The sequence below is a fragment of the Mycolicibacter sp. MU0083 genome (genome assembly GCF_963378075.1).
Lineage (GTDB): Bacteria > Actinomycetota > Actinomycetes > Mycobacteriales > Mycobacteriaceae > Mycobacterium > Mycobacterium kokjensenii.
This window is the reverse complement of record NZ_OY726394.1, coordinates 3200965-3313887: the sequence shown is the minus strand read 5'-3', so window position 1 is coordinate 3313887 and position 112923 is coordinate 3200965. Positions and strand designations below refer to the sequence as shown.

Here is a 112923-nt window from a genome sequence, read left to right as displayed (position 1 = left end):
CCGAAGTACTTCGCCGAAGATGAACTGGCCGTCGTCACCGGCGGCGCGGACGTGGCGGCCGCCTTTTCCCGCTTGCCGTTCGACCACATCTTCTTCACCGGGTCACCCGCGGTGGGGAAGTTGGTGCAACGCGCCGCCGCCGACAACCTGGTCCCGGTGACCCTGGAACTGGGCGGCAAGAACCCGGTGGTGGTGGCACCCGACGCAGATATCACGCGCTCGGCCCGGCGCATTGCCTCGGCCCGGATGGTCAACGGCGGCCAGGTCTGCGTCTGCCCGGACTACGTGCTGGTCCCCGAACGCGAGGTCGACGCCTTCGTCGACGTGGCCCGGGCGACGCTGCGGGAGATGTTCCCGACGATCGTGAACAACGGCGACTACTGCTCATCGGTGAACGAGGCCAACTTCGATCGGGTGCTGGGCCTGATCGACGATGCGCGATCCCGCGGCGCCACCGTCGAGGCCGTCGCGCCCGCCGGCGAAGCGTTGCCGGACCGGGCATCTCGCAAGATCGCACCCACTATCGTGCGTGACGTCGATGCGAGCATGGCCATCGCCGACGAGGAGATCTTCGGTCCGGTGCTGATGGTGCAGGGCTACCGCGGTCTCGACGACGCCATCGAGACCATCAATGCGCGGCCCGCCCCGCTGGTCGCCTACTGGTTCGGCCCGGGCGGCAAGGACTTCCGAGAGTTCGTGCGGCGCACCAGGAGCGGCGGTGTGGCCCGTAACGACTTCGCCGCGCAGATGGTGCCCTCCGGCGCGCCGTTCGGCGGGGTGGGCCGCAGCGGGATGGGCGCCTACCACGGCAAAGCCGGCTTCGACGCGTTCAGCCACTACCGGACCGTGGTCGGTACCGATCTGCCGTTCAGCCTGACCGGCAGTGCCGCACCGCCGTTCAAACCCGGGATGCAGCGCTACGCCGACACCATGCTGCGCCGAGCGCGCAACAAGGCGCAGCGGCGGCTGAAGCGGGGCTAACCCTGCTCGGCCTGCTCGCGAGCCCACCGGTAGTCGGCCTTGCCGGCCGGGCTGCGCACGATCACGGGGCGGAACACCACCGCCTTCGGCAGCTTGTAGCGGGCCAGCGACCCGCTCGCGTGCTCGATCAGTTCGGCGGCGGTGGCAGTGGCGCCGTCGCTCAGCGCCACCACCGCGACCACCTCCTGGCCCCAGCGTTCACTGGGCCGACCGGCGACCACCACGTCGACCACCGCCGGATGTGAGGCGAGAGCGGACTCGACCTCTTCGGCGAAGATCTTCTCCCCGCCGGAGTTGATCGTCACCGAATCCCGGCCGAGCAACTCGATCGACCCGTCGTCCAGGTGCCGGGCCCGGTCGCCGGGCACCGCGCACCGCACGCCGTCGATCACCGGGAACGTCGCCGCGGTCTTGGCGGCATCGCCCTTGTAACCCAGGGGGACATAACCGCGCTGGCCGAGCCAACCCAATCCGTCGTGCCCGGGCTCGAGGACGCAGCCGAGGTCTTCGGCCACCACACAGGTGTCCGGGCCGCCGGCGAAGGTGCCCGTCGAGACCGCCCCGGAGGTCGACATGTGCCGCATCTGCGCGCCGGTCTCCGAGGAACCGACCCCGTCGATCACCATGGCCCCGGGCAGGGTCTCCACGATCTGCTGCTTGACGTACGGCGTCAGCAGGGCGCCGCCGTTGGCCACCACCATCAGCGACGACACGTCGGCGTCGCCCTTGCGGATCGCGTCCAGCAGCGGCCGGGCCATCGCGTCACCGACCACGGTCACCGACAGCACCTTCTCGCGCTCGATCGCGCGCACCACGTCGTCGGCGTCGAAATGGTCGACCACCGAAGGGAAGACCAGAGTCTGGCCGGTGTTGAGCGCGGTCATCACCGCCCACTGCGCGGCGCCGTGGATCAGCGGCGGCAGGATCATCAGCTTGACTCCCGGATTCTCGGTGGCCGGCCCGACGATGTCGTCGATGCAGCTGACCTCCTGCGCGGTCATCAGGTTGCGGCCGCCGAACGACCCCATGAAGATGTCGTGCTGACGCCACAGCACGCCCTTGGGCATCCCGGTGGTGCCTCCGGTGTAGAGCACATACAGGTCGTCGGGGTCCGGCTGCACCGGCGGCGGCTGCGGGGAGCTTTCCGCGAGCGCTTCCTCGTAGTCGACCGCCCCGTCCAGCAGCGCGTTACCGGAGTCGTCGGCGATCTGGATGAGCACCTTCAGCTGCGGCAGCTCGGGCAGCACCTCGGCCAGAGTCGGGGCGAACGCGGCGTGATACACCAGCGCGGTGGCGCCGGAATCGGCCAGCAGGTAAGCCAATTCGTTGCGCACATAGCGGTAGTTGACGTTGAACGGCGCCACCCGGGCGGCGAAACTGCCCAGCAGGGTCTCAATGAACTCGTTGCCGTTGTAGGCGTAGATGCCCAGCAGATCCTGGCCCGTCTCGTGCTGCGCCAAATCCGACCGCGGGGTGTGACAGCCCAAGCCCCGCGAGTGCAGGTACGACGCCAGCCGATTCGACCGCTCCACGACCTGGGCGTAACTGAGGCGGCGGTCGCCCTGGATGATCAGGTCGCGGTCGGGAATCGCCGCTGCCACCGCTGCGGTGACCTCGGGCACGGTGAACTGGGTCAGGGGCGCCACGTGTGCATCAACTCCTCGGTGGTGGTGATCGTCGCCAGCAGCGACAGCGTGTTGTCGATGATGGCAGCACCGTACTCGGCGGGCACGCCGGCCACCGCGTCACGGGGTATCACCACCCGGTATGCGGCGTTGACCGCATCCATGACCAGGTTCGGGATCGCCACGTTCAGCGAGACCCCCACCGCGACAATGGTCGACACTCCCAGGTTGCGCAGGATCGCATCCAGGTCGGTGCCGCCCATTGGGCCGAGCCCGTGATAGCGGCTCAAGACCAGGTCGGACGGTTCCGGCCCGAACTCCGGCAGCAGGGTGGCGCCGGGACTGCCCGGCGCGATGCTGACCGCGCCGGCACCGGCGGCGAACAGTCGGGCGTTGTGGTTGGACCCCAACCCGTCCGGGCGCCGCTGCACCAGGCAGTGCACCACGTGCACACCCGCCGCCCGGGCCGCCGGCAACAGTCGGCCGATATTCGGCAGCGCCTCTCGGCGCGCTTCGTCGGCCAGCACCGCCAGGCCGGCGGTCGGGCCGACCACCGCGCCCTGCAGTTCCTGGGTGATGATCGCGGTGTGCTGTGCAGCGACCAACTCGGCGAGCGGCACCCTCATGACAGCGCGGTGTCGGCCGGCGCCACATCGTAGAACTGGGTCGCCCATTTCCGCAGTGTCATAAACGGTTTCGCGTCGACCTTCGACAGCGCCGGCCTCTCGATATAGCGCTGATAACGCCAGATGCCCAGATCGTCTTCGACGGTGGACAGGAACTGCTGCTCCACCCGGTTCCGGATGTCTTCCGGCGGGGCCTCGGACTCGTCGCCGGGCAGTCGCGGCCACCAGATCGAATAGAACAGATCCGAGCGGCCGTCATCGACCGGGGTGCAGGTGAAGATCAGCCGGTGCTGCTGCACGCCCTCGAAGATGCTGATCGCCCCGCCCAGCCCGAACAGGTGGGAGTGGAACCGCAGCGCCATCTGATGGGGGTCGTCGGCGCGCGCGTCGGGAAAGCCGGCGACGAAGTGCCATTCGGTGTCGGCCATCTCCCATTCGAGCAACTGCGGCGTCACCGTCGCGCGGTGCACGTACTGGAAATGTGCACTGTCCGCGGCGTTCTCGGCGACGATCTGCGGGTGCACGGGTTCGTCCTGCAGCCGTCGGGAGAATTCCGGATAGGCCCGGTAGTAGTCCTGCGGCCCGGTGGTGAACTGGGGGAACTTGCCGAAGATGTCGGGCATCTCCCAGGTCGGTTCCGCTCCGTCGGGGTGATGCCAGATGAACACGCAGCCGTGCTGTTCGCGCACCGGGTACACCCGCAGCTTCAGGGCCTTGTTCGGCCGGTCCGGCTGGTAGGGGATGAACTTGTTGCAGCCGTCGGGGCCCCACTGCCAGCCGTGGAACGGGCACTCGACGCGGTCCTCGACGACCGTGCCGCCGTGGCCCAGGTGGGCACCCATGTGCTTGCAGTGCGCCTCCATCACGTGGAGCTCGCCGGAGCCGTCCCGGTAGGCGACCAGGTCTTCGCCGAAGTAGTGCAGGGCGTGTGTCCGGCCCGCGGCGAACTCCGGTGACCAGCCGATCATGAACCAGCCGGTGACCTTCCAGGTGAACGGAACTTTCATCGCGTTTCCTCCCACGGTGCGTTACTGAATAGCGTACCGTAACCCCATCGATACGAATACCCGTCAGGTTTGGAAGGTGGCCGCACGATGACCGAGACCCTCGACGCGGTGATCGTCGGCGCCGGGTTCTCGGGCCTGTACGCATTGCACTACCTGCGTGAGCGCGGTCTTTCCGTTCGCGTGGTGGAGGCCGCCGGCGACGTCGGCGGAACCTGGCTGGCTAACCGGTATCCGGGCGCACGCTGCGACATCGAAAGCATCGAATACTCCTACAGCTTCTCCGAGGAGATCCAGCAGGAGTGGTGCTGGACCGAGACGATGCCGGCCCAGCCCGAGATCCTGGCCTACCTGCGATTCGTGGCCGAGCGGCTCGACCTGCGTCGCGGCATCGTCTTCGACACCGAGGTCACCGCGATGACCTTCGACGAGCAGGCCGCCACCTGGTCGGTGCAGACCGCGGCGGGGGAGCGCTATGTCGCGTCCTACGTGGTCGCCGCCTCCGGCATCCTGTCGGTGCCGCTGCAACCCGACATCGCCGGTATCGACGACTTCGCCGGTGTCTCGCTGTACACCAGCCGGTGGCCCGAAGAGGGCCACGATCTGACCGGCCTACGGGTCGGGGTGATCGGCACCGGATCCACCGGTGTCCAACTGATCCCCGTCGTCGCCCGAGAAGCCGCACAGCTGTATGTCTTTCAGCGTTCGGCGGCCTACACCCTGCCGTGGCAGGTGCGCCCGTTCGCGCCCGGCGAACTCGACGAACTCAAGGCCGACTACGCCGCCATCCGCGCCGCGCAACGCGAGCACCCGGTGGGTGCCGCACGGCTCTCGGCGTTCTCGGTGCTCATCGACATGCTCGGCAGCCCGCCGATAAAGTCGGCGACCCGCGAAGACCAACTGCGCGCCATCGCCGAACACGGCGTGCTCGGGGCACTCAATTGGGGCGACCTGTTCTTCGACATCGAGGCCAACCAGATGGCCACCCGGCTTTACGGCGAAGCCATCGCCGCGATCGTGCGCGACCCGGAGACGGCGGCCGCATTGGTGCCCACCCATCCCTTCGCGTGCAAGCGGCCGATCATCGACCAGGGCTACTACGAAACGTTCAACCGCGACAACGTCACCCTGGTCGACCTTCGCCGGGAGCCGATCCGGGCGGTGACACCGACCGGGATCGAAACCTCCGGCCGCACCTACGACCTCGACGTGATCGTCTACGCCACCGGATTCGACGCCATGACCGGGGCGCTGTCGCGGATCGACGTCCGCGGCCGGGACGGGGTGTCGCTGCGGCAGACCTGGGCCGACCAGGGACCGGTGTCCTACCTGGGCCTGCAGGTGGCCGGGTTCCCCAACCTGTTCACCGTTCAGGGGCCCGGCAGCCCCAGTGCGGCCACCAATTTCGTCGCCGCCCTCGAACAACACGTGGAGTGGATCGGCGACTGCATCGCCGACCTGCGGAAGCGGGGAGTGCGGACCATCGAGGCGCTGCCCACCGCGCAAGCCGACTGGATCGAGCACACCACCGCGCTGGTGGCGCCGACCGTGCTGCTGCACCCGACCTGCAATTCCTGGTACAACGGCGGGAACGTGCCCGGCAAGAAGCGGATGTACATGGGCTACACCGGTGGCATCCCCGAATACCGACGCCGCTGCGATGAGATCGCCGCGGCCGGCTACACCGGATTCCGGCTCGGGTAGTCGCGCATGACGACGCAACGAGGGCGCCAGATCATCCGCGGGCTGGGCGGGATACTGCCCCGATCGCTGGAGGCGCTGCGGTCGGCTGCGGAATGGTCGGCGATGTCGCCACGCGGGGTACGGCAACTCGGCGAGGTCGTCGCCGACGAATTCACGCTGACCGCCATGACACTGCTGGCTCCGGTGCCCGTCCTGGCCCGGCCGCTCAGCGACTGTGCGGCGGCCGCCGAGGAACTGGCCGCACTGGGTATCGACGGCGCGCACGGTGAGCCGGATCCGTTGCAGGAGAAGTCGATCCGATGGCATCGGTTCGGCCGGCTGCGCTACCAACGAGTGACCTTCGAACACGACCCGAAGTTGCCGCCGTCGTTGCAGGCCGAACGGCTCGGCGGGCCGGCGCAGGCAGCCGTTCACCTGTATCGCCACCACGACGACATCCCGCGGCCCTGGCTGGTGTGGGTGCACGGGGCCGGGCAGGGCGGCGGATCGGATCTGCTGGTGGCGCGGGTGCAGCGACTGCACCGGCTGGGCTTCAACGTGGCGCTGCCGATCCAGCCCGGCCACGGGGTCCGTCGCCATGCCTGGCCGGCCTACCCGGGCCACGACCCGCTCGCCAACGTCGCCGGCATGATGCGGGCCGTCTCCGAAGTGCGGGCGGTGGTCCGGTGGTTGACTCCGCAGGCCACTTCACTTGCGGTGGCGGGCATCTCACTGGGCAGTCCGGTGGCCGCCCTGGTGTCGCACCTGGAGCGCAGCGTCGATGCGGTGGCGGTCTATACCCCGATCGCCGGGCTCAACTCGATGGTGGGGGACCACCTGTGGCGCTGGGGCGCCGCGGGTGAGACCGTCGGCGAAGCCCTGCGATCGCCCACCGCCGCGGCGCTGATGTCGGTGGTCGACCTGCTGGCCGCCGTGCCGGCGCCGCCGCCCGAACGCCGGCTGATCGTGGCGGCACGTCACGACCGGATGGCCTATCCGCAGACCGCGGAGGCACTGCAGCAGCGCTGGGGCGGCCGACTCTACTGGCACGACGGCGGCCATGTGGGACACATCTTCTCGAGGCAGGTGCAGATGCAGACGGAACGATTCCTCGTGGAGTCGATCGGAGGCAGACGATGACGGTCGATTCGGTGGGGATTCCCGCCGGGATAACCGGGGTGACACCGCAGTGGCTGACGAGTGCACTGCGCGCAAGCGGCACCGTCGCCGATACCGCGGTCGTCACCGGCGTCGGCGCCGAGCGGATCGCCGAGGACTCCGGCTTCTCCTCCTTGCTGTACCGACTGCGCATCACCGGCAGCGCGGGCCTGCCGCCCACGGCGATCGTCAAACTGCCCGCCGAGTCCGAGGCGCGGGGCGCCATGGAAATGTTGAGCGGCTACCGGCGCGAAACGGCCTTTTACCAAACGGTCGCCGGCCGCGCGCCGCTGGCCACGCCGCAGGTCTACGCCGCCGTGACAGCCGACGCAGACTTCGTGCTGGTGCTCGAAGACCTGGCGCACTGGCACAACGCCGACCATCTGGCCGGGCTGACGATGCCGCAGGCCCGGCTGGCGATCGGCGCACTGGCCGGCCTGCACGCCTGGTCGGTCACCGGCGCCGACCCCGGCACGCTCGAGGCCTTCCCCAGCCTCGATACGCCGGTGGTTCGCGACGTGCTGGTGGCGGCCTTCGGGATCGGATGGCAGATGTATCGCGACAAGTCCACGGCCGCGGTCCCGGCGGGGGTGGCGCGCTTCGCCGAGCGTTACAGCGAACTCGCCCCGCAGGCGCTGGCGGCGCTGAGCGAACGCCGGATGCTGATCCACGGCGACATCCGCGCCGACAACATGTTCTTCCTCGGTGACGAGCTCAAGGTCGTCGACTTCCAGTTCGCCTCGCGCGGAGCCGGTATCGCCGACATCGGCTACCTGGTCAGCCAAGGACTGCCCACGCCCGTGCGCCGCGGCCACGACGAGGAACTGGTCGGCGACTATCTGGCGCAGCTGGCCGCACACGGCGTCACCGACTACGGCTTCGACGAAGCATGGCGCCACTACCGACTGTCCGTCGGCTACCTGCTGCTGTTACCCGTACTGGCGTTGATCGGCTGGGACACGCTGCCGCAACGCTCCCGCGACCTGTGCCTGACATTGATCGACCGGGCGGTCGCGACGATCGACGACGTCGACGCGGTGGAGGCCTTCGGATGAGTGCACGCACCCGCACCGCCCGCGAGGTGGTCGAGTTGTACAACCTCGTGGTGTGGAACGAACGCGACTTCGCCCTCGCAGAGGAGCTGATCGGCGACACGGTGATCCGCCACGAGGTCGGCGACGCGCACACCCTCACCCACGACGAGGCCGTCGCACGGGTGATCGACCACTGGAAGCTGTTCGACACCCTGCGCTTCGACCTCAACCTGGTGGTGGCCGGCGACGACGGCGAACATGTCGCGATCGTCTACCAGTCGCCGATGACCCTGACCGACGGCACCGAACTGACCATCGCCAGCATGGAGATATTCCGCGTGATAGAAGGCAAGATCACCGAAGTATGGAATTGCGGCTACAAGCAAGGGGTCTGGGCATGACCGAACGGGTACTCGACGAACTGGGCTACTACCTGCTGGCCGGTGCCGGCGGCGAGGGACCGGCGTCGCTGATGGACGAGGCCCGCCGCGGCGAGGAACTGGGGTTCGGCACCGCGTTCATCTCCGAGCGCTGGAACGTCAAGGAGGCGTCCTCGCTGGTCGGGGCGGCATGCGCGGTCACCAACCGGATGCAGATCGCCACCGCGGCAACCAATCACAACACCCGACACCCGTTGATCACCGCATCCTGGGCGACCACCATGCACCGGCTCTCCGGCGGGCGTTTCACCCTGGGTATCGGCCGGGGGGTCGCCGCGATGTATGCCGCGTTCGGGATCCCGAGCGTCACCACCGCACAGATGGCGGACTTCGCCCAGGTGATGCGCCGCCTCTGGAACGGCGAAGTGATCTTCAACCACGACGGCCCGATCGGGCGTTACCAGGTGCTGTTCCTGGACCCGGAATTCCGTGAAGACATCCGCCTGGCGCTGGTGGCGTTCGGGCCTAAAACCCTGGAGCTGGGCGGGACGCTGTTCGACGACGTCATCCTGCACACCTACTTCACCCCGGAGACCCTGGCGCGCAGTGTGAAAACGGTCAAGGACGCCGCCGAGCGCGCCGGCCGTGACCCGGCGAGCGTGCGGGTCTGGTCGTGTTTCGCCACCGTCGGCGATCACCTGCCCGAAGAGCTGCGGCTGAAGAAGACCGTCGCGCGGCTGGCCACCTACCTACAGGGCTACGGGGATCTGCTGGTGCGCACCAACGACTGGGATCCGGCTGTGCTGCAACGCTTCCGGGAAGACCCGGTGGTCACCTCCATCGCGGGCGGCATCGACCACAAGGCCACCGCCGAGCAGATCGAGCACATCGCGACGTTGCTGCCCGACGAATGGCTGGAACCGGCGGCCACCGGCCCGGCGCCGCGCTGTGCCGAGCGGATCCGCGCCGAGTTCGATTACGGCGCCGACGCGGTGATCATGCACGGCGCCACACCGGACGAGCTGGAGCCGGTGGTGGCCGCCTACCGGGCACTCACGGGCTAGTCCAGGCCGCCGCGGATGGCGTCGAAGGCCTCGCCCAGCACCTGGGGCAACACCAGTGATTCGTCGGTCAACCAGCGTTCGTAGGCGCTGAGCGCCACGCCCAGCATCATCCACGCCACCGTCTGCGGTCGCAGGTCGGCCGGGCCCACCCCCGACCGGCGCGCCACGTACTCGGCGATGACGCTGCGCCAGCCGGCGTACATCGTCATCGAATACGCCTGCAGTTCGTCGGTCTGCAGGATCACCCGCATCCGCCGACGATGCCGGGCGGTCTCGCCCTCGTCGAAGGTGTTGAACGCCAACAGCGCGGCGCGAAGCGCATCGCCGAGCGGGGCATCGGGGGAGATGCCGTCCAGCAGGTTTCGCAACTGCTGCAGATGCGCGTCGAAATCGCCCCAGGGGATGGCGTTCTTCGACGCGTAGTAGCGGAACAGCGTGCGGCGCCCGATCCCGGCGGCCTGTGCGACGTCGTCGACGCTGACCTCGCCGAACCCCCGTGCGGTGAACAGGTCGATTGCCACGTCGGTGATCTGCTGTGGGGTGGTGGAACGACGCCGGCCGGCGCGCGGATGCGGATCCGGCGTACCGCCCATTCCGATGACCCCACTTTCTTTACGGCACTCGATGCCATATTCTGTCCGAGATTGTGACCGACACGACAGCTCGTTGTCGAACCCGAACGTGAGAAAGGCCCGCGTCATGGACCAGAACCAGCAGAACGAGACCGCCGCCGAGATCGCCACCGAGACCCTGGTCGAAGAGGTGTCCATCGACGGCATGTGCGGCGTCTACTGACCGTGTCGGAGGTCGCCGTGGAGTCGGAGTCCGCTGTGTTCGACCCCGACCGCGGCTGGGAGTTGCACCCGCAGGTAGCGCTCCGCCCGGAGCCGTTCGGTGCGCTGTTGTACCACTTCGGCACCCGCAAACTGTCGTTCCTGAAGAACCGCACCATCGTCGAGGTGGTGCGGTCTTTGGGTGACTTCGACGACGTCCGATCCGCCTGCCGTGCAGCCGGAGTCGACGACGCCGATCAGGGGCCGTACCTGCACGCCCTCGGCGTGCTGGCCGAATCGAAGATGCTGATGCCCAGGGAGGGCCAATGACATCCGTGGCACCGGTGCCCCGGCTGATCGAACAATTCGAGCACGGGCTCGACGCGCCGATCTGTTTGACGTGGGAGCTGACCTACGCGTGCAACCTGGCGTGCGTGCACTGCCTGTCCTCGTCCGGCAAACGTGACCCGCGCGAACTGTCGACGCAGCAGTGCAAGGACATCATCGACGAGCTGGAACGCATGCAGGTGTTCTACGTCAACATCGGTGGCGGGGAACCCACTGTGCGCTCCGACTTCTGGGAACTGGTGGACTACGCCACCGAACACCACGTCGGAGTGAAGTTCTCCACCAACGGGCTGCGGATCACCCCCGAGGTGGCGGCCAAGCTTGCGGCCAGCGACTACGTCGACGTGCAGATCTCCCTGGACGGCGCGACGGCCGAGGTCAACGACCCGATCCGCGGGCCCGGCTCGTTCGACATGGCCATCCGCGCGTTGGAGAACCTGGCCGCCGCCGGCTTCTCCGACGCCAAGATCTCGGTGGTCGCCACCCGTCACAACATCGACCAGCTCGATGACTTCGCGGCGCTGGCCGCCAGATACGGTGCCACGCTGCGGATCACCCGACTGCGGCCGTCGGGGCGCGGCGCCGACGTGTGGGACGACCTGCACCCGACCGCCGAGCAGCAGGTACAGCTCTACAACTGGCTGGTCGCCAACGGCGAGCGCGTCCTGACCGGCGACTCGTTCTTCCACCTGTCCGGTCTGGGTGCGCCCGGGGCGCTCGCCGGGCTGAACATGTGCGGGGCCGGCCGGGTGGTGTGCCTCATCGACCCCATCGGCGACGTCTACGCCTGCCCGTTCGCGATCCACGACCGATTCCTGGCCGGAAACGTGCTGGCCGACGGCGGATTCGACAACGTGTGGAAGAACGCCCCGCTCTTCGTCGAACTGCGTGAGCCGCAGTCCGCCGGTGCCTGCGGGGGCTGCGAACATTATGACAGCTGCCGGGGTGGCTGCATGGCGGCGAAGTTCTTCACCGGCCTGCCGCTCGATGGTCCCGACCCGGAGTGCGTCCAGGGCTACGGTGCGCCCGCGCTGGCCGGCGACCGCAGCAAGCCCCGTCCCGCCGCGGACCACTCCCGCGGAAAGCCGATCGTCACCCCGGTGCCGTTGACGCTGTCCAAGCGTCCGCCGGCCCGCCTCTGCAACGAAAGTCCCATCTGATCATGGCTCGTGATGTCTGGTTCGAAACCGTCGCTATCGCCCAGGAGCGGGCCAAGAAGCGACTGCCGAAGTCGGCGTACTCGTCGCTGATCTCGGCCAGTGAGAAGGGCCTGACGGTCAGCGACAACGTGGCGGCCTTCAGCGAGCTCGGCTTCGCGCCCCACGTGGTGGGTGCGCCCGCCAATCGCGAGATGGCGACGACCGTTATGGGGCAAGACATCTCGATGCCGGTGATGATCTCGCCGACCGGCGTGCAGGCGGTCGACCCGGACGGTGAAGTGGCGGTCGCGCGGGCGGCTGCAGCCCGCGGCACCGCGATGGGGCTGTCGTCGTTCGCCAGCAAGCCGATGGAAGAGGTGATCGCCGCCAACCCGAAGACGTTCTTCCAGATCTACTGGCTGGGCGGGCGTGACGCCATCGCCGAGCGGGTGGAGCGTGCCCGGGCCGCCGGCGCGGTGGGCATGATCGCCACCACCGACTGGAGCTTCTCGCACGGGAGGGACTGGGGTAGCCCCACCATCCCGGAGAAGATGGACATCAAGACCATGGTCAAGATGATGCCGGAGGCGCTGGCCCGGCCCGGCTGGCTGCTGCGGTGGGCCAAGACCATGCGGCCGCCGACCCTTCGCGTGCCCAACCAGGCCGGTCGCGGCGACGCCGGGCCGCCGTTCTTCCAGGCCTACGGGGAGTGGATGGGCACTCCGCCGCCCACCTGGGAAGACATCGCCTGGCTGCGGGAGCTGTGGGGCGGGCCGTTCATGCTCAAGGGCGTGATGCGGGTCGACGACGCGAAACGCGCTGTGGACGCCGGTGTTTCGGCCATCTCGGTCTCCAACCACGGCGGCAACAACCTGGACGGCACGCCCGCGGCGATCCGCGCGCTGCCGGCCATCGCCGGTGCGGTCGGCGACCAGATCGAGGTTTTGCTGGACGGTGGCATCCGGCGTGGCAGCGACGTCGTCAAAGCCGTGGCGCTCGGCGCCCGCGCGGTGATGATCGGCCGCGCCTACCTCTGGGGGCTCGCGGCCGCCGGGCAGCCCGGCGTGGAGAACGTCCTGGACATCCTGCGGGGTGGCATCGACTCCGCACTGATGGGTCTGGGCCGGTCCTCGGTACACGACCTGTCGCCGGCGGACATCCTCATTCCGGCCGGCTTCACCCGAACACTCGGGGTGCCCGCGGCCGAGGTGGGGTAGGCCGCTACTCGGGCGTCCACCTGCGGAATCGCGGATCGCGTCTGGTACTGCCGGGACGGGCGAGACGGGCGTGATCAGCAGTGACAATGGGGACCCGCATGCCGAAAAAATTTCGTCGACGGTAATCGTCAACAACTGGTGTACGACAGGTGAATTCGCTTACCATCGTGCGATGGCGGTGCGGGGTGAGCTCGGGGGTTCGACGTCGAACGACCTCCACGCCCTGCTCGAACGCCGATTACCGGGCCAGCCGGTGACGATCCTGGTGCCCGTCGGGTCCACCGAACAACACGGTCCGCACCTGCCGCTGGACACCGACACCCGGATTGCGCAGGCACTGTCCCGGGCCCTCGCCGCGCAGCTGGCGACAGCCGGGACCGGGTCGGACTGGCCGGTGGCCCCGGCCATCGCCTACGGGGCCAGCGGTGAGCATCAGAGCTTTGCTGGAACCATCTCGATCGGGACCGAGGCCCTGACCCACCTGGTGCTGGAGTACGGCCGCTCGGCCTGTTGCTGGGCGTCGCGGGTGGTCTTCGTCAACGGACACGGAGGCAACGTCCCGGCGCTGGTCGACGCGGTGGTCCGGCTGCGTTCCGAAGAGCGCGACGTGGCGTGGCTGCCCTGCGCGGTCCCGGGCGCCGACGCCCATGCCGGCCACACCGAAACGTCTCTGCTGCTGCATCTTTCACCCGATGAAGTGAGGTTCGACCGTGCGCTGGCAGGTAACAGTGCCCCGCTGTCCGATCTGTTGCCCGCAATGCGCAGCGGCGGGGTGGCCGCGGTGAGCGCGGTCGGGGTGCTGGGCGACCCGACCACCGCCACCGCCGACGACGGCCGGCGACTCTTCGCCGAGATGGTGGCCTGCGGTATCGCTGCGATCGAGAACTGGACGGTCGGGACGAACGGCATGCTGCGATGACCGCGGCGCGGTTGCCCGACGGGTTCGCGGTGCAGGTCGACCGGAAGGTACGGGTACTGGGGCGGGGGTCCACCCTGCTGGGCGGTTCGCCGACCCGGCTGCTCCGACTGGCTCCGGCGGCGCGGGAGATGCTCTCCGACGGTCGCCTGGAGGTGCGCGACGCGGTCAGTGCGCAACTGGCCCGCACCCTGCTGGACGCCACGGTTGCCCACCCCCGTCCCGCCGGTGGGCCGTCGCACCGCGATGTCACGGTAGTTATTCCAGTGCGGGACAACATCATCGGGCTGCAGCGGTTGATCGCGTCGCTGCGGGGCCTGCGGGTCGTGGTGGTGGACGACGGATCCGCGGTACCGGTGCGGCACGAGGATCTCACCGCGGCGCACTGCTGTGAGGTCGAGGTGCTGCGGCACGAGTCCAGCCGCGGGCCCGCGGCGGCCCGCAACACCGGACTGAACGCCTGCAAGACGGATTTCGTGGCGTTCCTGGACTCCGACGTGGTGCCGCGCCGGGGCTGGCTGGAAGCGCTGCTCGGGCACTTCTGCGACCCGGCGGTGGCACTGGTGGCACCGCGTATCGTCGGCATGTCCGACGAGGGAAACCTGGTTGCCCGCTATGAGGCCATCCGTTCCTCGCTGGACCTGGGCGGATGTGAGGCGCCGGTGGTGCCCTACGGCAAAGTCGCCTACGTTCCGAGCGCGGCGATCATCTGTCGCTGCTCCACGCTGCGCGAGTTGGACGGCTTCGACGAGGCGCTGCAGTCCGGCGAGGATGTCGACCTGTGTTGGCGACTGGTGGACGCGGGCAGTCGACTCCGCTACGAACCGATCGCGCAGGTCGCCCACGATCACCGTATCGATCTACGGAATTGGGTTGCGCGCAAAGCGTTTTACGGTGGATCGGCAGCTCCGCTGTCGGCTCGCCACCCCGGCAAGACCGCGCCGATGGTGATCTCCGGTTGGGCGCTGGCGGGCTGGGCGCTCATGGCGCTCGGGTCGGCGCTGGGCTACCTGGTGTCGCTGCTGCTGGCGGCGTTCACCGGACGGCGCGTCGCGAGGTCGATGCGCGGCCCCGACACAGCACCCGCAGACGTGGTGGCGGTGACGTTGCGGGCACTGGCCGCCGCGGGACTGCAGATCGCCTCGGCGCTGTGCCGGCACTACTGGCCCGTCGCACTGCTGGCCGCATGCGTCTCGCAGCGGTGCCGGCACGTCTTGCTGGTGGCCGCCGTCGTCGACGGGGTGGTGGACTGGCTGCGGCACGCGCGGTGTGAAGACGATGCCCAGCCGCTGGGGCTGCCGGCCTACCTACTGCTCAAGCGGGTCGACGACCTGGCCTACGGCGCCGGCCTGTGGGGCGGCGTACTGCGCGAACGCAACCTTGCCGCCCTCAGACCGCAGATCCGCAGTTAGGGTGCCTTGACGCCTCGGTTGGAGCACAGCGATGTCCTGGTGGTGGGGGCAGGCAGTGCGGGATCCATTGTTGCGGAGATGCTCTCGGCAGACCCCGCGTGTACGGTGACACTGATCGAGTCCGGCCCGGGGCTCGCCGACCCGGTGTCTGCGGCGCAGACCGCCGACGCCACGGCACTGCCCATCGGGGCGGACAGTGCGCTGGTGCGGACCTACCGCACGGAACTGACCACACAGGCCGGCAATACGGCCACCATCGTGCGCGGGGAGACCCTCGGCGGTTCCGGTGCGGTTAACGGCGGATACTTCTGCCGCGGGCTGCCGGCCGACTTCGCCGGCCTGCCCGCGGGCTGGTCTTGGCCGCAGCTACTGGAGTCGTTCCGCGCGGTGGAGACCGACCTTGACTTCACCGGCCCCCAGCACGGCGATTCCGGGCCGATCCCGGTACATCGCAGCATTGAATTATGTTATGGCACAGCACGATTCGTCGATGCGGTGCAGCGTGCGGGATTGCGGTGGATCCCGGATCTCAACGATTCGACCATGACCGCGGTCTCCGGTGTCGGTGCCGTCCCGCTGAACATCGTCGAGGGCAGACGCACCGGACCCGGCGCCGCCTACCTACTGCCGGCGCTGCCTCGCCCCAACCTGCAGGTGCATACGCAGACCCGCGCGCTGCGGATCGACGTGGTGGGAGGTCGGGCCGTGGCGGTGGAAGCGGCGACGGGGCGAGGGCCGGTCAGATTCGCCGCGGACCGAATCGTGTTGTCTGCCGGAGCTATCGGTTCGGCGCATTTGTTGATGCTCTCGGGTATCGGTGACGAGGCGATGCTGCGCGACGCCGGTATCGCAGTGCAGGCGGTGCTTCCGGTCGGCGCGCACTGCGCCGATCACCCGGAGTGGCTGGTGAGTGCGGGCTGGCCGGGCACCGCCGGGCGCCCGGTGCTCGAGGCGGTGCTGCACCACGCGAACCTGGAGATCAGGCCCTACACCAACGGATTCGCTGCGATGATCGCGCGATCCGGGGAACCGGACCCGCCGCAGATCGGGGTGGCGTTGATGCGGCCGCGGTCTCGCGGCCGCATCACCCTGCGGTCCGCCGATCCACGGGTGCCGCCGCGCATCGAGCACCGCTACGACACCGAACCGCAGGACCTGGCGGCGCTGCGCAACGGAGTAAGCCTGGTGGAAGAGCTTCTGGCGGTGAAAGACATTGGTGCGCAGCCGCACTGGTCGACATCCCAGCATCTGTGCCACAGTGCGCCGATCGGCGGCGACGATGATCCTGCGGCGGTGGTCGACGCGCAGTGTCGGGTACGGGGCGTCGACGGACTCTGGGTCATCGACGGCTCCGCGTTGCCCATCACCAGCCGTGGTCCGCACGCGAGTATCGCGATGCTGGCGCACCGGGCCACCACCCTGTTGCTCGATCAGGCGCGCAATCGATAGCGGATCGGCAGGTGCTTGAGGCCGCCGACGAACGTCGTCGACATCAGTTGCGGCTCACCGGCCAGCTCGATCGCCTCCAACCGGGGCAACAACGCGCTGAAGAAGCTGTTGATCTCCATGCGCGCCAGGGCGGAGGCCACACAGAAGTGCACCCCGTACCCGAACGACAGGTGCTTGTTCGGGTCGCGTCCCACGTCGAAGGTGAAGGGATCGTCGAAGACGTCCTCGTCGTGGTTCGCCGAGACGTAGGACAGATAAACGGATTCCCCCTTGGCGATCGGCACGCCGCGCACCTCGGTGTCGGCGGTGGCGGTACGCATGAACTCCTTGACCGGAGTCACCCAGCGGATGATCTCTTCGACGGCGGTCGGCATCAGGCTCATGTCGGCGCGGAGCCGCTCGCGCTGGTCGGGATGTTCGGCCAGGGCACGCATGCCGCCGGCGATGGCGGCGCTGGTGGTGTCGTGACCGGCGGTGGCGATGATGACGTAGTAGGAGGCGGTGTCCACATCCGACAGCGGCGCGCCGTCGATGGTCGCGTTGGCCACCGTGGAAGCCAGGTCGGCGGTCGGCTGTGCACGCCGTGCCGCGGTCAATTCCGCGAAATAACCGAAGAAGTCCAGGAGCACCGGCAGTTGCTCTTCGGGGGTGAAACCGCGCCGGTATTCGTCGTCGTCGCCGCCGAACAGTTCCTGGGTCAGCCGCAGCATGCGCGGAAAGTCCGATTCGGGCAGGCCCAGCAGCGACATGATGACGTACAGCGGGTAGTTGACCGCTATCTCCTGGACGAAGTCGCACTCGGGGCCGACCTGTGCCATCCGCTCGACGTAGCGGTGGGCGAGCTCGTCGACGCGGGTCTTCAGCGCACGCATCGCCTTGGGGCGGAACCAATCCGAGACGATGGTGCGCATCTTGTGGTGTTGCGGGTCGTCCATGTGGATCAGGGTCCGCAGGCCCATCCCGGACTCCAGCAGTGAGCGTTGCAGATCGTCGGCTTCGGCGGTGGCCAGCACCGGTCGCGGCTCGTTGATCCACAACAGGTTGTCGCGTTCGATGTCCATGATGTCGGCGTGCCGGGTGATCGCCCAGAACGGGCGGTAGGGCCGCCGGTCGACCAGGGATACCGGTGCGTGGGCGCGCAGATGCGTCAAAGCCGCGTGCAACCGAGGTTCGTCGGCATAGGCGCTGGGGTCGGTGAACACCCGGGCGGCGTCGTCGATTATCGGTGTGCTCATGCCCGAACTCCTCTTCGAATTTTTTGACACGTGTCAGGTTTGGTTTCCAGTGTCGGGTAACAACGCTCGTTGCGGTGGCGCTTTGGCCGGATCCGGCCGGTTAGGCTCTTCGGTCATGTCGATCGGATCGTGCCGTCGAGGCCTGCGGGCCGGAATCGTCGTGCTGGCGCTGACAGCGGTACTGGCCATCGGCTGTGTGCGTTCCGACGGTGCAATCTCGCGGCCCAGCATCAGTCCCCGCGCGGTGGCGCTCAACGCCGACGTGGTGCGTACCGGCTCCGGTCTGTTGAAAGGGGTGGTCGGCCCCGATCACCGACTGTTCCAAGGCATCCCGTACGCGGCACCGCCGCTGGGCCCGCTGCGGTGGCAGCATCCCGCACCGATGCCGGCGTGGCCGGGGGTGCGGGATGCGGCCAAGCGCGGGCCCTGGTGCATCCAGCCGGACGCCGCCGAGGTCGATCCGATCAGCGAGGACTGCCTCACGCTCAACGTGTGGACGCCCACCGGTTCGGCCGCCGAACCGCTGCCGGTCATGGTGTGGATCCACGGCGGAAGTTTCATCCGGGGCGCCGGCGACGTCTACCACGCGCAACGGTTGGCCGTTCGGGGCCGCATCGTGGTCGTCACCATCAACTACCGGTTGGGTGCGCTGGGTTTCCTGGCCGATCCCGCGCTGGGGGAGCCCGGCAACTACGGCCTGGCCGACCAGCAGGCGGCGCTGCGGTGGGTCCGCGACAACATCGGGGAGTTCGGCGGCGACCCGGACAAGGTGACCATCGCCGGTGAGTCCGCCGGCGGGATGTCGGTCTGCGATCACCTGGCCGCGCCGGATTCGGCCGGGCTGTTCCGTGCCGCGATCATCCAGAGCGGGCCGTGCCAAGCGCAGCTGGACGTGCCCGAGGCCCAGCGGCTCAGCCGGGAATACACCGAATCACTGGGGTGTGGAGCGCCGGGCCGGTCCGGGCAGGAGGTCGACGAGCAGATCACCTCCTGTCTGCGTTCGCTGTCGCCCGAGCGGTTCACCGAGCCGCTGTGGTTCGCCCGCTTCGGCACCGAACGGCTCAGCGGGCCGGTGATCGGGGTGCCATCGCTGCCGAAGGACCCGGTGCAGGTCTTCCGGGAATCCCCCGACGACGGAGGTCCGGCGCGCAAGCCGGTGCTGATGGGGGTCAACCGCGACGAGTTCACCCTGTTCGTCGCACTGCAGCATCTGCGCGTCGGCCGGGAGATGACCGCGGCCGAGTACCCCGAGGAGTTACGTGACGTCTTCGGCGACGGCCTTGCCGCCGCAGTGGCCGAACACTATCCGCCGTCCGCGTTCGGCGGCAGCGTCTCGCTGGCCTACGCCGCCGCCACCGGCGACGACGTCTTCGCCTGCCCGGCAGACCGGATGGCGCGCGGTCTGACCGCCGGTGCACCCGTCTACGGATACGAATTCGACGATCCGCGTGCACCGGCCCCGGAGATGTTCGACCGGGTGCCCTTCCCGGTCGGTGCCACCCACTCCCTGGAGATGCGCTATCTGTTCGACATCGGTGGCGCGCCGCCGTTGAACCCCGAGCAGCGCCGACTGTCCGACCAGATGATCGAGTACTGGGCGGGTTTCGTGGTGACCGGCGCCCCGATCGCCGTCGGCGAACCGGACTGGCCCGCGCTCGGGCCCGGGGCCGAGCGGAGGTGGATGTCGTTGCGGACCGACGGCAGCCGGCTGACGAGTGATTTCGCCGCCGACCATCAATGCGACTTCTGGGCGACCGTGCGGGGCTGAGGCCGCCGTCGCGGTCAAACCGGCGTCACCCAGGTGGTGATGTCGGCGTGCACCACCTCGACACCGGCCCTGTCGGTGACACTGACGGGCACCACCACCTCGGTTCCGTCGGTGATCGCGGCGAAGTCCGGCGGATCCAACCGGGCCGTGGCCCGCAGCGACGTCGTCGCCTTCTGCAGATACTGGACGTTCATGGACTTGGGGATCCAGCGATGAGTGCGGGGCACGGTGGCCTCCATCAACATCCCCATCGCGGCTTCGGCCGCATTGCAGGATGCGATCGCGTGCACGGTATGCAGGTGGTTGTAGACGAACGGCCACTTGGGCGCCAAGACCTCGGCCAGGCCGGGCTCCATCCGGACCACGTGGGGTAGCACCGAGGCGAAATAGGGGACCCGGGCCATCGCCGCGGCCGAGAACAGCCGAGTGCCGCCGGGCAGGCCCGCCAGCCGCCGCCAGGCCTGATAAGTACGGGTCGAGTCGGTCATAACCCTCGACCTTACCGGCAAGTAAGATCGGCTGCCCGGCGCTCGCGATCCGGCCGAACCCCTCCGTGCGGAGGGCGATCGCTGGGGATTTGGCCGCTGACCCGATCTGGGGCATACTATTCAGGTTCGCCTGCGCCGGGGTTGCCCCTGGCCGGGCATACGACCAGCGCCCACCCGGGCGCATCCGGTCCCATTCTCGTAGTGCGGAGCTTTTCCCCGTGCCCGAGACCGTGTCCGGGCGACACGCCCGACCGCGGGGACCGGTGGACCAGGACAGGTAAACAGCGGCGGCAGCGCCCAGTGCAGTGTCGACATCGGCCCCGGCGGGCCGGGAACGGCGCAAAGTAGCTGGGGCACAAGGGGTTCGAAAGACGGACCCCCATTGCAGGAGTGAGGTAGCAGAAGCGTGGCGGGACAAAAGATCCGCATCAGGCTCAAGGCCTACGACCATGAGGCGATCGACGCCTCAGCGCGCAAGATCGTTGAGACGGTCACTCGTACCGGTGCGTCTGTAGTCGGCCCGGTGCCGCTGCCGACCGAGAAGAACGTCTATTGCGTTATTCGGTCCCCGCACAAGTACAAGGACTCGCGGGAGCACTTCGAGATGCGCACCCACAAGCGGTTGATCGACATCCTCGATCCCACGCCGAAGACCGTTGACGCGTTGATGCGCATCGATCTGCCGGCCAGCGTCGACGTCAACATCCAGTAGGAGCACCAGCAACCATGGCACGCAAAGGTATTTTGGGTACCAAACTGGGCATGACACAGGTGTTCGACGAGAACAACAAGGTCGTGCCGGTCACGGTCGTCAAGGCCGGGCCGAACGTGGTCACCCGCATCCGCACCCCCGAGCGCGACGGCTACAGCGCCGTCCAGCTCGCCTACGGCGAGATCAGCCCTCGCAAGGTCAACAAGCCGCTGACCGGTCAGTACGCGGCCGCCGGGGTCAACCCCCGTCGGCACCTGGCCGAGCTGCGCCTCGCCGATGAAGAAGCGGCGGCCGCCTACGAGGTCGGCCAGGAGCTGACCGCTGAAATCTTCGCCGACGGCAGCTACGTCGACGTCACCGGAACCTCCAAGGGCAAGGGCTACGCCGGCACCATGAAGCGGCACGGCTTCCGCGGTCAGGGCGCCGGTCACGGCGCCCAGGCCGTGCACCGCCGGCCGGGTTCGATCGGTGGCTGCTCGACGCCCGGCCGGGTGTTCAAGGGCACGCGGATGTCGGGCCGGATGGGCAACGACCGCGTCACCACGCAGAACCTGGTAGTGCACAAGGTCGACGCCGAGAACGGCGTGCTGTTGATCAAGGGCGCCATTCCGGGCCGCAACGGTGGACTGGTTCTGGTCCGCAGCGCGATCAAAAAGGGTGAGAAGTAATGGCCGGCATCAAGATTGACGTCAAGACCCCGGACGGCAAGACGAGTGGCTCGGTCGAGCTGCCCGCCGAGTTGTTCGACGCTCCTGCCAACATCGCGCTGATGCACCAGGTGGTGAACGCTCAGTTGGCCGCGGCCCGTCAGGGTACGCACTCGACCAAGACCCGTGGTGAGGTCAGCGGCGGTGGCCGTAAGCCTTACCGGCAGAAGGGAACCGGCCGGGCCCGCCAGGGTTCGACCCGGGCGCCGCAGTTCACCGGTGGTGGCGTGGTGCACGGCCCGAAGCCGCGTGACTACAGCCAGCGGACCCCGAAGAAGATGATCGCCGCCGCCCTGCGCGGAGCGTTGTCGGACCGGGCCCGCAACGGCCGGATCCACGCGGTCACCGAACTGGTGAGCGGACAGACCCCGTCGACCAAGAGCGCCAAGACGTTCCTGGGTTCGCTGACCGACCGCAAGCGCGTGCTGGTGGTCATCGGTCGGGCCGACGAGACCGGAGCCAAGAGCGTGCGCAACCTGCCCGGTGTGCACATCCTGTCCCCGGACCAGCTCAACACCCACGATGTGCTGCGTGCCGACGACGTGGTGTTCAGTGTCGAGGCCTTGAACGCCTACATCGCTGGACACACAGCTCACACCACCACTCAGGAGGTTTCGGCCTGATGGCGACCATCACCGACCCCCGCGACATCATCCTCGCGCCGGTCATCTCCGAGAAGTCCTACGGGCTGATCGAGGACAACGTGTACACCTTCGTGGTGCACCCGGACTCGAACAAGACGCAGATCAAGATCGCGATCGAGAAGATCTTCGCGGTCAAGGTCTCGTCGGTGAACACCGCAAACCGGCCGGGCAAGCGCAAGCGGTCCCGGACCGGCTACGGCAAGCGCAAGGACACCAAGCGCGCCATTGTGACCCTGGCGCCCGGCAGCAAGCCGATCGACCTGTTCGCGGCACCGGCCTGACCGGAGTGAGAAGAGAGATCTAACTGACATGGGAATCCGCAAGTACAAGCCGACGACCCCGGGTCGTCGCGGTGCCAGCGTCTCCGATTTCGCTGAGCTCACCCGCTCTCACCCGGAGAAGTCGCTGGTTCGGCCGCTGCACGGCCACGGTGGGCGTAACGCCCACGGCCGGATCACCACCCGGCACAAGGGTGGCGGTCACAAGCGTGCCTACCGCGTGATCGACTTCCGTCGTCACGACAAGGACGGCGTCAACGCCAAGGTCGCTCACATCGAGTACGACCCCAACCGCACCGCGCGCATCGCGTTGCTGCACTACCTGGACGGCGAGAAGCGCTACATCATCGCCCCGCAGGGTCTGTCGCAGGGCGACGTCGTGGAGTCGGGCGCCAACGCCGACATCAAGCCCGGCAACAACCTGCCGCTGCGCAACATCCCCGCCGGCACCCTGGTGCACGCGGTGGAGCTGCGTCCGGGCGGCGGTGCCAAGCTGGCCCGCTCGGCCGGCTCGAGCATCCAGCTGCTGGGTAAGGAAGGCGCCTACGCCTCGCTGCGTATGCCGTCCGGCGAGATCCGTCGCGTCGACGTGCGCTGCCGCGCCACGGTCGGCGAGGTCGGCAACGCCGAGCAGGCCAACATCAACTGGGGTAAGGCCGGCCGTATGCGGTGGAAGGGCAAGCGCCCGACCGTCCGTGGTGTGGTCATGAACCCGGTGGACCACCCGCACGGTGGTGGTGAGGGCAAGACCTCCGGTGGCCGGCACCCGGTCAGCCCGTGGGGTAAGCCGGAGGGTCGCACCCGCCGGCCGAACAAGCCCAGCGACAAGCTCATCGTCCGACGCCGGCGCACCGGCAAGAAGCGCTAGGAATCGGAGGGAAAGCGATGCCACGCAGCCTCAAGAAGGGTCCGTTCGTCGACGACCATCTGTTGAAGAAGGTCGACGTCCAGAACGAGAAGAACACCAAGCAGGTCATCAAGACCTGGTCACGTCGGTCGACGATCATCCCGGACTTCATCGGGCACACGTTCGCCGTCCACGACGGCCGCAAGCATGTTCCGGTATTCGTCACCGAGTCGATGGTCGGGCACAAGCTCGGCGAATTTGCTCCGACGCGCACCTTCAAGGGACACATCAAAGACGACCGGAAGGCTAAGCGCCGGTGAGTGTTACGACTGAATTTCCGTCTGCTGTCGCCAAGGCCCGCTTCGTGCGGGTATCGGCCAGCAAAGCCCGTCGGGTGATCAACCTGGTGCGCGGCAAGTCCGTCGCCGACGCGTTGGACATCCTGCGCTGGGCACCGCAGCAGGCCAGCCTGCCGGTGGCCAAGGTCATCGCCAGCGCGGCCGCCAACGCCGAGAACAACAACGGCTTGGACCCGGCCACCCTGGTGGTGGCGAGCGTCTACGCCGACGAGGGCCCGACCGCCAAGCGGATCAAGCCGCGCGCCCAGGGGCGTGCGTACCGGATCCGTCGGCGCACCAGCCACATCACCGTCGTGGTGGAGAGCCGCCCGGTGAAGGCCGGTGGCTCGGCGCAGTCCGCCGGTGCCGCGCGGGCACGTCGCGCCCAGGGCAGCAAGGCCGCCGCCGAGGCGCCGGCCAAGAAGGCTCCCGCCAAGAAGGCTCCGGCGGCCAAGGCCGCCGAGAAGACGACTGAGAAAGCGGCGGCTAAGAAGGCGCCCGCCAAGAAGGCGGCAACCAAGAAGGCGCCTGAGACGTCCGACGCGAAGGAGGGCTCGGAGTAATGGGCCAGAAGATCAACCCGCACGGCTTCCGGCTCGGGATCACCACCGACTGGAAGTCGCACTGGTACGCCGACAAGCAGTACTCGGAGTACGTCAAGGAAGACGTGGCGATCCGTCGGCTGCTCTCCAGCGGCCTGGAGCGCGCCGGCATCGCCGACGTGACCATCGAGCGGACCCGCGACCGGGTCCGGGTCGACATCCACACCGCGCGGCCGGGCATCGTGATCGGTCGCCGCGGCACCGAGGCCGACCGGATCCGGGGCGACCTGGAGAAGCTCACCGGCAAGCAGGTGCAGCTGAACATCCTCGAGGTGAAGCAGCCGGAGGCCGTCGCCCAGCTCGTCGCGCAGGGCGTTGCCGAGCAGCTGAGCAACCGGGTGGCGTTCCGCCGCGCGATGCGCAAGGCCATCCAGTCGGCGATGCGTCAGCCCAACGTCAAGGGCATCCGGGTGCAGTGCTCGGGCCGTCTCGGCGGCGCCGAGATGAGCCGCTCGGAGTTCTACCGCGAGGGTCGGGTGCCGCTGCACACGCTGCGCGCCGACATCGACTACGGGCTCTACGAGGCCAAGACCACCTTCGGCCGGATCGGCGTGAAGGTCTGGATCTACAAGGGCGACGTCGTCGGTGGCAAGCGCGAGCTGGCCGCTTCCGCTCCGTCGGCCGACCGTCCGCGCCGGGAACGGCCGTCGGGCACCCGCCCGCGCCGCAGTGGCGCCTCGGGTACCACCGCGACCAGCACCGACGCCGGGCGGGCCGCTGAGAGCACCGAGAACACCGCTGCTGCAGCTCCGGTCGCAGAAGGATCAGTGACCGCGGAGTCGCAAGCAACGCAGAGCACGGAGAGCTAATCATGCTGATTCCCCGTAAGGTCAAGCACCGCAAGCAGCATCACCCCAAGCAGCGCGGTATCGCCAGCGGCGGCACCGCGGTGACGTTCGGTGACTACGGCATCCAGGCACTGGAGCACGCCTACATCACCAACCGGCAGATCGAGTCCGCTCGTATCGCCATCAACCGGCACATCAAGCGTGGCGGCAAGGTGTGGATCAACATCTTCCCGGACCGCCCGCTGACCAAGAAGCCCGCCGAGACCCGGATGGGTTCCGGTAAGGGTTCGCCGGAGTGGTGGGTTGCCAACGTCAAGCCGGGTCGTGTGCTCTTCGAGCTCAGCTACCCGAATGAGGCCATCGCCCGTGCCGCACTGACCCGGGCGATCCACAAGCTGCCGATCAAGGCGCGCATCGTCACCCGAGAGGAGCAGTTCTGATGGCAGCGGGAGTAACCGCCGGCGAACTGCGCGAGCTTAACGCCGACGAGCTCGTCGAGCAGCTGCGCGAGTCCAAAGAAGAGCTGTTCAACCTGCGTTTCCAGATGGCGACCGGGCAGCTCACCAACAACCGTCGGCTCCGCACGGTGCGCCACCAGATCGCGCGCATCTACACCGTGTTGCGCGAACGGGAACTGGGCCTGGCGTCCGGTCCCGATGGTTCTGAAGGCGAGGCATCGTAATGGCACAGGCTAACGCCGCGGAGAAGGGCACCAAGCACACTCCGCGTACCGAGACGCCGCGGGGTCGCCGCAAGACCCAGATCGGCTACGTGGTGAGCGACAAGATGGACAAGACCATCGTCGTCGAGCTGGAAGACCGCGTGAAGCACCCGCTTTACGGCAAGATCATCCGGACCACCAAGAAGGTCAAGGCGCACGACGAGAACAACACGGCCGGCATCGGCGACCGCGTGTCGCTGATGGAGACCCGCCCGCTGTCGGCGACGAAGCGGTGGCGGCTGGTCGAGATCTTGGAGAAGGCCAAGTAGTACGGGTCACGCCGGGATCTTGATGCGCACCGGAGTTCGGGGCGCCTCGGATCCCAGCGGCACCTGCAGATCGTGATCGTCGAGCCGGATTCCTGGTACCGCCAGGGTCCGGCTCGTCGGCGTTGGAAGACTTGTTCGCAGCGCCGTCAACTGGCGGCCGGTGAGGCGATTCAATCCGGCGTAGACCTTCCGTCGCAGCCGGCGGTCGCTGTGATAGCGCACCAGAACGGCGACCTCCGGCCGGCCGTGGCCGGCGGTGAGTCGCACCGTCAGCACCGTCGTGGCGGTCGCCGGTAGCCACAGCCGTTCCAGATTTGCCGAGTTGATATCGCGCGGGGACATCCAGAACGTGGCCGCGAACTGCTTGGGCCCGTTGTGTTTCCGCTGTTTGAGCCGCCGTTGACTGCGGCGGAGGTGGTCGGGCTGCAGACCGGCCAGGACGGCCGCGTCCACCCGGTCGAATTCCTCGATCGTCAGGATCCGGGCGTCGATGTGCCGCTCGACCAGATCGTGGGCGAGGCGTTCGGTGGCGGCCGCCAGCGTCGCGGCCACCGAGTCACGTGCCGCGATCGCGTCGGCGTTGCGCATCGGATCCATCCGCAGGACCACCCAGTTCTCCCGACGTCCGGGTGGAAGTGCGGCCGCGCCCTGCGCGGTGTCGGGCTGCTCGCCCGTGCTCTCCTCGGTTGCCACCGAGACGATGTCGATGCCGTCGAGCCGTACATCGAACTGTCGCAGACCGGCGGCGATCAGCTGGGCGGGCAGTGTCGGCTCGGACTCCGGTCCGCGGCGATGACGCCCGGCGGATTCGGCCGGCGGTGGGGCAACGGCGATGACCGAGACCACCCGTCCCCGGTGCCCGCGCATGCCGACCACGGCGCGGCCATAGCGTCGCCGATGGTCGAAGCCGGTGGCCCGGCCTTCGGTGAGCAGTGTTGCCGGAACTGCGAATCGATCGGCCAGCCGGGCCGCCATGATCGCCGTCAGCGCCACCCGCCGATGGGTGATCAAGGCGGCCGTGGTGACCATCCCCGCGACGGCGGCACCCGCCCACCAGGCGGTTGAGGGCGCGGCCAACGATGTCGGCCAGCGGCGGGCCAGCGACAGGATGCCGATGTCGAGTAGGAAGACCGTCGTGACGCGCAGCCAGCCCAAGCTCAGCCCGAAGGAGTGCTGGGCCCTCACCGCGGTGTCCGTTTCATGGTTCCCCCCAGAACATCCCCGACCTACGCGGTGGGCGGATGCCCGCTGCAACGCCCGACCAAACATCCCCCGGGCTACCGCGCCGGGACCGCTTTGATCAGCGATGACCGCCGGCCGCGACGGGGGAGTGCGGCAGCCCTGGGCGCGGTGCGCGCCGTCGGCGGTGCGAACCCTGCCGCATCGGTGCCGGACCGGTATTCTCATCCGTTCCGGGGGCCGACAGTGGAGTGGGCGATGGTGGATTCGACGGGTTTCACAGGCAAGATCAATCTCGATATCCGGGACTCGGAGCCGGACTGGGGCCCGTTCGCGGCGCCCACGGCCCCCGACGGGGCGCCCAATGTGCTCTATCTGGTCTGGGACGACACCGGGATCGCCACCTGGGACTGCTTCGGTGGGTTGGTGGAGATGCCCACGATGAGCCGGATCGCCGAGCGCGGTGTCCGGCTGTCGCAGTTCCACACCACCGCGCTGTGCTCGCCGACCCGGGCGTCGCTGTTGACCGGACGCAACGCTACCAGCGTCGGTATGGCCACCATCGAAGAATTCACCGACGGGTTCCCCAACTGCAGCGGCCGCATCCCGTTCGAGACCGCGCTACTCAGTGAGGTGCTCGCCGAGCAGGGCTGGAACACATTCTGTGTCGGCAAGTGGCATCTGACCCCGTTGGAGGAATCCAACATGGGCGCCACCCGGCGGCACTGGCCCACCCAACGCGGATTCGAACGGTTCTACGGGTTCCTCGGGGGAGAGACCAACCAGTGGTACCCGGACCTGGTCTACGACAACCATCCCGTCGCACCCCCGGCCACGCCCGAAGACGGCTACCACCTGTCGAAGGACATCGCCGAGAAGACAATCGAATTCATCCGCGACGCCCAGACCGTCGCTCCCGGAAAGCCCTGGTTCGGCTATGTCTGCCCCGGTGCCGGACACGCCCCGCACCATGTGTTCACCGAATGGGCCGACCGCTACGCCGGGCGTTTCGACATGGGCTACGAGAAGTACCGGGAGATCGTGCTGGCCAACCAGAAGCGACTGGGCCTGGTACCCGCCGACACCGAACTCTCCGAGCTCAATCCGTACGCCGACGTCACCGGCGCCGACGGACAGTCGTGGCCGCTGCTGGACACCGTCCGGCCGTGGGACAGCCTCGACGACTCCGAGAAGCGGCTGTTCGCCCGGATGGCCGAGGTGTTCGCCGGATTCCAGAGCTACACCGATGCGCAGATCGGCCGGATCCTGGACTACCTGGAGGAGTCCGGGCAGCTCGACAACACCATCGTCGTGGTGATCTCCGACAACGGGGCCAGCGGCGAGGGCGGACCGAACGGGTCACCGAACGAGAACAAATTCTTCAACGGCTACATCGACTCCGTTGAAGAGGCGATGAAGCTCTTCGACGAACTGGGCGGGCCGGAGACCTACAACCACTACCCGGTCGGGTGGGCGATGGCGTTCAACACGCCCTACAAGCTCTACAAGCGCTACGCATCCCACGAAGGCGGCATCGCCGATCCCGCGATTGTCAGCTGGCCCAACGGAATCGCCGCCCGTGGCGAAGTCCGGGACACCTATGTCAACGTCTGCGACGTGACACCGACCGTCTACGACCTGCTGGACATCACCCCGCCCGAAACAGTGCGGGGTGTCGCGCAGCGGCCGCTGGAAGGCGTCAGCTTCAAAGCCGCCCTGATGGATCCGGCGGCCGACACCGGCAAGGACACCCAGTTCTACTCCATGCTCGGTACTCGCGGGATCTGGCACCGGGGCTGGTTCGCCAACACCGTGCATGCCGCGACGCCGTCGGGCTGGAGTCACTTCGACCAGGACCGCTGGGAGCTCTACCACATCGCCGAGGACCGCAGCCAATGCCGCGATCTGGCGGCCGAACACCCCGAGAAACTCGAAGAACTCAAGGCACTGTGGTTCGCCGAGGCCGACAAATACGGTGGACTGCCGCTGGCCGATCTGAACATCCTGGAGATGACGGCCCGCCAGCGGCCGTATCTGTCCGGCGACCGGACCAGCTACATCTACTACCCGCACACTGCCGAAGTGCCGCTGGGCGCGTGCGTCGAACTGCGCGGCCGCTCGTTCTCGGTGCTGGCCCGGGTCACCATCGACTCCGCCGACGCCGAAGGAGTGTTGTTCAAACAGGGCGCGCGGCACGGTGGTCACGCATTGTTTGTGCAGGACGGTCGGCTGCACTACGTCTACAACTTCCTCGGGGAACGGGAGCAGTGGTTGTCGTCGCCGGACGCCGTTCCCCTGGGGCAGCACACTTTCGGCTTCCGGTTCGAACGCTCCGGCACCGTCGCGGGCAGCCATACCCCGCTGGGTGCCGGCTCGCTCTACGTCGACGACACGGTGGTCGCCACGTTGCCCGACATGGTCACCCAGCCGGCCGCCTTCGCGTTGGCCGGCGGCGGCGTGAGCGTCGGGCGCAACACCGGCCAGGCGGTGTCCTCGGCGTATCGGTCGCCGTACACCTTCACCGGCGGCACGATCGCCGATGTGGCCGTGGACGTCAGCGGCGAGCCGTATCTGGATGCGAAAAGCAGCCTGGCGGCGGCATTTTCGCGGGACTGACACCATGTTGACGGAACTCGTCGACCTGCCGGCAGGCATCTTCCGGATGGGGTCGACGAGTTTCTACCCCGAAGAGGCGCCGATCCACACCGCGTCGGTAGCGCCGTTCGCGATGGAGCGGCATCCGGTCACCAACGCCCAATACGCCGAATTCGTCGCCGCCACAGGTTATCTGACCGTCGCCGAACAAGAACTCGATCCCGACGTCTACTCCGCGGAGCCGATCGAGTCGGGCGCCCTGGTCTTCACCCCCACCGACGGTCCGGTGGATCTGCGCGATTGGCGCCGGTGGTGGCGCTGGGTGCCCGGCGCCAGTTGGCGACACCCGCACGGCCCGGCCAGCGGCGTCGAGGACAAGCCGGATCACCCGGTGGTGCAGGTGGCCTATCCCGACGCCGCCGCCTACGCCCGGTGGGCCGGGCGACGGCTACCGAGCGAGGCCGAATGGGAGTACGCGGCACGGGCCGGGGCTGCGACGACCTACGCCTGGGGTGAGGAGGAGAAGCCGGGCGGGGTGTTGATGGCCAACACCTGGCAGGGCGCCTTCCCCTACCGCAACGAGGGTGCGCTGGGCTGGGTCGGGACGTCGCCGGTAGGTACCTTTGCGCCCAACGGCTGGGGGCTGCTCGACCTGATCGGCAACGTCTGGGAATGGACGACCACCGAATTCTCCGCGCACCACCGGCCGACCGCACCGCCGAAGGCCTGCTGCGCGCCGACCGGCCCCGCCGATCCGCGCATCACCCAGACCCTCAAGGGCGGTTCACACCTGTGCGCGCCGGAGTACTGCCATCGCTACCGGCCCGCGGCGCGGTCGCCGCAGTCGCAGGACACCGCCACCAGCCATATCGGTTTCCGCTGCGCGGTGGATCGGTAGTCGGTGAGGGCCCTGCCGAGCGTGCGCACTTGTACGTTTTGGCGCGGCGTGTCGTGTGCAGACACGCACGTTCGCGAGGAGGAGGCGCGCGCGTTCGCGGGGGGTGAAGTGCACGGATTTGGTGCTGGGGGCGGTGTCGCCTAAGCTCTAGGGGTTGCTGTGGGCAGACCTCGGCCAGCGTGAGTTGGCCCTGCGTGCTCATCGGGAACAAGAAGACCATGCACGACCGGGGAGATTCCGGCATGTCAACAGTCATGTCGCGGGTCGTTCCAATTACTGAGGAGATCTGGTGATTCAGCAGGAATCGCGGTTGAAGGTCGCCGACAACACGGGCGCCAAGGAGATCTTGTGCATCCGTGTGCTCGGCGGCTCGTCGCGGCGATACGCCGGCATCGGTGATGTCATCGTCGCAACCGTCAAGGACGCCATCCCGGGCGGCAACGTCAAGCGGGGTGATGTCGTCAAAGCCGTCGTGGTGCGCACCGCCAAGGAGCGTCGCCGCGCCGACGGAAGCTACATCAAGTTCGACGAGAACGCGGCCGTGATCATCAAGGCCGACAACGACCCGCGCGGTACTCGTATCTTCGGGCCGGTCGGCCGCGAGCTGCGCGAGAAGAAGTTCATGAAGATCGTGTCGCTGGCACCGGAGGTGTTGTAGATGAAGGTCCACAAGGGCGACACCGTCCTGGTCATCGCCGGCAAGGACAAGGGTGCCAAGGGCAAGGTCCTGCAGGCGTTCCCCACCCGTAACCGGGTGCTGGTCCAGGGCGTCAACCGGATCAAGAAGCACGTCGCGAACTCGGCCAACCAGGCCGGTGCATCCTCGGGCGGGATCGTCACTCAGGAAGCGCCGATCCACGTCTCGAACGTGATGGTCGTCGACTCCGACGGTCAGCCGACCCGCATCGGTTACCGCGTGGACGCCGAATCGGGCAAGAAGGTTCGCGTCTCCAAGCGCAACGGCAAGGACATCTAGAGATGACGACTGCAGAAAAGATCCAGCCTCGGCTGAAGGTCAAGTATCGCGAAGAGATCCGCGATGCGCTCAACAAAGAGTTCAACTACGCCAACGTGATGCAGATCCCGGGCGTGGTAAAGGTCGTGGTGAACATGGGCGTCGGCGAAGCCGCCCGGGACGCCAAGCTGATCAACAACGCGGTCAGCGACCTGGCTGCGATCACCGGCCAGAAGCCGGAGATTCGCAAAGCCCGCCTGTCCATCGCGCAGTTCAAGCTGCGTGAGGGGATGCCGATCGGCGCTCGGGTCACCCTGCGCGGTGACCGGATGTGGGAGTTCCTGGACCGCCTCACCGCGATCGCCCTGCCGCGTATCCGTGACTTCCGTGGGCTCTCGCCCAAGCAGTTCGACGGCTCCGGCAACTACACCTTCGGCCTCGCCGAGCAGTCGATGTTCCACGAGATCGACGTGGACTCCATCGACCGCCCGCGGGGGATGAACATCACCGTCGTCACCTCGGCGACCAACGACGACGAAGGACGAGCGCTGCTGCGGGCTCTCGGCTTTCCGTTCAAGGAGAACTGACCATATGGCTAAGAAGGCGTTGGTTATCAAGGCGGCTCGCAAGCCCAAGTTTGCGGTGCGCGCCTACACCCGCTGCAACAAGTGCGGCCGCCCCCGCGCGGTGCTCCGGAAGTTCGGCCTGTGCCGAATCTGCCTGCGCGAAATGGCGCACGCCGGCGAGCTGCCCGGTGTGCAGAAGAGCAGCTGGTGAGGGTGGAGGAGCAGCCTAAATGACTATGACGGATCCCATCGCGGACTTCTTGACCCGTCTGCGTAACGCCAACTCGGCGTACCACGACGAGGTGACCCTGCCGCACTCGAAGATCAAGGCCAACATCGCCGAGATCCTCAAGCGCGAGGGTTACATCACCGACTACCACGTCGAAGACGCCCGGGTGGGCAAGGCGCTGGTAGTGAACCTCAAGTACGGCCCGAACCGGGAGCGCAGTCTCGCCGGTCTGCGCCGGGTGTCCAAGCCGGGCCTGCGGGTCTACGCAAAGTCGACCAACCTGCCTCGGGTGCTCGGCGGCCTGGGCGTGGCGATCATCTCCACGTCCTCGGGTCTGCTGACCGATCGTCAGGCGGCCAGGCAGGGCGTGGGCGGCGAAGTCCTCGCGTACGTGTGGTGAGGGAGTAGCAGACATGTCGCGTATTGGTAAGCAGCCGGTCCCGGTTCCCGCCGGGGTCGACGTGACCATCGATGGTCAGAACGTTTCGGTCAAGGGACCCAAGGGCACCCTGGAGCTGGCGGTGGCCGAGCCCATGAGTGTCTCCCGCAACGAGGACGGCGCCATCGTGGTGACCCGGCCCGACGACGACCGGCGCAACCGGTCCCTGCACGGCCTGAGCCGCACCTTGCTGGCCAACCTGGTCACCGGTGTGTCCGAGGGTTACGTCCGCAAGATGGAGATCTTCGGCGTCGGTTACCGTGTCGCGCTCAAGGGCAGTGACCTGGAGTTCGCGCTCGGCTACAGCCACCCGGTGCTGATCAAGGCTCCGGAGGGCATCACCTTCGCGGTGGAGACGCCCACCAAGTTCTCGGTCTCGGGCATCGACAAGCAGAAGGTCGGTCAGATCTCGGCGAACATCCGCCGTCTGCGCCGTCCCGACCCCTACAAGGGCAAGGGCGTGCGCTACGAGGGTGAGCAGGTTCGCCGCAAGGTCGGAAAGACAGGTAAGTAGTCATGGCGCAATCACAAGCAGCCCCCACGGTCCGCAAGCCCGTCGGGCAGAACATCTCCGAGGTGCGGCGCGTTCACCGGATTCGTCGTCATGCACGGCTGCGCAAGAAGGTGTCCGGCACCGCCGAGCGCCCGCGCCTGGTGGTCAACCGTTCCGCGCGGCACATCCACGTGCAGCTGGTGGACGACCTGGCCGGCCACACCCTGGCTGCCGCCTCGTCGATCGAGGCGGACGTGCGGGCGGTGGACGGCGACAAGAAGGCCCACAGCGTTCGGGTCGGTCAGCTGATCGCCGAGCGTGCCAAGGCGGCCGGTGTTACGGACGTGGTCTTCGACCGCGGCGGGTACAGCTACGGCGGGCGGATCGCGGCACTGGCCGACGCTGCGCGCGAGGGCGGATTGAACTTCTGATGACTGACGTGAAGATGACTGGAAGGACCGCATGATGGCGGAGCAGCCGACAGGGGCCTCCTCGGCAGGTCCCGACACGGGCAGCCGCAGCGACAACCGCGACAACCGTGACAACCGGGGCGGCCGTGGTGGCCGCGACGGTGGTCGCGGGGGCCGCGACAACCGCGACGGCGACAAGAGCAACTACCTGGAGCGCGTCGTCGCGATCAACCGGGTTTCGAAGGTGGTCAAGGGTGGCCGCCGGTTCAGCTTTACCGCGCTGGTGATCGTCGGTGACGGTCACGGCCTGGTGGGCGTCGGTTACGGCAAGGCCAAGGAAGTGCCCGCCGCGATCGCCAAGGGTGTCGAAGAGGCGCGTAAGGGCTTCTTCCGGGTGCCGCTGATCGGTGGCACCATCACCCATCCGGTGCAGGGTGAAGCCGCTGCCGGTGTGGTGTTCCTGCGTCCGGCCAGCCCCGGTACCGGTGTGATCGCCGGTGGCGCGGTGCGTGCCGTGCTGGAATGCGCCGGTGTGCACGACATCCTGTCCAAGTCGCTGGGCAGCGACAACGCGATCAACGTGGTGCACGCCACCGTTGCCGCGCTGAAGATGCTGCAGCGTCCCGAAGAGGTGGCGGCCCGTCGTGGCCTGCCCATCGAAGATGTGGCGCCGGCCGCGATGCTCAAGGCGCGCCGGGAGAGCGAAGCGCTGGCCGCCAGTGCTGCGCGGGAAGGCACGGCGTAACCATGGCAAACCTGAAGATCACGCAGGTCCGCGGCACCATCGGTGCACGCTGGAAGCAGCGCGAGAGCCTGCGTACCTTGGGCCTGCGCAAGATCCGCCAATCGGTGGTGCGTGAGGACAACCCGCAGACCCGTGGTCTGATCCGGGTCGTTCACCACCTCGTGCATGTGGAGGAAGCCGAATGACCATCAAGTTGCACGACCTGCGCCCCGCGCCCGGGTCGAACACCAAGAAGACCCGTGTCGGTCGTGGTGAGGGCTCCAAGGGTAAGACCGCGGGCCGTGGCACCAAGGGCACCAAGGCCCGGAAGAACGTTCCGGTCCGGTTCGAGGGTGGGCAGATGCCGATCCACATGCGGTTGCCCAAGCTGAAGGGCTTCCGCAACCGGTTCCGCACCGAGTACGAGGTCGTCAACGTCGGCGACATCAGCCGGTTGTTCCCGGAGGGCGGCACCATCGGTGTCGACGAGCTGGTGGCCAAGGGCGCGGTTCGGAAGAACACCCTGGTCAAGGTGCTCGGCGACGGCAAGCTGACGGTCAAGGCCGACATCACCGCGCACAAGTTCAGCGGCAGTGCCCGGGACAAGATCACCGCAGCCGGAGGCACCGCCACCGAGCTGTGAAGTCGGTCTGCATAGGTCGACATTAGTTTAGAAAAACGCACCCCGCATCGATTGCGGGGTGCGTTTTTGTATTTGCTGACGTTTTGGTGCACCGCGTCAAAAATTAAACATTGCTATGACGTTCACAGCCTTATATAACGATCATAGGCACGAGTGATCTAGATCACTCGCCCACGTCGTACTTCGAGGAAGGCATGGGCATATGAGTCGTCGGTTGCGTTCAGGTTCCGGGCGGCGAACTGCCTCTCGACGCGTAGTGGGCACTGGCGGCGCGGTCGCGGCTTTCCTCGCAATCGGACTCACACCATTTGCTGGGCTACCTCCCGCGGCCGCCGACTTCGGTTTCGATGACGTCCTGGACTGGTTCGGCCTGGACCTCGACGCCGATACAGGACTCTCCGATTCCGGCGTCTACTCCTGGCCGGCCGACGCCGGAAACCTGGCCGAGCAGTTCCACACCGACATGTGGCTGCCCCTGCACGCGCAGCTCGAAGCGTGGATCGCCAGCCCGTTCGGCTCCCAGGTCAACGACGTGATCAACGACCTGCTCGAGCCGTTCACGCTGCCCGGCTTCTGCGGGATCATCTGCGACGGTGCCGACGGCACAGCCGAACACCCCGATGGCGAAGGCGGCGGGTTGTTCTTCGGCGACGGCGGTGCGGGCTGGAACAGCACCGAAGCCGGAGTCGCGGGCGGTAACGGCGGCGCGGCCGGCGGGCTGGGCAACGGTGGTGACGGCGGTGCCGGCGGGTATGGCGCCGACGGCGGGGCCGGCGGTGCCGGCGGCGAATGGATGGGTGACGGCGGTAGCGGGGGCGACGGTGGGGCCGCGGCCATCATCGACGGCGTGCTGTTGGTCGCCGGTAACGGTGGTGACGGCGGCGGATCCGGCCATGTCCAGGACTTCTTCGGGATGGGCGCGGCCGGCAACGGCGGCAACGGCGGCAACGGCGGTGCCGGGCTGTCCGGTGCGGCGGGTAGCAACTCCACGTCCGCCGGCGCCGACGGCGGCAACGGCGGCAACGGCAGCGCCGGCGGCAAGGGCGGTGCGGGGGGCGTGGGATCGCTGTGGCTCGGCGACGGGGGCCGGGGCGGCAACGGTGGAGCCGGCGGCGACGGTGGCACCGGCGGGGCAGGGTATAGCGGGGCGGACGGAACGTTCGCCGGTGGCGGCGACGGCAACGGCGGCAGCGGTACCAACGGTGGCCACGGCGGTGACGGGGGGCGCGGTGGCGAGGCCGGTGCCGGGGGCGCCGGAGCGGCACTGTTCGGCACATCGGGTGCGGACGGCACTGCCGGCACCGACGGCAGGGGCGGCGCAGGCGGCAACGGCGGCAACGGCGGTACGGGGGCCGACGGTGCGGCGGGCGCAGCTGGCGACGTCGACGATCCGGACGGCACCGACGGTGCGAACGGCGGCAACGGCGGTGACGCCGGCCTCGGCGGCGCGGGCGGAACCGGTGGGGACGGGGTGATCGCCGCCGACGGCGACAACGGCCGGGCAGGTGCCGGCGGCAACGGCGGCAGCGGCGGCGACGGGAGTGCAGGGATCGCCGGAACCGCCACCGATCCGAACGGAACGGCGGGCGGCCAGGGCGGCGCCGGGGGCAACGGTGGACAGGGCGGCGAGGAGGCCGACGGTGTCACCCGGGCCGCCGACGGTAACGGTGGGGCCGGGGGCACCGGTGGCAACGGCGGTGCGGGCTACGACCCGTCGACGGACCCCGCGGCGCAACCCGGGACGTCGGGCGGTGCCGGGGGTGCCGGAGGCGACGGCGGTGCGGGCGGGCTCGGCGCATCCGGCGGCGTGGGAGGCAACGCGGGCTCCGGCGGCCGCGGCGGTGACGGGACAACGGGGCTGGCCGGGCTGGCCGGGACCGAGGCCGGCGATGCCGGAACCGACGGCGGGGCCGGCGGCAACGGCGGGACCGGTGGCGACGGGGGCACCGGCGGTAACGGCGGGGCGGCGACCTCGGTCACCGGGACCGCCGGCGCCAACGGCGACGGCGGCGACGGTGGCGCGGGAGGCAGCGCGGCAGCGGGCGGAGTCGGCGGCGACGGGGCCGCGGGCGACGCCACCAACCGCGACGGCGGCAGCGGCGGCGCGGCGGGCGACGCCGGCAGCGCCGGGTCCGGTGGTGCTGGCGGTGCGGCCGGTACCGGGGGCGCGTCCGGTACCGGGCAGGCCGGCAATGCCGGCGCGGACGGCACCGACCCCGACCCCGGAGACACCCGCGGCGGTAACGGCGGTGCAGGCTTCAGTTCGACCACCCCGGGCGTCGCCGGCGGGGCCGGCGGCGCCGGGGGAAGCGGCGGTACCCGCGGTGACGGCGGTGACGGCGGGGCGGGCGGCGACGGCGGACAGGACGCGGCGGGCGGCGCCGGCGGGACCGGCGGTGACGGCGGTTCCGAAGCCGGGAACGGTGGCACGGGCGGCGCCGGCGGAGCCGGGCAGGGCACCGGTGACGGCGGCGACGGTGGTGACGGCGGCGATGCGGGTGCCGTCGGGGACGGCGGACACGGTGGCGACGGCGGTGATGGCACCGGGATCGGCGGCAGCACCGGCGGACACGGCGGTGACGGAGGTGACGGCGGCGAAGAGAGCGGCGACGGCGGTGAAGCCGGAGACGGCGGAGCCAACGGCGGCAGCGGTGGCAACGGCGGCGACGCCCTGGGCAGCGGCAACGGTGGTGACGGCGGCGACGGCACGGCGGGCGCCACCGGTGCCGACGGTGTCGACGCGATACTGCCCGGCGCGGCGGGCGGCGCGGGTCTGGTGGGCCAGGCCGGCGGTACCGGAGGTGCGGGCGGAGTCGGTTCCGGCGCGGGCAATCACGGCGGCAAGGGAGGTTCCGGCGCTACCGGCGGCAACGGTGGCGACGGCGGCGACGGCGCGACCGGTGCCGCGGGCAGCTTCCTCGACGGCGGTACCGGCGACGGTGGCGCCGGTGGTGCCGGCGGCAGCGGCGGCGCCGGGGGCGCCGGGGGATCGGGTGGCACCGGAGGCCAGGGCATCAACGGTGCTACCGCGGGCCTGCAGGGTGACGGTGGCAACGGCGGTGACGGCGGCGACGCCGGAGTGGCCGCCGATGGCGGCGAAGCCGCCGACGGCACCGCGGATCACCATGACGGCGGCAACGGCGGCGCCGGTGGCGCGCTCGGCGCGGCCGGGGCGGGCGGGGCCGGCGGCGACGGTGCCACCGCGGGTGCCGAGGGACAGGACGGCGCCGGGCCGAGCGGGCCGCAGGGCAACGGCGGCGCCGCCGGCGACGGCTACGACGCGGCCGCCGATCCCACCGCGGACGCGGGAACCTCCGGCGGCAACGGCGGTACCGGTGGCGATGCTTCCGCACTCGGCACCGGCGGTTCGGGTGGCAACGGTGGAAACGGTGCGGCGGGCGCTCGCGGTGACGACGGGGCCACCGATGGTGCCGATGGCGACACCGGCGGTTCCGGCGGTAACGGAGGCAACGCGGGTGCCGGCGGAACCGGCGGTGCGGGCGACGGTGTTGATGGGGTGGCGGGTCGTGGTGGTGCTGGTGGTCGTGGTGGTGATGGTGCTGCTGGTGGGGTGGGTGCGGCGTCGACGCAGGTGGGGGTTGCTGGTGGGGCGGGTCAGGATGGTGGTGCCGGTGGTGATGGGGGTGCTGGTGGTGCGGGTGGTCTGAATGCTGATGGGTCTGCCAGTGGTTTTGATGGTGTGCAGGGTGCTGGTGGTGACGGTGGCGATGGTGGTGTGGGTGGTCGCGGTTTCGATGGTGGTGCCGGTGGTGTGGGTGCGGCCGGGGATGACGGGGTCGATGGGTCGGCGACGGTGGCGAGTACGGCGGGTACGGCCGGTGGGGTGGGGTTGACCGGTGGGGCGGGTTCGGCTGGTGGTGTCGGGGGTGCTGGTGGTGCGGCGGGTCACGGTTTCACCGATGGGGTGCAGGGGCTCGGTGGTGTCGGTGGTGTCGGGGGTAACGGTGGTCGGGGTGGCACCGGTGGTGTCGGTGGTGATGGTGGCGATGGGTATGACGCGGCGTCTGATGTGAGTGCGGTGCCGGGCACTGATGGTGGTGATGGTGCCGTAGGTGGTGTGGGTGGCGCCGGGGGTGCTGGTGGTGCGGCGGGTGCTGGTGGTGCCGGGGGTATGGGTCGGGAGGGTCAGGCCGCGGCCGGGGCGTCCGGAACGGTGGGAGACCAGGGCGCCGGCGGGGCCGGCGGCAATGGCGGGTCCGGCGGGGACGGGGCTGTGGGTGCTCGCGGTGACGATGGGGCCACCGATGGTGCCGATGGTGACACCGGTGGTGTCGGCGGTGCTGGTGGAGATGCCGCGGCGGGCGGGCTCGGCGGACTCGGGGCCGGCGGGGTGCGCGGCGACAGCGGTGTTGATGGGGTGGCGGGTCGTGGTGGTGCTGGTGGTCGTGGTGGTGATGGTGCTGCTGGTGGGGTGGGTGCGGCGTCGACGCAGGTGGGGGTTGCTGGTGGGGCGGGTCAGGATGGTGGTGCCGGTGGTGATGGGGGTGCTGGTGGTGCGGGTGGTCTGAATGCTGATGGGTCTGCCAGTGGTTTTGATGGTGTGCAGGGTGCTGGTGGTGACGGTGGCGATGGTGGTGTGGGTGGTCGCGGTTTCGATGGTGGTGCCGGTGGTGTGGGTGCGGCCGGGGATGACGGGGTCGATGGGTCGGCGACGGTGGCGAGTACGGCGGGTACGGCCGGTGGGGTGGGGTTGACCGGTGGGGCGGGTTCGGCTGGTGGTGTCAGGGGTGCTGGTGGTGCGGCGGGTCACGGTTTCACCGATGGGGTGCAGGGGCTCGGTGGTGTCGGTGGTGTCGGGGGTAACGGTGGTCGGGGTGGCACCGGTGGTGTCGGTGGTGATGGTGGCGATGGGTATGACGCGGCGTCTGATGTGAGTGCGGTGCCGGGCACTGATGGTGGTGATGGTGCCGTAGGTGGTGTGGGTGGCGCCGGGGGTGCTGGTGGTGCGGCGGGTGCTGGTGGTGCCGGGGGTATGGGTCGGGAGGGTCAGGCCGCGGCCGGGGCGTCCGGAACGGTGGGAGACCAAGGAGCCGGCGGTGACGGCGGTACCGGTGGTAAGGGCGGCAACGGTGCCGCGGGCGGAACCGGGGAAGCCGGCCTCGACGGCGACATCGGCACGCCCGGTACCGGCACCTCGATCAACGGCGGGACCGGCGGGACCGGCCACACCGGCGACCAGGGCCTGACCGGCGGCAAGGGTGGTAGCGGCGGGCAGGGTGGCGCCGCGGGAACCGGGTCCACCCGAGGTAATGCCGGCGCGGGCGGCCAGGGCGGGGACGGCGGCACAGGCGGTATGGGCGGCACCGGTGGCAACGGCGGCAACGGTGGCGACGGCTACGACCAGGTCGGCACCACCGGGCTGTCCGGCGGCAACGGCGGCATCGGCGGTCAGGGCGGCGCCGGCGGGCAGGGCGGCGTCGGCGGTGCAGCGGGTACCGGCGGTCTGGACGGGGACGGCCTCAACCCTGCCGCGTCGGGAACCGCCGGAGACACCGGGGAACAGGGCGTCGGCGGCAACGGCGGGCAAGGCGGTGCCGGCGGTGACGGCGCGACCGGCACCACCGGTAACAACGGCGGCACCGGGAACACCGGGGCCACCGGTGTCGTCGGAAACACCACCGGCGGCACCGGCGGCGTCGGCGGTGACGGCATCAACGGCGGCACCGGCGGTAACGGCGGCACCGGCGGCCAAGGTGGCGCCGCCGGCATCGGATCCACCAACGGCACCGTCGGCGACGGAGGTCAGGGCGGCAATGCCGGTAACGGAGGTCAGGGCGGCGACGGCGGCCGAGGCGGCACAGGCGGCACCGGCTACTCCCCGACAGCGGCCAACGGTGCCAACGGTGGCGACGGCGGCACGGGCGGTGTCGGCGGCAACGCTGGCCACGGCGGCGCAGCCGGTACCGCCGGTCAAGGTGGTCTCAACGGCGCCGGCGCCGACCAGGCCGCCTCCGGTACCGGCGGCACCGCCGGTGGTGACGGCCACGCCGGTGTCGGCGGCGACGGCGGTACCGGCGGTCAGGGCGGGCAGGGCACCGCCGGCACGACAACGCAGGCCGCCGGGACCGGCGGCAAGGGCGGTACCGGCGGCACCGGTGGGTTGGGCGGCCTGGAAACCGACAACGCCACCCGCGCACAGCAGGGTGACGGCGGCACCGGCGGAACGGGCGGCACCGGTGGCACGGGCGTCGCGGGGGCGGATGGCGCCAACGGCCCCATCCTCGGACTGTTGCCGGCGGAATCCGGCAAAGCCGGTGGTGCCGCTGGAGGCGGTGGTATCGGTGGCACCGGCGGCAGCGGCTACAACGCGGGTGACGGCGGCGTCGGTGGCGTCGGTGGCACCGGTGGCACCGGCGGTGATGGCGGCGACGCGCTACTGGGAGTTGCGGGCCTGCTCGGGCCGGGCAACGGGGCCACCGGTGGTGCCGGTGGAGTCGGTGGTATCGGTGGTGTTGCCGGGACAGCCCTCGGCGGCACCGATGGTCTCAACGGCGCCGGTGGCAATGGTGGGGTCGGCGGGGTGGGAGGTGACGCCGGTTCCACGTTGGCCGGAGTCGCGTCGACCGCCACCGCCGGCACCGGTGGGGCCGGTGGCGTCGCGGGCGTCGGCGGCGGCAGCGGTGCAGACCAGGGGGCCGCCGGTGTCGGCGGTACCGGCGGCCAGGGCGGTCAGGGCTCGGAGGGCTTCATCGCCAACGCCCTGGGCGGCCTCGGCGGTGACGGCGGTCAGGGCGGTGCCGCGGCCGATCAGGCGGGCAGCGTCGGCGGTACCGGCGGGCAGGGCGGCAGTGGTGGCGGCGGCCTGGTCAGCGGCGTCGCCGGCGGTGACGGCGGCAAGGGCGGCGCCGGCGGTGCCGCGGCCGACCAGACCGGCAGCATCGGCGGTACCGGTGGTCAAGGCGGTACCGGCGCCGACTCGGTGGTCGGTGCACTCGGCGGCACCGGCGGTCAAGGCGGTACCGGGGGAGCTGCCGGTGACGCGGCGGGCAGCAACGGCGGCACCGGCGGGCAGGGCGGTACCGGCGGCAGCGCCGTGGTGGGCGCACTCGGGGCGGGCGACGGCGGTGACGGCGGTACCGGTGGCGCCGCCGGATCGGTCGCGGGCAGCACCGGCGGTACCGGTGGCCAGGGCGGTGACGGCGGCGCCGGATTGGCGAACGTGATCGTCGGCGGCGACGGCGGTGACGGCGGTGACGGCGGCTCGGGTACCGCGCCGGGAACGGTCGGCGGTGATGGCGGCCTGGGCGGCACCGCAGGACCCGGCCTGCTCAACCTCCTCGGGGGCAGCGGCGGCGACGGTGGCGACGGCGGCGACGGCGGAGCCCTCGGCGGCACCGGAGGGGACGGCGGCACCAACAGCCACGGTGCGGCCGGTGACCCCGGTGCGGGTCCGAGTGGTCAAAACGGTGGAGCCGGTGGTGACGGGGCGCCCGGCGGCTTGCTCTAATCCAACCCTTCCGGCACCTGGTGACGGCCATTCTTGTACGGTCGGTACGAGTAGTGGGTCACGAAAAGGTGTGAGGGCGAGGTTGCGAGGGCGATGGATTTCGGGCTGGTGCCACCGGAGATCCAATCTGTCCTGATGTACTCCGGCCCCGGTCCCGGGCCCATCGCCACAACCGCGGCGGCGTGGGAAGCACTCGCTGCCGAACTGGATGCGGCGGCAGCATCCTATGAGGCACTGATCGCCGACCTGTCCAGCACCTCCTGGCGGGGCATGGCCTCCGAACAGATGGCAAGTGCCATCGCACCGTATCTGGCCTGGATGCGCGCCACCGCCGCCCAAGCGGTCGAGACCGCCACACAGGTCAGAGCAGGCACGGCCGCCTACGAAGCGGCCTTCGCGGCCACCGTCCCGCCGGCAGCCGTCGAGGCGAACAAGGCCGAGCTGATCGCGCTGATCGCGACGAACATCTTCGGGCAGAACACCGCTGCGATCGCCGCCAACCAGGCCGAATACGCCGAGATGTGGGCCCAGGACGCCGCGGCGATGTACGGGTACGCCGCGGCGGCGGCCACCGCCACCCGATTGACGTCGTTCACGTCTCCTCCACCGGCCGCCGACGGCGCCGATGACACCGCACCCGTCACCGATGCCGCCGGTGCCGGTCAGGGTGCGCTGCAGCAAGGCATGCAGGCCGTCCCCCAGATGCTGCAGCAGCTAGCGCTTCCGGCGCAGGCGGGTGCCGCCGAAGCCGTGGTGGACGACCTGGTGGCGGGCAATGTCGCCACCGGCACCGCCGTGTCGGGACTCAGCCTGGGCTCGGCCTATCACGGGGCCATCAGCAGCGTGAACTTCTTCCAACGGATGGCCACCCAGTTCGTCAGCCAGTTCTCCACCAGCAACGCGCCGACCACGACCGACATCATGGAGCGGGTGAACCGGATCGGGCTCGCCACCGGGGCGATCGATCCGAGCGAGTTGGAACAGGAGATGCACGGCGGCCGTCTCGGACTGGGCGGTTTCGGCGACTGGCGCAATTGGGAGCACTGGCTGCGCGGCCTCGGCTCGGGACTGGGCAAAGCCTTCCTCAGCGCGCACACCGGCCAGGCGTCGACCGTCGGGGTGCTCTCGGTGCCCCCCAGCTGGACCGCGGTTCCGCCGGAGCTGCAGCTGGCCGCACTCGAGATTCCCGAGGCAGCCGTCGCGTCCGCGCCGGCGGTGTCCGACGGCCCGGGCGTCGGGGTGGGCAATCTGGTCGCCGCCACCGCCGCGGCGGGCATGGCCGGTCGTGCGTTGGCGGGTACGGTCGGGGGCCGCGAAACCACCGCGGGCCGCGACCGGGTGAAGCAACCGGCGTCTGCCGACGAGTCGACCGCCACCGTGGCCGAAATCCGGGAACGCGCGGAACTACTGCGTGAACTGGGCGACCTGCGTGAGGCCGGATTGCTCAGCGACGCCGAATTCATGGAGCAGAAGCGGCAGGTGATCAACGCCGCCGGTCAACGCCGCGGCCGCTGACCCCGCCGCCGGTAGGCTCGGATTCATGTTCTCCCTGCTCCCCGGTGTACCCAGCCTGGATGATCTGCGCGGCGTCGCCCGGCGCATCGACACCGCCCGGCATCACGGTGTGCCCGACGGCGTCATCCTCGAACTCGACCTGCAGGAGCTGCCGCACGAGACCAGTTCCTTCGACCCGCTGGCACTGCTCCGATCCGGCGGCCGCCCGCCGGTGCTTCGGGACGTGGTGGCCGCGATTCACCGCGCCGCCGAGGACCCGCGGGTCGCCGGGCTGATCGCCCGGGTGCAGCTTTCCTCGGCCGCCGCGGGACCGGTACAGGAACTGCGGGCCGCGATCGCCGAATTCACCGCGGCCAAACCGTCGTTGGCCTGGGCCGAAACCTACCCGGGCACACTGGCCTACTACCTGGCCTCGGCGTTCGGGGAAGTCTGGATGCAGCCGTCGGGCACGCTCGGCCTGATCGGCTTCGCCACCAACGCGACGTTCCTGCGCACCGCCCTGGGCAAAGCCGGCATCGAAGCCCAGTTCGTCGCCCGCGGTGAGTACAAGTCCGCGGCCAACCTGTTCACCCAGGACTCCTACACCGACGCCCACCGCGAGGCCGACACCGCGCTGGTGGAGAGCCTGCACGCCCAAGTGCGCGCAGCCGTCGCCGAATCCCGCGGGCTCGAGCCGACCGTCGTGGACGCCCTGGCCGACAAGGCCCCGTTGCTGCGGGACGACGCGGTGTCGTCCGGCCTCGTCGACCGGATCGGATTCCGCGACGAGGCCTACAACCGGATCGCCGAACTCGCCGGTGCCGAGGGCATCACCAGCGCCGATGCCGACGGCGCCCCGCCGCGCCTGTACCTGTCGCGCTACGCCGGAACAGACGGGCCGCGGCCCGGCCTGCCCGGACGCAAACCCAAATCGACCATCGCCGTGGTGACCGTCGCCGGGGCCATCGTCAGCGGATCCGGCGGGCCGCAGCTGTCGCCGATGGGCAACCGCAACGTCGGCGGCGACACCATTGCGGCAGCCCTGCGTGAAGCCGCCGCCGACGACGACGTCGCCGCGATCGTGCTGCGGGTGGACAGTCCGGGAGGTTCGGTCACCGGATCGGAGACCATCTGGCGGGCCGTGCAGCAGGCTCGTGACGCCGGCAAGCCGGTGGTGGCCTCGATGGGTGCCGTCGCCGCCTCCGGCGGCTACTACATCTCGGCCGGCACCGACACCATCGTGGCCAACCCCGGCACCATCACCGGATCCATCGGGGTGGTGACCGGAAAACTGGTCGCCCGGCAGCTCAAAGACCGCCTCGGCGTCGGCACCGACGCGGTGCGCACCGGAGCCAACGCCGACGCCTGGTCGATCAACACCCCGTTCACCGCGGAGCAGCAGGGCCAGGTCGAGACCGAAGCCGACCTGTTCTACAACGATTTCGTGGAGCGGGTCGCCCAAGGGCGCAACCTGTCCACCGACGCGGTCGACGCGGTGGCCCGCGGGCGGGTCTGGACCGGCGCCGACGCCGCGGAACGCGGGCTCGTCGACGAACTCGGCGGCCTACGTACCGCGGTGCGACGCGCCAAGGTACTGGCCGGGATCGACCCCGACACCAAGGTCCGCATGGTGTCCTATCCGGGATCGTCCTGGTTGGAGTTCGTCCGACCCCGTCCGTCGTCGCAGCCCTCGGCCGCGCTCTCCGATGCGGTCGGCGGACTGCTGGTGCGGTCGCTGACCGGCATCGTCGACCAGGTCGAACGCTCGGTCAACGGTGCCCACGTGCTGTGGCTGGGGGAGTCGCGCTGGTAGCGCGTGTAACCCAGAATCAACAATTCGCTCCGGGACAGTAAAAGCTCGGTAACGCGCCCTTAACGCACCGCCCGCATGCTATAGCCATGAAACGGTTACTGCTGCTGGCAGGTCTGAGTGCGATGGTCGGTTTGGCCGCCCCCGCTCACGCCGCGCCCACCGGTATCGACGGTGACTTCCTGTCCACCCTGTCGGGTGCCGGGTTGAGCCACCGGGCCAGTGACCAGGCCACCGTCTCGGCCGGCCGCGCCGTCTGCCAGCTGATGGACGCCGGCCTGTCCCCGATGGACACCGTCGTCGCGGTGCAGGCCACCAACCCCGGATTCACCATTCAGACCGCCGGGCAGTTCGCCGCCATCTCCACCGCGCACTACTGCCCGCAGTACATGTAAGTCTTCTCCCCGCGAGCAGTTCCCCGCACGCGGGAGGTGCCCCAGCCCAGGCCCCCGATTCCGTCGCGAATCGGGGGTCTGAGCGTCTGTTCAGCCAACGTTGGTCGGCGCGGTGAACCTACTCCCACAGCGGCAGCCCCCTCAGCGCTGGTCGGCCCGAGGCCGGGTTGCCCATGGACAGCAGAGTGTGAACGGGAGGACTCCGTATCAGATCTGAGCGTGCTCAAAGAGAACGTCTGGACTGCAACGCAATACGCGAAATTCGTCGAAGTCGTCTGTTTGCGGATGCGGCAACTGCTAGTCGGTCGGCGGTGGGGGTTGGGGTTGGAAGGGTGGGTACCACCACCAGTCGGCTCTTTCGCCGGTGGGGCCGGGGTAGGGCGGGACTGCCGGGGGTGGGGTGGTGGGTGTTCGGGCCAAAGATCCCGGTTGTAGGGGGTGGCCGTTGTCGTCGGTGACGGTGAGGTGTTCGGCGGGGCCGGTGATGGTGATCAGGCCGCGGTGGTGTTGGCGGTGGTGGTAGGGGCAGACCAGGACCAGGTTGGACAGGTCGGTGGGGCCGCCGTCTTCCCAGTGGACGATGTGGTGGGCGTGTAGGCCGGCGGTGGCTCCGCAGCCGGGGATCACGCAGGTGCGGTCACGGTGTTCCAGGGCGCGGCGTAGTCGTCGGCCCACGGTGCGGGTGTTGCGGCCGGCGCCGATGACGCGGCCGTGGCGTTGGAACCAGACTTCGCAGGTGGCATCGCAGGTCAGGTACTGCCGCTCGGGATCGGAGAGCAGCGGGCCCAGGTGCAGGCCGGCCAGGTGGGTGTCGGCGTCGACGTGCACGACGACGGTGGTGCGTTGGCCGTGGGGGCGGCGCCTGGCTTCGGTGTCCCAACCGCTTTCGATCAACCGCAGGAAGGCGTCGATGGTGGTGGGCATCGGGGGGTGCTGCCCGGTGCTGTCCGCACCGGCGTCGAGGTCGTGTTTCCAGGTGGTGATCAGGGCGTCGCGGTGGGACTGCAGGGCGGCGTCGAGCATGGCCGATTCGGGGTGCGGCAATCGGATGCGCCAGGTGTCGTATTCGGTGTCACTGGTTTTGCTGATCGCCGGTGTGGGGTCGGGTGTGGGGCCGGGGTCGGGGCGGGGTTCGAGTTTGATCGCGGTCCGCAGTTGGGAGACGGTGGCCACCGAGGCGAGTTCGGCGTAGTGGTCGTCGGAGCCGTCGGCGGCGCGTTCGGCGATGACTGCGACCTGGTCCAGGGACAGGCGTCCTTCGCGTAGCTCGTGGGTGCAGCGGGGGAACTCCGGTGTGCGGTGTGCCACGGCGGCGATCGCGTGGGCGTTGCCCGGTGAGCTGCCGGTCTTCCAGGCCACCAGGGCGGCAATCGAGCGGGCTCCGGTGGCGCCCCACAGGCCGTCGTGGTCGATCTCGGCGACGATGTCGACGATGCGGCCATCGATGGCATTGCGCTGCCCACACAACTGCGACAGTTCCTCGAACAACGCGTCAAGACGTTCGGCGGGAGACGCTTTCGCGTTAGCCGAAGTCGCTATCGAGGACATACTCAGAGCATGCCACCGGGGTACGACAAGTTTTGGCGGCCTCAGCTACCCCTGAGTCCGGGCGCCCAACACGTCGCCGAACAGCGCCCGGCGCAGCGCGAGTTCCCGTGGATCGCTGTGCAGATGGAAACCCATCCGGTTCATCACGTAGCAGTAGCCGACGCCGGTATCGGGGTCGGCGAAGCCGAACGATCCACCTAAACCCGGTGTGCCGTAGGCGGTATCGGATGAGCCGAACGCGGATCCGGGGAAGGGTTTGGACATGCCCAACGAGAAGATCAGCTTGACGCCCAGCACCTTGTCGCGTTCGCCGCCCGGGGTAGGCGCCGGCATGGCGGCGAGCGCGTCGCGTACAGCGGGCTTCAGGGGCAGCGCGGGATCCGCGGTCGCGGCAGCGCCGTAGAGTCGGGCGATGGCAGCAGCGGTACCGATTCCGTTGGACGAGGGCATCTCGATCGTGCGCACGTCGTCACGGTTGTAATCGCCGTCCCAGGGGGTAACGTTGCGCGGCAAGGCTGTTCGGGACAGCAGCCCGAACGGATTGAACGACGCGGCCACCGCGCCGGGCGGCATCGCATTGAGATGCAGCAGCGCCTCGACGCGCTTCCAAGAGTGCAAGAGAGCGACTCGGTCGCGCGGCACCGAGTCCGGCAGGCCGATGTGCAGGTCCAGCCCCAACGGTCCGGCGATCTCGTCGGCGAGGAACCGGCCCAGGGTGCGACCGGCGGGATCGGTGCGTCGGATCAGCTCGGATTCATACCAGCCCAGGCTGACCGAGTGATAGCCGTGCCGGGTGCCGGGCGCCCACCGCGGCTGCTGCGCAGCCAGTATCGGCGCCAGTCGGGCCGGGTCGGCGACGTCGGCCACCGTGGGGGCCGGTGTCGGTGCGCACAATCCGGCCTGGTGGGCCAGCAGCTGGCGGACGGTGATGGTGTCCTTGCCGGCTTGGGCGAACTCGGGCCACAGGTCGGCGACCACGTCGTCGTAGCCGAAGTACCCCCGCGAGACCGCCAGGGCCACCGCCAATGCGGCCACTCCCTTGGTGGTGGAGAAGACGTTGACCATGGTGTCGGCCTGCCAGGGTTGCCGGGTGTGGCCATCGCGGTAGCCGCCCCACAGATCCACGACCTTGACGCCGTCGCGATACACCGCCACCGCGGCGCCGATCTCCCGGCCGGCGGCGAAATTCGCCCGGAACGCATCGGCGATCCTGCCGTATCCTTCGGCGACACCGCCGCCGATCAGGTCCGGCGGGACGTTGACCTTGAGCACCATGGGTGTGGTTATAGCGCGGTCGATCGTCGGCTATCGACGAATTGCCGAATCCCGCTACTCGCCCATCGCCGCGGCGCTGGCCACCGCCATCAACCGGACCGCGTCGTTGCGGCTGATCTGGCCCAACATCGCCACCGCGGCACGCATCTGCTCCCCGACGAACACCGTGGGCCCGGCACCCAGATTCTCGAACGCCTCGGCGATCACCGTGTCCACCGTGTCGGTGCCCTCGGGCACGGCGTCCAGTGATGCGAGCCGGCCCCGTTCGTGTTCCAACCGGCGCAGCGCGGGGGTGTCGGTCTTACCCAGGATCAAGCCGATGACGTCGACTCCCTTGGGCGACAACTCACTCCACAGCGCCTCGGCCATCACCATGTCGAAGGCCTTGGTGGGGCCGTAGACGACCATGTTGGCGCCGCCGACCAGACCCGCCCCGGAACCGAACAGCACGATCCCGCCGCGGCCGCGCTCGGCCATCGGCGCGGCGTAGTGATGACACAACTGCATCGGTGTCATGCAGTTGCGCCGCACCATCGCTTCGGCGGCGGTGATCGAATTGGACAGGAATGGTGCGAAATTCGGGTCCGCGCCGGCGCAGTAGGTCAGGAATCCGACCTCCAGATCGGCGGTCGCGGCGATCACGCGCGCGGCGGCATCGGGTTCGGACAGGTCGACCGCCAGGGTTCTGGTCGCCACGCCGGTGCGCGCGGTGAGCCCGGCGGCGAGTTCCTCCAGTGCGGCGGCCCGTCGGGCCAACAGCACGACGTTCAGGCCGCGGTCGGCCAGCGCCTCGGCGAACGCCGCGCCGACACCGTCGGACGCGCCGGCGACGAGCGCCCACGGCCCGTACTTGTCGGCGAACACCCCGCTCATGCCCCGCCCACCATGTCGACCCGAACGGCGGTGAACCGGCGCTTGGCGATACGCCAGCCGGCCGCGGTGCGCATCAGGTCGTCGTCGTAGAAGCCGACGGCGTGTGCGCCGGTTTGGTTGTCGGCGGCGAACACCAATGCGTCTACGTAGCAACGCGATACCGCGCGATCGCCGTCGACGTCGACGGCGATGTTGCTGATCCGGTGCAGGGTGTGCCCGGCGGCCTGATGCGACAGTCGCATGAACTCGGTGACCTCGGCCGCGGTGGTCCACCGGCCGATCTCGCCGTAGTCGAGGTCGCACTGCTCGGCGAACACCGTCGCGAACAGCTCCCAGTCGCGGCGGTCGATCCCGGTCGCGTATCGGATGAGCACCGCGGCGATGTCGTGCTGGTCTTGCAGATCGGTCATTCAGGCGTCTCCGTTCGGGTGTACGACGATCCGAGGTGGCCCTTCGGATCTGCGTGCGAGGTCCATCGCGTCGGGCACCTCGTCGAGCGTGATGGTGGCTCCGATGCTGGGTAGTGGGTCGATCCGGCCGGCGGCGATGTTGTCCAGCGTGCCGTACCAGTCCTGGGGCATCGGGCCGCCGCCGAACTGCAGGGTCACCCCCTGCCGGGTGGCACTGGTGATGTCGAGGGTGTCGCCGGTGTACCAGCCGCCCGCACAGTAGATCCGTGTCGTCATGTCGGCGGCGTCGACGAGCTGCTGGATCAGCCCCGTCGCCCCGACGCATTCGAACACCGCCGCGGACCCCCACAGGCCGCGCTCGGCCCGGACCCGGCGCCACACGTCGAAGGGGGACTCGGCGGCCGGATCCACCGTGATGTGGGCGCCGAAGCTGCGCTGCGCCAGCTCTCGTCGGTCGGCGTTGAAGTCGGAGACGATGATCGGCTCGATGCCCCGGCTCGCCAGCGCGGCGACCGCCGACAGCCCGATCGCGCCGGCGCCGATCACGATCGGGATCTCACCGGGCCCAAGGTCGGCGCTGCGCACGTAGAACTCGCCCACGGCGAACGCATCCACCAGCGCGGCGGCGTCGCTGGCCACGGAGTCTGCTACCGCTGCGGCGACGGATTCGTTGACCACCACCAGTTCGGCGAAGCTGCCCTGCGCCGCCGGGTGCTGGCCGATGATCCGGGCGCCGTCGGCGCCGCCGTTGACCAACAGGATCGGGATCGAGGTGACCCGTGACCCGACCGGAAACCGTCCGGTGCAGTCCGGGCCGTAGCCGAGTACTTCGCCGACGAACTCGTGCCCGAGTACGACGTCGCGGTCGCGGTCGTAGAGCGACCGGCCGGTCGGGTCGTCGACGCCCAGTTCGGGGTGATCCATGAAATGCACGTCGGAAGCGCAGATCGCGGTGCTGAGCGTGCGGAGCAGGAGTTCGCCGGGACCGGGCACCGGATCGGGTATCGGGCGGACCTCCAGTCGGCCGTCACGGAGCACCACTGCGCGCACGCTGCCTCGCTTCCATTATTCTCGAATAGTCGAGACCAATTAGTCGATATGTAGAGGACTTTATGGACGAACGTGCAACAGCGTCAAGACCCGGTGCGACGTCGGCGCCCACCCACCGTGCGCTGGACGTGATCGAGTTCCTGGCCGCATCGCAGGGTGCGCCCCGCCGGTTCTCCGACATCGTCCGAGAGGTCGGCCTGACCCAGGCCACCGGGCACGCGATCCTCATGACGTTGTACGAGCGCGGCTGGGTCACCCGCGATCCCGCCGACAAGACCTTCGCGATCGGACCCGCGCTGCCTGCGGTGGCCGCGCGCTGCACCGGCGACCGCGCGCTGGCCGATGCGGCGGTATCGGCGATGGCGCAGCTGTGCAGCACGTACGGCTTTCCGGCGTCGGTGTTGCAGAAGTTCGGGAACACCTTGGTCGTCAGCGCACACGAACGCGGCATCGACCGGCGCGCCGCGGCCGTCGCCGGTGACCAGATTCCCTACGCGGCGCCCTTCGGAGTGGCGTTCGCGGCATGGGCGGACCATGACGAGCAGCGGGCCTGGATCGCCCGCACCACCGACCCCGATGGCGCGCTGGGCCGGCAGTTACAGGTGCTGTTGGATCAGGCGCGGGCGCGCGGCTACGACGTCGACCGCACCACCCTGGCGCTCGCGCAGGCGGCCCAACTCGTCGGCGCACTGCGGGCCGATGACATCGCGCCGCACGTGGGCCAGATCTTGGATCGCCTGCACGTCGAATTCGCTTCGGCGGCGACGATGGTCATCGACGACGGCGCCTCCGGTGAGCCGTTCGTCGCCACCATCGCCGCACCGGTATTCGGTTCGGGCGGTGCCGTCACCGCCATCCTGTGCGTGCACCCGACGCAGGCGCTCGGCGGCGACGTCGTCGACACCATCGGGCGTGCGGTGCAGAGCGCGGCGGCCGCGTTGAGCACCCCGCGGTAGACCTCAGGTGCGGATCGCCTCGATGGCAACCGAATTGCGCATCCGCACCGCGATCTCGCTGTCGGGGAACTCCTGGCCGTAGTCGGCGAAGACCGCTGCGCGGGTGCGTTCGCTGACCTGCCACCCGTGCTCGCCCAGGTATGCGCCGGCCGGATTCCGGTCGCCGTCGTAGATGAGGTCGGCGAAATCGAGCTCCAGTCCCTGATCCGCGAACCGCCGGCCCAGCGTCTGATTCGGGCCGGTCAGTGCCGCCGCGCCGTCGGGGTTGTGTTCGGTGGCCAGCCGACTGCCCGGGGCGCTCAACGCGGTGATGTTGTCGAACAATCGGTCCTGCGCGTCCGGTGGCAGATAGATGAGCAGCCCCTCCGCCGTCCAAGCCGTGGGTTCGGTCTCATCGAAGCCGTTGTCGCGCAGCGCGGCCGGCCAGTCGTCGCGCAGATCGACCGCCACCGTCCGGCGGTCCGCAGTGGGGTGCGCCCCCAGCTCGGACAGCGTGCGGGTCTTGAACTCGATCACCTCGGGCTGGTCGATCTCGAACACGGTGCTGCCCGCCGTCCAGTCCAGCCGGTAGGCCCGCGAGTCCAGCCCGGCGGCCAGGATCACGTGTTGGCGGATACCCGCCGCGTCGGCACGGGTGAAGAAGTCGTCGAAGAACTTGGTGCGGACCGCCATCAACGTCGTCATCGGTCCGGCGGCGGCCTGGGCTTCCGCGGCCACCGCCGGATCCAGCGTGCCGTCGATCAGTCGGGTGAAGAAGTCGATTCCGACCGCGCGCACCAGCGGTGCCGCGAACGGATCGGCGATGATCGGGTCGGCCTGGGCGGTGGCCAACGCGCGGGCGACCGCCACCATGGTGGCGGTGGTGCCGACGCTGGACGCCAGGTCCCAGCTGTCCCCGGGGGATCGTGCACCGCCGGTGCGCTCCATCACCGTCCTCCTTCCCGGACCGCGCTGACGTAGGACAGCTCACCGAAGCCGGGACTCTCGCCGTCGTTCAGCGGCGGCAACCCGTACTCGGCGAACAATGCCTCGACCGGGTGGCCGTCGACCTGCCAGCCGTGGTCGGCCAGGTAGGCGCCGGACTCGTTGCGGTCCCCGAAGTACAGCAGCGTGGCCATGTCGATGTCGAGCCCGTAACCGCGCATCCGTTCGGTGGATTCCCGCATGCGCTCGCGGGCCTGTTTCTCGACGTCGGCGCCGAGGCTGGGGATGCTCTCGGTGGCGATCCTGCTACCTGGAGCGCTCAACGTGGTCACGGTGTCCAGCAGACGGTCCTGCGCCTCCGGCGGGAGATAGCCGAGCAAGCCCTCGGCGCTCCACGCGGTCGGCAGCGCCGGATCGAAGCCGGCCGCGCGCAGCGCCGCCGGCCAGTCGTCACGCAGGTCGATCGAGACGGTCCGCCGGTCGGCGGTCGGCTCGGCGCCCTGCTCGGCCAGCACCCGGGTCTTGAACGCGATCACCTCGGGTTGGTCGATCTCGTAGACGACCGTGCCGGCCGGCCAGTCCAGACGGTAGGCGCGCGAGTCCAGTCCAGAGGCCAGGATGACGACCTGGCGGATGCCCGCGGCGCCGGCGTCGATGAAGAAGTCGTCGAAGAAGCGGGTGCGTGCGGCCATGTTGTCGGCCATCCGGGCCATGTCCATCGGGGCCTCGTCGCCGAAGTCCTCGGTACTCACCTCGCCACTGGCCAGCCTGGTGAACAGATCCAGACCGACGGCGCGCACCAGAGGTTCGGCGAAGCGGTCGTCGATCAGGGGACGCTCCGCGCGGCTTGCGATCGCGCGGCCGACGGCCACCCCGGTGGCGGTGATGCCCACGCTCGAAGCCAGGTTCCAGGTGTCGTTGTCCGTTCGTGTCATCGTCGGTATTCCTATCTATCCGCCTGTCCGGCCGTGGCGGAGGAGCCCCGCCCGGAAATTAGTTAGCGTATTTAATGAACTGTGGGCGACTGTACGCCGCGCGGCTGAACGCACGCTGGCAGCGCCGCCCCACGACGCCCCGGCCCGCGGTACTGAGCTGTTACTCTCGTAGACTGCTGACGCGCTTATACGACATGCGTGGCCCCGCCATGATGGGCCGACGCGTGGACGCGAAAACGCAGGACTAACCCAGGACTAACCGGGGCTGGGACAGAACAGCCCATTGGCACGCCGCGACCGGACCTCGGCTGCGCAGGAGGAGAAGAGTGTTCTCGGCTTTCATCTCATCACTGCGGACCCCCGATCTGAGACGCAAGATTCTGTTCGCGCTGGGGATCATCGTGATCTACCGACTGGGAGCCTCCATCCCGTCGCCGGGCGTGAACTACCAGAACGTCCAGCAGTGCATCAAGGAAGTCAGCGGCGGTGACGCCGCACAGGTGTATTCGCTGATCAACCTGTTCTCCGGCGGCGCGCTACTGCAGTTGACGGTGTTCGCCATCGGCGTGATGCCCTACATCACCGCGAGCATCATCGTCCAGTTGCTGACCGTGGTCATCCCTCGTTTCGAGGAACTGCGCAAAGAAGGCCAGTCCGGCCAGAACAAGATGACGCAGTACACCCGCTACCTGACGGTGGCGCTGGCGATCCTGCAGGCCACCAGCATCGTGGCACTGGCCGCCAACGGTGGACTGCTGCAGAGCTGCACCCTGCGCCACGACATCATCAAAGAGGGCATCTTCACCCAGATCGTCATCGTGCTGGTGATGACGGCCGGCGCGGTGCTGGTGATGTGGCTCGGCGAGCTCATCACCGAGCGGGGTATCGGCAACGGCATGTCGCTGCTGATCTTCGTCGGCATCGCCGCCCGCATCCCGATCGAAGGCAAGACGATCCTCGACTCCCGCGGCGGCATGGTGTTCACCATGGTCTGCCTGGCGGCACTGGCGATCGTGATCGGCGTGGTCTTCGTCGAGCAGGGCCAGCGTCGTATCCCGGTCCAGTACGCCAAGCGCATGGTGGGCCGGCGCATGTACGGCGGCACCTCGACCTACCTGCCGTTGAAGGTCAACCAGGCCGGCGTTATCCCGGTCATCTTCGCCTCGTCGCTGATCTACATCCCGCAGCTGATCACCCAGTTGGTGCACGGCGGCGGCAGCCCCGGAAACGGCTGGTGGGAGAAGTTCGTCAGCACCTATCTGTCGGACCCGTCGAACCCGGTCTACATCGGTGTGTACTTCGGTCTGATCATCTTCTTCACCTACTTCTACGTCTCGATCACGTTCAACCCCGACGAGCGTGCCGACGAGATGAAGAAGTTCGGTGGCTTCATTCCGGGCATCCGGCCGGGCCGTCCGACCGCGGACTATCTGCGCTACGTGCTCAACCGGATCACGCTGCCCGGCTCGGTCTACCTGGGTGTGATCTCGGTGTTGCCCAACGTCTTCCTGCAGATGGGTAATTCCGGCGCCGTCCAGAACCTGCCGTTCGGTGGTACGGCGGTGCTGATCATGATCGGTGTCGGCCTCGACACCGTGAAGCAGATCGAGAGCCAGCTCATGCAGCGCAACTACGAAGGGTTCCTCAAGTGAGAGTCATCCTGCTGGGACCGCCCGGCGCGGGCAAGGGAACGCAGGCCATCAAGCTGGCCGAACAGTTGGGCGTTCCGCAGATCTCCACCGGAGACCTGTTCCGCAGCAACATCGCCGAGGGCACCGAGCTGGGCCGCAAAGCCAAGCAGTATCTCGACGCGGGCGACCTGGTGCCGCCGGAGCTGACGAACGCGCTGGTCGACGACCGGCTCGACCAGCCCGACGCCGCAGGCGGATTCATCCTCGACGGTTACCCCCGGTCGGTGGAGCAGGCCGAGGCGCTGCACGAAATGCTGGAGCGGCGCCAGGTCAAGGTGGACGCCGTGCTGGAGTTCCGGGTCACCGAGAGCGAACTGCTCAAGCGGCTCAAGGAACGCGGGCGGGCCGACGACACCGCTGAGGTCATCCACAACCGGATGATCGTCTACCGGGAAGAGACCACGCCGCTGCTGGACTACTACCAGGACGAGCACGATCTGCACGTCGTGGACGCGCTCGGCACGGTCGACGAGGTGTTCGCCCGCGCCCTCCAAGCACTGGGACGCTGAGTGATCGGGTGGGCGAAGCGGCGCAAAACGGTGCCGCATCGCAGCCCTGCCGAGCTCGACGCGATGGATGCGGCAGGCTCGGTGGTGGCCGCCGCACTTGCGGCGGTCCGCGAGGCCGCGGCCGTCGGGGTCTCCACCCTGCAACTCGATGAGATCGCCGAGTCGGTGATCCGGGATGCCGGAGCGACGCCGTCGTTCCTGGGATACCACGGCTTTCCGGCCTCGATCTGCAGTTCGGTGAACGACCGGGTGGTGCACGGCATCCCGTCGGCCACCGAGCTGCTCGAGGCGGGCGATCTGGTGTCCATCGACTGCGGTGCGATCCTGGACGGCTGGCACGGCGATGCCGCGGTCACCTTCGGTATCGGGACGTTGAGCGCCGCCGACGAGAATCTGTCCACGGCGACCCGGCAGGCGATGGAGGCCGGGATCGCGGCGATGGTGGTCGGCAACCGGCTCACCGACGTCTCGCATGCCATCGAAACGGCTGCGCGGGCGGCGTCGAACCGGTTCAAGTGTTCCTTCGGGATCGTCGACGGCTACGGCGGCCACGGCATCGGCCGGCAGATGCACATGGACCCGTTCCTGCCCAACGAGGGATCGCCGGGCCGTGGACCGCTACTGGTGGCCGGGTCGGTGCTGGCGATCGAGCCGATGCTGACCCTGGGCACCGACCAGACCGTCATCCTCGCCGACGAGTGGACGGTCGTCACCGCCGACGGGTCGCGTGCCGCGCACTGGGAACACAGTGTCGCGGTGACCGACGACGGGCCCCGCATCCTGACCAGCCCGGCCACGGTCTGACGCGCGCCGGGGCGACCCGGCTACCAGCCGAGCAGCACGAGTTCGGAACAGAACCCCGGCCCCATCGCGATCATCAGACCCAATGAGCCCGGTGGCGGGGGATCGGCCATCGTCGCGCGCAGCACGTCGAGCACCGAGACCGACGACAGGTTCCCGTTCTCCCGCAACGACGTGCGGGTCCGATTCAGTGCGTCGGCGGGCAGGTCCAGCACGTTCTGGACCGCTTCGATGACCTTCGGCCCGCCGGGATGGCAGACGAACGTCGACACGTCGTCGATGGTCAGGCCGTGGTCGGCCAGGAAGTTGCCGACGTCCTCGCCCAGATACTTCTCGGCGACGGTGGCGACCTCCACGGACAACTTGATCCGGAATCCGCTCGTGCCGATGTCCCAGCCCATCACGTCCTCGGTGTCGGGGTACAGGCGGCTGCGGGTCGCCAGTATCCGCGGCCCGGCCGGTGGCCGAGCCGCCCCGGTCGCGACCACCGCGGCGGCACCGTCGCCGAAAAGACTGGCGGCCACGAAATTGGCCATCGACACGTCGTCGCGCTGAATGGTCAGTGAGCACAGTTCGACCGCGAGCAGCACCGCCACCTGATCGGGATAGGAGCGCAGGTAGTCGTGCATCCGGGCCACCCCGGCGGCGCCCGCGACGCAGCCCAGGCCGAACAGCGGAACCCGTTTGACGTCCGGGCGCAACCCGACCCGGGTCGCCAACCGGGCGTCCAGGGTCGGTACCGCCAGCCCGGTCACCGTCGTGGACACCACGACGTCGACGTCGGCCGGTTCGACCTCGGCGGCCGCCAGGGCCGCCCGCAGGGCGCGCTCCCCGAGATCGAGCGCCACCTCGATGAACGTGTCGTTGGCCTCGGTGAACCCGCTCAGTTCGCCGTAGCGCTCCAGGGGCAACGCCAGTCGGCGGTTGGCGACGCCGCTCGCGTCGAAGAAGCGGCGGAACTCCGGCCCGGCGATTCCGACCAACGCCCGGGCGGCCTCGTCCTGGCTGTACCGGTTCGGCGGGAATTCGACGGCCACCGCGGCGACCGCAGGGGTGCTGACATCCATACCGAGGTCACGGTGCCGACCGGAGCGCGGTTCAACCCCCGGGCGGATCGCGCCAAATACCGCACACCGGTGTGAGCGCGGCGGCCGGTGCGGTAAGAAAGGGCGTGGCAGCTTCCAGTTCCGCCGGTGACGCGGATCCGATCGCACTGGCTCGCGGCAACTGGGAGCGTGCCGGTTGGGGCGACGTCGCCGACGGGATGGTGGCGGTGACCTCGGTGATGCGTGCCCACCAGATCCTGCTGGCCCGGGTGGAGGCGACGCTGCGGCCCTACGGGTTGAGCTTCTCCCGGTACGAGCTGCTGCGGCTGCTGGCGTTCAGCCGCTCGGGTGCGCTGCCGATCACCAAGGCCTCCGACCGGCTGCAGGTCCACGTCACCAGCGTCACCCACGCGATCCGGCGGTTGGAGGCCGCCGGTCTGGTGGAGCGACTGCCGCATCCCACCGACGGCCGCACCACCCTGGTGTCCATCACCGACTTGGGGCGCTCCACGGTGTCGGCGGCGACGGTCAGCCTCAACGACGAGGTGTTCGCCGATATCGGGATGTCGGCGCAGGAATCACGGGTGCTGTCCTCGGCGATCGAGACGCTGCGCCGCAACGCCGGCGACTTCTGAGCTCTTGCCCCGGTCAGGTTTCCGGGGACGCGTTCGGTCGCGCGGCCGGGGACGGGATCGGGATGGTGGCGATGACGGCGGTGCCCGCTCCCGGACGTGACCGGATGTTGAGCCGGCCGCTGACCAACTCGGCGCGTTCGGCCATCGACAGCACGCCGTAGCCGCCCATCTCGTCGCCGCCCACTGGGTGCTCGAAGGTGTCGAAGCCCACGCCGTCGTCGACGATCTCCAGACGGGCGACATCGGGGTCGGCGCTGATCGCGTATCGCAGCCGTACCGTGGTCGCCTCCGCGTGCTTGACGACGTTCTGCAGCCCCTCCTGTGCGATCCGGTACAGCGCCAGTTCGATGTGCTCGGGCAGTCGGGTCTCGGACAGGTCCAGCTCGATCTTGAGTTGCGGGATCGACCGCGCCAGGCTGGCGAGCCCGCCGGATAGGCCCAGGTCGTCGAGCACCGGCGGCCGCAGTCCGCTGATCGCCACCCGGGTCTCCTGCAAGGTCAGCCCGGCCAACTCGCGGGCCGCCTCCAGCTGCGTCGACGCCTCGTCCGGATCGCGGCCGACCGCCCGGGCGGCGGCGTCGAGCCGGTAGGACAGCGTCACCAGCCGCTGCGAGATGCCGTCGTGGATGTCGCCCGCCAGTCGGCGCCGCTCGATCTCCTGGGCTTCGATCACCTGCTCGACGAACAGTTCGTGGGCACGCTCGCGGGCCACCAGCTGACGGTGCAGCCGGGCCTGGTGCATGGCGCCGGCGATGAGCCGGCCGATCACCAGCAGCAGTTCGACATCGCCGGGGGTGAACTCGCGGTGCGCCACGGTGTGCACGTTGAGCACCCCCACCAGCCCGCCCGGATCGGTCTCCATCGGCACCGACACCATCGAGGTGAACTCCCGCCCGCGCAACGCCTCGATCGAGACATAACGCGGGTCGGCTTCCTTGTCGTCGCTGATCACCACCGGTTCGCGGTGCCGAGCCACCCAGCCGGAGATCCCCGAACCCAGCGGCAGCCGGATCTTGCCCACCTCGGTGTCGAACGGCGGCGTCGCGCCGGTCAGGGTCAGGGAGCGCTCGGTGTCGTCGAGGACGTGCACGAAACAGACGTCCGTGCCGGTGGCCGCGGTGATCATCCGGGCCGCGGCGGCGGCCAGCGGTTCCACCCCGGGGCCGCTGGAGGCCGCCTGGATGAGTTCGCGCAGCAGCGCCAGCTCATGATTGGCGTCGACGAAATCCCGCACCGCGTTGGTCTTGCGGGCGCGGGACCGCGACCCGCCGGAGGGACTCACCGGTAGATGCCTTCACGCAGTGCGGTGGCCACCGCGCCGGTCCGGTCGGAGACCCCCAGTTTGCGGTAGATGGAACGCAGGTGGGATTTGACCGTCTCGTCGCCGATCACCAGCTTGGTGGCGATCCCGCGGTTGGACAGCCCGCTGACCATGTAAGCCAGGATCTCGCTCTCCCGCTGGGTGAGGCCCTGGCGGGCGCCGGGCCAGAACTCGTCGCGCTGCAACCGGGCCGCGGTGCCCGCCGCCCGCGCGGCCAGGCCGGGGTCGATCACGGTCTCGCCGCGGTGGGCCAGTTCGATCTGATGGACCAGGTCGTCGCTGCTGATGCTCTTGAGCAGATACCCCGCGGCCCCGACCCGCAGGGCCTCGAACAGGTACTGCTCGTCGTCGTAGACCGAGAGCATCACGACCCTGCGTTCGGGATCGCGTTCGCGCAGCGCCAGGCAGAGGTCCAGTCCACTCTCACCGCGCATCCGCACGTCGCACAGCACGATGTCGGGGTCGGTCTCGGCGATCACGGCTAGGGCCTGCTCGGCGTTGATCGCCTGCCCCACCACCTCCACCCGGTCGGCGAAGGCGGTGAGCATGGCGCGCAGCCCCTCGATCACCATCTCGTGGTCGTCGACCAGTACCAGGCGCACGGGCATAACCAAGACAATAAAGGTCCCTGTCAGGCGGTTCGGCGATGCTCACCGGAGTTGGCCCGAAGGGGCGGCGGAGGTGAGGGGAGGCCGGGACCGCCGAAATGACGGCGTGGGTCAATACCCCACCCGAATCCCCCCAATGGGGGAGGACAACACCGGCGGGTTTGCGGCACCGTGTCTGTTATGCCGATCACAACTGCGCTCGCGACATGGACCAGTCCTGCCCGCCCGTTCTGGTGGGATCAGGCGCAAGCCGACGCCGAGGTGTACCCCCTGCAAGCGGTGATCTTCGATCTGGACGCACTCACCGACGCCGACGGCGAACCCCGCGCCGGGCTGGTCGACCTGGTGCTCAGCCTGTTCGCCGCCGGCATCTGGGTGGCGGTGGTGGGTGCCGGCCCGCGGTCCTGGCTGCAGGAGCGGGTCCGGGAGCTGATGGGCGACGGGATGGCCGAAACCGTGATCAGTGCCGACGACCTGACCGGTCCCGCCGGTGACGCCGAGCTCTATCGGCTGGCGTTGTGGGAGCTGGGCATCGTGGCCGGGGAGGCGCTGGTGATCGCCGGTTACGAATCCGGGGCCCGCACCGCGGCCGCGATCGGCCTGCCGGTCATCCACATCTCCGCGGGCGGCTACGAGGGCCTGTCGGCCGCCGGGTGTCGCCAGTTGCAGGCGCAGCGGGTGGTCGCCCGGTTCAGCTGTCGCGCCGCAGGCTGATCACCTCACCGGTCGTTTGACGCCGGCCGCGGCGGTCGTCGACCATGGTGTGGTGCGTCGACTGGTGGTGGGGCTGTGTGCAGTGCTGTGCGTGATCATCGGGGCCCCGGTCATCGCACCGTCGGCCGAAGCGGTCGTCGAACCGTGGTTCGGCAACGCGGTCGGCAACGCCACCCAGGTGGTTTCGGTTGTCGGAGTCGGACATTCGACCGCGAAGATCGACGTCTACCAACGGACCGCCGCGGGCTGGGAGCCGGTCGCGGCCGGGATTCCGGCGCATGTCGGCTCGGGCGGCATCACGCCGCAGTCCCGGGAAGGTGTGCCGACCACCCCGATGGGGGTCTACACGCTCGACTCGGCGTTCGGCACCGCGCCGAATCCCGGCGGTGGCCTGCCGTATGTACAGGTCGGCTCCGACCACTGGTGGGACAGTGATTCCAACAGCCCGACCTACAACACCATGCAGGTCTGCAAGAAAGCCCAGTGCCCGTTCAACACCGCGGTCAGCGAGAACCTGAACATCCCGCAGTACCGGCACGCGGTGGTGATCGGCGTCAACAAGGCCCGGGTACCCGGTGCCAGTTCCGCCTACTTCTTTCACACCACCGACGGCGGGCCGACGGCGGGCTGCGTCGCGATCGACGATGCCACGCTGGTGAAGATCATCGGCTGGCTGCGGCCCGGTGCGGTGATGGCGATCGCCAAGTAGGGGCGGCGGTGCGGCGCGGCTAACTGCTGCGCAGTGCCTTGATGACGGCGCTGAAGTCCTCTGCCGCGTGCTCTGCGGCGAAGTCGCGATAGATGGCCGCGGCGTGGCTGCCCAGCGGGGCGTTCGCGCCGGATGAGGCCACCGCGTCCATCGCCAGGCCCAGGTCCTTGTTCATCAACGCGGTGGCGAAGCCGGGCTCGAAGTTCCGGTTCGCCGGGGAGGTCGGCACCGGGCCCGGTACCGGGCAGTTGGTGTGCAGTGCCCAGCAGTTTCCGGTGGCGCCGGTCATCACGTCGAACAGCGCCTGGTCGGCCAGACCGAGCTTTTCGGCCAGCACGAAGGCCTCGGCGACCGCCACCTGCTGCACGGCCAGCACCATGTTGTTGCAGACCTTGGCGGCCTGGCCGGCACCCGCCGCGCCGCAGTGAATGATCTTGGCGGACATCGGTTCCAGTACGGGCGTCGCGCGCGTCACGGCGTCCTCGCCGCCGCCGACCATGAAGGCCAACCGCCCGGCCACCGCACCGGTCACCCCGCCGGACACCGGCGCATCGAGTTGTTCGAACCCGTGTGACGCGGCCAGGGCGTGCACCTCGCGGGCGTCGGCCACCGAGATGGTCGAACTGTCGATGAACAGGGTGCCCGGCCCGGCGGCCGGCAGGATCTGCGCGTAGCACTGCTTCACCGCATCCCCGTGCGGCAGCATGGTGATCACCACGTCGGCCCCGGTCACCGCCTCGGTGGCACTGCCGTGGCTGCTCACCCCGTGTTGGGCGGCGGCCTCGACGGCGGCCGGTACCGGGTCGAAGCCGCGCACGGTGTGCCCGGCGGCCACCAGGTTCGCCGACATCGGCGCACCCATGCGGCCCAGACCGAGAAACGCGACGACTGCCATATCTGCTCCTAAGGGGCCGTGTCCTTGGTACGGGTTACTGCGTTGCCGGATTACTGGGCGGAGCGGACCCGGGCCGCCTCGGCCCGGCCGATCACCAGTCGCATGATCTCGTTGGTGCCCTCCAGGATGCGGTGCACCCGCAGATCCCGGACGATCTTCTCCAGGCCGTATTCGCGCAGGTACCCGTACCCGCCGTGCAACTGCAGCGCTTTGTCGGCCACCTCGAAGCAGGAGTCGGTGACGTAACGCTTGGCCATCGCGCACAACTCCACCTTGTCGGCGGCGTTGTCGTCCAGTGCCGTCGCGGCACGCCACAGCAGCAGCCGGGAGGTCTCCAGTGCGGTGGCCATGTCGGCGAGGGTGAACCGGATGGTCGGTTCGTCGAGCAGGGCCTTACCGAAGGCGGTCCGGTCGGCCAGGTAGGCGCCGGTCTTGTCGAACGCTGCCTGGCCGCCGCCCATCGAGCAGGCGGCGATGTTGATCCGGCCGCCGTTGAGCCCGCTCATGGCGATGTTGAAGCCGTTGCCGTCGCCGTCTTCACCGCCGAGCATGGCCTCGGCGGGCACCCGCACACCTTCGAGGATGACCTGCGCGGTCGGTTGGGCGTTCCAGCCCATCTTCTGTTCGGCGGCACCGAAACTCAGTCCCGGCGTGTCCTTTTCGATGATGAACGTGGAGATGCCGCGAGGACCGTCCACCCCGGTTCGGGCCATCACCACATAGACGTCCGAGGCGCCGGCGCCGGAGATGAACTGCTTGACACCGTCGAGCACATAGTCCGAACCGTTGCGTACCGCGCGGGTACTCAGGGCGCTGGCATCCGAGCCGGCGCCGGGCTCGGTGAGGCAGTAGCTGGCCACCGCCTCCATCGACGCCAACCGCGGCACCCAACTCTTGCGCTGGTCCTCGGTGCCGTAGGTGTCGACCATCCAGGCGCACATGTTGTGGATCGACAGGTAGGCGGCGATGACCGGGTCGGCGATCGCCAGCTGTTCGAAGATGCGTACGCCGTCCAGGCGGCGCAGCCCGGAGCCCCCGACGTCGTCACGGCAGTAGATCGCCGCCATGCCGAGCTGGGCCGCCTCCCGCATCACGTCGACGGGGAAGTGGTGGGTGGCGTCCCATTCCAGGGCGAACGGGGCGAGACGCTTCTCGGCGAACGCCGCAGCGGTGTCGACGATCACCCGTTCTTCGTCATTCATGGTCGTGTTCATCCAGGCGGACCCTATTGCATTGTGGGGATGTGGAATTCGGCGCCGTCCTTGATGCCCGAGGGCCAGCGCTGGGTGACGGTCTTGACCTTGGTGTAGAAGGTGATGGACGCCGTCCCGTGCTGGTTGAGGTCACCGAATCCGGACCGCTTCCAGCCGCCGAAGGTGTGGTAGGCCACCGGCACCGGAATCGGCACGTTCACCCCGACCATGCCGACCTGCACCCGGGAGGTGAAGTCGCGGGCGGTGTCGCCGTCGCGGGTGAAGATCGCCACGCCGTTGCCGTACTCGTGCTCGGACGGAAGCGCCAGGGCCTCTTCGTAGTTCTCGGCCCGCACGATGCTCACCACCGGGCCGAAGATCTCGTCGGTGTAGATCGACATGTCGGTGGTGACACGGTCGAACAGCGTGGGTCCGGCGAAGAAGCCGCCGGTCAGGTCGGCGTCGCCGAACTGGGTGTCGTTGGCGGCCCGCTCGCGTCCGTCGATCACCAGTTCGGCGCCGGCAGCGACGCCCTGGGCGATGTAGTCGTTGACCCGCTCCAGGGCGGCCCGGGTCACCAGTGGCCCGTAGTCGGCCTTGGGGTCCAGGCTGTGTCCGACCCGCAGGGCGTTGATGCGCTCCACCAGTCGTTCCCGTAGCCGGTCGGCGGTCTGCTCGCCGACCGGAACCGCCACCGAGATCGCCATGCAGCGTTCCCCGGCACTGCCGTAGCCGGCGCCGATCAACGCGTCGACGGCCTGATCCAGGTCGGCGTCGGGCATCACGATCATGTGGTTCTTGGCGCCGCCGAAGCACTGCGAGCGCTTGCCGTTGGCCGTCGCGGTCGAGTAGATGTACTGCGCGATGTCGGAGCTGCCGACGAAACCGATGGCGGCGACGTCGGGGTGGTGCAGCAGGGCGTCGACGGCTTCCTTGTCGCCGTGCACCACCTGCAGCACGCCCGGCGGCAGACCGGCCTCGACGAACAGTTCGGCCAGTCGCACCGGAACCGAGGGGTCACGCTCGGATGGCTTGAGGATGAATGCGTTACCGCAGGCCAGGGCCGGTCCGGCCTGCCACAGCGGGATCATCGCGGGGAAGTTGAACGGGGTGATCCCGGCGACCACGCCCAGCGGCTGGCGCAGCGAGAACACGTCGATGCCGGGGCCGGCGCCCTCGGTGTGCTCGCCCTTGAGCAGATGCGGGATGCCGACGCAGAACTCGATGACCTCGATGCCGCGCTGGATGTCGCCGCGGGCGTCGTCGACGGTCTTGCCGTGCTCGCGGGAGAGCAGTTCGGCCAACTCGTCCATGTGGGTGTTGACCAGGCCGATGAAACGCATCATGACCCGCGCTCGGCGTTGCGGGTTCTGGGCGGCCCAGCCCTTCTGGGCTGCGGCGGCCGAGGCGACGGCGGCGTCGACGTCGGCCTGGTTCGCCAGCGGCAGTGTGGCCTGCACGGTGCCGGTGTTGGGGTCGAAGACGTCAGTGCTGCGCTGCGAGGTGCCGGTGGTCCGGTGGCCGTCGACGAAGTGCGGAATCTGTGTGCTCATGCGCCATCCCGTGAAGTTTCCAGTGGTGGGTCGGATCGGGTCCGGCACCGAGAATACTAGGACATCCTAGTAATTGCCAGAGCTGATCCGGCATTGCTGGGCAGGTGCTCAGCGGGGGTTCCACTCCGGCAGCAGTCCGGCGCCGCGGACCTCGGCCAGCGACGGCGCGGCCGCGTCACGCTCTGACAGCGTCACCGCGTGATCACCGGGCCAGTCGATGCCGATCGCCGGGTCGGTGGCGCAGATCGTGTGCTCGCGCTGCGGATTGTATTCGGTCGAGCACAGGTACATCACCGTCGAATTGTCTTGCAGGGCAAGGAATCCGTGGGCCAAATCGGCGGACAGGTACACCGAGCGGCGGTTCTGATCGTCCAGTCGCACCGCATCCCAGCGACCGTAGGTCGGCGAACCGACCCGGATGTCGACGACGACGTCGAAGACCGCCCCGGACACACAGGTGACGTACTTGGCCTGGCCGGGCGGCATCTGGGCGAAGTGCAGGCCGCGCAGCACGCCCGCGCTCGACACCGAACAGTTGGCCTGGCGCAGCTCGAAACGATGCCCGGCGAACGCGCTGAATTCACGGTCGGTGAACCACTCGAAGAACACCCCGCGGCTATCGGCGTGCTGAGTGGGGGTGAGCTCCCACGCCCCCGGGACGGCCAGCTCGCGTGCCTGCATGTCAGCGCCCCATCTGTGCGTAGCGGGCCTCGGCGGCCTCTTTCAACGGCATCCACCACGATTCGTTGGCGCGGTACCAGTCGATGGTGGCGGCCAGGCCGGCCTCGAAATCGGTGTGCTCGGGTTTCCAGCCCAGTTCGTCGCGCAGCGCCGACGGATCGATCGCATAACGCAGATCGTGGCCGGGACGGTCGGCGACGTGGTCGAAGTCGTCGGGGTCGTGGCCCATCAGCCGCAAGATGGTCTGCAGCACGCTGCGGTTGTCCCGTTCGCCGTCGGCGCCGATCAGATACGTCCGACCGGGATGGCCGCCGGTCATGATCTGCCAGACCGCGCTGTTGTGGTCGTCGACGTGGATCCAGTCGCGCACGTTGGCGCCGCTGCCGTACAGCTTGGCCCGGCGGCCGGTCAACAGGTTGGTGATCTGGCGGGGGATGAACTTCTCCACGTGCTGGTACGGCCCGTAGTTGTTGGAGCAGTTCGAGATCGTCGCGCGGATCCGGTAGGACCGCACCCAGGAGTGCACCAACAGATCGGCGGCGGCCTTGGTCGACGAGTACGGACTCGACGGGTGGTAGGGGGTCAGCTCGGTGAACCGGCGCGGATCATCGAGCGCCAACTCGCCGTAGACCTCATCGGTGGAGATATGGTGCAGCCGCACCGGATGGGCGCGCACCGCTTCCAGCACGGTGAAGGTGCCGATCACATTGGACCGCAGGAAGGGCTCCGGGTCCGCGAGCGCGTTGTCCACATGGGTTTCGGCGGCGAAGTGCACCACGGCGTCCGACTCGGGCGCCAATTCGGCTACCAGCTCGCCGACCAGCGCGGCATCGGTGATGTCGCCTTCGACCAGCCGGAACCGGTCTGCTTCGGACTCCAGGCCGGCCAGCGACTCGCGGCTGCCCGCGTAGGTCAACGCGTCCAGCACGGTGATCTTCACGTCGGGGCGCTGCGCGAGGGTGCAGCGCACGAAGTTGGCGCCGATGAACCCGGCGCCGCCGGTCACCAGTAGACGCATGCGGTCACCTTAGCCCGGGCCCTCCTGCGATTTCGGCGCGGTTTGTCCCGCTCAGCGGTCGCGACCGCGCCGAAATCACAGACCCAGCGGGCCGGCCAATGCGGTCAACGTCGGCAGCAGGGCCGTCGGGCCGCCCAACACCTGGATCGTCACCTGATCCGCGCCGGCGTCCAGATGCTCGGCCAGTCGGGCGGCGATCGCCTCGGCGGTTCCGTGGGCCACCATCGCGTCGATCAACCGGTCGCTGCCCGGGGTGCGCACGTCGGCGTCGTCGAAGCCCAGTCGTCGCCAGTTGTTGACGTAGTTGGACAGTCCCAGATAGAAGTCGACCGATTCCCGCCCGGCCGCGCGGGCCGCGGCGACATCGGTGGTCAGCGCCACCTTGTGCTCGGGGGCGAGGAACACCGACGGGCCGACCAGTTCGCGGGCGCTCGCGGTGTGCTCCGGGGTGGTCAGGTAGGGGTGCGCCCCGGCGCTGCGCTCGGCCGCCAACCGCAGCACCTTGGGGCCCAACGCCGCCAGCACCCGACGACTGGTGGGGACCCCGGCTTCGTCCAGCGCGTCCAGGTAGTCGGTCAGCGCCCGGTAGGGACTGCGGTACTCGGCGGTGTGTTCGGGGTGCCCGACACCGACGCCGAGCAGGAACCGCCCCGGGAACGCGGTCTCGATGCGGTGGTAGGACGCGGCGACCGGACCGGCCGCCGCCGACCAGACGTTGACGATCCCGGTGGCCACCTGCAACGTCGACGTCGCGGCCAGCAACGGTTCGACGAACGCCAGGTCCGCGGCCGGTGAGCCGCCCACCCAGATCGCGCCGTAACCCAGGCGTTCGATCTCGGTGGCCTGCTCGGGGGTGGGGGATCCGAAGGTCCACACCGCGTAGCGCCCCAGCTCGGGTTTGAGTGCCAGTGCTTCGGTCATGGACGTCCTCTCGCTGGATGCCGACGGCGGCGACGGGCCGGCACTAGTCTGTCACCGTCTCTGTCACCGTCGGCGATTTTGGTCCCGGCCCTTCAGCGGGTATCGTGGGACGGCGGTGCGGCGTTCACGCCGACTCTTGCGTGCCCAGTCTGAGATTCTCGGCCTTGACCTGGAATCTCCTCTCACCGGCCCACGTTTTGTAGTCGTAGTCGATGCTGCGCCGTGGCGGGCGCATGCATACGCGACAAGGCAAGTAAGTCAGACACGGAGGATCGCCGGAGAGTAATGGCCAAAAAAGACGGTGCTATCGAGGTCGAGGGTCGAGTGGTCGAGCCCCTGCCCAATGCGATGTTTCGCATTGAGCTGGAGAACGGTCACAAGGTGCTCGCCCACATCAGCGGCAAGATGCGGCAGCACTACATCCGCATCCTTCCCGAGGACCGGGTGGTTGTGGAGCTGTCGCCCTACGACCTGTCCCGCGGACGCATCGTCTACCGGTACAAGTAACTCCCCAAGCGCCACCCGAAAAACGTCAACCAGCGATTAGAACAGGACCACAGCAGCCGTGAAGGTCAACCCCAGCGTCAAGCCGATCTGCGACAAGTGCAGGGTGATCCGTCGGCACGGCCGGGTCATGGTGATCTGCCCGGACCCGCGCCACAAGCAGCGCCAGGGCTAACCGGCGACCGCTAGCGCGGCGTCGGCCGGGCACCAGCCACAACTGAATGCAGACCTCCCAGTACCAGTGAACGGATAGGCCGTTCACACACGCCCGGATCGGAGGCCGGGCCCCGGATCTTTACTCGCCGGGAACGGGCTGGGATCACAACCTCCGTAACGATGATGAAAGGGGCATGCCCCCATGGCTCGACTTGTGGGCGTCGACCTGCCGCGCGATAAGCGCATGGAGATCGCGCTGACCTATATCTACGGCATCGGCCGTACCCGCTCCAACGAAATCCTGGCCGCGACCGGTATCGACAAGGACCAGCGCAGCAAGGACCTCACCGACGACCAGCTCACCCAGTTGCGTGACTACATCGAGCGCAACCTGAAGGTTGAGGGCGACCTGCGCCGCGAGGTGCAGGCGGACATCCGTCGCAAGATCGAAATCGGCTGCTACCAGGGTCTGCGGCACCGTCGCGGTCTGCCGGTGCGCGGCCAGCGGACCAAGACCAACGCGCGTACCCGCAAGGGCCCGAAGCGCACCATCGCCGGTAAGAAGAAGGCCAGGTAACCGTCATGCCACCGAAGAAAGCGACCGGCCCCAAGAAGGGTCTGAAGACCCGGCGGCGGGAAAAGAAGAACGTCCCGCACGGTGCCGCTCACATCAAGAGCACCTTCAACAACACCATCGTGACGATCACCGACCCGCAGGGCAACGTGATCGCGTGGGCGTCGTCGGGCCACGTGGGCTTCAAGGGCTCGCGTAAGTCCACCCCGTTCGCCGCGCAGCTGGCCGCCGAGAACGCCGCCCGCAAGGCGCAGGAGCACGGCGTGAAGAAGGTCGACGTGTTCGTCAAGGGCCCGGGCTCGGGCCGCGAGACCGCCATCCGTTCGCTGCAGGCCGCGGGCCTGGAGGTCGGTGCCATTTCCGACGTCACCCCGCAGCCGCACAACGGTTGCCGTCCGCCCAAGCGGCGTCGCGTCTAGTCGGGTTCGAGGAGGAGAAACAACATGGCTCGTTACACCGGACCCGCCACCCGCAAGTCCCGCCGGCTCGGCGTCGACCTGATCGGCGGCGACCAGGCATTCGAGAAGCGGCCCTACCCGCCCGGCCAGCACGGTCGCGCGCGGATCAAGGAAAGCGAATACCGGCTGCAGCTGCAGGAGAAGCAGAAGGCGCGCTTCACCTACGGCGTGATGGAAAAGCAGTTCCGTCGCTACTATGAGGAAGCCGTCCGTCGTGGCGGTAAGACCGGCGAGGAACTGCTGCGCATCCTGGAGAGCCGGCTGGACAACGTGGTCTACCGCGCCGGCCTGGCCCGCACCCGTCGGATGGCCCGTCAGCTGGTCAGCCACGGCCACTTCACCGTCAACGGTGTGAAGGTCGACGTGCCCAGCTACCAGGTGTCGCAGTACGACATCATCGATGTCAAGGACAAGTCGATCAACACCGTGCCGTTCCAGATCTCCCGGGAGACCGCGGGCGACCGCCCGATCCCGGGCTGGCTGCAGGTGGTCGGGGAGCGTCAGCGCATCCTGGTCCACCAGCTGCCGGAGCGCGCGCAGATCGACGTTCCGCTCGCCGAGCAGCTGATCGTCGAGTTCTACTCGAAGTAATCCGATACTCGGGGGACAACCCCCCGAGTGCCCCCCCCGAAGGCGTCATATAGCGGGCGTCGAAAAGGAGAAACACACAATGCTGATCTCGCAGCGACCGACTCTGTCCGAAGAGGTACTGGCCGAAAACCGGTCCCAGTTCGTCATCGAGCCCCTGGAGCCCGGCTTCGGCTACACGCTGGGCAACTCGCTCCGTCGCACCCTGCTCTCGTCGATTCCGGGTGCGGCCGTCACCAGCATCCGTATCGACGGTGTGCTGCACGAATTCACCACGGTCCCCGGGGTCAAGGAAGACGTCACCGACATCATCCTGAACCTCAAGGGCCTCGTGGTGTCCTCGGAAGAGGACGAGCCGGTCACCATGTACCTGCGCAAGCAGGGCCCCGGTGCCGTCACCGCCGGTGACATCGTGCCGCCGGCGGGCGTGACGGTGCACAACCCCGACATGCACATCGCAACCCTGAACGACAAGGGCAAGCTCGAGGTCGAGCTGATCGTCGAGCGCGGTCGCGGTTACGTCCCGGCCGTGCAGAACAAGGTGTCGGGCGCGGAGATCGGCCGTATCCCGGTCGACTCGATCTACTCGCCGGTGCTCAAGGTGACCTACAAGGTCGACGCGACCCGTGTCGAGCAGCGCACCGACTTCGACAAGCTGGTGCTGGACGTGGAGACCAAGAACTCCATCAGCCCCCGCGACGCCCTGGCCTCGGCGGGCAAGACCCTGGTCGAATTGTTCGGTCTCGCCCGTGAACTCAACGTCGAGGCCGAAGGCATCGAGATCGGGCCGTCGCCGGCCGAAGCGGACCACATCGCGTCGTTCGCACTGCCGATCGACGACCTGGACCTGACCGTGCGTTCCTACAACTGCCTCAAGCGTGAGGGTGTGCACACGGTCGGCGAACTGGTCGCCCGCACCGAGTCCGACCTGCTCGACATCCGTAACTTCGGTCAGAAGTCCATCGACGAGGTCAAGGTGAAGCTGCACCAGCTTGGTCTGTCGCTCAAGGACAGCCCGGCCAGCTTCGACCCGTCGCAGGTCGCCGGATACGACGTCGCCACCGGCACCTGGTCGGCCGACGCCGGATACGACGAGCAGGACTACGCCGAAACCGAGCAGCTTTAACGCCCAACCTCTCGATAAGAGAGCCGTCCCGGCCCTACCTGATACGGGGGTCGGCCCCATTTAGGAGAAGTCGCAATGTCCAAGCCCACCAAGGGTGCCCGTTTCGGCGGTTCGTCTTCGCACCAGCAAGCGCTGCTGGCCAACCTGGCGACGTCGCTGTTCACCCACGGTCGGATCAAGACGACCGAGCCGAAGGCCCGGGCGTTGCGTCCTTACGCCGAGAAGCTGATCACCCACGCCAAGAAGGGCACGCTGCACAACCGGCGTGAGGTGATGAAGAAGATCCGCGACAAGGACGTGGTGCACTCGCTGTTCGCCGAGATCGCCCCGCACTTCGCGGACCGCAACGGTGGCTACACCCGGATCATCAAGGTCGAGTCGCGCAAGGGTGACAACGCCCCGATGGCCGTGATCGAGCTGGTCCGGGAGAAGACGGTGGTCAACGAGGCCGACCGCGCCCGCCGTGCTGCGGCCAAGGCGGAGAAGGCGGCCAAGGCCGAGGCGACCGCCAAGCCGGCCGAGGAGGAGAAGGTCGAGGAGCAGGCTGCCGAGAGCACCGACGCTGCCGAGACCGGCGAGTCCACCGAGGGCACCGACGAGTCCTGACGGCAACGCCGAAGTCGTGAGGCTTCGGCTCGACATCGCCTATGACGGCACCGAATTCGCCGGCTGGGCGGTTCAAGCGGGACAGCGCACGGTCGCCGGAGTCCTCGATGAGGCTCTGACGACCGTGTTCCGCGTTCCGATGCGGTTGTTCGCGGCGGGGCGTACCGACACCGGGGTGCATGCCACCGGGCAGGTCGCCCACCTCGATGTCCCGACGTCGGCGTTGCAGCATGCGTACTCCCGGACCCGGCGGGACGGCGAGCCGGAATTCCTGGCGCTGACCCGGAGATTGGCGCGCTTCCTGCCCGACGACGTCCGGGTGCTGGCGATCCGGCGTACCGTCGCCGACTTCGATGCGCGCTTCTCCGCGCTGCGGCGCCATTACGCCTATCGGCTGTCGACCGCGCCCTACGGGGTGCTGCCGCAGTCGGCCCGCTACGTCACCGCCTGGTCGCGTCCGCTGGACGTCGACGCGATGGCCGAGGCGTCACGGCATCTGGTGGGTCTGCATGACTTCGCGGCGTTCTGCCGTCATCGCGAGGGCGCGACGACCATCCGCGAACTGCAGCGCTTCGACTGGGTCCGGGACGGCGATCTGATCACCGCCCACGTCAGCGCAGATGCGTTCTGCTGGTCGATGGTGCGTTCGCTGGTCGGCGCGGTTTTGGCCGTGGGCGAGCATCGGCGCGACGCCGCGTGGTGTGCCGATCTGCTGCATGCGGACCGTCGCTCCAGTGATTTCACCGCCGCCCCGGCCCGCGGGCTGAGCCTGGTCGGGGTCGACTATCCGCCGGACGATCAGCTCGGGGCGCGCATCCTGATCACCCGGGATCTCCGTAAGCCCGGCTGACCGTTTCGGGCGCCTGCGTGAGCGTGCACGGTTGTACGGCTATCGCGGCGTGTCGGCGTACAGACACGCACGGTCGCCGGTGGGGGCGTTTGTGCTACAGCAGGCCGGCGACGAACCCGGCCGCCTGATTGGTCATCCCGGGGGTGTAGCCGGAGTGGGCGGCGAAGTTGCGGCCCGGTGAGCAGACCGGATCCCCGTCGGTGCACAGGTCGATGGTCTTGAACCCGTACACCGGGCTGTTGGTCAGCGGCTGCCCGAGCTTGTTCGACGGATTGCCGAACACCGCGACCGCCGCGACGTGGTCGGCCGCCTGGGGCGGCAACGGCGCGGTGAAGCCGAAGCCCGGCACCGGTGCCGCGGCGATGATGTCGATGATCGCCGCGCCCTGGGAGTACCCGCCGAGCACCAAACGGGTACCGGGGCAGTTCTCCATCATCCACATCACATGGCCGCTGGCGTCGTTGGCGCCGTCGGCGGCCCGGCCGAAGTCATAGGTGGCCGGATAGTTCACCGCGTAGGCGCCCACCGAGCGGGACGTCCGGGCCCGCAGGGCGTTGACCAGGCCGTCGCCGACCCGGCCCAGCCCCGGGGGTTCGCTGGTGCCGCGGGCGAAGACGACTTCGACGTCCGGGCAGCCGTCGGCCGAGGCCGTCGCCATCGTCGACGGGGTCGGATTGATCAGCAGCGCTGCGGTGGCGGCTCCGGCCGCCAGGATGCGGTATGCCTTCACGGGAAACGATAGTAGCGAAAAGAAGAATTGATGAGCTAACTAAGCGTATCGCCGCAGGTCAGCGCAGTCGGCCGGCGATGAAGTTCGCCGCCTGGCTGGTCAGGGCCGGAATGTAGCCGTCGGTGTGGTCGACCCACTCGTTACCCGGACCCTCGTGGCAGATCGGGTCGCCCGGGTTACACAGGTCGAGGGCCTTGGAACCGAACAGGGCGCTCTGCGCGCTGATCGGGCCGCCGGCGCGCACCGCGGCATTGCCGAACGTCGTCACCGCTACCACCTGGTCGGCGTACTCGGCGGGCAGTGCGTTGCCCCAGCTGATTCCACCGACCGGAGTTCCGGTGACGATGTCGATCACCGACGCGCCCTGCGAATAGCCGCCCAACACCAACTGAGTGTCCGGACAGACATTGGCGGCGTCCTTGACGCGACGGATCACGTCGTTGGCGCCGTCGCCGCCGCCCAGCTGGAGTCGGCCGGCGGGGTAGTTGACCGCATACTCGTCGACCCGCTTCGAGGTCTGCTGACGCAGCGAGTCGATCAGGGCGCGCCCGACCCGGCCGACGCCCGGCGGCTCGCTGGTGCCGCGGGCGAAGATCACCTCGACGTCGGGACAGTCATAGGCGGAGGCCTTCGGAGTGAGCTCCGGGGCCGCTGCCGGCAGGGCCAGCAGTGCGCCAGCCAGCAATGTCGCGGAGAAAAGGCTGCTCGATCGAACACAACGCATGACCGGCATGTTACCCAAACCCGAGATCGCTACCGGCAACCCTGTGGACAACCGGAGACAGATCACGTGGCCGCCGGATTAGCCTCGGCGTCACACCACGGCGGGGAGAGATGGCTGAATTCGCGGGGCGAACCACGACACGGTTGCAGGTCAGCGCGCAGCGCTTCCATGCCGCCCGGATGGAGCGTGCCCTGCGGTGCGGCCGGGCGACACCGGACCCGACGCCGGGCCGCGGGGCCCTGGGCCGCGGTGCGGTGGCGGCCTTGATCGTCACCGCCGTTGCCGCGCTACTGGCGGCCGTGCATCCCCGCTCCGGCATCCCCGACGCGCCCCTCGTGCTGGACCGGGCCACCGGTGCGTTGTACGTCCGGGTCCGGGACACGGTGCACCCGGTGCTCAACCTGGCGTCGGCCCGGCTCATCGCCGGTGCCGTCGAGCCTCGTCCGGTCGACACCGGGGCCGTCGGCCGGGCCCGCCGCGGCCCACCCCTGGGCATACCCGGTGCTCCGGGCGTGCTCGGGACCGCCGTGCCCGACACCGTCACCTGGTCGTTGTGCGACGGGCCGGCGGGGACGACCCTGCTCGTCGGCGCCGATCCGTCCGAGGCGGGGATCCTCGACCCGCAGGCGGCGATACCGGTCCGCGCCGAGGCCGGGGCGGTCCAGTTGATCCGCGGCGGGCGACGGGTCGCGGTGGCCCCGGGGGACCCCGGTGGGGACGACCCCGGTGTGCGGCCGGTCTCGGCACTGCTGCTCAACGCCATCCCCGAAGCCGCATCGGCAGGCATGCCGGACACCGCCCCCCGCATGCCCGCGTTGTCCGCGCGGTTCTGCGTGCACTGGCGCGCCGACGCCCCGGACCGCGTCACCGTGTCGAACGGCAGTGGCCTACCGGAGCCCGCGGCGGTGACCGCACTGGCGCAGGCCGACGGCCCCGGCCCCGCCCTCGACGGCGTCTATCTGCCGCCCGGCCGGATCGCCTACGTGCGGGCTGCCGACAGTGCCGGGCAGGTAAGCGGCGCGGGCTATCTGATCGCCGACAGCGGCGTGCGGTTCACCATCGGCGACTACGAGGCGGCACGCAGTCTGGGCCTGCCCGCCACGCCGACCCGGGCACCGTGGGCGATGCTGGCCGGCCTCCCGGCGGGTCCCCGCCTCAGTCGGGATCAGGCACTGTTGGCCCGCGACGTCGTCCCGGCGCCGTGACCGCCCGGCCGATCAGCACCGCCGCCAACAACGTCAGCAGGCCCGCGATTCCGGCGACCGCGGCGCGCAAACCGCTCGATCCGGTGTCGGCAGCGGGCGCCGGCGGGCCGGTCGGCGTCGGCGGCGGTGGGGCGCGGTGCGGCGGGGACGCGGGTGCTGCGCTGACCGCGGCGAGCGGGTCGATCACACCGGCGCCGACGAAATCGTCACGGCCGCCGGGCGGGTGATGGGCGGTGGCGGTGATCCGGTCCATCACCTGTCGCGGTGTCCAGTCCGGGTGCCGAGAGCGGATCAGCGCGGCCAGACCACTGACCACCGGTGCGGCGAAACTGGTGCCGCCGATCGGCGCACCGTCCAGGGTGTCGGCCATCGCATCGCCGACCGTGCTCAGCGACAGCACGGCCTCCCCGGGAGCGGCCACGTCCACCCAGGCGCTGGGCAGCGTGAAGGCCGACGGGGCACCGCCGGCATCGACCGATCCGACGGTCAGCACGTAGTCGTCGTACCAGGCCGGTGTCACGATCGGCGGGCCGTCGGTGCCGCACTCCGCACCGGAGTTTCCCGCCGCCGTGACGATCACACTGTTCTTGACCTCGACGGCATAGGCGAGTGCGGCGCCGAGCGCTCTGTCGTCGAGGCCGGCGCCTTCGGGCCGACAGGCCACCGCGGAGATGTTGATCACCGAGGCGCCCAGATCCGCGGCGGTACGCACCGCCCTGGCCAGGGTGTCGACATCGCCGACCCCACCGGTTCCGTGGGCGGTGCCGAAGCGGGCACTGGTCTGCCGGATACCGATCACGGTGGCCTGCGGTGCCACGCCGCTGAACCGATCCGCCACCGGATCCGGTGTTGCCGCGATGATTCCGGCCACCAGTGTGCCGTGCCCGTCGCAATCCTGCGTACCGTCGCCGCCTGCCACGTAATCGCCACCGCCGACCAGGCCGGGCAGCCTGCGGTGCGCGGCGACACCGGTGTCGATCACCGCGACCCGCTGGCCCGCGCCGCGGGTGAGCGCCCACACCGCCGGCAGGTCCAACCCGTCCAGTTGGGTCGGCGGCGGTCCGGATTCCCGGGACGGGACGGTGCATACCTCGCGCTGCACGGTGGGTGCCGCCGGCGCGGGTCGGGTGGCGGCCGGCAACCGGGTGCGGTCCACCGGGGGCGGTGCGACGGCGTTCGCCGGCGGCGACCACGCCGTCGACGCCAGCAGCAGAACCACCGTCGCCAACCGGGCGCTGCGGCGGGTGCTCACGACCGGACCAGGACGAGATCACCGACGGCCCGGTAGATTCCGCACAACCAGAACATCAGCGGCAGTGCCGAACTCAACGCCGCACTCTCCAGCATCTCACCGCAGCGACGCAGCAGCGGCGGTGGCGCGGTCTCGGAGAATCCCGCCCCGACGGCGGTACCGGCGAGCAGTACGGCGACGGCCGCCGAGTAGAGGGGCGGCGCGGCGACGGCCGCCGTCAGCACGGCGATGCCCGCCGTGACGGCACCGCCGGTGATCAGCGCGGCGACCTGCACACCGTCGCGGTGCGACCGGGCCCGAAGCGTTATCGCCGCAGCGGCAGACGCCGCAAACGCCACGGTGACCATGCGGGGCGCCGGTGCCGATCCCGCCGCGGTGGCCGCCACGGCCACGCCCGACGGCACCAGCGCCGCCGCCCCGACCACCAGGCCGGTCAGGACGTCGTGCGCCGCGCGCACCGGCGCCACCACGGCATCCCGCAGGCGAGCCAGCCCGGTCACCGCCGCCGCGATCCGGCCCGCCGCACGCAGCACGACGATTCCGGCGACGGTCGCCACCGCGCCGCAGCACGACAGCGGAATGCCGGTCAGCGCGACCACCGTTCCCGCCACCGCCGCCAGCACCGCCAGTCCGGCCAGACAGCACAAGGTCGTGCGCACCGTAGCGGTGCAGTTGCACGACGGCACGGCCAGCAGGGCCGCCGTCCCCGCCGCAGCGGTGCCCACCAGTGCGTGCGGAGCACCGGGCCCGCCCGGTATCGCGACGAATCCGGCGACCCCCGCCAGGACGGTCACCGCCGCGGCCGCGGTCAGCCGCCGCGGGACTGTGCCCCAGGGGTATGCCGCATCGGCTATCGCCGTCGCGGCCCGCTCGGCCGGATCATCGCACCGCAGTCGCGGAGCCGGCCATTCCCGGCGGCTGAGCATCAGCACCGCCCCATCGCCGACGTCCTGCTGGGCCAGGGTCTTCGACCCGTCCAGCGGCCGATGGCCGGGCCTGCCGATCCGATAGGGGCGCAGCACATCTGCATCCGATGGCAACGGCAGCAGTTCGGTGAGTGATGCGATCAACGTCGCCACCGGAAGATGCGACGGCAGCGCCAGATCCGCGTGCGCGGTCTCGGAGTGCACCGCGACCCGGCGCATACCGGAGTCCGAATTCGACACGTCCGTTCCCCTTTCGGCGCGATTGGGCCGCACATTACTGCGCCCGGGCGCCGGCTGCTTTCGGTTGTCCACAGCTGACTTGCCGGGGGAATCGGTCCTGCCTACGGTGTGCCGATGACCGGTGTCGTGCCGAACGAGAGCCCGCCGACGTCCCCGATGCCGACCGAAATCGCCGTCGCGGCACCACCATCGGTGGACCCGAACGACGGCCGGGCAATGTTGACGCGGATGATCCCGGTCGTCATGGCGGCGGCGATGCTGGGCGTGACCGTGTTCCTGTACCGCTCGGCCGGGGCGGCCGGCCGTAGCCCGATGTTCGGGCTGTTCCCGCTGATGCTGCTCGCCTCCGCCGGCGCCGCCGCAGTCCACGGACGAGAACGGTTTCGCGGCAACGATATCGATCAATCCAGGGAGAAATACCTGGGCTATTTGGCGACTGTGCGCGGTACGGTTCGTCGTGCCGCCGAGGGGCAGCGGGCGTTCCTGTGCTGGTCGCACCCCGACCCGGACACGTTGTGGCTGATCGCCGGCGGACCCAGGATGTGGCACCGCCGCCCCGGTGATCCGCTGTTCGGCTCGGCCCGGGTCGGGACCGGGACGACACCCGCGGCCGTTCGCCCGGTCGGTCCGGACGATGATCCGGCCCGCCGGATCGACCCGGTGACCGAGGACGCGCTACGACGCTTCCTCGACACCTACGGGGTGGTGCACGAGACTCCCATCGCGCTGCCGATCCTGGGTGGGCCCGCACTGCTGATCGATGGCGACGGGGACCGGGCGCGGGGCCTGGCACGTGCACTGATCTGTCAATTGGCCGCCCTGCACGGTCCGGAGACACTGTTGATCGCCGCCGTACCCGGCGACCGGCCCGCCGAGTGGGATTGGCTGAAATGGCTGCCGCACCATCAGCATCCGTCGGCGACGGATGCCGCCGGGCCGAGCCGGCTGAGCTACCCCGACCCGGCGACCGCGGAGCACGATCTCAGCGGTCGACGGGCGGTGCTGGTCAGCGACGACGCGACCGGCCTGCGGGTCGCCGAAGTCGGTGTCCGGGCACCGATTCGGCGCCTGCAGTTGACCGCGACGACACTGAGCGACGCGGCCGGACTGTCCTGCCGAACGGATGCTCTGAGCCGCGCCGATGCGCTGGTCTGCGCGCGTCGACTGGCCGCATATCGCTCCGAAGACCGCGGGGCGTCGGGCCGCGGATGGGCCGGGCTGATGGGGATCACCGACATCGAGCGTTTCGATCCCGCGGCGCGGTGGGCCGACGCACCGGGCCGGCGACTGTGTGTCCCGATCGGCATCGACGACCGCGGCGACCCGGTGGAACTGGACCTCAGGGAGGCCGCCGAGCAGGGCAGCGGACCGCACGGGCTGTGCATCGGTGCCACCGGTTCGGGAAAGTCGGAGTTCCTGCGCACCCTGATCTTGGGGCTGGCAACCCGGCACTCGCCGGACGACCTGAATTTCATCCTGGTCGACTTCAAAGGAGGCGCAACCTTTCTCGGGTTCGAGGCGGCCCGCCACGTCGCCGCGGTGATCACCAATCTCGCCGCCGAGGCGGCCCTGGTGGAGCGGATGCACGACGCGCTCTCCGGTGAACTGCACCGGCGGCAGGAACTGCTGCGGGCCGCCGGAGCCACCGGGATCCGCGCCTACGTCCGGGCCCGCGGCACCGGGCAACCGCAGTTACCCACCTTGCCGGCCTTGCTGATCGTCGTCGACGAATTCTCCGAACTGCTGCACCAGCACCCCGACTTCCTGGACACCTTCGTCGCGATCGGCCGGCTGGGTCGATCGCTGGGAGTGCATCTGCTGTTGGCGAGTCAGCGGCTCGACGAAGGCCGCCTGCGCGGGCTGGAAGCGCACCTGTCCTACCGCGTGTGCCTCAAGACCATGTCGGCGGCCGAATCACGCATCGTGCTGGGAACCGGCGACGCCCACGAGCTGCCCAACAGTCCCGGGTTGGGCTACCTGCGCACCGCCGACGGCGCGATACGACGCTTTCAGACGGCGTACGTGTCCGGGCCCTGCCCGAGCGCCCCGCCGGCCGGTGTGCGGCCGGTCCCGTTCACCGCAGCACCGAGCGGCGCGATCGAGCGCACCGCCGCGACGTCTGAGCGCACCGTTTTCCACGCGATGCTGCAAAAAATCTGCGGGCATGGGGCCCGGGCCCGCGAGATATGGCTGGCGCCGCTGGGCGATTCACCGGAGCTGGGTTCCCTGCTCGAGGACCGGTACCCCGAACTCACCGTGCCCATCGGAGTCGTGGACCGCCCCTTCGACCAGCGCCGGACTCCGCTGTCGGTCAGATTGGGTGGTGCAGAAGGGCATCTCGCGGTGGTCGGTGCCCCGCAGTCGGGCAAGACGACCGCATTGCGCACCCTGATCGCGGCACTGAGCGCAACCCACGATGCATCACGAATCAACTTCTACTGCTTGGATTTCGGCGGTGGGGGATTGTCATCGGTCGGGGGACTTCCCCAGGTGGGCGCGGTCGCCGACCGGGGGAACCCGGACCTGGTCCGGCGCATCGTCGCCGAACTGGGGGCGGTGCTGGCGCGCCGCGAGGCCGGTCGGCCCGGCCGCCACGGAGCCGACGGCGACGCGGACCCCGACATCTTCCTGGTGATCGACGGTTGGGCCGGTCTGTGCCGTGAATTCGAGGTGGAGTCGGCCGTGGTCGCGTTGGCCGCGCACGGCCTGTCCCACGGCGTGCACATCGTGCTGTCGGCGGCGCGGTGGGCCGACGTGCGGCCGGCGTTGCGTGACCTGATCGGCACCCGCATCGAGCTACGGCTGGGGGATCCGGCCGAATCCGAACTGGACCGTCGCCAGGCGCAACGCGTTCCGGCGGATCGGCCCGGGCGCGGCCTGACCCGCGACGGCATGCACATGCTGGTGGCCCGCCCCCAAGGATGCGAACCGCTGCGACACCCCGGCGGCGTCGTCGCAGCACCGATCCGGCCGCTACCGACCCGGGTGGACCGGGCCGGCCTGGTGACCACCGTCGGCACCGCACCGGCACTGGGGATCGACGAGCGTGCCCTCGAGGTAGTCGCCGTCGACTTCCAACGCCAACCGCATCTGATCATCCTGGGCGACAACGAATGCGGGAAGACCTCGGTGCTGCGCACGCTCTGCCGGGAACTGGTGCGGGCGAACACCACCGAGCAGGCCCGGTTGCTGGTCGTCGATTACCGACGCGGACTGCTCGATGCGGTACCGCCCGAACACCTCGCCGGCTATGCGGTATCGGCGGCCGCGCTGACCGCACTGCTGCCCGGGTGGATCGAGATGCTGGCCGGGCGGATGCCCGGCGCCGACGTGAGCGTGCAGCGACTGCGGGACCGGTCATGGTGGTCGGGGCCGCACCTCTACGTCGTCGTCGACGACTACGACCTGGTCGCCGCCACGGCGGGAAACCCACTGGCGCCGTTGCTCGACTACCTGCCGCATGCCGGTGACCTCGGACTGCACCTGGTGGTGGCGCGGCGCAGCGGCGGAGTCGCCCGGTCGATGTACGAGCCGATACTGGCCACCCTGCAGGACCTGGGTGCGATGCGTCTGATGATGAGCACCGATCCGGCGGACTGTCCGCCGGGCCCGGCCCGTCCGCGCGTCCTGCCGCCCGGACGCGGCACCCTGATCACCCGTGCCGACGGGGAACGGCTCATCCAGGTGGCGTGGGAGCCGTGAGTACCGGGCACCGGGCGGTGATCGAGGCCGGTCCCGCGGTCCTGCGCAGACTATGTTGCGGGGCAACCGAATCAGCGGAATCCATGGCTGCCCTGGAATGGATCGACGAGCCTATCGCTCTGCTGGACGGACAACCGGTCGCCACAACCGAACTGCTGAAGGACGTACTGACCTGCCTCGAGCCGGCCGAGTCGCTGGAGCTCGTCCACCCGTCGTGGTGGCCGGTGCGGCGCGTGGAGTTGCTCGGCGCGGCGGCGCGCCGGATCAGCGGTGCGGTGCTCACCCGGTCACGTGCGGCGGTCGTGACCGCCGGATTCGGGGATGCGGTGGTGGTGGAGATCGCCGGCGGGCTGGTGGCGATCACCGCCGACGGCGACATCGGCGCCGAGCCGCGCATCGGCTCGCCCGGCGACGTCGCCGACGCCGTGGCCGGCCGGGTCGCCACCGCATGCAGCGGTGACCGGCGCACCGTGGTGATCGACGCACCGGCGGGCGTCGGCGGCGCGGCGGCGCTCGCCGCGCTGATCGCGCAACGACTGCCGTCGGCGCAACCGGTCACCGTCATCGACGAACTGCCGCCGGCGCGTCCCCGAGTCCGCTCCCCGGCCGACGGCCCCGCCGCCGCACCGAAGCCGCCCCGACACCGATCGCGGGGCGCGCCGGCGGCCGCGACGGCGTTGGGAATCGGCGTGGTGGCCTTGGGGTTCCAGCACGCCGCGGTACCGGGCACCCGCGACGCCGCACCGTACGTCGTCGCGGGCCGGGTGGCGGTGGATGTGCCGACGGGCTGGCAGCTGCGGAGGGTCGACGGTGGGCCCGGTAGCTCGCGGGTGGAGGTGGTGTCCCCGGAGAACCCGCAACTGGTGCTGCACATCACCCACGCGCCGGCCCCGGGCGACACCCTGGCCGCCGTGGCCGAACCGCTGCAGCGGGGACTGCTGCGCGCCGAAACGGAGGCCCCGGGCGTGTTCGTCGGGTTCGACCCGGCCGGAACCAGCGCCGGGCGGCCCGCGGTCACCTACCGCGAGGTGCGCGCCGATCACCAGATCGACTGGGCGGTGCTGATCGACGGCGCACTGCGGATCGGGATCGGTTGCCAGCACGGCCCCGGCGGCGACGCCGTGCTCCGAGCGGTCTGCGAGCAGGCGGTGCGCTCGGCGCACGCCATCGGTTAGAAGATCGCGCCGATCAGCATCAGCGGGGCGAGCCCGACCAGTGCGGCCAGCGGTTCGCCGATCGCGTCGAGCGGGTTGCCGGCGGCCATCTCGGTGTTGAAGACGTCCACGGCCAGCTGCGGAAGGGTGAACAGCAAGGCGCCGGCCATGTCGACGAACGGTATCCCGGTGTGCTCCAACGAGATCTCCGAGAAACCTTCGGTGAACCAGTTCGCGGCCCCGGCCAGGAACGTGGACAGATAGTCGGAGATGTCCTGCCACGATCCGTCGAGGTTGAACGCCGCCGTCGCGGAGTTCAGCAGCGGCCCGAGCACGTAGTCCATCGTCTGGGGTGAGATCAACTGGTAGTTGGCGGGATCGCCGAGATCCCGCAGGGCGTCCTGCACGCCCTGCAGCAGGCCGTCCCACAGGGCCGCCGGAACCTGTTCGAGCACACTCTGGTCGGGCAGGAAGCCCAACGTCGTGGGCACGTCGGCGTACCCGGGCGACCAGCCTTCCTCGATGTTGCCGTAGCCCAGGTTGACCAGCACCGACAGCGCAGGCTGCAGCAGATCCGCCAGCGGATTGCCGACGAACGGCACCAGTCGCAGCGGCATCAACAGCGGCAGGCTCTCGGACTGGATCATGTAGTAATTGGTCAGACTGTCGGGGTCCAGGGTGGGCAGCTGCACCAGGGTGCCGCCGTCGGCTTCCAGGGTCAGCTGTTCGGGGGTCAGACCCAGGTACGCGATGTGGTTGAACACGATGCCCAGATAGGCGTTGATATCGGCCAGCAGATTGATCGGGTATTGCGGGAAGTCGGCGAAGCCGTCGTACTCGAAGGTGTAGACATCGGTCGGGTACAGATCCGACGGCGTCGCGCCGCTGAACGTGAGCCCCAGAGTGGTGGCGTCCGGGGTCGAACCCTCCGGCAACGCGAACCGCTCCAGCATGCCGCCGTTGGGGTTGCTGGGATCGCCCAGCAGCACGAAGTGCAGCAGATCGGGGTCGATCCCGTCGGCCGCCAGCTTCGGCATCAGCAGCGCGTCGATCGCGGAACTCTGCGAGTAGCCGCCGATCACGATCGGGTTGTCCGCGCTGACGCCCCCCGCGGCGAGCTGCGCTTTGATCGCATCCTCGATGATCTGCATGCCCTGGGCGGCCGAACTGTCGAACGTCATGCTGAACGGGCCGGTGAACGGATACAGCGACTCCGGTGTGGTCATCGCCACCGAGTCACCGGTGAAGCCGTGCGGTTCCAGGTAAAGCCGGTTGAACGCGCTGAGCCAGCCCTGACTGGGGGTGGCGATGAAGCTGGCGCCCGGCACCAGCGCGGTGCCGTCGCCGAGCGGGCCGTCGACACGGGTGAGTACCACCGGGTCGGTATGAGTGGGCGTCGCCGGTGGTGGCGTCGGGGCCATCAGGCCCGCACCCGCCACCGCGACACCGGCGGTCAGAACTACCCCCAGACCAGCCCCCATGGTCCCCTCCTTTGGTCCAGCCGAGAACGGCGGACCTGACTCTATCCGGTTTGCCCGCTGAATATGTGACCCAGGGCACACCTGAGGAGTGTCGTAGGCCGGATGCCGGAGACGCCGGCAGAAAAGGGGAACCCGAGTCGTCCGCGCGCCGTCGAATCACATGACAGCGAACGAACACCACGAATCGGGGGCAACCATGGCCACACCGCCGGGATCGGCAAGCACCACCGCGCTCAGCGTCGACTTCGACCTCATGCTCACCGTCGCCGCCACCACCGACACCCGCAACGAGGAGATCCGCGGAATGCTGCAGGCGTTCGTCGACCGGATGCGTGCCGTACCGCCGTCGGTGTGGTCCGGTTTGGCGGCCGCCCGCTTCCAGGACGTCCTGGACCGGTGGAATACCGAATCGTTGCGGCTGCACCACGCCTTGGCCCGCATCGCCGAGACCATCCGCCACAACGAACGTGCGCTGCGTGAGGCCGCCGAGGTGCACTCGCACCACGTCGCCGCCGTCGGCAGCGGAATCTGAGGGGCCGGACCATGGACGCCCTGTCCTATGACTTCGAGCAGATCGACTACACCGTCCGCCAGGAGATCCACGCCACCGCCACCCGGCTCAACGCGGCCCTGGAAGATCTGCGATCCCGGATCGTCCCGCTGCAGCAGGTCTGGACGCGGGAGGCGGCCGGCGCCTATCACTCCGAACAGCTGCGCTGGCAGCAGGCGGCCGACGCGCTGAATCGGATCTTGGTCGACCTGGGCGGTGCGGTACGCGACGGTACCGCCGACATCGCCGACGCGGATCGCCGTGCCGCGGGAGCTTGGGGGAGGTAGGAGAGGCCGCCCCCGGACACGGTGTGGCCCCGACGGTGAGAGTGCCGACGGGGCCACACCGGCTCGTGCTTCCGGCGGGCGGCCGATCGTCGTTTTGACCCGCCCGGATCAGCGCCGGTAAGCTGCACCGTTGGCGTGCGGTGCCTAGCGGCACAGCGGGTCCTCGGGTCAATGTCGGTCGCCGAGAACCATCCCGCCGCACACGCCAGACCGGCACCCGGCTCGCACCGGGATCCGCATGAACCGGGAACACCCGGCTCGAGTTGAAAAGAAGAGGTAAGCGCTGTGCCCACCTATGCGCCGAAGGCGGGTGACACCACACGCTCGTGGTATGTCATCGACGCCACCGACGTGGTGCTCGGCCGGCTCGCCGTTGCGGCAGCAACCCTGCTGCGCGGCAAGCACAAGCCGACATTCGCGCCGAACGTTGACGGCGGTGACTTCGTCATCATCATCAACGCCGACAAGGTTGCCATCAGCGGCAACAAACTGCAGAAGAAGATGGCTTACCGTCACTCGGGCTACCCGGGCGGACTGCGCAAGCGCAGCATCGGTGAGCTGATGGAGACCCGTCCCGACCGTGTCGTGGAGAAGGCGATCCTCGGGATGATCCCGCACACCAAGCTGGGGCGTCAGATTCAGCGCAAGCTGCACGTCTACGCCGGGCCGGTGCATCCGCACACCGCCCAACAGCCGACCCCGTACGAAATCAAGCAGGTGGCGCAATGACCGAGACTGCATTTGAAGGCGCTGAGGCCCCCGAGGTCGAAGAGACCGTTGAGGTTGCCGAGGCCGTAGAGGTGCACGACGAGGTCGCGCCGGCCTACGAGCCCTACGACCTGGGACGGCCCATCCAGACCGTCGGCCGCCGCAAGGAGGCCGTGGTGCGGGTGCGCCTGGTGCCCGGCACCGGCAAGTTCAACCTGGACGGCCGCACCCTGGAGGCCTACTTCCCGAACAAGGTGCACCAGCAGCTGATCAAGGCTCCGCTGGTCACCGTGGACCGGGTGGACAGCTTCGACGTCTACGCCCACCTCGACGGCGGCGGCCCCTCCGGCCAGGCCGGTGCGCTGCGGCTGGCTCTGGCCCGCGCGCTCATCCTGGTGGACCCCGAAGACCGTCCGGTGCTGAAGAAGGCCGGCTTCCTGACTCGTGACCCGCGGGCCACCGAGCGCAAGAAGTACGGTCTGAAGAAGGCCCGCAAGGCTCCGCAGTACAGCAAGCGCTGATCTGCGATTGCATTCTGGCAGCGAGTCGGGGGTGCCTTCCGCACGCGGAAGGTGCCCCCGGCTTGTTGTTTCCAAGGTGCGTGTTTCCGGCCCCACAACGGCGTGTCGGATAGGGGACACGCACACTCGCGGCGATAAAGGATAGTTATGGGTCGACTGTTCGGTACCGACGGCGTCCGCGGGGTCGCCAACCGGGAGCTGACCGCTGAGTTGGCGGTCGCACTGGGCGGTGCGGCGGCGCAGCGGCTGTCGACGGGCACCGGGCGCCGGGTGGCGGTGGTGGGCCGCGACCCGCGGGCCAGCGGCGAGATGCTGGAGGCGGCGGTCATCGCCGGATTGACCAGCCAGGGCGTCCACGCATTGCGTGCCGGTGTGCTGCCGACCCCGGCCGTGGCCTACCTGACCGGGGCCTACGAGGCCGATTTCGGGGTGATGATCTCCGCCTCGCACAACCCGATGCCCGACAACGGCATCAAATTCTTCGGCCCCGGTGGCCACAAACTCGACGACGCGACCGAGGACGAGATCGAGGACCTGGTCAATGCGGGGCCCGGCCTGCGCCCGGTGGGCGCCGATCTGGGCCGCGTCGTCCACGCCGAGGATGCGCTGGATTGCTACCTGCGGCATCTCGGTGACTCCCACCGGACCCGGCTCGACGGTCTGACCGTGGTGGTGGACTGCGCGCACGGCGCGGCGTCGGAAGTGGCGCCGCGCGCCTACCGGGCCGCCGGCGCCACCGTGATCGCGATCAACGCCGAGCCCGACGGGCTCAACATCAACGACGGGTGCGGTTCGACGCACCTGGAACCGTTGCGCGCCGCGGTAGCGGAGCACCACGCCGACCTGGGACTGGCGCACGACGGGGACGCCGACCGGTGCCTCGCGGTGGACGCCGACGGCAACGTGGTCGACGGCGACGCGATCATGGTGGTGTTGGCGCTGGCCATGCGTGACGCCGGCGAACTGGCCGACGACACCCTGGTGGCGACGGTGATGAGCAATCTCGGACTGCATCTGGCGATGCGTGCCGCCGGGATCACCGTGCACACCACCGACGTCGGCGATCGTTACGTCCTCGAGCAGTTGCGGGCCGGCGGATTCACCCTGGGTGGCGAGCAATCCGGTCATATCGTGCTGCCGCAGTTCGCCACCACCGGCGACGGTGTCATGACCGGTCTGCGCCTGATGGCGCGGATGGTGCAGACCCGCACGCCGCTGGCGGGTCTGGCCGCGGCGATGCGCACCCTGCCGCAGGTACTGATCAACGTCGTGGTCGCCGACAAAGCCGAGGCGGTGGGGCACCCGGCGGTGCGCGAGGCGGTACGGCGTGCCGAGGAAGAACTGGGTGAATCCGGCCGAATCCTGCTGCGCCCCTCGGGAACCGAGCAGTTGGTCCGGGTGATGGTGGAAGCCTCCGACGCGGATACCGCGCAGCGGATCGCCGAGGACGTCGCCGACGCGGTAAGAGCCCGGCACTGATCCGGACCGAGACGGGAACCGGGGCCGTCGGGCCTGCGTCATACCCGGTATGGGACGACAACTGCTCTACCTCGACCCCGCAGCGCTGCACGCGATAGCGGATCGATTGGAATCGACCTCCGCGGAGATCGACACCGCACGAATCCGGTTGGGCGGATTGGTGTTCGACGGCCGAACCGCAGGGCGTGACCATGCCGGAGCCGGGGATGCGCTGCGTGCCACGCTGCAGTCGTGGTCGCCCGAGCTGGCGCGCTGGTCGCGGGCCAGCGCCGAGATCGCCGTGGCGCTGCGGGCGGGCCTGGTGCGCTACACCGACGCCGAGGCGGTGGCAACGGAGCGGGTCGGTTGAGATGGCGCAGCGATTCGATGTGTCCGCGCGACTGGCCGAGGGGCGCGACGCGGTGGCGCACACCCAGGCTTACGTGTCGGCCTGCCACCGCCTCGGTTATCGCGATCCCGACCTGACCGGTTACGAGGGGCAACTCGCCGACCGCTACGACAGTGAAGTCGGACTGGACCTGCACGTGCTCGACGCCGACTGCGCCGCATTGGGCGCCCTGGCCGATGCGGTCGAGGACATCCTGCTCCGGCAGTGCGGACAGTCGGCGGAACTGGCCGGCGCGTGGCGGGGGCCGGGTGCCGAGGCTGCCGCCGAATTCCTGCGCCGGCACTGTGCAGCCGGCACCGAACTGACGCGCCGGCTTCGGGCCGCAGCCCTCGCCTGCGGGGCGCTGCGCGACACCTTGTGGCGGTTGGTCGATACCAAGGTGGCGGCCGTGCTGGCCGTCGACGGGCGGGTGGGTGCCCGGGGATCCGGGTGGCTTACCGCGGCGCATGCGGTGAGTTCGGGCACCGACGACCCGCACGCCGTGGACATCGTCGAAAAGCAGGTGATGCCCTACGTGGACAACGATATTCGCGGCGAATGGGCGGCCGCGGTGCGGTCGGCGAAAGACCAGGCGGTGGCGGTCTACGCATCCGCGATCGCGGCGGCGGACCCCGGCGCGGGGGTGCTGTTCGCCATCCCCGCAGACCTCGGCCCGACCACCCCGCTCGACGGGTCCGGTGCCACCGGCGCGGTCCTGGTCGCACCGACGTCGATTCCCGCCGATGTGCCGCCGTCAACGCCTGCCCCGGACGAGACGTTCGCACCCGAGCCGGCATCGGCCGATGCCCCGCCGGCTCCGGCCGCTCCGGTCGGCGATACACCGACGGATCCGGCGCCGCTGCCGGGCATGGGGCTGCCCGGCGACCTGGGATTGCCCACCGGTGGGCTGCCGCTGGGCGGTGGTAGTGGGCTGGGAGGTCTCGGCGGTCTCGGCGGGCTGGCCCCGCGGCTGGCGGACGCGCTCGGCGATCCCGGATTCGAGGCCCCGGCCGATGCCCCCGCCTTCGTCGACGACGAATCCGAGGATCCGACGGATGTCGAGGATGCCGGCGATCCCGAGACCGACACCGAGACCGAACCGGCGGTGGCGGCCACAGCGCTCTCCGAAGAACCCGGCGAGGCGATTCCGGCCGACGCAGCCACGCCGGATGCGACACCGGTAGCCCAGGAGCCCGGATCCGGCGAAACCGACGGCGACCCGGCTGCCGAGGCCGCGAGCGACCAGCCGACGAAGACCCCGTGTGAGATCGCGGCCGAGGAATTACCGCAGGTAGGGCGGTGATGCACCGTGGCGCATCGATATGCGTTAGATAACGCATCATGATGCGGGCGACGTATGATGTGGAGGTGCGGACAACGGTGGTGCTCGACAGTGATGTCGTTGCCGAGATCGAACGGCTTCGGCGTACCGGTCTCGGGATCAGTGAAGCCCTGAATCTGCTCGCGCGCCGGGGAATCGCGGCACAGGCGGATGCGCCCAGGTCCCGATACCGTCATCGCGCCGCTCCGGTTGGGCTGAAGGTCGATGTCACCAACGTGGCCGAAGTGCTTGATCTGCTCGACGACGGCCGATGATCGTCGACGCGAACCTGCTGTTGTACGCAGTAGATGCGGACAGCAGGTACAACGCGGTGGCTGCGGCGTGGTTGGAAGAGATATTGAACGGGGCCAACAGGATTGGTCTGCCATGGCAGACCATCGGCGCATTCCTGCGGATCGTCACGCATCCGCGGGTGAGTGCAAACCCGTTGAGTGCATCCGACGCCTGGGCTTACGTCGAGGACTGGCTGGCGGTACCGGTGGTCTGGATACCTCCTGCCGGAGCATCCACCGCACGCGTCTGCGCCCGACTATGCAAGCAGATTGACGTCACCGGAAACCTGGTTCCCGATGCGCAACTTGCCGCGCTGGCCGTCGAACACGGTGTCGAGCTTGCCTCGGCCGACTCCGACTTCCAGCGATTCCCCGGCCTGCGCTGGACAAACCCGTTGGCCGCCGGCTGACGTCCGAGCCGCAATCATCAGCCCGGTCGGGTTCCCCAGTTCTGCAGTGTCGAGACGATCCGGGCCGCCGATTCCAGTTCCTCCAGCGACAGTTCCCGTACCGGGGTCTGCCACTGGGCCACCACCGCCAGCGTGCCGTCGACGAAGTTCTGCCTGGTCTGACCGCGCTGGATCTTGCCGCTCGACGTGGTGGGCAGCGAGACGTGCTGCACCAGCACCACGGTGTCGGCGGCGATGCCGTGGTGGGTGGCGACCGCCAGCCGGATCGCTTCGATGACCGCATCCAGGTCGGTCTGCCCGGCGCGCGCGCCGTCCACCTCGTGCACCACCACCAGTTGTTCGACACCGCCGGGCGTGGCGTCGGTCGCAAACGCCGCCCCGCGGCCGGACACCAGCACGGGATCGCATTGCTGCACCGTGAATTCGATGTCGTTGGGGTAGTAGTTGTGACCGTCGATGGTGATCAGGTCCTTGTAGCGTCCGGTGGTAAAAATTTCACCGGCACAAAGGAATCCAAGGTCTCCGGTGCGTAGGAACGGCCCGCGGGTCGGGTCTCCGGGCTCGGCCAGCCGCGCCCCGAACGTCGCCGCGGTCTCCTCGGGCCGGTTCCAATAACCCAACGCGACATTGGGGCCGGCAACCCAGATCTCGCCGACTTCGTCGGGGCCGCAGGGTTGGTGGGTGACCGGGTCGACGATGGCGACGTCGGCCTGGCGCAGCTGACCGCACCCCACGAACGTCGCCGCGGCGGGATCCTCCGGAGGCACATCGACAATGCGGTCCTGCTCGAGCGCGACACGATCCAGGTAGCGCACGCCGGGCATCCCGGTGGGGCAGCCGGCCGATACGCACAGGGTGGCCTCGGCCAGCCCGTACACCGGGTAGCACGACGACAACTGGAAGCCGGCCGGGGCGAAGGCATCGGCGAACGCCGCCAGGGACGTGGCGCGCACCGATTCGGCACCGTTCATCGCGACGGTCAGGCAGGAAAGATCCAGCGCGGCACGCTCTTCGGGTGTGCTGGTCTCCACGCACCGGTCGTAGGCGAAGTTCGGTGCGGCGGTGATCACGCCGCGATGCGCGGATACCAGCTCCAGCCAGCGCATCGGGCGTTTGATGAACGCCGTCGGCGACATCAGTGCCGTGCTCGCCCCGATGTAGACCATCGACAAGATGCCGCCGATCAGCCCCAGGTCGTGATGCGGCGGCAGCCAGAACACGCCCCGGGCGTTCTCGTCGCCGTTCCAGGACTGCCGGATGGCGTCGACGTTGTGCAAGATATTGCCGTGGCTCAACAGCACTCCCTTGGGGGAGCGGGTCGAGCCCGACGTGTACTGGATGGCGGCGGGGGAGTCGGTGGTGATGTCGGGGGCCACCCAGGCGTCCGGATCGGCGCCGGCGTCGGTGAAGAACCACTGCTCAGGCGCGCCGGGGAGCCCGGCGACCGCGGTCCGGGTGGCGTCGCGGTTCTCGGCGGCGGTCAACGCGAATCGGGCTTGCGCGTCGGGAACCACCACCTGCAGGCGGGGCGCCAGTTTCTGATGAACCGGCACCGCCACCGCCCCGGCGTAGAGGCAGCCGAAGAAACCCGCGATGAAGTCCAGGCCGGGCCGGACCAGGACCAGCACCCGCTCGCCGGTGACGTCGAAGCGTTGCAGGTTCGCCGCGATCGCCCGGGCGCGGCGGTCCAGCTCGCGGAACGTCAACTCGCTGCGGCCCTCGTCGTCGCCGTTGTAGGAGAAGCTGAACGCCACCTTGTCGGCGAACCGCGCGGCCTGCTGCTGCAGTAGGTCGACGAGGGTCGCGGCGGTGGGGATGGTCACGGTCGGCGTGAAGTCCATGGTCCCCATCTTGGCCCGGGAGGTGTCCCGGGCCACAGCCAACCCGCCGGATGCGTTACGGGGGTCGGCCGTGCGGGCCGCTCCACGCCATCGTTGAATGTTTGCTGGGCCTGGCGGTCGCGGCTGGCGGGATCCGCTGCGTTTACGCGTCCGAAAAGGGAAAAGGTCGGCATTTTGGATAGCGGGACGATGTTCTTGACGGGTTTGCAGGTTGTCGAGCTGGGGAAACGCTCGAGAAAAAATTTTCCAAATACTTGAATCTAAGTTTACTCACAGGTAGTGTCGAATATCACAACTGCATAACAGTGAGATGCCAGCAACATCACGGGGTTCGTGACGGTTGTTCGTGACGGTTGCTGAGGGAAGCCCTGACACAAAGGAGACGGCTGTGCAGCACGCCCTTCGCCCCTACGTCACCGCGGGTATCGCGCTGGTGGGTTCGAGCCTGATATCGGTCACCCCGGCGGTGGCGCCGATGCCCGGGATCGCCACCATCCGGGATGTGGCGTTGACCGGTGCGATGGAGGATTTCCTCGCACCCTGGATCGAGCAATACAACACCGCGGCCGCCAACGCCACGACACTGTTCAACAACTTCGCACTGGCGCCCTTCGTGGGATACCAGCAGGACCTCGCCAATCAGGGGGACTTCTGGAGTGCGATCCTGGCCGACCCCTCGAGCATCCCCGAACAGGTCGCGCAGCTGCAGGAGCACATGAAGGCGTCCGCGGACGCCTACAGCCTGATCAACGCGGGCGGACCCACCGGACTGGCCGGCGGTGACCCATTCACCGACCTGGTCGTCGCCCACACCCTCAGCGGCGAAGCGGACCTCGACCTGAGCGGGGACAACATCAGCGTTCTCGGGCACCAGTTCCTGCTCGCGTTCCTGCCGTCGATTCTGCCGCCGGACCTCGACCGCGATCTGGTCCTGCCCATCCTGAACTTCCTGTCCTCCCCGCTCAGTGGCATCCTCATCGGCTCGATCGGTCCCTGGCTGAGTCCCGGGGTCGCGCTGCTGAACAGCATCCAAGACGGCGACGGCCTCAACGAGATCATGGCCAACATGGTCGGCGCCTACTTCAACGGCGCCACCCTCAACCTGGACTTCCTCATCCCGCTTGTCGAGTCGACCGGTCTGCTGCCGGAAGGCACCAACGTCTACCACATCGACCTCGCGCTCGGCGGACTGCTGACACCCGGGGTGGTGGGCTCGGCACCCAATCTGGTGCCCGGAACCGGGGAGGAGATCGCCGCGCCCGGCGGATCCATCTTCAACAGCCTGGGACTGAACATCGACGCCAGCCTGTTGGGAGCGGTGCTGCCCGCGGTGACCCCGGCGCACGCCGTCGGCCCGATCGGCGCCTGGGAAGGCTGGATGCAGGCGCTGGGCGTCGTGCTCGGATCCGGCTGGAGCGGCAAGGCGAACCCACAGGACGCGGTGGCCCCGCTGACCGGCTTCCAGTTGCCGCAGATCCCCGCCGACATCTTCGGCCTCGATGACGGTGGGGTGGGCGCGGGTGACGCCACCGATGTCTTCGCCGACCTGGCCGGACTGATCGGCTTCGACGCCTGAGACGGTTCCCCGGCTTGGACGCAATCCCACTGACAACCTTCACAAACTGCTTTTCAGGACCGCTTCACAGGAGAGGTGTTCGCAAATGAGTCGTCGTCACAGCAGCAGCCAGCCTGGTCACACCGGTATCCGGCGCCGCCGGCGGGTGGTGGGTGCCGCCAGCGCGGTGGGCGCGTTCCTGGCGTTCGGGATGGCGCCGCTGACCGCGCCGCCGGTCGCTCACGCCGACATCGACTTCGGCGACTTCGATTTCGGTGACCTGTTCGCAGGGTGGTCCGGTACCGACGCGGGCGATCCCGGTCTGGCCGCCGGCGACGACTTCTCCTGGACCGGAATCATGGACCAGTGGTTCTACGAGCCGCTGCACGCCGGCGTCCAGGCCTGGATCACCAGCGACCTTGGCGAGATGGTCAACGGCTCGATCAACGAGATGTTCGGGCTCTACCTGATCGGTAACGGCGTCGACGGCACCGCGATCAACCCCGACGGCGGAGACGGCGGACTGCTGTTCGGCGACGGCGGCGCCGGCTGGGACAGCGATGCGGCCGGTGTGGACGGCGGCAACGGCGGTGACGCCCTCGGCTTCTTCGGCAACGGCGGTGCCGGTGGTGACGGCGGTGCCGGAGCCGACGGTGGTGCCGGCGGGATCGGTTCCTGGTGGATGGGCCACGGCGGTGCCGGCGGTGCCGGCGGTGACGCACTGGGACCGGGCCTAGCCGGTGGCAACGGTGGTGACGGCGGTGACGCGGTGGCCTTCTTCTTCGGCAACGGCGGAGCCGGTGGTGCCGGTGCGGCCGGCGCCGACGGGGCGGCCGGCAGTTTCGCGAGCGGCGGCACCGGCAACGGTGGTGCCGGTGGCCACGGCGGTAACGGTGGAACCGGGGGCCGCAGCGGGAACTCCTGGGGCGACGGCGGTGCGGGCGGCCAGGCAGGTGCCGGCGGTAACGGCGGGGCCGGCGCGGACGGTACCGACACCAACCCCAATGGCGGCAACGGCGGTGCCGCCGGTGCCGGCGGTAACGGTGGCCTCGGCGGCATCAAGTTCGACGGCTCACTGGGGTCGGTCGGCCAAGATGCCGACGGCGGTGCCGGCGGCACCGGTGGCGCCGGTGGTGCGGCCGCCCAGGACACCGGCGGCAACTTCCTCGGCGACGGCGGCCGGGGTGGTGCCGGTGGTGCCGGCGGCACCGGTCCGCAGGGTGGTGACGGTGGTGCCGGCGGCATCGGCGGCGACGGCATCAACGGCGGCGCGGGCGGCAACGGCGCCCTGGGCGGCACCGGCGCGCTCGCCGGTGGCACCGGTGGTGCCGGTGGTAACGGCGGTGACGCCACCGGCAGCGCGACCTCCGCAGGCGTCGCGGGCAACGGCGGCGTCGGCGGGCAGGGCGGATCCAGCGATTCCGGCACCGCGGGCAACGGCGGCGCCGGCGGGCACGGAGGCAACGGCGCCACCGACGACGCCACCGTCGCAACCACCGGCGGTAACGGCGGGACCGGCGGCCGCGCGGGCAACACCAGCACCGCGATCGGCGGCGAAGCCGGTACCGGCGGCGACGGCGGGACCGGTACCTATCGCGGCGGCAACGGTGGCGTCGGCGGCATCGGTTCCGCCGGTCCGCTCGGTGGCGGTGACGGCGGCGATGGCGGCCGTGGCGGTGACGCGACCGGTTGGGTCGACGCCACCGGTAGCAGCGGCGTAGCGGCCGGGACCGTGTACAGCATCGGCGGCAACGGCGGGGCCGGCGGGCAGAGTGGCGGTCCGGCCGCCACTCTCGGCGGTGAGGGTGCCGACACCGTCCCGACCGGCGGTAACGGCGGTGACGGCGGCAACGGCGCCGACGAGGGCATCAGCATCGGCGGCAACGGCGGCGCGGGCGGCCAGGGCGGCCACGGCGCCGGGGCTGCACCGGGCGGCAGCGGTGGCGACGGCGGGAACGGCGGAACGGGCACCTATGTCGGCGGCAACGGCGGCAACGGCGGCAATGCCAACAATGGCGGCAGTACTCCCGGCGGTGACGGCGGCAACGGCGGCAACGGCGGCGACAGTGCCGGGGCCACCAGTGGCAGCCTCACCGACGCCCACGCCGGAAACGGCGGAAACGGCGGCAACGGCGGCAACGGCACAGGCAACGCCGCGCCGGGCGACGCGGGCAACGGCGGCAACGGCGGCGCCGGACACGGCATCGCCGCCGGTGGCAACGGTGGCAACGGTGGCAACGGCGGCAGCGGCGACCAGAGCTTCGGTAACCCGGGGCTCTCCGGCGTCGCCCGGGGCAACGCCGGCGGCGACGGCCAAGACGGCTCGACCGGCGGCATCGGCGGCAACGGCGGAAACGGCGGGGCCGCGGAGAACGGGAACGCCGGGAACGCCGGCAACGGCGGCAAGGGCGGCAACGGCGGGATCGGCGGAACCGGTGGGACCGGCGGCACCGACGCCGCCACCGGCAACGGCCTGGCCGGCGGCAACGGCGGTGACGGCGGTGACGGCGGGGCCGGCGGCACCGCCGGACAGGCCGGGCAGGCCAGCGGAACCGGCAACGACGGTGCGTCCGGCACCGACGGCCAGGAGGGCAACGGCGGCAAGGGCGGTAACGGTGGCGCCGGCGGTGCCGGGGCGGCTGGCACCGACGGCGCGAACTCGGCGACCGGGACCGGCGGGGACGGCACCGGCGGCGGCAACGGCGGTGTCGGCGGCAACGCCGGCAGCGGCGGATCGGGCTACGTCGGCGGTGTCGGTGGCACCGGCGGCTCCGGCGGCACTGGCGGCGCCGGCGGTGCGGGCGGTGACGGCGGCACCAGCGCCGGCGGCGTCGGCCAGGCCGCCGGTGACGGTGGTGCCGGTGGTACCGGTGGCGCGGCCGGCACCGGAGGCGCCGGTGGATCGAGCACCGGTGGTGGTGCGGACGGTGCGGCCGGCTCCGACGGGACCGGTGGTGCGGGCGGCGTCGGTGGTGCCGGTGGTACGGGCGGCGACGGCGTCGGCGGTACCAGCCCGGCCAATGCCGACGGTGGCGACGGCCAGGCCGGTGGTGCCGGCGGTAACGGTGGCAAGGGCGGTGTCGGCGGCACCTCCGACGGCGGCACCGGCGGTGTGGGTGGCGCCGGCGGCGCGGGCGGCACCGGTGGTGCGGGCGGCGCCGGCGGTGACGGCGGCGTCAACTCGACCGGTGACGGGTTCGACGGCGGTAACGGTGCCGATGGCGGTGCCGGCGGGAACGGCGGCAGCGGTGGGGCCGGGGGCGGCAGCACCGATGGCACCGCCGGTTCCGGCGGCGGCGGTGGGGCACTCGGGAGCGGCGGCGCCGGCGGCGCTGCCGGACAGGGGAATCCGGGCCAGGGCAGCGGCAGCCCGGGATCGGACGGTGATGCCGGTGACGCGGGTGCCGACGGCACCGCCGGTAACCCCGGCTCGTAACCGGGTGCGAGGTCGCGGTCGCCGGGTCCGTCAGGGCCCGGCGACCGTCGTCATCTCGGGGCAGAGAACCGCGCCGGTGGCGGTCAGCCCGGCAGCAGGGCCCGCAATTCCTCCACGTAGCGCAACGACTCACCCGGGTCGGCGGTCAGCGGCCCGACCAGCAACGTCGTCACGCCGGCTTCGGCATACGCGGCCAGCCGTTCGGCGATGAGCCCGCGCGGACCGATCAGCGAGGTGTGCCGGACCAGGTCGTCGGGTACGGCGGCGATCGCCTCGGCCTTGCGCCCGGCCAGGTACAGCTCCTGAATGCGGTCGGCGACCTCGCCGAATCCGTAGCGGGTGGCCAGGTTGTGGTAGAAATTACGGCCTTTGGCGCCCATGCCGCCGATGTATAGCGCCAACTGCGGTTTCGCCCACTGCAGGCGATCCTCGACGTCGTCGCCGATGGCCAGGGACGCCCCGACGATGACATCCAGCGGTCCCAATGCCGGATCACGTTTGGCGGCACCGGCTTCCAGGGCCTCTCCCCACACGTCGGCGGCGCGTTCGGGGTAGAAGAACACCGGCTGCCAGCCGTCGGCGATCTCCGCGGTCAACTCGACGTTCTTCGGACCCAGCGCGGCGATCGAGATCGGAATCCGCGTCCGCACCGGATGGTTGATCAGCTTCAGCGGCTTACCCAAGCCGGTGCCGCGATCCGCGGGCAGCGGCAGTTGATAGTGCTTCCCGTCGTAGTCGAGTCGTTCGCGGCGCCACACCGACCGGCAGATCTCCACCACCTCGCGGGTGCGGCCGAGCGGCGCGTCGAACGGCACCCCGTGGAAGCCCTCTATCACCTGGGGCCCGGAGGTGCCGATGCCCAGCGCGAAGCGCCCGTCGGAGACGTAGTCCAGGCCGGCGGCGGTCATCGCCAGCAGGGCGGGGGTGCGGGTGTAGATCGGCAGCACCCCGGTCAGGAGCTCGACCCGCGAGGTCTTGGCCGCCAGATATCCCAGCTGACTGATGGCGTCGAACGAGTACGCCTCGGCGACCGCGACCACGTCGATCCCGACCCGCTCCAGTTCCACGAGGTGGCCGACGGCCTCTTTGAACCCGCCGGAGTAGCCCAGTTGCACGCCGATTCGCATCCCTCACACATACCAGGGATTTTTCGGACGTCCTGACGTGTCTTAAAAAGGACAACCGTTCACTCTCAGGGAATATTTATGCCGGTTGGCGATACATGGTTCGATTGGTGGCCATGACCTTGGGTAATGGTGAAAAATCAATTGACGAAGACGCTTGAGTCTTATCTACTTCACGGTTAGTGTTCTATTTCACATCAGTGAATCAGTGTGAATCCAGGAGCAACACGGCGGCGCCACGGCTTCTTGAGGCGCCGGCCGAGGGCGGCACCTCACAAAAGGAGATGGCTGTGCAGCAAACCCTTCGCCCCTACGTCACCGCCGGCATCGCGATTGTCGGCTCCGGCCTGATCGCCGCCCCCCCGGTCGCGGCCCCGCTGCCCGGCCCCCAGGTGAGCCGCGACGTGGCATTCACCAGCGCTCTCGGTGACCTCACCGGGCCATGGCAGGACGTGTTCAACGCGACGTCGGAGAACCTCACCCAGCTGACGAACAACTTTGCTCTCGCCCCGTTCGTCGGATTCCAACAGTTCCTGGCCAACCAGGCCGGCTTCTGGGATCAGATGCTCAACGACCCGTCGTCGATTCCGGCGGTGATGCAGCAGATGCAGGACAACCTGGACGCGGTGATGACCGCCTACACCCTGCTGAACGCCAGCGACGAGACGGTCCAGACGGTTACCTGGCACACCCTCAGCGGGACCAATGAGACTGCGATGCCGCCGACTATCGGCCATGACGCGCTGCTGCTGCTTCTGCCGCTGTTCTTGTCCGAAGAGCAGCAGGAGACGCTGGGGCCGATCATCAACTTTGCGGCCTCCCCGTTCAGCGGGATGCTGATGGGCGCGCTGGGCCCGGCCATCAGCCCGTTGGTGGCGTTGTACAACGGCATCAGCGACGGCGACGGCCTCAATGAGATCTTCGCCAACATGTACGGCTCCTTCTTCAACGGCGCCACCCTCAATCTGGACTTCTTGATTCCGGTGATCGCGGAGTCGGGGCTGTTGCCGTTGCCGGAAGAAGTGGTCATCAACCACCTCGACATCGCCTTCGGCGGCATGTTCAGTGCGGGCAGCGTGGCCCCGATCTACGACGCGGGCGGCGACGGGAGCGTGTTGGTGCCGGCGGCCGGCGGCTCGATCCTCAACAGCCTGGGCATGAGCATCGACGCCAGCGGCCTCGGGCTGCCGATCCCGCCGCTGGAGATCGCAAGCCATGCGGTCGGCCCGATCGGAGCGTGGCTGGGCTGGACCCAGGCCATCGGCGAAGTGCTCGGCATGAATTGGTGGAACGGCAAGGGGATGCCGGTACCGCCGGCGACCCCGCCGTTGGCCGGCGTCGACTTCCCGACCCTGCCCGACAGCATGTTCGACGATGGCGGCCCCGCCGCCGACCCGGGCGACTCCGCCGGCCTGTCGGATCTGGACCTGTCGGGTCTTTTGGACGCACTGGTTGCCTTCGGCGACTGAGGCGGACCCGCATGCGCAGGCGTTTTCCCATTGACAACTTTTTCGGAACTGCATTTCAGGACCGCTTCCCAAGGAGAGGTGTTCGCAAATGAGTCGTCGTCACAGCACTAGTCAGCGTGGTAACACCGGTGCCCGGTACCGCAGGCGCGCGGTGGGCGCCGCGGGTGCGGTGGGTGCGTTCCTGGCGTTCGGAATGGCCCCGTTGACCGTCGCCCCCGCGCATGCCGATTTCGACTTCGCCGATCTCGACTTCGGTGACCTGTTCGGGGCATGGGGCGGTGATGCCGGCGACCCGGGGATCGGAGCCGGTGATGAATTCTCGTGGACCGGCATCATGGACCAGTGGTTCTATGAGCCGCTGCACGACGTAACCCAGCTCTGGATCACCAGTGACTTCGGCGAGATGGTCAACGGGATGATCAACGACTGGTCGGGTATGTACCTGATCGGCAACGGCGTCGATGGCACCGAGGACACGCCCGACGGCGGAGACGGCGGACTGTGGCTCGGCGACGGCGGCGCGGGCTGGGACAGTGATCAGGCCGGTGTAGCGGGCGGAGACGGCGGTGCCGCGCTCGGCTGGCTGGGCAACGGCGGCGACGGCGGCGACGGTGGCGCCGGCGCGGCCGGCGGAACCGGTGGCGCCAGCGGCTGGTTCATGGGTCACGGCGGCGACGGCGGTGCCGGTGGAGCCGCGACAGTCGCCGGTGGTATCGGTGGTGCCGGCGGTGCCGGTGGCGCCTCGGCCGCGTGGTTCTTCGGTAACGGTGGTGCCGGCGGTATCGGTGGTGCCGGTGCTGATGGCGTGGCCGGCAGCGTGGCCGCGGACGGATCGGTCATCGCGGCCACCTCGGGCGGCAACGGTGGCGCCGGCGGCGTCGGCGGACGCAGCGGCTACCTGTTCGGTGATGGCGGCAAGGGCGGCGCGGGCGGCGTCGGCGGCGCCGCGGGGGCCGGCGCCGACGGGACCGCCGACCACGTCGACGGCGGTAACGCCGCGTCGGGTGGACGCGGTGGTGTCGGTGGTGCCGGTGGTGTCCGCGCCTCCTACAACTACGCATCCCCCTTCTACGGGTCCGGTGGGACCGGCGGTGACGGCGGCGACGGCGGTGCGGCGGCGGCCGGCGGTAACGGCTATCAAGACTCCAGCGGTGCCTACTTGGGCAATGGCGGCCGCGGCGGCGCCGGCGGCGGCGGCGGGGCCGCCGGTGCCGGCGGTACCGGCGGCAGCGAGGGTGCCGGTGGAACCGGCGGCGCCGGTCAAGACGGCGGTGATGGCGGTGCGGGAATCACCGGTGGCTTCGGCGGTGCCGGTGGCGGCAGCGGTGCCTCGACCGGTGACAACGACGGCGTGGCCGGCGGCAACGGCGGCGACGGCGGATTCGGGGCGGTCCAGGGCGGCACCGGCGGTGGCGGCGGCGCCGGCGGCGGTGCCGACGCCGGTAACGCCGGGAACGGCGGCAACGGGGGCAACGGCGGTGACGCAGCCACCGACGACGACACCGTGCAGACCACGGGCGGCAATGGCGGTTCCGGTGGTTCCGCCGGCAGCAGCGACAGCGGAACCGGTGGTAACGGCGGCACCGGTGGTGACGGCGGCGTCGGTACCTACCGGGGCGGCAACGGCGGTGGCAACGCATTCAGTGCGCGCGGCGGCAGTGGGGCCATCGGTGGGGTCGGCGGTGCCGGCGGTGACGGCGGCGTAGCGACCGGCTGGGCGGACGGTGACGGCCACATCTACAGCATCGGCGGCAACGGTGGGGCCGGCTCCAGCGGCGGCTCCGGGTCCGCAGATAACGGTGGCGCCGGTGGCGCCGGCGGGGCAGGGGCCGATGGAGCCACCGGCGCCGGGGTGATCAGCGTCGGTGGTAACGGTGGCGCCGGCGGTAGCGGCGGTAACTCAACCGGCGGCCTCACCGGTGGCGTCGGTGGCGCCGGTGGTGACGGCGGTGACGGGACCGCTTCGGGCGGCAACGGCGGTGTCGGCGGTGGCGGCGGCGGGGGCAACCTCTCGCTCGGTGGTGGCACCGGTATCGGTGGCGACGGCGGCGCCGGTGGGGCCGGTGGCGACAGCGGCGGGGTTGCCACACCCGGTGACGCCCCGACCGACTTCTCCGCTCCCAGTCATGCCGGTAACGGCGGGGCCGGCGGTATCGGTGGCACCGCCGGCAGCGGTGTGGCCGGCAACGGTGGCACCGGCGGGGTGGGCGGCAACGCGCTGGGCAGTGTCGACGGCGGAACGGGTGGTAACGGCGGACAAGGCGGGAGCGGTCTCACGGCCGGCAACGGCGGCACCGGCGGTGACGGCGGCACGGCCGTCGACGGTGACGGCGGTAACGCCGGTGACGGCGGTCGCGGCGGCATCGGGGCCAGCGGCGCCTTTGGCCTCAGCGGCGAGGGCAACCCGGTCTTCGGTAACCCGGGCACGGTCGGCGGCGACGGCGGTGGCGGTTCCGCCGGCGGGGCGGGAGGTACCGGCGGGACCGGCGGCGCCTCGGAGAACGGCACCGGCGGCAACGCCGGCAACGGCGGCACCGGCGGCACGGGCGGTGCCGGCGGGGCCGGCGGCCAAGGGGGCACCGGTGCGGACGGCGTCGGCCAGGCCGGCGGCAACGGCGGTGACGGTGGCGCCGGCGGTACCGGCGGGCAAGCCGGACAGGCCGGCACCGGTGGAGCCGGCAACGGACTGGCGGGAACCGACGGCCTTGACGGCGATGGCGGCCGCGGCGGGAACGGCGGTGCTGGTGGGGCCGGTGCCGCAGGAACCGACGGCGCGGACTCCACCGATGGTGTCGGCGGTGACGGCACCGCCGGCAGTGCCGGTGGGGCCGGCGGTAACGCCGGTAACGGCGGCAGCTCGGGCTCCGGCACCGGCGGCGCCGGCGGCGCCGGCGGCATCGGGGGTAGCGGTGGAATCGGCGGCAACGGCGGCAACGGCGGCACCGACGCCGACACCGGTAACGGCTTCGACGGCGGCGCCGGCGCAGACGGTGGTGCCGGCGGCGCGGGCGGCGCGGCTGGTAACGGCGGCGCCAGCGACAGCGGCAGCCAGGGCGCCGGCGGCTTTGGCGGCACCGGCGGCGCGGGCGGCACCGGTGGTAACGGTGGCGACGGCGGCGCACCCGGCGTGGGTGGCGTACCGGGACAGGGCGGTGCTGCCGGCAACGGCGGAGTCGGCGGGGCCGGTACTGCGGGTGGCGCCGGTGACCCCGACGGCACTCACGCCAGTGATGGCAGTACTGGCAGTGATGGCACTCCCGGTAACCCCGGCGCGTAGCCGGTAGTCGAGGGCGACTGCGGTCGCCGGGTCCTGGCGGACTCGGCGACCGCAGTCGTTTCGGTCCACCTTTTCCGCTCTGGTACAGCGGCAGCCCGGTAGGACCGTGCGGGACGAAGCGCGGGTTCCCAGCTAACTTCGTGACCAATGAGAGGCGGTGGATAGGGCCGCCGGTCCCGGATCTGTTGGTCGTGACGCGTTCCGGATTGAGGACTTCTTGCGTTGATGCGACCAGGAATTCTCGGTTCTGAAAGATGGCAGATCTCTCAGGAAAATTCTAGAAAAAAGTGGACACAATGAGTGTCAGTGTCAACAATTCGGCAAAATCAGCCCTTTCTGCTGGCGAAATCCCGGGAAAAGCACAGAATAAATATTTTCTGAAACTACTTGTGTCATAGGTTACTCACCAGTAGTGTCACGCGTTACATAAGCAAATCTATGTGATCCCCGACGCAACACGGCGGCGCCGCGCTCTTCGAGGTGCTGACCGAGGGCGGCAACCCCACCAAAGGAGATTGTTGTGCAGCAAACTCTTCGCCCCTACGTCACCGCCGGTGTCGCGATCGTGGGCGCAAGCCTGGTTGCGGCCACACCGGTGGTGGCGCCGCCGCACGGAATGACCGTGGTCCCCGACATCACGCTGACGGCGTCCGACGCCTGGGCGGACGCGTTGAACCTGGCGTCGGAGAACCTCACCCAGTTGATGAACAACGTCAACCTGGCCCCCGGCGTCGCGTTCCAGCAGTTCCTCGCCAACCAATACGACTACGCCCAGCAGTTGCTGGACGACCCGGCGAACATCACCGCCGTCACCGAACAGATTCGCCACAACCTCGACGGCTTGTTCACCGGATACGCACTGACCAACCCCACCACCGAGACGCTGGAGACCGTGCTCAGCCACACCCTGTTCGCCGGTGACCCGGTGACCTCCACCCTGGGCTGGTATGACCTGTTCGCCGGCCCGCTGGCGCAGATCGCGGGTGGGATGTTCCCCGCCGAGATGATCCCGGTCCTGCACATGCTGTCCTCGCCGCTGAGCGGCATCATCATGGGCTCGCTGGGCCCGCTGATCGCGCCGTGGGTGGGGCTGCTCAACAGCATCACCGACCACGACAGCCTCGGGGACATCCTGGCCAACACCTTCGGTGCCTTCCTGAACGGCGCCACTCTCAACCTCGACAGCCTGGTCCCGCTGATCAATGAAATCGGTGGTGGATTGCTCCCGGCCGGCTCGGAGCTCACCCATGTGGACATCGCGTTCGGTGGCCTGTTCACCGCCGGTGACGTGGCCATCGACCCCTATCAGGTCGCCGGCCCCGGCGGCGCCCTGATCGACGCCACCCCGGCCGTCGGCGGCTCCATCCTCAACAGTGTCGGACTCGGCCTGGTCGGTGTTCCCGTCCTCGGTGCGCTGAACCTCGAGAGCCACGCGGTCGGTCCGCTCGCGGCGTGGCAGGCCTGGGGGCAGACCGTCGGTGCGCTGTTGGGTTCGGGCTGGGACGGCAAGGGAGCGGTGCCCGTGGCACCGCCGCTGTCCGACTCGGACCTGCCGCTGATCACCGACCTCGACGACGGTGGAGTGGGCGGTGCCGCGGCCAGCGACTGGTTCGCGGATCTCCTTACCGGATTCAGCTTCTGAAGCGCCCGCTGCGTAGTTCGTCGACCCCACTGAAAACTTCCACCACCAACTGAACTTTCACAGGAGAGGTGTTCGCAAATGAGTCGTCACACCAACGGCCCGGCTGACTCCCACGGAAACACCGCATCGCGGCGCCGCAACCGGATGATCGGCGCCGGCAGCGCCGTCGCGGCGTTCCTCGCGTTCGGCATGACACCGCTGGGCGCCGCGCCGCAGGCCCATGCCGATATCGAGGACCTGTTCACTCTGGACTGGCTCGTGCCCGACGCGGACGTCGCCGGTCCCGCAGCCGGTTTCGACCTGGGCGATCTGAGCAGCTTCTTCGGCGACGCGTCGGCATTCAACGCCGCCTCGCTGATCGACGGGCTCTTCTACACCCCGCTGCATGAGTTGGCCGAGTTCTGGATCAACAACCCGCTGGGTGAATTCGTCAACGGCACCATCAACACACTGGCCGGCCAGTACCTGATCGGCGACGGCATCGACGGCACGGCGGAGAACCCCGACGGCGGTGACGGTGGCCTGTGGTTCGGCGACGGTGGTGCCGGCTGGAGCAGTGATGTGGCCGGCGTGGCCGGCGGTGACGGCGGCAACGCGCTGGGCTTCGGCAACGGCGGCGACGGTGGGGCCGGTGGCGCCGGTGCCATGGGTGGCGACGGCGGCATCGGCGGTGTCTTCATGGGCAACGGTGGCGACGGCGGGGCCGGCGGTGACGCCGTGAGCGGCTTCGCCAGCGCGGCCGGCGGCGACGGTGGCGCGGCGATGGCCTGGCTGTTCGGCAACGGTGGTGCCGGTGGTGCCGGTGGCGCCGGTCTGGCCGGCGCGGCCGGCAGCTTCGCCGACGGCGGCACCGGCACCGGCGGTAACGGCACGGCTGGCGCCAACGGTGGAGCCGGAGGGGTCAGTGGCTACCTGTTCGGCAACGGTGGTGCCGGTGGTGCCGGCGGTGCCGGCGGTAACGCCGGGAACGGCGCGGCCGGAACCGCTGCCCACGTCAACGGTGGCAACGGTGGCAGCGCGCTCTCGGCCAAGGGTGGTGCCGGCGGCGCGGCCGGCGCCCGCGGTTCGAACTACTTCGATTCGCCGTTCCTGGGGCAGGCCGGGCAGGCCGGTGACGGCGGCGATGGTGGTAACGCCGGCAACGGCGGTGACGCGTTCGCCGACGGCTCCGGCGCCTACCTCGGGAACGGCGGCACCGGCGGCGCCGGCGGTGTCGGTGGTGCCGGCGACATCGGCGGCACCGGTGGCAGCGGCGGTAACGGTGGTGCGGGCATCAGCGGCGGTAACGGTGGCGTCGGTGCCGCGGGCGGTAGCTCGCTGGATGACAACATCGGCGGCACGGGCGGCCACGGCGGTAACGGCGGTGACGCCACCGGCGCGGTCGGCGTCATCGGTACCGCCGGCAACGGTGGTCAAGGTGGTAACGGCGGCTCCAACGACACCGGTACCGGGGGTGCGGGTGGCGCCGCCGGTGCGGCCGGCAACGGAGCCACCGACGACGCCACCATCAAGACCATCGGCGGCAACGGTGCCCGCGGCGGCAGCGGCGGCGACGGTTTGATCGCCGGCCACGGCAGTAACGGCACCGACGGCGGCACCGGCACCTTCAAAGGCGGCAACGGTGGTGCCGGCGGCGGCGGCGGCTCCACCGTCGACGGCGGCACCGGCGGTAACGGTGGTGCCGGTGGTGCCGGCGGTGTCAGCACCGGTTGGGACGGCGGTGACGGCAACATCTACAGCCAGGGCGGCGACGGCGGCATCGGCGGTGCCGGCGGCTCCTTCGGTGGCGTAGTGCTCGGCGTTTCGGCTAACGGCGGCAACGGTGGTGCCGGCGGTGCCGGCGGTAGCGGCGCGACCGGGGTCAACGTGGTCAGCGTCGGCGGCAACGGCGGTCAAGGCGGCGCGGGTGGCGGTGGCGTCGGCGATGACGTCAGCGGCAACGGCGGCGCCGGCGGTAACGGCGGCGACGGCACCGCGTCCGGTGGCAACGGCGGCACCGGAGGTGCCGGTGGTGGCAGTTCGTCGGTGTTCGGCACCGTCGGCGGCAGCGGTGGCACCGGTGGTAACGGCGGCGACAGTGGCGGCGTAGCGGTCACGGTCGGCAACCCCGCCGGCTTCGGCGCCAGTCACGCCGGCAACGGCGGCAACGGCGGTTTGGGCGGTGTCGGCGCTACCAGTGGTGTCGGTGGCGACGCCGGTGACGGCGGCAACGGTGCCGGCGACGTCAACGGCGGCAACGGCGGTACCGGTGGTGTCGGCGGCGCGGGTTTGGCCGGCACCGCGGGGGTCTCTGGCAACAGCCTCCTGGGCGGCGGCTCGACCACGCCCGGCGGCGACGGCGGCACCGGCGGTGACGCCGCGGCCGGCGGCAAGGGCGGCAACGGCGGCAACTCGGAGAACGGCACCGGCGGCAACGCCGGCGCCGGCGGTGTGGGCGGTCGTGGCGGTGCGGGCGGTGCGGGCGGTGACGGCGGCACCGATCCGACCACCGGGGCAGGATTGGCCGGCGGTAACGGCGGTCAGGCAGGTATCGGAGGCGCGGGCGGGACCGCCGGTACCGCCGGGCACGGTGGCGCCGGTGACGGCGCCACCGCTACGGACGGCAACGGCGGCCTGGGCGGTACCGGTGGGGCCGGTGGGGCCGGTGGCAACGGCGCCGCGGGTACCAGCTCAGCCAACGCCGCCGGTGGCAACGGCCACGATGGCGGCGCGGGCGGTAAGGGCGGTAACGGTGGTGCCGGTGGCACGTCGGGCACCGGAAACGGTGGTTCCGGTGGTTCCGGTGGCGCCGGCGGTGTCGCCGGCAACGGTGGCGCCGGGGGCAACGGCGGTGTGGACGCCAATGGCAACGGTCTGGCCGGCGGTGACGGTGGTAACGGCGGGGTCGGCGGTCACAGCGGCATCAGTGGAGCCGGCGGCGACAGCACCAGCGGCACCGACGGCACCGCCAACCTCAGCCTCCTCGGCGGCAAGGGCGGCGTGGGCGGCGCGGGCGGCGCCGGCGGTAACGGCCTCGACGGGGCCAGCGTGCCCACCGCGGCCGGGGCCGACGGCGGCACCGGCGGTGCCGGTGGTCACGGCGGCAACGGCGGGACCGGCGGTGGCTCCGACACCAACACGGGCGGCGCCGGCGGCGCGTCCGGGGCCGGCGGCCACGGCGGCAACGGCGGCGACGGTGGGACCGGCAGCGCCGGGTCCGGCGCCAACGGCGATGGCCTCGACGGTGGCAACGGCGGCGCGGGCGGTAAGGGCGGCGCCGCAGGAACCGGCGGCAACGGCGGTGCGAGCACCAGCGGCAATGCCGGCAACGGCGGTAATGGGGCTGCCGGCGGTGGTGGCGGTAACGGCGGCGACGGCGGTGACGGCGGAGCGCCGGCCGGAACCGGCACCGCCGGAGACGGTGGCGACGGCGGTGCACTCGGCACCGGAGGCGCGGGCGGTACCGGTGGCACCGGTAACAACGACGGCGCCACCGGCCCCGCGGGCGCCGACGGAAGCGCCGGCAACCCGGGCAGCTAGCCGCGCCTTGCTCGACACGGTCGCCGGGCCCCGCAACAGGGGCCCGGCGATCGTGTCGTCAGCGGGCCTCGCTTGCGGCTACGTGAGCCGATCGGTTCGGGCGGAAAACCGGTCTGGTGCCGGGGACTGAACCTAGGCGAACAGCGCGGCGAACTTCTCCTCCGGGCTCACCGGCTCCGGCAAGGCTTCCAGCGCTTCGGTTTTGGGCAGCGCCACCTGCGGATCGGCGAAGGCCCGGTAGGTCTTGTCGCCCACCAGCTGTGCCAGCAGATAGCCGGTCAACAGGGCACGCACCCGCCGCTGGGTGCGCCGGTCGGATGTCGGCAATCCGAAGAAACCGGCCAGGCGCCGGCCCTGCGGCAGGCCGGCGGCCGACGCCTTGCCGATCACCCGCAGCGTCGAACCGGGCCAGGCATGCGCCAGCTCGACGGCGTTGGAGCGCAGCGCCTTCGGAGCGTCCGGGCTGCTGAACACCACGCCGGGCACATCCAGCGTCGCCGCCGCCTGCTCGGCGGGGGGAGTGGTGACCGTCGGAAAGATCGCGGCCACCGCCCGGGGTTTCACCGATAGGCCCGCAGCGGCGAACACCGCAGCCGAACCGCCGAAACCGTGGCCGGCGACGGCCAGGCGGTCCCGGTTGACACTGATGCGGCCGCGCCCCAACCGGATCTCGGTGGTGATCTCCAACGCACAGCCCAGGTCGGCGGCCGCCTCCAGCACCGACGGAGCCAGACCCCGCCCGGTGTCAGGTGCCGCGGCCACGATGCCCCACGACGCCAGGTGCTCCAGCAGTCCGGCGTAACGGTCGGCCCCGGTCAGCCAGTCGTGCCCGAAGGCCACTGCGGGAAGGCGGTAGCCGGACTCGGGGGTGTACACCACCCCGGCCAGGCCCGCATAGGCCAGATCGCCCCGCAGCACGCGATGCGGGCCGGGGCGGTTCAACGCGGCGTAAAGACGCTTGATGCTGGCCATCCGATGACGGTAACGCACGGCGGTCCGTCCCGATCAAGGCTTGGGTGACCTGCACGATTGCTCAGGGGTACCCGCCGTTGCACTACCCTGGACAGTTATGTGTGGAATCGTCGGCTACGTCGGGCAGCGGCCTGCGCGTGACGTTGTCGTCGAGGCGTTGCGCCGGATGGAATACCGCGGTTATGACTCCGCCGGCATAGCGGTCGTCGACGGCGTCGGACAGCTGACCATCCGTCGCCGCGCCGGCCGACTGGCCAACCTGGAGGCCGAACTCGCCGACACCGAACCCGCGCTGTTGGCCGGGGGCACCGGGCTGGGCCACACCCGGTGGGCCACCCACGGCCGCCCGACCGACCGTAACGCCCACCCGCACTGCGATACGGCCGGCAAGTTCGCCGTGGTGCACAACGGCATCATCGAGAACTTCGCGGTGCTGCGTGACGAGTTGGAACGTGCCGGGGTGGAGTTCGCCAGCGAGACCGACAGTGAGGTGACCGTCCACCTGCTGGCCCGCGAATACCGCGAAGGTGCGGCCGCCGGGGACTTCGTCGGATCCGCGCTGGCGGTGCTGCGCCGGCTGGAGGGCCACTTCACCGTGGTCTTCGCCCATGCCGACGAGCCGGGCACGATCGTCGCCGCCCGCCGCTCGACCCCCTTGGTGGTCGGCATCGGAGACGGCGAGATGTTCTTGGGTTCCGACGTCGCCGCCTTCATTCCCTTCACTCGCGACGCGGTCGAGTTGGGCCAGGACCAGGCGGTGGTCATCACCGCCGACGGCTACCGCATCACCGACTTCGCCGGCGCCGACGACACCGCCAACGCCCGGCCCTTCCACATCGACTGGGACCTGTCCGCCGCCGAGAAGGGCGGCTACGAGTACTTCATGCTCAAAGAGATCGCCGAGCAGCCCACCGCGGTGACCGAAACGCTGCTCGGACACTTCGAGGACGGCCGGATCGTGCTCGACGAGCAGCGATTGAGCGACCAGGAACTGCGCGAGATCGACAAGGTCTTCGTGGTGGCCTGCGGCACCGCCTACCACTCCGGGCTGTTGGCCAAGTACGCGATCGAGCACTGGACCCGGCTTCCGGTCGAGGTCGAGCTGGCCAGCGAGTTCCGCTACCGCGACCCGGTACTGGACCGCAGCACCCTGGTGGTGGCGATCAGCCAGTCCGGCGAGACGGCCGACACCTTGGAGGCGGTCCGCCACGCCAAGGAACAGAAGGCCAAGGTGCTCGCGGTCTGCAACACCAACGGTTCGCAGATCCCGCGGGAGTGTGACGCGGTGCTCTACACCCGTGCCGGTCCGGAGATCGGCGTCGCCTCGACCAAGACCTTCCTGGCGCAGATCACCGCGAACTACCTGGTCGGTCTCGCGCTGGCGCAGGCCCGGGGCACCAAGTACCCCGACGAGGTCGAGAAGGAGTACCGGCAACTGGAGGCGATGCCCGAACTGGTGTCGCAGGTGCTGCAGAGCATCGAGTCGGTGGCCGACCTGGCCCGGCAGTTCGCGAAATCGAGTGCCGTGCTGTTCCTGGGCCGCCATGTCGGCTACCCGGTGGCACTCGAGGGCGCGCTCAAGCTCAAGGAACTGGCGTACATGCACGCCGAGGGGTTCGCCGCGGGCGAGCTCAAGCACGGGCCGATCGCCCTGATCGAAGACGACCTGCCGGTGATCGTGGTGATGCCCTCGCCGAAGAACGCGGCGATGCTGCACTCCAAACTGCTCTCCAACATCCGGGAGATCCAGGCGCGTGGGGCGGTCACCATCGTGATCGCCGAGGAGGGCGACGAGACGGTGCGCCCCTACGCCGATCACCTGATCGAGATCCCCGCGGTGCCAACGCTTTACCAACCGCTGCTGTCCACCATTCCGCTGCAGGTCTTCGCCGCCGGGGTGGCGCAGGCGCGCGGTTATGACGTGGACAAGCCGCGGAACCTGGCCAAATCGGTCACCGTCGAGTAGCGGGAGAAATCAGTGCGACGTTCAATGGCGATGGCGTGCGCCGCGGTGGCGGTGCTCTCACCCGTCCCGAATGCGGTTGCGGCCAACGAGGTTCCCGACCTCGGGCCGCTCGTCGACGACAGTGGACCGCTGCCGGCCACCCTCGCCGACCTCACCGGAATCCCCGACCTGGCGTTCACCACACCCGCCGGTGTGGCCTGCCGGAAGAGCCGCGGCAAGGTGACGCACAGTGTGGCCTGCGCGGGCAACATCGTCGGCGCCCCGGCGGGAACCCGCAGCGTGAGTCTGGGCACCGTCCACGCCGACGGCAACGGCCCGGCGCAGTTCTGGCCTTCGGCACCCGACGGGCTGCTCGGCGATCCCGCCAAGGTGCCCACGATCATGCTGACGCCCGGCCACAAGATCGTGTTCTGGGATTTCTCGCCCACCGAATCGTTGGTCTGCGGAAGCCCGTTCGGCACCGAGGTCGCCTGTGTCCTCCGAGCGCCGCACGAGAACGGCGCCAAAGCCGGTGCGCCGGCGGTGACGCACGGCTTCGTCATCTCCGCATCGGGCAGCGAAGTCTTCTGATTCCGCCGACCACGCCGGTCGCCGTCGAGTACAAAGAAACATCGTGACCAGCACCACCCCTTCCCCGCGTACCAAGCGGGCCAGGCTCTTGATGATCCTCGGCATGACGGTGTTCTTCATCGCGTCCTATGTCGTCACCGTCGCGCTGTACCACAAAGCGGGGTGTGGCTGCCCGCGCCAACTCACCGAGGGCCGGGCCGCGGCCGACGGCACGACGGTGACCATCGACATCGAAGATCTGCAGACCGTCAAGGGCACCTTGACCGGCAAGGTCACCATCACCCCGGGGGCCGGACTGCTGGACCCGGCCACCCACGGACTCAAGGACGAGCTCAGCATCGCGGTGCATTCCGCGGTCACACCGACCAAACGGACCTGGGCCAAGGGCATGGTGCCCGGTGAGTTCCCGGTCCCGCTGACCGTCTCCGGAAACTCCGCCAACTGGCCGTTCGACCACTACGAGACGGGCCCGATCACCGTCGACGTGCTGCGCGGCGACTCCCCGGCGCCGGAACGGATCTCGGCGATATTCGTCGACCATATCGCCGGCTGGAAGAACGAGATCACCGG

109 protein-coding genes (2 of these 109 cut by a window edge) are annotated in these 112923 nt (G+C 69.6%); 77 read left to right on the top strand and 32 right to left on the bottom strand.

The genetic code is table 11. The features are described from left to right. On the top strand, nucleotides 1-981 hold the 3' portion of the coding sequence (locus RCP38_RS15540) for an aldehyde dehydrogenase family protein (protein ID WP_308477339.1). 447 nt of this gene lie to the left of the window's left edge; the window shows 981 of its 1428 coding nt (coding positions 448-1428); its start codon lies beyond the left edge, outside the window; its stop codon occupies nucleotides 979-981. Here the strand turns inward: RCP38_RS15540 and RCP38_RS15535 are convergent. From RCP38_RS15535 to RCP38_RS15525, 3 genes are read right to left on the bottom strand one after another with little or no spacing between them, the layout of a single operon-like run. Next, entirely contained in the window at nucleotides 978-2627 is a 1650-nt protein-coding gene (locus tag RCP38_RS15535) for an acyl-CoA synthetase (RefSeq protein ID WP_308473819.1), read from the bottom strand. The two genes, RCP38_RS15540 and RCP38_RS15535, sit on opposite strands and share 4 nt — an antisense overlap. Then, nucleotides 2615-3232 carry a cysteine hydrolase family protein gene (locus tag RCP38_RS15530; protein ID WP_308473818.1) on the bottom strand — a complete coding sequence of 206 codons (618 nt, stop codon included), beginning with the start codon at nucleotides 3230-3232 and terminating at the stop codon, nucleotides 2615-2617. The genes RCP38_RS15535 and RCP38_RS15530 overlap by 13 nt, the downstream gene beginning before the upstream one ends. After that, nucleotides 3229-4239, bottom strand: coding sequence for an aromatic ring-hydroxylating oxygenase subunit alpha (locus tag RCP38_RS15525; RefSeq protein WP_308473817.1), 1011 nt, complete (start codon nucleotides 4237-4239; stop codon nucleotides 3229-3231). Before RCP38_RS15525 ends, RCP38_RS15530 begins: the two co-directional genes overlap by 4 nt. Before the next feature lie 87 nt (nucleotides 4240-4326). Here RCP38_RS15525 and RCP38_RS15520 point away from each other — a divergent pair, with 87 nt between their 5' ends. The 5 genes from RCP38_RS15520 to RCP38_RS15500 are packed head-to-tail and all read left to right on the top strand — an operon-like array spanning nucleotide 4327 to nucleotide 9555. Then, on the top strand, nucleotides 4327-5940 hold the full coding sequence (locus RCP38_RS15520; protein ID WP_308473816.1) for a flavin-containing monooxygenase: 1614 nt from the start codon (nucleotides 4327-4329) through the stop codon (nucleotides 5938-5940). Between the two features lie 6 nt (nucleotides 5941-5946). Beyond that, nucleotides 5947-7059, top strand: coding sequence for an alpha/beta hydrolase family protein (locus RCP38_RS15515; RefSeq protein ID WP_308473815.1), 1113 nt, complete (start codon nucleotides 5947-5949; stop codon nucleotides 7057-7059). Continuing rightward, entirely contained in the window at nucleotides 7056-8132 is a 1077-nt protein-coding gene (locus RCP38_RS15510; protein ID WP_308473814.1) for a phosphotransferase, read from the top strand. The genes RCP38_RS15515 and RCP38_RS15510 overlap by 4 nt, the downstream gene beginning before the upstream one ends. After that, entirely contained in the window at nucleotides 8129-8512 is a 384-nt protein-coding gene (locus RCP38_RS15505; RefSeq protein WP_308473813.1) for a nuclear transport factor 2 family protein, read from the top strand. The genes RCP38_RS15510 and RCP38_RS15505 overlap by 4 nt, the downstream gene beginning before the upstream one ends. Continuing rightward, on the top strand, nucleotides 8476-9555 hold the full coding sequence (locus RCP38_RS15500; RefSeq protein WP_308473812.1) for a TIGR03857 family LLM class F420-dependent oxidoreductase: 1080 nt from the start codon (nucleotides 8476-8478) through the stop codon (nucleotides 9553-9555). The genes RCP38_RS15505 and RCP38_RS15500 overlap by 37 nt, the downstream gene beginning before the upstream one ends. On the opposite strand, the gene mftR is transcribed toward RCP38_RS15500, so the two are convergent. Then, nucleotides 9552-10148 (bottom strand): mycofactocin system transcriptional regulator, encoded by a 597-nt coding sequence (gene mftR / locus RCP38_RS15495; RefSeq protein ID WP_308473811.1) that lies wholly within the window; start codon nucleotides 10146-10148, stop codon nucleotides 9552-9554. The two genes, RCP38_RS15500 and mftR, sit on opposite strands and share 4 nt — an antisense overlap. A gap of 106 nt (nucleotides 10149-10254) precedes the next feature. On the opposite strand from mftR, the gene mftA reads away from it, so the two are divergent. From mftA to mftG, 7 genes are all read left to right on the top strand, one after another. Further along, complete coding sequence (gene mftA / locus RCP38_RS15490) at nucleotides 10255-10350, top strand: mycofactocin precursor MftA (RefSeq protein ID WP_308473810.1); 96 nt, start codon at nucleotides 10255-10257, stop codon at nucleotides 10348-10350. 2 nt (nucleotides 10351-10352) lie between these two features. Next, the gene (gene mftB, locus RCP38_RS15485) at nucleotides 10353-10658 is read left to right on the top strand and encodes a mycofactocin biosynthesis chaperone MftB (protein ID WP_373692374.1); all 306 of its coding nucleotides are present in this window, start codon (nucleotides 10353-10355) and stop codon (nucleotides 10656-10658) included. Beyond that, entirely contained in the window at nucleotides 10655-11836 is a 1182-nt protein-coding gene (gene mftC / locus RCP38_RS15480; protein ID WP_308473808.1) for a mycofactocin radical SAM maturase, read from the top strand. The genes mftB and mftC overlap by 4 nt, the downstream gene beginning before the upstream one ends. Nucleotides 11837-11838: 2 nt before the next feature. After that, on the top strand, nucleotides 11839-13032 hold the full coding sequence (gene mftD / locus RCP38_RS15475; protein WP_308473807.1) for a pre-mycofactocin synthase MftD: 1194 nt from the start codon (nucleotides 11839-11841) through the stop codon (nucleotides 13030-13032). A gap of 172 nt (nucleotides 13033-13204) precedes the next feature. Beyond that, nucleotides 13205-13951: a mycofactocin biosynthesis peptidyl-dipeptidase MftE gene (mftE, locus tag RCP38_RS15470; protein WP_308473806.1), complete on the top strand. Its 747-nt coding sequence runs from the start codon at nucleotides 13205-13207 to the stop codon at nucleotides 13949-13951. After that, nucleotides 13948-15360: a mycofactocin biosynthesis glycosyltransferase MftF gene (mftF, locus tag RCP38_RS15465; RefSeq protein ID WP_308473805.1), complete on the top strand. Its 1413-nt coding sequence runs from the start codon at nucleotides 13948-13950 to the stop codon at nucleotides 15358-15360. The genes mftE and mftF overlap by 4 nt, the downstream gene beginning before the upstream one ends. A 6-nt stretch (nucleotides 15361-15366) precedes the next feature. Then, on the top strand, nucleotides 15367-16809 hold the full coding sequence (mftG, locus tag RCP38_RS15460) for a mycofactocin dehydrogenase MftG (RefSeq protein ID WP_308473804.1): 1443 nt from the start codon (nucleotides 15367-15369) through the stop codon (nucleotides 16807-16809). Here the strand turns inward: mftG and RCP38_RS15455 are convergent. After that, a complete protein-coding gene (locus RCP38_RS15455; protein ID WP_308473803.1) occupies nucleotides 16791-18044 on the bottom strand; it encodes a cytochrome P450 in 1254 nt (417 codons plus the stop codon). The two genes, mftG and RCP38_RS15455, sit on opposite strands and share 19 nt — an antisense overlap. A gap of 115 nt (nucleotides 18045-18159) precedes the next feature. Between RCP38_RS15455 and RCP38_RS15450 the strand changes: the two genes are divergently transcribed. Next, nucleotides 18160-19812, top strand: a complete 1653-nt coding sequence (locus RCP38_RS15450) for a carboxylesterase/lipase family protein (protein WP_308473802.1) — start codon at nucleotides 18160-18162, stop codon at nucleotides 19810-19812. A 14-nt stretch (nucleotides 19813-19826) separates the two neighbouring features. Here the strand turns inward: RCP38_RS15450 and RCP38_RS15445 are convergent, their stop codons facing one another. Next, nucleotides 19827-20300 carry a hotdog fold domain-containing protein gene (locus RCP38_RS15445; protein ID WP_308473801.1) on the bottom strand — a complete coding sequence of 158 codons (474 nt, stop codon included), beginning with the start codon at nucleotides 20298-20300 and terminating at the stop codon, nucleotides 19827-19829. Nucleotides 20301-20706: 406 nt separating this feature from the next. On the opposite strand from RCP38_RS15445, the gene rpsJ reads away from it, so the two are divergent. The 11 genes from rpsJ to rpsQ are packed head-to-tail and all read left to right on the top strand — an operon-like array spanning nucleotide 20707 to nucleotide 26206. Then, on the top strand, nucleotides 20707-21012 hold the full coding sequence (gene rpsJ / locus RCP38_RS15440; protein ID WP_003883485.1) for a 30S ribosomal protein S10: 306 nt from the start codon (nucleotides 20707-20709) through the stop codon (nucleotides 21010-21012). A 14-nt stretch (nucleotides 21013-21026) separates the two neighbouring features. Beyond that, nucleotides 21027-21680, top strand: coding sequence for a 50S ribosomal protein L3 (gene rplC / locus RCP38_RS15435; protein ID WP_308473799.1), 654 nt, complete (start codon nucleotides 21027-21029; stop codon nucleotides 21678-21680). Further along, nucleotides 21680-22342, top strand: coding sequence for a 50S ribosomal protein L4 (gene rplD / locus RCP38_RS15430; RefSeq protein WP_308473798.1), 663 nt, complete (start codon nucleotides 21680-21682; stop codon nucleotides 22340-22342). Before rplC ends, rplD begins: the two co-directional genes overlap by 1 nt. After that, a complete protein-coding gene (gene rplW, locus RCP38_RS15425) occupies nucleotides 22342-22644 on the top strand; it encodes a 50S ribosomal protein L23 (protein WP_046285394.1) in 303 nt (100 codons plus the stop codon). Before rplD ends, rplW begins: the two co-directional genes overlap by 1 nt. Nucleotides 22645-22672: 28 nt before the next feature. Beyond that, on the top strand, nucleotides 22673-23509 hold the full coding sequence (gene rplB, locus RCP38_RS15420; protein ID WP_024440413.1) for a 50S ribosomal protein L2: 837 nt from the start codon (nucleotides 22673-22675) through the stop codon (nucleotides 23507-23509). A gap of 17 nt (nucleotides 23510-23526) precedes the next feature. Further along, nucleotides 23527-23808 (top strand): 30S ribosomal protein S19, encoded by a 282-nt coding sequence (rpsS, locus tag RCP38_RS15415; RefSeq protein WP_006245110.1) that lies wholly within the window; start codon nucleotides 23527-23529, stop codon nucleotides 23806-23808. Next, nucleotides 23805-24389 (top strand): 50S ribosomal protein L22, encoded by a 585-nt coding sequence (rplV, locus tag RCP38_RS15410; RefSeq protein WP_308473797.1) that lies wholly within the window; start codon nucleotides 23805-23807, stop codon nucleotides 24387-24389. Before rpsS ends, rplV begins: the two co-directional genes overlap by 4 nt. Then, a complete protein-coding gene (gene rpsC, locus RCP38_RS15405) occupies nucleotides 24389-25237 on the top strand; it encodes a 30S ribosomal protein S3 (RefSeq protein ID WP_308473796.1) in 849 nt (282 codons plus the stop codon). Before rplV ends, rpsC begins: the two co-directional genes overlap by 1 nt. 2 nt (nucleotides 25238-25239) lie before the next feature. Then, the gene (rplP, locus tag RCP38_RS15400; RefSeq protein ID WP_308473795.1) at nucleotides 25240-25656 is read left to right on the top strand and encodes a 50S ribosomal protein L16; all 417 of its coding nucleotides are present in this window, start codon (nucleotides 25240-25242) and stop codon (nucleotides 25654-25656) included. Beyond that, the gene (gene rpmC, locus RCP38_RS15395; protein ID WP_308473794.1) at nucleotides 25656-25898 is read left to right on the top strand and encodes a 50S ribosomal protein L29; all 243 of its coding nucleotides are present in this window, start codon (nucleotides 25656-25658) and stop codon (nucleotides 25896-25898) included. The genes rplP and rpmC overlap by 1 nt, the downstream gene beginning before the upstream one ends. Continuing rightward, a complete protein-coding gene (gene rpsQ / locus RCP38_RS15390; RefSeq protein ID WP_308473793.1) occupies nucleotides 25898-26206 on the top strand; it encodes a 30S ribosomal protein S17 in 309 nt (102 codons plus the stop codon). Before rpmC ends, rpsQ begins: the two co-directional genes overlap by 1 nt. Nucleotides 26207-26212: 6 nt before the next feature. Here the strand turns inward: rpsQ and eccE are convergent, their stop codons facing one another. After that, nucleotides 26213-27391 (bottom strand): type VII secretion protein EccE, encoded by a 1179-nt coding sequence (gene eccE, locus RCP38_RS15385; protein WP_308473792.1) that lies wholly within the window; start codon nucleotides 27389-27391, stop codon nucleotides 26213-26215. A 252-nt stretch (nucleotides 27392-27643) separates the two neighbouring features. On the opposite strand from eccE, the gene RCP38_RS15380 reads away from it, so the two are divergent. From RCP38_RS15380 to RCP38_RS15305, 16 genes are all read left to right on the top strand, one after another. Next, on the top strand, nucleotides 27644-30001 hold the full coding sequence (locus RCP38_RS15380; protein ID WP_308477337.1) for an arylsulfatase: 2358 nt from the start codon (nucleotides 27644-27646) through the stop codon (nucleotides 29999-30001). Nucleotides 30002-30005: 4 nt separating this feature from the next. Beyond that, a complete protein-coding gene (locus RCP38_RS15375) occupies nucleotides 30006-30878 on the top strand; it encodes a formylglycine-generating enzyme family protein (protein ID WP_308473791.1) in 873 nt (290 codons plus the stop codon). Nucleotides 30879-31167: 289 nt separating this feature from the next. Beyond that, complete coding sequence (gene rplN / locus RCP38_RS15370) at nucleotides 31168-31536, top strand: 50S ribosomal protein L14 (RefSeq protein WP_085137394.1); 369 nt, start codon at nucleotides 31168-31170, stop codon at nucleotides 31534-31536. Beyond that, entirely contained in the window at nucleotides 31537-31854 is a 318-nt protein-coding gene (gene rplX, locus RCP38_RS15365) for a 50S ribosomal protein L24 (RefSeq protein WP_024440401.1), read from the top strand. Nucleotides 31855-31856: 2 nt separating this feature from the next. Then, entirely contained in the window at nucleotides 31857-32420 is a 564-nt protein-coding gene (gene rplE / locus RCP38_RS15360) for a 50S ribosomal protein L5 (RefSeq protein ID WP_308473790.1), read from the top strand. A 4-nt stretch (nucleotides 32421-32424) separates the two neighbouring features. Further along, nucleotides 32425-32610 (top strand): type Z 30S ribosomal protein S14, encoded by a 186-nt coding sequence (locus tag RCP38_RS15355; RefSeq protein WP_024440399.1) that lies wholly within the window; start codon nucleotides 32425-32427, stop codon nucleotides 32608-32610. Nucleotides 32611-32629: 19 nt separating this feature from the next. Then, nucleotides 32630-33028: a 30S ribosomal protein S8 gene (gene rpsH / locus RCP38_RS15350; protein WP_013830245.1), complete on the top strand. Its 399-nt coding sequence runs from the start codon at nucleotides 32630-32632 to the stop codon at nucleotides 33026-33028. Between the two features lie 13 nt (nucleotides 33029-33041). After that, the gene (gene rplF / locus RCP38_RS15345) at nucleotides 33042-33581 is read left to right on the top strand and encodes a 50S ribosomal protein L6 (protein ID WP_308473789.1); all 540 of its coding nucleotides are present in this window, start codon (nucleotides 33042-33044) and stop codon (nucleotides 33579-33581) included. Nucleotides 33582-33583: 2 nt separating this feature from the next. Continuing rightward, the gene (gene rplR, locus RCP38_RS15340; RefSeq protein ID WP_308473788.1) at nucleotides 33584-33991 is read left to right on the top strand and encodes a 50S ribosomal protein L18; all 408 of its coding nucleotides are present in this window, start codon (nucleotides 33584-33586) and stop codon (nucleotides 33989-33991) included. A gap of 34 nt (nucleotides 33992-34025) precedes the next feature. Then, a complete protein-coding gene (gene rpsE / locus RCP38_RS15335) occupies nucleotides 34026-34715 on the top strand; it encodes a 30S ribosomal protein S5 (protein ID WP_308473787.1) in 690 nt (229 codons plus the stop codon). A 2-nt stretch (nucleotides 34716-34717) separates the two neighbouring features. Then, nucleotides 34718-34900 carry a 50S ribosomal protein L30 gene (gene rpmD, locus RCP38_RS15330; protein ID WP_046318378.1) on the top strand — a complete coding sequence of 61 codons (183 nt, stop codon included), beginning with the start codon at nucleotides 34718-34720 and terminating at the stop codon, nucleotides 34898-34900. After that, the gene (rplO, locus tag RCP38_RS15325) at nucleotides 34897-35337 is read left to right on the top strand and encodes a 50S ribosomal protein L15 (protein ID WP_308473786.1); all 441 of its coding nucleotides are present in this window, start codon (nucleotides 34897-34899) and stop codon (nucleotides 35335-35337) included. Before rpmD ends, rplO begins: the two co-directional genes overlap by 4 nt. Before the next feature lie 256 nt (nucleotides 35338-35593). Next, nucleotides 35594-42805 carry a PGRS repeat-containing protein gene (locus tag RCP38_RS15320; protein ID WP_308473785.1) on the top strand — a complete coding sequence of 2404 codons (7212 nt, stop codon included), beginning with the start codon at nucleotides 35594-35596 and terminating at the stop codon, nucleotides 42803-42805. A 93-nt stretch (nucleotides 42806-42898) separates the two neighbouring features. Then, nucleotides 42899-44320, top strand: a complete 1422-nt coding sequence (locus RCP38_RS15315) for a PPE family protein (RefSeq protein ID WP_308473784.1) — start codon at nucleotides 42899-42901, stop codon at nucleotides 44318-44320. A 25-nt stretch (nucleotides 44321-44345) separates the two neighbouring features. Beyond that, entirely contained in the window at nucleotides 44346-46112 is a 1767-nt protein-coding gene (sppA, locus tag RCP38_RS15310; protein ID WP_308473783.1) for a signal peptide peptidase SppA, read from the top strand. Nucleotides 46113-46198: 86 nt separating this feature from the next. Then, the gene (locus RCP38_RS15305) at nucleotides 46199-46504 is read left to right on the top strand and encodes a DUF732 domain-containing protein (RefSeq protein ID WP_308473782.1); all 306 of its coding nucleotides are present in this window, start codon (nucleotides 46199-46201) and stop codon (nucleotides 46502-46504) included. A gap of 297 nt (nucleotides 46505-46801) precedes the next feature. Here the strand turns inward: RCP38_RS15305 and RCP38_RS15300 are convergent, their stop codons facing one another. From RCP38_RS15300 to RCP38_RS15280, 5 genes are read right to left on the bottom strand one after another with little or no spacing between them, the layout of a single operon-like run. Beyond that, complete coding sequence (locus tag RCP38_RS15300) at nucleotides 46802-48052, bottom strand: HNH endonuclease signature motif containing protein (protein WP_308473781.1); 1251 nt, start codon at nucleotides 48050-48052, stop codon at nucleotides 46802-46804. 45 nt (nucleotides 48053-48097) lie between these two features. Continuing rightward, nucleotides 48098-49327 (bottom strand): serine hydrolase domain-containing protein, encoded by a 1230-nt coding sequence (locus RCP38_RS15295; RefSeq protein ID WP_308473780.1) that lies wholly within the window; start codon nucleotides 49325-49327, stop codon nucleotides 48098-48100. Between the two features lie 54 nt (nucleotides 49328-49381). Beyond that, a complete protein-coding gene (locus RCP38_RS15290; protein WP_308473779.1) occupies nucleotides 49382-50200 on the bottom strand; it encodes an SDR family NAD(P)-dependent oxidoreductase in 819 nt (272 codons plus the stop codon). After that, nucleotides 50197-50610, bottom strand: a complete 414-nt coding sequence (locus RCP38_RS15285; protein ID WP_308473778.1) for a nuclear transport factor 2 family protein — start codon at nucleotides 50608-50610, stop codon at nucleotides 50197-50199. The genes RCP38_RS15290 and RCP38_RS15285 overlap by 4 nt, the downstream gene beginning before the upstream one ends. After that, nucleotides 50611-51651, bottom strand: coding sequence for an alcohol dehydrogenase catalytic domain-containing protein (locus tag RCP38_RS15280; protein ID WP_308473777.1), 1041 nt, complete (start codon nucleotides 51649-51651; stop codon nucleotides 50611-50613). Between the two features lie 71 nt (nucleotides 51652-51722). Here RCP38_RS15280 and RCP38_RS15275 point away from each other — a divergent pair, with 71 nt between their 5' ends. After that, a complete protein-coding gene (locus tag RCP38_RS15275; protein ID WP_308473776.1) occupies nucleotides 51723-52616 on the top strand; it encodes a helix-turn-helix domain-containing protein in 894 nt (297 codons plus the stop codon). Nucleotides 52617-52619: 3 nt separating this feature from the next. On the opposite strand, the gene RCP38_RS15270 is transcribed toward RCP38_RS15275, so the two are convergent. Together RCP38_RS15270 and RCP38_RS15265 are read right to left on the bottom strand one after the other, a co-directional pair. Continuing rightward, the gene (locus RCP38_RS15270) at nucleotides 52620-53543 is read right to left on the bottom strand and encodes a class I SAM-dependent methyltransferase (RefSeq protein WP_308473775.1); all 924 of its coding nucleotides are present in this window, start codon (nucleotides 53541-53543) and stop codon (nucleotides 52620-52622) included. Beyond that, entirely contained in the window at nucleotides 53543-54475 is a 933-nt protein-coding gene (locus RCP38_RS15265; RefSeq protein ID WP_308473774.1) for a class I SAM-dependent methyltransferase, read from the bottom strand. The genes RCP38_RS15270 and RCP38_RS15265 overlap by 1 nt, the downstream gene beginning before the upstream one ends. 326 nt (nucleotides 54476-54801) lie before the next feature. Between RCP38_RS15265 and secY the strand changes: the two genes are divergently transcribed. The 3 genes from secY to map are packed head-to-tail and all read left to right on the top strand — an operon-like array spanning nucleotide 54802 to nucleotide 57479. Next, a complete protein-coding gene (gene secY / locus RCP38_RS15260) occupies nucleotides 54802-56127 on the top strand; it encodes a preprotein translocase subunit SecY (RefSeq protein ID WP_308473773.1) in 1326 nt (441 codons plus the stop codon). After that, the gene (locus RCP38_RS15255; protein ID WP_308473772.1) at nucleotides 56124-56675 is read left to right on the top strand and encodes an adenylate kinase; all 552 of its coding nucleotides are present in this window, start codon (nucleotides 56124-56126) and stop codon (nucleotides 56673-56675) included. The genes secY and RCP38_RS15255 overlap by 4 nt, the downstream gene beginning before the upstream one ends. Next, entirely contained in the window at nucleotides 56676-57479 is an 804-nt protein-coding gene (gene map, locus RCP38_RS15250) for a type I methionyl aminopeptidase (RefSeq protein WP_308473771.1), read from the top strand. Between the two features lie 20 nt (nucleotides 57480-57499). Here map and RCP38_RS15245 read toward each other — a convergent pair whose 3' ends face one another. After that, nucleotides 57500-58543, bottom strand: coding sequence for a type III polyketide synthase (locus RCP38_RS15245; RefSeq protein ID WP_308473770.1), 1044 nt, complete (start codon nucleotides 58541-58543; stop codon nucleotides 57500-57502). A 104-nt stretch (nucleotides 58544-58647) separates the two neighbouring features. Between RCP38_RS15245 and RCP38_RS15240 the strand changes: the two genes are divergently transcribed. After that, nucleotides 58648-59157, top strand: coding sequence for a MarR family winged helix-turn-helix transcriptional regulator (locus tag RCP38_RS15240; RefSeq protein WP_308473769.1), 510 nt, complete (start codon nucleotides 58648-58650; stop codon nucleotides 59155-59157). A 13-nt stretch (nucleotides 59158-59170) separates the two neighbouring features. Here RCP38_RS15240 and RCP38_RS15235 read toward each other — a convergent pair whose 3' ends face one another. Then, on the bottom strand, nucleotides 59171-60391 hold the full coding sequence (locus RCP38_RS15235) for a GAF domain-containing sensor histidine kinase (protein ID WP_308477335.1): 1221 nt from the start codon (nucleotides 60389-60391) through the stop codon (nucleotides 59171-59173). A gap of 44 nt (nucleotides 60392-60435) precedes the next feature. Next, nucleotides 60436-61086, bottom strand: a complete 651-nt coding sequence (locus RCP38_RS15230; protein ID WP_308473768.1) for a response regulator — start codon at nucleotides 61084-61086, stop codon at nucleotides 60436-60438. Nucleotides 61087-61266: 180 nt separating this feature from the next. On the opposite strand from RCP38_RS15230, the gene RCP38_RS15225 reads away from it, so the two are divergent. Next, a complete protein-coding gene (locus RCP38_RS15225) occupies nucleotides 61267-61800 on the top strand; it encodes an HAD family hydrolase (RefSeq protein WP_308473767.1) in 534 nt (177 codons plus the stop codon). Between the two features lie 52 nt (nucleotides 61801-61852). Beyond that, nucleotides 61853-62509: a L,D-transpeptidase family protein gene (locus RCP38_RS15220; RefSeq protein ID WP_308473766.1), complete on the top strand. Its 657-nt coding sequence runs from the start codon at nucleotides 61853-61855 to the stop codon at nucleotides 62507-62509. A 19-nt stretch (nucleotides 62510-62528) separates the two neighbouring features. On the opposite strand, the gene mmsB is transcribed toward RCP38_RS15220, so the two are convergent. The 6 genes from mmsB to RCP38_RS15190 all read right to left on the bottom strand — a co-directional run bounded on the left by mmsB (nucleotide 62529) and on the right by RCP38_RS15190 (nucleotide 68770). Beyond that, a complete protein-coding gene (gene mmsB / locus RCP38_RS15215; RefSeq protein ID WP_308473765.1) occupies nucleotides 62529-63404 on the bottom strand; it encodes a 3-hydroxyisobutyrate dehydrogenase in 876 nt (291 codons plus the stop codon). A 50-nt stretch (nucleotides 63405-63454) separates the two neighbouring features. After that, nucleotides 63455-64618, bottom strand: a complete 1164-nt coding sequence (locus tag RCP38_RS15210; protein ID WP_308473764.1) for an acyl-CoA dehydrogenase family protein — start codon at nucleotides 64616-64618, stop codon at nucleotides 63455-63457. Between the two features lie 11 nt (nucleotides 64619-64629). Then, nucleotides 64630-66150 carry a CoA-acylating methylmalonate-semialdehyde dehydrogenase gene (locus RCP38_RS15205; RefSeq protein ID WP_308473763.1) on the bottom strand — a complete coding sequence of 507 codons (1521 nt, stop codon included), beginning with the start codon at nucleotides 66148-66150 and terminating at the stop codon, nucleotides 64630-64632. Between the two features lie 108 nt (nucleotides 66151-66258). Continuing rightward, the gene (rfbC, locus tag RCP38_RS15200; RefSeq protein ID WP_308473762.1) at nucleotides 66259-66831 is read right to left on the bottom strand and encodes a dTDP-4-dehydrorhamnose 3,5-epimerase; all 573 of its coding nucleotides are present in this window, start codon (nucleotides 66829-66831) and stop codon (nucleotides 66259-66261) included. A gap of 1 nt (nucleotide 66832) precedes the next feature. Then, a complete protein-coding gene (gene rfbB / locus RCP38_RS15195; RefSeq protein WP_308473761.1) occupies nucleotides 66833-67849 on the bottom strand; it encodes a dTDP-glucose 4,6-dehydratase in 1017 nt (338 codons plus the stop codon). Nucleotides 67850-67924: 75 nt separating this feature from the next. Continuing rightward, nucleotides 67925-68770 (bottom strand): LLM class F420-dependent oxidoreductase, encoded by an 846-nt coding sequence (locus RCP38_RS15190; protein ID WP_308473760.1) that lies wholly within the window; start codon nucleotides 68768-68770, stop codon nucleotides 67925-67927. A gap of 285 nt (nucleotides 68771-69055) precedes the next feature. Here RCP38_RS15190 and infA point away from each other — a divergent pair, with 285 nt between their 5' ends. The 8 genes from infA (at nucleotide 69056) to truA (ending at nucleotide 73632) form a co-directional block, all read left to right on the top strand. Beyond that, nucleotides 69056-69277 carry a translation initiation factor IF-1 gene (gene infA, locus RCP38_RS15185; protein ID WP_003418601.1) on the top strand — a complete coding sequence of 74 codons (222 nt, stop codon included), beginning with the start codon at nucleotides 69056-69058 and terminating at the stop codon, nucleotides 69275-69277. 58 nt (nucleotides 69278-69335) lie between these two features. Then, nucleotides 69336-69449 (top strand): 50S ribosomal protein L36, encoded by a 114-nt coding sequence (gene rpmJ / locus RCP38_RS15180; protein ID WP_003919293.1) that lies wholly within the window; start codon nucleotides 69336-69338, stop codon nucleotides 69447-69449. A gap of 183 nt (nucleotides 69450-69632) precedes the next feature. Continuing rightward, nucleotides 69633-70007 (top strand): 30S ribosomal protein S13, encoded by a 375-nt coding sequence (rpsM, locus tag RCP38_RS15175; RefSeq protein WP_024443769.1) that lies wholly within the window; start codon nucleotides 69633-69635, stop codon nucleotides 70005-70007. A 5-nt stretch (nucleotides 70008-70012) separates the two neighbouring features. Continuing rightward, complete coding sequence (rpsK, locus tag RCP38_RS15170) at nucleotides 70013-70423, top strand: 30S ribosomal protein S11 (protein WP_308473753.1); 411 nt, start codon at nucleotides 70013-70015, stop codon at nucleotides 70421-70423. A gap of 24 nt (nucleotides 70424-70447) precedes the next feature. Next, nucleotides 70448-71053 (top strand): 30S ribosomal protein S4, encoded by a 606-nt coding sequence (gene rpsD / locus RCP38_RS15165; protein WP_308473752.1) that lies wholly within the window; start codon nucleotides 70448-70450, stop codon nucleotides 71051-71053. A 79-nt stretch (nucleotides 71054-71132) separates the two neighbouring features. Then, nucleotides 71133-72176: a DNA-directed RNA polymerase subunit alpha gene (locus RCP38_RS15160; protein ID WP_308473751.1), complete on the top strand. Its 1044-nt coding sequence runs from the start codon at nucleotides 71133-71135 to the stop codon at nucleotides 72174-72176. A 75-nt stretch (nucleotides 72177-72251) separates the two neighbouring features. Then, on the top strand, nucleotides 72252-72782 hold the full coding sequence (gene rplQ / locus RCP38_RS15155) for a 50S ribosomal protein L17 (protein ID WP_308473750.1): 531 nt from the start codon (nucleotides 72252-72254) through the stop codon (nucleotides 72780-72782). Next, complete coding sequence (gene truA / locus RCP38_RS15150) at nucleotides 72739-73632, top strand: tRNA pseudouridine(38-40) synthase TruA (RefSeq protein WP_373692524.1); 894 nt, start codon at nucleotides 72739-72741, stop codon at nucleotides 73630-73632. Before rplQ ends, truA begins: the two co-directional genes overlap by 44 nt. Before the next feature lie 94 nt (nucleotides 73633-73726). On the opposite strand, the gene RCP38_RS15145 is transcribed toward truA, so the two are convergent. Both RCP38_RS15145 and RCP38_RS15140 read right to left on the bottom strand, forming a co-directional pair. Next, entirely contained in the window at nucleotides 73727-74362 is a 636-nt protein-coding gene (locus RCP38_RS15145; protein WP_308473748.1) for a cutinase family protein, read from the bottom strand. Nucleotides 74363-74420: 58 nt separating this feature from the next. Further along, nucleotides 74421-75086: a cutinase family protein gene (locus RCP38_RS15140; RefSeq protein WP_308473747.1), complete on the bottom strand. Its 666-nt coding sequence runs from the start codon at nucleotides 75084-75086 to the stop codon at nucleotides 74421-74423. Between the two features lie 110 nt (nucleotides 75087-75196). Between RCP38_RS15140 and eccB the strand changes: the two genes are divergently transcribed. After that, entirely contained in the window at nucleotides 75197-76291 is a 1095-nt protein-coding gene (eccB, locus tag RCP38_RS15135; RefSeq protein WP_308473746.1) for a type VII secretion protein EccB, read from the top strand. Here the strand turns inward: eccB and mycP are convergent. From mycP to RCP38_RS15120, 3 genes are all read right to left on the bottom strand, one after another. Then, nucleotides 76242-77543: a type VII secretion-associated serine protease mycosin gene (mycP, locus tag RCP38_RS15130; RefSeq protein WP_373692372.1), complete on the bottom strand. Its 1302-nt coding sequence runs from the start codon at nucleotides 77541-77543 to the stop codon at nucleotides 76242-76244. The genes eccB and mycP overlap by 50 nt on opposite strands. Further along, nucleotides 77540-78709, bottom strand: a complete 1170-nt coding sequence (locus tag RCP38_RS15125; protein ID WP_308473745.1) for an EsaB/YukD family protein — start codon at nucleotides 78707-78709, stop codon at nucleotides 77540-77542. Before RCP38_RS15125 ends, mycP begins: the two co-directional genes overlap by 4 nt. A gap of 101 nt (nucleotides 78710-78810) precedes the next feature. Beyond that, nucleotides 78811-78954 carry a hypothetical protein gene (locus RCP38_RS15120; RefSeq protein ID WP_308477468.1) on the bottom strand — a complete coding sequence of 48 codons (144 nt, stop codon included), beginning with the start codon at nucleotides 78952-78954 and terminating at the stop codon, nucleotides 78811-78813. Between RCP38_RS15120 and eccCb the strand changes: the two genes are divergently transcribed. Both eccCb and RCP38_RS15110 read left to right on the top strand, forming a co-directional pair. Next, nucleotides 78938-82411 carry a type VII secretion protein EccCb gene (gene eccCb / locus RCP38_RS15115; RefSeq protein ID WP_373692370.1) on the top strand — a complete coding sequence of 1158 codons (3474 nt, stop codon included), beginning with the start codon at nucleotides 78938-78940 and terminating at the stop codon, nucleotides 82409-82411. The two genes, RCP38_RS15120 and eccCb, sit on opposite strands and share 17 nt — an antisense overlap. 83 nt (nucleotides 82412-82494) lie before the next feature. Further along, nucleotides 82495-83586, top strand: coding sequence for a type VII secretion-associated protein (locus tag RCP38_RS15110; protein ID WP_308473744.1), 1092 nt, complete (start codon nucleotides 82495-82497; stop codon nucleotides 83584-83586). On the opposite strand, the gene RCP38_RS15105 is transcribed toward RCP38_RS15110, so the two are convergent. Beyond that, nucleotides 83583-85046, bottom strand: a complete 1464-nt coding sequence (locus RCP38_RS15105) for a PE-PPE domain-containing protein (protein ID WP_308473743.1) — start codon at nucleotides 85044-85046, stop codon at nucleotides 83583-83585. The two genes, RCP38_RS15110 and RCP38_RS15105, sit on opposite strands and share 4 nt — an antisense overlap. A gap of 196 nt (nucleotides 85047-85242) precedes the next feature. Between RCP38_RS15105 and RCP38_RS15100 the strand changes: the two genes are divergently transcribed. From RCP38_RS15100 to RCP38_RS15060, 9 genes are all read left to right on the top strand, one after another. Next, nucleotides 85243-85578 carry a WXG100 family type VII secretion target gene (locus RCP38_RS15100; protein WP_308473742.1) on the top strand — a complete coding sequence of 112 codons (336 nt, stop codon included), beginning with the start codon at nucleotides 85243-85245 and terminating at the stop codon, nucleotides 85576-85578. An 11-nt stretch (nucleotides 85579-85589) separates the two neighbouring features. Continuing rightward, nucleotides 85590-85883 carry a WXG100 family type VII secretion target gene (locus tag RCP38_RS15095; RefSeq protein ID WP_308473741.1) on the top strand — a complete coding sequence of 98 codons (294 nt, stop codon included), beginning with the start codon at nucleotides 85590-85592 and terminating at the stop codon, nucleotides 85881-85883. Nucleotides 85884-86168: 285 nt separating this feature from the next. Next, entirely contained in the window at nucleotides 86169-86612 is a 444-nt protein-coding gene (gene rplM / locus RCP38_RS15090) for a 50S ribosomal protein L13 (RefSeq protein WP_308473740.1), read from the top strand. Beyond that, on the top strand, nucleotides 86609-87112 hold the full coding sequence (gene rpsI, locus RCP38_RS15085) for a 30S ribosomal protein S9 (RefSeq protein ID WP_308473739.1): 504 nt from the start codon (nucleotides 86609-86611) through the stop codon (nucleotides 87110-87112). The genes rplM and rpsI overlap by 4 nt, the downstream gene beginning before the upstream one ends. A gap of 147 nt (nucleotides 87113-87259) precedes the next feature. Further along, nucleotides 87260-88591: a phosphoglucosamine mutase gene (gene glmM, locus RCP38_RS15080; protein ID WP_308473738.1), complete on the top strand. Its 1332-nt coding sequence runs from the start codon at nucleotides 87260-87262 to the stop codon at nucleotides 88589-88591. Nucleotides 88592-88640: 49 nt separating this feature from the next. Then, the gene (locus RCP38_RS15075; protein WP_308473737.1) at nucleotides 88641-88940 is read left to right on the top strand and encodes a hypothetical protein; all 300 of its coding nucleotides are present in this window, start codon (nucleotides 88641-88643) and stop codon (nucleotides 88938-88940) included. A 1-nt stretch (nucleotide 88941) separates the two neighbouring features. After that, nucleotides 88942-90261 (top strand): hypothetical protein, encoded by a 1320-nt coding sequence (locus RCP38_RS15070; protein ID WP_308473736.1) that lies wholly within the window; start codon nucleotides 88942-88944, stop codon nucleotides 90259-90261. A 65-nt stretch (nucleotides 90262-90326) separates the two neighbouring features. Further along, on the top strand, nucleotides 90327-90554 hold the full coding sequence (locus RCP38_RS15065) for a CopG family transcriptional regulator (RefSeq protein ID WP_308473735.1): 228 nt from the start codon (nucleotides 90327-90329) through the stop codon (nucleotides 90552-90554). Further along, the gene (locus RCP38_RS15060) at nucleotides 90551-90982 is read left to right on the top strand and encodes a TA system VapC family ribonuclease toxin (protein WP_308473734.1); all 432 of its coding nucleotides are present in this window, start codon (nucleotides 90551-90553) and stop codon (nucleotides 90980-90982) included. The genes RCP38_RS15065 and RCP38_RS15060 overlap by 4 nt, the downstream gene beginning before the upstream one ends. A 17-nt stretch (nucleotides 90983-90999) precedes the next feature. Here the strand turns inward: RCP38_RS15060 and RCP38_RS15055 are convergent, their stop codons facing one another. Continuing rightward, on the bottom strand, nucleotides 91000-92823 hold the full coding sequence (locus RCP38_RS15055; RefSeq protein WP_308473733.1) for a fatty acyl-AMP ligase: 1824 nt from the start codon (nucleotides 92821-92823) through the stop codon (nucleotides 91000-91002). Nucleotides 92824-93211: 388 nt separating this feature from the next. Between RCP38_RS15055 and gjpA (RCP38_RS15050) the strand changes: the two genes are divergently transcribed. Beyond that, on the top strand, nucleotides 93212-94399 hold the full coding sequence (gjpA, locus tag RCP38_RS15050; protein ID WP_308473732.1) for an outer membrane porin GjpA: 1188 nt from the start codon (nucleotides 93212-93214) through the stop codon (nucleotides 94397-94399). 85 nt (nucleotides 94400-94484) lie between these two features. Continuing rightward, complete coding sequence (locus RCP38_RS15045) at nucleotides 94485-97814, top strand: PGRS repeat-containing protein (protein WP_308473731.1); 3330 nt, start codon at nucleotides 94485-94487, stop codon at nucleotides 97812-97814. Nucleotides 97815-97897: 83 nt separating this feature from the next. Here the strand turns inward: RCP38_RS15045 and RCP38_RS15040 are convergent, their stop codons facing one another. Beyond that, a complete protein-coding gene (locus RCP38_RS15040) occupies nucleotides 97898-98941 on the bottom strand; it encodes an LLM class F420-dependent oxidoreductase (protein WP_308473730.1) in 1044 nt (347 codons plus the stop codon). A 281-nt stretch (nucleotides 98942-99222) separates the two neighbouring features. Here RCP38_RS15040 and gjpA (RCP38_RS15035) point away from each other — a divergent pair, with 281 nt between their 5' ends. From gjpA (RCP38_RS15035) to RCP38_RS15020, 4 genes are all read left to right on the top strand, one after another. Next, nucleotides 99223-100407, top strand: coding sequence for an outer membrane porin GjpA (gjpA, locus tag RCP38_RS15035; protein ID WP_308473729.1), 1185 nt, complete (start codon nucleotides 99223-99225; stop codon nucleotides 100405-100407). A gap of 151 nt (nucleotides 100408-100558) precedes the next feature. Next, nucleotides 100559-103684, top strand: coding sequence for a PGRS repeat-containing protein (locus RCP38_RS15030; RefSeq protein ID WP_308473728.1), 3126 nt, complete (start codon nucleotides 100559-100561; stop codon nucleotides 103682-103684). Nucleotides 103685-104204: 520 nt separating this feature from the next. Beyond that, nucleotides 104205-105326 carry an outer membrane porin GjpA gene (gene gjpA, locus RCP38_RS15025; RefSeq protein ID WP_308473727.1) on the top strand — a complete coding sequence of 374 codons (1122 nt, stop codon included), beginning with the start codon at nucleotides 104205-104207 and terminating at the stop codon, nucleotides 105324-105326. Between the two features lie 78 nt (nucleotides 105327-105404). Further along, nucleotides 105405-108845: a PGRS repeat-containing protein gene (locus tag RCP38_RS15020; RefSeq protein ID WP_308473726.1), complete on the top strand. Its 3441-nt coding sequence runs from the start codon at nucleotides 105405-105407 to the stop codon at nucleotides 108843-108845. A 132-nt stretch (nucleotides 108846-108977) separates the two neighbouring features. Here RCP38_RS15020 and RCP38_RS15015 read toward each other — a convergent pair whose 3' ends face one another. Beyond that, complete coding sequence (locus RCP38_RS15015) at nucleotides 108978-109817, bottom strand: dienelactone hydrolase family protein (protein WP_308473725.1); 840 nt, start codon at nucleotides 109815-109817, stop codon at nucleotides 108978-108980. Nucleotides 109818-109914: 97 nt separating this feature from the next. Here RCP38_RS15015 and glmS point away from each other — a divergent pair, with 97 nt between their 5' ends. From glmS to RCP38_RS15000, 3 genes are all read left to right on the top strand, one after another. Continuing rightward, a complete protein-coding gene (glmS, locus tag RCP38_RS15010) occupies nucleotides 109915-111783 on the top strand; it encodes a glutamine--fructose-6-phosphate transaminase (isomerizing) (RefSeq protein ID WP_308473724.1) in 1869 nt (622 codons plus the stop codon). A gap of 12 nt (nucleotides 111784-111795) precedes the next feature. Beyond that, nucleotides 111796-112353 carry a hypothetical protein gene (locus RCP38_RS15005; RefSeq protein WP_308473723.1) on the top strand — a complete coding sequence of 186 codons (558 nt, stop codon included), beginning with the start codon at nucleotides 111796-111798 and terminating at the stop codon, nucleotides 112351-112353. 91 nt (nucleotides 112354-112444) lie between these two features. Then, on the top strand, nucleotides 112445-112923 hold the 5' portion of the coding sequence (locus RCP38_RS15000; RefSeq protein WP_308477329.1) for a DUF4436 domain-containing protein. Its footprint extends 355 nt past the window's final position; only the first 479 of its 834 coding nucleotides appear in the window; it begins with the start codon at nucleotides 112445-112447; its stop codon lies beyond the right edge, outside the window.

What these genes read in the sequence shown, in the direction of transcription:
- RCP38_RS15045 (WP_308473731.1), top strand. Translation starts at nt 94,485, where the DNA reads ATGAGTCGTCGTCACAGCAGCAGCCAGCCTGGTCACACCGGTATCCGG.
- rplB (WP_024440413.1), top strand. Translation starts at nt 22,673, where the DNA reads ATGGGAATCCGCAAGTACAAGCCGACGACCCCGGGTCGTCGCGGTGCC.
- rfbC (WP_308473762.1), bottom strand. Translation starts at nt 66,831, where the DNA reads ATGCAGGCACGCGAGCTGGCCGTCCCGGGGGCGTGGGAGCTCACCCCC.
- mftR (WP_308473811.1), bottom strand. Translation starts at nt 10,148, where the DNA reads ATGGGCGGTACGCCGGATCCGCATCCGCGCGCCGGCCGGCGTCGTTCC.
- RCP38_RS15375 (WP_308473791.1), top strand. Translation starts at nt 30,006, where the DNA reads ATGTTGACGGAACTCGTCGACCTGCCGGCAGGCATCTTCCGGATGGGG.
- rplX (WP_024440401.1), top strand. Translation starts at nt 31,537, where the DNA reads ATGAAGGTCCACAAGGGCGACACCGTCCTGGTCATCGCCGGCAAGGAC.
- RCP38_RS15300 (WP_308473781.1), bottom strand. Translation starts at nt 48,052, where the DNA reads ATGTCCTCGATAGCGACTTCGGCTAACGCGAAAGCGTCTCCCGCCGAA.
- RCP38_RS15290 (WP_308473779.1), bottom strand. Translation starts at nt 50,200, where the DNA reads ATGAGCGGGGTGTTCGCCGACAAGTACGGGCCGTGGGCGCTCGTCGCC.
- RCP38_RS15055 (WP_308473733.1), bottom strand. Translation starts at nt 92,823, where the DNA reads ATGGACTTCACGCCGACCGTGACCATCCCCACCGCCGCGACCCTCGTC.
- glmM (WP_308473738.1), top strand. Translation starts at nt 87,260, where the DNA reads ATGGGTCGACTGTTCGGTACCGACGGCGTCCGCGGGGTCGCCAACCGG.
- RCP38_RS15510 (WP_308473814.1), top strand. Translation starts at nt 7,056, where the DNA reads ATGACGGTCGATTCGGTGGGGATTCCCGCCGGGATAACCGGGGTGACA.
- rpsK (WP_308473753.1), top strand. Translation starts at nt 70,013, where the DNA reads ATGCCACCGAAGAAAGCGACCGGCCCCAAGAAGGGTCTGAAGACCCGG.
- rpmC (WP_308473794.1), top strand. Translation starts at nt 25,656, where the DNA reads ATGGCAGCGGGAGTAACCGCCGGCGAACTGCGCGAGCTTAACGCCGAC.
- eccCb (WP_373692370.1), top strand. Translation starts at nt 78,938, where the DNA reads ATGATCCCGGTCGTCATGGCGGCGGCGATGCTGGGCGTGACCGTGTTC.
- RCP38_RS15040 (WP_308473730.1), bottom strand. Translation starts at nt 98,941, where the DNA reads ATGCGAATCGGCGTGCAACTGGGCTACTCCGGCGGGTTCAAAGAGGCC.
- RCP38_RS15110 (WP_308473744.1), top strand. Translation starts at nt 82,495, where the DNA reads ATGGCTGCCCTGGAATGGATCGACGAGCCTATCGCTCTGCTGGACGGA.
- RCP38_RS15500 (WP_308473812.1), top strand. Translation starts at nt 8,476, where the DNA reads ATGGAATTGCGGCTACAAGCAAGGGGTCTGGGCATGACCGAACGGGTA.
- rpsM (WP_024443769.1), top strand. Translation starts at nt 69,633, where the DNA reads ATGGCTCGACTTGTGGGCGTCGACCTGCCGCGCGATAAGCGCATGGAG.
- RCP38_RS15210 (WP_308473764.1), bottom strand. Translation starts at nt 64,618, where the DNA reads ATGAACACGACCATGAATGACGAAGAACGGGTGATCGTCGACACCGCT.
- RCP38_RS15190 (WP_308473760.1), bottom strand. Translation starts at nt 68,770, where the DNA reads ATGACCGAAGCACTGGCACTCAAACCCGAGCTGGGGCGCTACGCGGTG.
- glmS (WP_308473724.1), top strand. Translation starts at nt 109,915, where the DNA reads ATGTGTGGAATCGTCGGCTACGTCGGGCAGCGGCCTGCGCGTGACGTT.
- rpsQ (WP_308473793.1), top strand. Translation starts at nt 25,898, where the DNA reads ATGGCACAGGCTAACGCCGCGGAGAAGGGCACCAAGCACACTCCGCGT.
- RCP38_RS15525 (WP_308473817.1), bottom strand. Translation starts at nt 4,239, where the DNA reads ATGAAAGTTCCGTTCACCTGGAAGGTCACCGGCTGGTTCATGATCGGC.
- rpsI (WP_308473739.1), top strand. Translation starts at nt 86,609, where the DNA reads ATGACCGAGACTGCATTTGAAGGCGCTGAGGCCCCCGAGGTCGAAGAG.
- infA (WP_003418601.1), top strand. Translation starts at nt 69,056, where the DNA reads ATGGCCAAAAAAGACGGTGCTATCGAGGTCGAGGGTCGAGTGGTCGAG.
- RCP38_RS15455 (WP_308473803.1), bottom strand. Translation starts at nt 18,044, where the DNA reads ATGAGCACACCGATAATCGACGACGCCGCCCGGGTGTTCACCGACCCC.
- RCP38_RS15285 (WP_308473778.1), bottom strand. Translation starts at nt 50,610, where the DNA reads ATGACCGATCTGCAAGACCAGCACGACATCGCCGCGGTGCTCATCCGA.
- rplC (WP_308473799.1), top strand. Translation starts at nt 21,027, where the DNA reads ATGGCACGCAAAGGTATTTTGGGTACCAAACTGGGCATGACACAGGTG.
- mftD (WP_308473807.1), top strand. Translation starts at nt 11,839, where the DNA reads ATGGCTCGTGATGTCTGGTTCGAAACCGTCGCTATCGCCCAGGAGCGG.
- RCP38_RS15230 (WP_308473768.1), bottom strand. Translation starts at nt 61,086, where the DNA reads ATGCCCGTGCGCCTGGTACTGGTCGACGACCACGAGATGGTGATCGAG.
- RCP38_RS15450 (WP_308473802.1), top strand. Translation starts at nt 18,160, where the DNA reads ATGTCGATCGGATCGTGCCGTCGAGGCCTGCGGGCCGGAATCGTCGTG.
- RCP38_RS15520 (WP_308473816.1), top strand. Translation starts at nt 4,327, where the DNA reads ATGACCGAGACCCTCGACGCGGTGATCGTCGGCGCCGGGTTCTCGGGC.
- rpsD (WP_308473752.1), top strand. Translation starts at nt 70,448, where the DNA reads ATGGCTCGTTACACCGGACCCGCCACCCGCAAGTCCCGCCGGCTCGGC.
- rplF (WP_308473789.1), top strand. Translation starts at nt 33,042, where the DNA reads ATGTCGCGTATTGGTAAGCAGCCGGTCCCGGTTCCCGCCGGGGTCGAC.
- RCP38_RS15015 (WP_308473725.1), bottom strand. Translation starts at nt 109,817, where the DNA reads ATGGCCAGCATCAAGCGTCTTTACGCCGCGTTGAACCGCCCCGGCCCG.
- RCP38_RS15225 (WP_308473767.1), top strand. Translation starts at nt 61,267, where the DNA reads ATGCCGATCACAACTGCGCTCGCGACATGGACCAGTCCTGCCCGCCCG.
- RCP38_RS15120 (WP_308477468.1), bottom strand. Translation starts at nt 78,954, where the DNA reads ATGACGACCGGGATCATCCGCGTCAACATTGCCCGGCCGTCGTTCGGG.
- rpsC (WP_308473796.1), top strand. Translation starts at nt 24,389, where the DNA reads ATGGGCCAGAAGATCAACCCGCACGGCTTCCGGCTCGGGATCACCACC.
- RCP38_RS15505 (WP_308473813.1), top strand. Translation starts at nt 8,129, where the DNA reads ATGAGTGCACGCACCCGCACCGCCCGCGAGGTGGTCGAGTTGTACAAC.
- RCP38_RS15075 (WP_308473737.1), top strand. Translation starts at nt 88,641, where the DNA reads ATGGGACGACAACTGCTCTACCTCGACCCCGCAGCGCTGCACGCGATA.
- RCP38_RS15070 (WP_308473736.1), top strand. Translation starts at nt 88,942, where the DNA reads ATGGCGCAGCGATTCGATGTGTCCGCGCGACTGGCCGAGGGGCGCGAC.
- RCP38_RS15275 (WP_308473776.1), top strand. Translation starts at nt 51,723, where the DNA reads ATGGACGAACGTGCAACAGCGTCAAGACCCGGTGCGACGTCGGCGCCC.
- rpsH (WP_013830245.1), top strand. Translation starts at nt 32,630, where the DNA reads ATGACTATGACGGATCCCATCGCGGACTTCTTGACCCGTCTGCGTAAC.
- RCP38_RS15305 (WP_308473782.1), top strand. Translation starts at nt 46,199, where the DNA reads ATGAAACGGTTACTGCTGCTGGCAGGTCTGAGTGCGATGGTCGGTTTG.
- RCP38_RS15020 (WP_308473726.1), top strand. Translation starts at nt 105,405, where the DNA reads ATGAGTCGTCACACCAACGGCCCGGCTGACTCCCACGGAAACACCGCA.
- RCP38_RS15245 (WP_308473770.1), bottom strand. Translation starts at nt 58,543, where the DNA reads ATGGATGTCAGCACCCCTGCGGTCGCCGCGGTGGCCGTCGAATTCCCG.
- rplQ (WP_308473750.1), top strand. Translation starts at nt 72,252, where the DNA reads ATGTCCAAGCCCACCAAGGGTGCCCGTTTCGGCGGTTCGTCTTCGCAC.
- RCP38_RS15205 (WP_308473763.1), bottom strand. Translation starts at nt 66,150, where the DNA reads ATGAGCACACAGATTCCGCACTTCGTCGACGGCCACCGGACCACCGGC.
- mmsB (WP_308473765.1), bottom strand. Translation starts at nt 63,404, where the DNA reads ATGGCAGTCGTCGCGTTTCTCGGTCTGGGCCGCATGGGTGCGCCGATG.
- RCP38_RS15515 (WP_308473815.1), top strand. Translation starts at nt 5,947, where the DNA reads ATGACGACGCAACGAGGGCGCCAGATCATCCGCGGGCTGGGCGGGATA.
- rpsS (WP_006245110.1), top strand. Translation starts at nt 23,527, where the DNA reads ATGCCACGCAGCCTCAAGAAGGGTCCGTTCGTCGACGACCATCTGTTG.
- mftE (WP_308473806.1), top strand. Translation starts at nt 13,205, where the DNA reads ATGGCGGTGCGGGGTGAGCTCGGGGGTTCGACGTCGAACGACCTCCAC.
- RCP38_RS15295 (WP_308473780.1), bottom strand. Translation starts at nt 49,327, where the DNA reads ATGGTGCTCAAGGTCAACGTCCCGCCGGACCTGATCGGCGGCGGTGTC.
- RCP38_RS15270 (WP_308473775.1), bottom strand. Translation starts at nt 53,543, where the DNA reads ATGGAGCGCACCGGCGGTGCACGATCCCCCGGGGACAGCTGGGACCTG.
- rpmD (WP_046318378.1), top strand. Translation starts at nt 34,718, where the DNA reads ATGGCAAACCTGAAGATCACGCAGGTCCGCGGCACCATCGGTGCACGC.
- rplE (WP_308473790.1), top strand. Translation starts at nt 31,857, where the DNA reads ATGACGACTGCAGAAAAGATCCAGCCTCGGCTGAAGGTCAAGTATCGC.
- RCP38_RS15355 (WP_024440399.1), top strand. Translation starts at nt 32,425, where the DNA reads ATGGCTAAGAAGGCGTTGGTTATCAAGGCGGCTCGCAAGCCCAAGTTT.
- eccB (WP_308473746.1), top strand. Translation starts at nt 75,197, where the DNA reads ATGGCTGAATTCGCGGGGCGAACCACGACACGGTTGCAGGTCAGCGCG.
- RCP38_RS15265 (WP_308473774.1), bottom strand. Translation starts at nt 54,475, where the DNA reads ATGACACGAACGGACAACGACACCTGGAACCTGGCTTCGAGCGTGGGC.
- RCP38_RS15530 (WP_308473818.1), bottom strand. Translation starts at nt 3,232, where the DNA reads ATGAGGGTGCCGCTCGCCGAGTTGGTCGCTGCACAGCACACCGCGATC.
- mftC (WP_308473808.1), top strand. Translation starts at nt 10,655, where the DNA reads ATGACATCCGTGGCACCGGTGCCCCGGCTGATCGAACAATTCGAGCAC.
- RCP38_RS15445 (WP_308473801.1), bottom strand. Translation starts at nt 20,300, where the DNA reads ATGACCGACTCGACCCGTACTTATCAGGCCTGGCGGCGGCTGGCGGGC.
- RCP38_RS15105 (WP_308473743.1), bottom strand. Translation starts at nt 85,046, where the DNA reads ATGGGGGCTGGTCTGGGGGTAGTTCTGACCGCCGGTGTCGCGGTGGCG.
- mftF (WP_308473805.1), top strand. Translation starts at nt 13,948, where the DNA reads ATGACCGCGGCGCGGTTGCCCGACGGGTTCGCGGTGCAGGTCGACCGG.
- mftA (WP_308473810.1), top strand. Translation starts at nt 10,255, where the DNA reads ATGGACCAGAACCAGCAGAACGAGACCGCCGCCGAGATCGCCACCGAG.
- RCP38_RS15100 (WP_308473742.1), top strand. Translation starts at nt 85,243, where the DNA reads ATGGCCACACCGCCGGGATCGGCAAGCACCACCGCGCTCAGCGTCGAC.
- RCP38_RS15160 (WP_308473751.1), top strand. Translation starts at nt 71,133, where the DNA reads ATGCTGATCTCGCAGCGACCGACTCTGTCCGAAGAGGTACTGGCCGAA.
- gjpA (WP_308473729.1), top strand. Translation starts at nt 99,223, where the DNA reads ATGGCTGTGCAGCAAACCCTTCGCCCCTACGTCACCGCCGGCATCGCG.
- rfbB (WP_308473761.1), bottom strand. Translation starts at nt 67,849, where the DNA reads ATGCGTCTACTGGTGACCGGCGGCGCCGGGTTCATCGGCGCCAACTTC.
- RCP38_RS15315 (WP_308473784.1), top strand. Translation starts at nt 42,899, where the DNA reads ATGGATTTCGGGCTGGTGCCACCGGAGATCCAATCTGTCCTGATGTAC.
- RCP38_RS15060 (WP_308473734.1), top strand. Translation starts at nt 90,551, where the DNA reads ATGATCGTCGACGCGAACCTGCTGTTGTACGCAGTAGATGCGGACAGC.
- rpsE (WP_308473787.1), top strand. Translation starts at nt 34,026, where the DNA reads ATGGCGGAGCAGCCGACAGGGGCCTCCTCGGCAGGTCCCGACACGGGC.
- rplP (WP_308473795.1), top strand. Translation starts at nt 25,240, where the DNA reads ATGCTGATTCCCCGTAAGGTCAAGCACCGCAAGCAGCATCACCCCAAG.
- rplW (WP_046285394.1), top strand. Translation starts at nt 22,342, where the DNA reads ATGGCGACCATCACCGACCCCCGCGACATCATCCTCGCGCCGGTCATC.
- sppA (WP_308473783.1), top strand. Translation starts at nt 44,346, where the DNA reads ATGTTCTCCCTGCTCCCCGGTGTACCCAGCCTGGATGATCTGCGCGGC.
- RCP38_RS15140 (WP_308473747.1), bottom strand. Translation starts at nt 75,086, where the DNA reads ATGCGTTGTGTTCGATCGAGCAGCCTTTTCTCCGCGACATTGCTGGCT.
- rplR (WP_308473788.1), top strand. Translation starts at nt 33,584, where the DNA reads ATGGCGCAATCACAAGCAGCCCCCACGGTCCGCAAGCCCGTCGGGCAG.
- RCP38_RS15380 (WP_308477337.1), top strand. Translation starts at nt 27,644, where the DNA reads ATGGTGGATTCGACGGGTTTCACAGGCAAGATCAATCTCGATATCCGG.
- RCP38_RS15095 (WP_308473741.1), top strand. Translation starts at nt 85,590, where the DNA reads ATGGACGCCCTGTCCTATGACTTCGAGCAGATCGACTACACCGTCCGC.
- rplO (WP_308473786.1), top strand. Translation starts at nt 34,897, where the DNA reads ATGACCATCAAGTTGCACGACCTGCGCCCCGCGCCCGGGTCGAACACC.
- rplD (WP_308473798.1), top strand. Translation starts at nt 21,680, where the DNA reads ATGGCCGGCATCAAGATTGACGTCAAGACCCCGGACGGCAAGACGAGT.